Consider the following 113,499-nt stretch of genomic DNA (forward strand, 5'->3'; position numbering starts at 1 on the left):
TTTTAATTAATCCTACACCCCCCAACCCCCTATTCATGAGCGTCTCGTGGGCTCGGATATGTTTATAAGACACAGCTCTACGGCGAGCGGCCGGCCGGCCGGCTGGCGCAACTGGCGAGGGTCACCAACCGCCGGCTGGTGCTGGCGGTCGAGGGCGGGCCCAGCGTTTCGGTGAAATAGGCCGTTTTCGTCAAATAGATGCCTCGGTAAAATGATCCGGAGTTTCGTGGCGGTGGGCAAACGCGGAGCGAAAAATCCATGAGCAGTGCAGAGCCATCGTCCGGTTCCGCAGCCGAGGCACTCGGTTACGATCCGGCAATCAAGCGCAAATTGCTTGCAGGCATCGAGTCCGGCCTGCTACGCGACCTGCATGTCGTTTTGGCTTCCCATTCCGGGAGCGTCTTCCTTGAGCATTATACGCAAGGTATCGACGAGGAGTGGGGTCGCCCGCTGGGGCATGTCGCCTTCGACGCCGGCGCACTGCACGATCTGCGCTCGGTGACCAAGAGCATTGTCAGCTTGCTCTATGGCATCGCGCTCGACAAGCAACTGGTGCCGCCGCCCGAAGCGACGCTTCTAGCGCAGTTTCCGGAATATGCCGATCTTGCCCAGGATCCGGCTCGCGCCAGGATTGCGATCGGCCATGCGCTGACGATGACGCTAGGCATGGAATGGGATGAAAACCGCCCCTACAGCGATCCGCTTAACAGCGAGATCGCGATGGAACTCGCCCCAGATCGCTATCGCTTCGTCCTCGATCGGCCGATCATTGCCGAGCCCGGAAGCCGCTGGATCTATTCCGGAGGCAGCGTTGCGCTCATTGGCGCGATCATCGCGAGAGGCACAGGTCAATCGCTGCCGGACTTCGCGCGTGATGCGTTGTTCACGCCGCTCGGCATCGAGCGCTTCCATTGGTCAGCCGGCAATGACGGCGTTGCTTCGGCGGCATCCGGGCTCCGGTTGACCGCGCCGGATCTTCTGAAGATCGGCCAAATGCTTCTTCGCAAGGGCGTGTGGAACGGACAAACAATCGTGTCCGAAGGCTGGATAGAGGCGTCGTTCACGCCTGCGATCTCGACGCCGGACGGCCTTGGTTATGGCCGGTTGTGGTTCACCGGCGACGCACCGGCGCCAGCATTCGCCGCCCCGAAATCATGGTATGGGGGTTTCGGCAATGGCGGACAGCGGCTCTGGCTGATGCCCGAGGCCGACATCGCCGCCGTGATCTATGCAGGCAAGTACAACGCCCAGGATGCCTGGGTGACGCCGACCCGCGTCTGGCGCGAGATCATTCTGGCCAATTTTTGGGGCACCTGAGGCGGTCAGGTGACGTCGGCGCCGACTCCAAACGCTCGACCGTCGAGCGAATATGCCCCGGCGCCCGCCATCGCCAGCGCCAGGAAACCGCCAGCGATGGCGATGTCCTTCATCAGCATCTGTGAATGCATGAAGGTCAGCGTCGGATCGCCGCCGCCCTGGCCGTAATGGCCGATAAAGCCGGCGGCAGCGCAAAAGGCGGCGAGCAGCAGCGCCACGATCGGCGTCTTGAAACCGATGAGGATAGCGAGCCCGGCGATCAGCTCGAACAGGCCGGTGCCCCAGGCAGCCAATGTCGGCAGCGGCAGGCCAAGCCCGGCAAAATAGCCTGAGGTGCCGGCGATGTCGGCGAGCGCGTGGAAACCGGACGGAACGAACAGCGCGGCGAGCAGCAGCCGGGAAATGAGAAGCAGCACATTACGGGGCATGGTCACCTCCGTTGTCGGCGGCCGGTCGGCCTGTTCCGGTACCAGTCTAGCAGAAATCGCTGGTTCGGGACGTATGCCCAGACAACGAAAGAGGGGCGCGAAAAATTCCGCGCCCCTTTTTCCATAGATAATCTCTGGCCTGCTTCAGCCGCGCTTGGCGTCGATCGAGAGCGCGCCGGCGCCCGAGGAAGCCAGTACGAGGAAGCCGCCGGCGATCGCCAGGTTCTTCATGAAGCTGATCATCTGCATCTGATCGGCCCAGCCGGTATGGGCAACCAGGCCCGTGGCGATGGTGAAGATCGCTAGCACCCAGGCAGTGATGCGCGTCTGGAAGCCGACCAGGATGGCAAGGCCGCCAAGCAGCTCGATCAGGCCGACGACGATGGCGGTTACGGTCGGCAGCGGCAGGCCGAGGCTGCCGAAATAGCCAGCGGTGCCGGCAATGGCGGTGAGCTTGCCGAAACCGGAAAGCAGGAAAATGACGGACAGCAGGATGCGGCCGAGCAGGATCGTGGTTGAAGCGCTTGAAGCGGTGCCGGTACCGGCGACGGAAGTGTTGGTGGACATGGCGGGTCTCCGAATGGGATTGATGCCCATTCAGATAGAGGAGGACCACTGTTCACCAAAGATGCATATGTGGTGACAGATCGTTCACCGCAGTAAAGCTATCGTGATTGGCCCGCTTGTGATTAGCCGTGTCTTTCAGACCGCCCCTCTTACCCAGGATGCGTCATATCTTCCGGCCGCACCAGCCGGTCGTAGTCCGCCTCGCTGACCAGCCCGGTGGCCAAAGCCTCCTCGCGCAGCGTGGTGCCGTTCTTGTGCGCGGTCTTGGCGATCTTGGCGGCATTGTCGTAGCCGATGGTCGGCGCCAGCGCGGTTACCAGCATCAGCGAGCGGTTAAGCGCGGCCTTGATGTTGTCTTCCCGCGCCTCGATGCCGACGACGCAATTGTCTGTAAACGAGATCGAGGCGTCGGCCAGAAGCTGCACCGACTGCAGGAAATTATAGGCCATCAGCGGATTGTAGACGTTGAGTTCGAAATGGCCCTGGCTGCCGGCGAAGGTCACCGCGGCATTGTTGCCGAACACCTGGATGCAGACCTGCGTCAACGCCTCGCACTGGGTCGGGTTGACCTTGCCCGGCATGATCGAAGAGCCGGGCTCGTTTTCCGGCAGCGACAGTTCGCCGAGGCCGGAGCGCGGGCCGGAGCCGAGCAGACGGATGTCGTTGGCGATCTTGAACAGCGCGCCGGCGCAGGCGTTGATGGCGCCGTGCGAGAACACCATGGAATCATGCGCCGCCAGCGCCTCGAACTTGTTCGGCGCGGTGACGAAAGCGATGCCGGTGATGGCGGCGATGCGATCCGCCACTCTCTCGGCAAAGCCGACCGGCGCGTTGAGGCCGGTGCCGACGGCTGTGCCGCCTTGCGCCAGTTCCTGCAGGCCGGGCAGTGTCAACTCGATGCGTTTGATCGACGAGGCGACCTGCGCGGCATAGCCGGAGAATTCCTGGCCAAGGGTGAGGGGAGTGGCATCCTGCGTATGGGTGCGGCCGATCTTGATGATGTGGGCGAACGCCTTGGTCTTGGCTTCAAGCGCCTTGTGCAGATGCTTCAGCGCCGGCAGGAGATCGTGCACGATGCGCTCGGCGCAGGCGATATGCATGGCCGTCGGATAGGTGTCGTTCGACGACTGGCTCATATTGACGTGGTCGTTGGGGTGCACCGGCTTTTTCGACCCCATGACGCCGCCAAGCATCTCGATCGCCCGGTTAGAGATCACCTCATTGGCGTTCATGTTGGATTGCGTGCCCGAGCCGGTCTGCCAGACGACCAGCGGAAAGTGCTCGTTGAGCTTGCCGTCGATGACCTCCTGCGAGGCTTCGATGATCACCTTGCCGATCGCCGGATCGAGCCGCTTCAGCTCCATATTGGCTTCCGCCGCCGCGCGCTTGACGATGCCGAGCGCACGCACGATCGAGACCGGCTGCTTCTCCCAGCCGATCTTGAAATTGCCAAGGGAGCGCTGCGCCTGCGCGCCCCAGTAGCGGTCCGCCGGGACCTCGATGGGACCGAATGTATCGGTTTCGGTTCTGGTCTTTGGCGCGCTCACTTGTCTCTCCGGTCTGTCGAATTCGGCAACGGCGTATCGCGTTGCACAAAAGGCTTCAAGCGGAGATTGTGAGGGATGTGGATGCAAATCGGTTGAAGGTGCAGCGTATGAACTTCAGCCGAGCAGCGATTGCGCGGTCGGCGACAGCCGCAACGTCTCGATCGGCTTTGCCAGGTCTGATTGTAGCGCCTGCCATTCGGGCGAGGCGGCCAAGGCTGCCTCATGGCGGGCATGCGCCTCGGTGCTGTCGAAACCGGTGACGCTGATGAAGACGTTCTCGCCAGCCCGCACCGGCAGTCGCGGAAAACTGTTCTCGGCATGCTCGCTGACGAAGGCGCCGAGCAGCTTTGCACCGAGCGTTTTGAGCACCGGAACGGCTTTCGTTTCGAAGTCTTTGGCGAAACCAGCCTCGGCGCCCGGTCGCAAATGATGAATCCGGATGACAACGATATCCTTCAAGTAGCTCTCATAGTTTGGTTTTTCATCGTCCGACGGGCTCGGCCGCTGCGATGCCGGCAGGTCGAACCCGGCACTAGGCCACGCCGGTTTGAGCAGAAGCACGTCGTCGGACGAGATCATCGTCGCATTGGCGGCGTCGCGCCAGGCAGCCCATACCGGTCCTCCGTAAAAGGCGGTCAGAGCGTCCTTCCGCGCGGCCATGCCGCCGAAGCCGCGCAGCCAGACGAACATGTCAGGGCGGTCGAGATCGCGGAACTGGCCGATGATGGTCATGCCGGCCGCTTCCTGGCCTTCGATCAGCCTGCCGTCGAAGATGCCGATCAGCGTCTCGCGCTGGCCGGGCTTCAGCACATATTGCCTGAGTTCGACGACAGGCGAGGCGTTGAGGCCGGATTTCGGCGGCGCATTCAGGGGCAGGTTCATCGCTCGACTCCAAAACAGGATGATCGTCCTGTTTTAAGACAGACCGGTTGTCCTGTTTTGTCAATCTGCTATCTCTGGGAAATGTCAGCAGCGAACGGCTCTCCCACAACAACGCGGTCCCGGAAGCGCACGAACGATCCCGAAGGCATGCGCAAACGCGTGCTCGACGTGGCGGAAGCCTCCTTCCAGGCGCGCGGCTATCACGCCTCCAGCATCGGCGACCTGATGGCGGCGGCGGGCGTCACCGGTGGCGCGTTGCACCACCATTTTCCGACCAAGAAGGCGCTGGCTTTGGCGGTGATCGAGGAGCGGGTGGCAACTGCCGTCGAGGAAACCTGGATCGCCCCGGTGCAAGCGGCTGCCTCGGCCCGCGAGGGCGTGCGCAGGGTGTTCGAGGCTGTGGCGGCGGAGCTTGAGAGCCAGGGTTTCGTGCGCGGCTGCCCGCTCAACAATCTGGCGCATGAATTGTCGCTGGCTGATCCGGATTTCCGCATGGCCCTTGCCGGCATCTTTTCGGCATGGCGCCAGGCGATCGCCGACAAGGCCAGGGCCGACCGGCAAGCAGGTGGGGGCATCGATCCCGAGCACTTCGCGGCGCTGGCAGTCGCTGTCTATTCCGGCGCCATGTCGATGGCCAAGACGGCGCAGGACGCCGGCGTGCTGCGCGATTGCTTGAACGCGCTGGAGCAGAGGGCTTCCCCGGCTTCGTCATCGTCAGGAGGCGCAGTTACGAAGCGACGTCGCCGGGTGCTGCTGCGACCCAAAACCCTTTGATGCCGGCGGGACAGCTGTCCCGCCAACGCTCCAGTGTTCAGGCTGCGGACCTACTCCGCCAATGGCTTGATCACCTCATAGCCGACCACGCTTTCGGCGCTCGTGCCCTCGTCGTAGCGTTTGGCGAGAACCGCCTGCAGGTCGGGCGCGTAGAGCGCGGTGAACTCATCCAGCGTTTCGCCGGCCTGGTTCTTGATCGTCTCCTTGACGGCGAGCACATTGTATTTGCAGGTGCCCAGGCTGAACGTTTCCTTGCCTTTGACGGCGAGTTCCAGCGTCTCCGTGCCTTTCGGTTGCTTGTTTGGCGCCAGACGAACGAAAATCGTCTTGCTTTTCGCCCCTGCCTTGAGCGGAAACAGCTTTCGGAGATCGGAAAAGGGGATCATCGCAAGCTGACCCGTCTTGCTGTCGCGAAACACCTCGATCAGGCCGCCGAACAGGAATTGCGTCTGCGGCGAGGCGGATTCATATGTGTTGGCGACATGCATCATTCCGCCGGCCGCGGGTCGAAACTCGCTGCTTATGCCCGGCTTCGAAAGGATGAAGCCGGCCTTGGCGGCCTTGGCGTCTATGCATTCGGCGCCGTGCGCGGTGTTCGCCGTGGCCAGGATGACAAATGTAATGCCGATGGCGGCAACTCTCATGAGGGCCTCCTCTTTCCTTCACAACTTGGGCGTTAGCCCAAAAGGAATGCCAGACTGACGCCACGCTGTCGATGGCCGATGGAATTCGGTGCGAGACTGGACGGCCGGGCGCCGGTCATGCGAATTTCAGTGCATGAAGAATTGCCGCTCGTCGAAATCGGTCTCCCGGCGCAACTTCCTGGCGCAAGCCGTGGGGTTTGCTGCGATAGGAGCCTTTGCGCGTCCCGCGCTCAGTCAGACCGGGCAGCGCGTCCAGCCCATCGACGCCACCTTTCTGTTCATCGCCGATGTCCATGCCTGCCGCATGGCCAGCGGCTTGAGCCCGAATTGCCAGCAGGAAGGCAAGACCGACGCGGCCTTGCTGCGCAGTGTCGCGGCTCTGAACGGCATCGGCGACAAGCAATGGCCTGCCGAAATCGGCGGCGTCGCCACCGGCCTGCGCTCGGCCGGCAGCCGCATCGCCACGCCGCTCGGCCTCGTCGTCGGCGGCGACATGACCGACGATGGCGGCGGCCAGATCACCGAGCCTAGCGAGGGCACGCAGCTTCTCCAGTTCAGCCAACGCTATCAGCAAGGCGTCGGCCCCGATCGCGTGCACATGCCGGTCTATGTCGGGCTCGGCAACCATGATCTCGACCAGAACGGCCCGCCGCCGCATGTCGACTGGTACCGGCGCGAATTGCGCGACTATGTCGAGGTCAACCACCGCCCGGGCGTGTTCTTCAAGCCGCCGGTGCCGGCGACCGAGTACGATGTCGATACCGACTGTTATTCCTGGGACTGGGGTGGCCTGCACCTCGTCCAGACGCACCGCTTCGCCGGCGACACCGGCCATGGCGCGGTCTCCAGCCTGCCATGGCTGAGGCAGGATCTGGCGACCTATGCCGGCGACGGCCGCCCCGTCATCCTGTTCCAGCACTATGGCTGGGACACTTTTTCCATCGAGCGGTGGGATCCGGCCAGGCGGACCTTTGACGATGAAGGCGCCGGCGCCCCGCATTGGTGGAGCGAGGCGGATCGGCAGGCGCTGCTGGCAACGCTGAAGGGCTACAATGTCATCGCCATCTTTCACGGCCACCAGCACGAGGTGCCGATGATCTACCGCAGCGACGGGGTCGATCTGTTCAAGCCGAAAGCCGCCTATATGGGCGGCTTCGCGCTGGCGCGGGTGACCAGTGACGGCATGGATGTGGTGCTGGGCGAGGCAACCGGCGACCATGGCGAAGTCGCTTTCACCAATGCTTTCTCCAAGGAGTTCTAGAAACAAAAAAAGGCAGCCGAAGCCACCTTCCTCGTCGCCTCGGTGGCGCAATGCCCTATCAAAGCGCCTTCTTCACCTTGTCCTTCACGTCGCCATAGCCCTTCTGCACCTTGCCGGCGATCTTGTCGGTTGCACCCTCGGCCTCGGTCTGCCGGTTGCCCGTGGCTTTGCCGGTGGCTTGCTTGACCGAGCCTTTGACCTGCTTGGCCACGCCCGCCACCTGATCCTTGTTCACCATTGTGCGCATCTCCTGGGGTTGTTTCGTCCGCGGGAGGCAGAACGGGCCGGTGCGGCTTCGGTTCCATGCCGTGTAATCTCTTGAGCGACTGGTTGCGCCGGGCGAGGCAATGCGGCTAGGTTCTGCCCGGCTGCGTACGAGGACAGGCCGGGGAGTTCGATGCGTTTTCACCTTGTCTGTGCCGTTGTGGCCTCGGTACTTCTGGCCGGCTGCGTCGCCGACGATGTCGGGCCGATCAACGTCTTCACTCCCCAGGCCGGCCAACCGTCGCCGACCTACATTCCCGATCCGGGTGACGACGGCTCGACCGTGGTCGGCCTCGCCTTCTCCGGCGGTGGTACAAGGGCCGCGGCCTTCTCCTACGGCGTGCTGCGTGCGCTGGACGACATCGTCATCGACGAGCGGCCGCGCAGGCGCACCCTCGTCGACAATGTCAGGATGATCTCCGGTGCGTCAGGCGGTGCGGTGGCCGCCGCCTATTTCGGCTACAAGGGCAAGGACGGCTACCGCGATTTTCGCGAGCGGTTCCTGATCCAGAATGCGGAAGCCGACCTCAGGGAAAGAATTTCGCCGGTCAATCTCGTGCGCGCCTACTATGGCGGCGTCAACGACCGCAGCGGCTTCGCCAAATGGCTGAACGACCATCTCTTCGACGGCGCGACATTCGACGCGTTCCGCAGGCCCGCCGGCCCTATCGTGTGGATCAATGCTTCCGACATCTACAACCGCACGCCGTTCCTGTTCACCTACGACACCTTCGCGGCTCTGTGCAGCGACCTCGACAAGGTGCGGCTTGCCGATGCGGTGGCGGCTTCGGCCGCGGTGCCGATCGTCTTCGCGCCGATCGTCGTCGCCGCGACCAGCCCGGATTGCGGTTATCAAAGGCCGCAATGGCTGAGCCGGGCGCTTGCCGATCACAACGCGCCGCTGAGGTTGAAGGCTTACGCCGCCGCGCTCGATGCCTACCAGAATGCCGGCCCGCGCGACTATGTGAAGCTGCTGGACGGTGGCCTGACCGACAATATCGGCGTCACTGGTTTCGCGCTCGAACGCTACGCCGCAAGCACGCCTTACGGACCGCTCTCGCCGTCGGCCGCCGTTCGGCTGACGACGCTGATCTTCATCGTCGTAGATGCCGGCAGCGGCAGCGACCGGAACTGGGCAAAGTCGCTGCACGGGCCGAAGGCCAGCGAACTGCTCAACGTTACGACCAGCACCACGCTCGCCGCCTCGGTGCGCGACGAATTCGACGCGCTGACGCTGGCCGTCTCGCAATGGCAGGGCGAACTCGTGCGCTACCGCTGCGGCTTGCCCGCCTCGACCGTGTCCGCCTATCGCGGTTCGGCCGTCGGCTGGAACTGCCGTGATGTCCGGCTCGTGGTCCAGCATCTGTCCTTTGCAGATATGGATCAGGCAATGCAGGTCAGGCTGAACGCCATCCCCACCAGGCTGAGACTGCCGGTGGAGCAGGTCGATCTCGCCATCGAGGCTGGCCACAAGGCGGTGCTGGTCAATGCGGATATCGCCAAGGCTGTCGCCGCCATCCGAGCCCGCGCCGGTGTCGCACCGAGAGCACAAATAGCTGCGGCACAGGAAAATTGAGCCCGCCGCGTTCAACACGGAGCAACTATCTTGGCTGAATTCACGCTCTTTATCGGCAACAAATGCTTCTCGTCCTGGTCGCTGAGGCCATGGGTGGCGATGAAGCATCTGGAGATCCCGTTCGAGGAGGGATTCGTGCGCCTGCGCACGCCTGAAACCGCCGCCAACCTTGCCAAGGTGTCGCCGACCGGGCTGGTGCCGGTGCTGAATCATAATGGCAGAATCATCTGGGAAACTCTCGCCATCCTCGAATATCTTGCCGACCTCTATCCCGAGAAGAAGCTCTGGCCGGCCGCTATCGAGGCGCGCGCATTGGCACGCTCAGTGGCGACCGAGATGCATTCCGGCTTTCGCGAGGTCCGCTATGGCTGGCCGATGAATCTGCGTCGGCCGAAGGCCTATAAGCCGCTCGATGTCGAAGGCGAGGCGCAACGGGCGCGAATCGAAAGCCTGTGGCGGCAATGCCGGGAGGGATACGGCAAGGGCGGGCCGTTCCTGTTCGGTCATTTCACCGCGGCCGATGCCATGTATGCGCCCATCGTCACCCGCTTCGACACCTATGGCGGCGAACTGGCGCCGGATATCAGGGCTTATGTCGACGCCGTGCTCTCAACGCCGGCGATGCGGCACTGGTATGAGGAGGCTGCCAGGGAGACCTGGCCGGAACCGGGACCGCACGAACAGGACTGATGACAGGACTCCAAGAGTATCGTGCGCATCGACGCGGCGACAGCCGCCGCACTCGCCAGCCGCCGCCGGGGGCAAAGGTGGCAGTTGCCGCCCGCCGCCCGGCCGGTATTTTCTATGCGGCGAGCCAGCACCCGCGCATCAACGTCAACGAGATCGTCGTCCGCCCGACCGGCCAGGAACGGTTAGTGGCAAGGCCTTCGCCACAATAATTTGCTTGAGCCCATAAAAACAATAATTTGCTTGAGCCCATAAAGAAGAACGCCCCTCGCGCGTTTTATTGCGCGGGAGGCGTCCTTTTGTCAGCCTTTCCGAAATTGCTCTCTGAACTGCTGACAAAATCAAAATGCGCAGGAACCAGAAAGGTTCCAGGTATCGTGCTTTTTTTTAAGCCGGCGCTTTTAGCGCACGATCCACACTCAGGCGCCGGCAGCGAATCTCTACTGGGGGCGCCATGCAAAAAATCGGGCAGTGTCTCAGTTTGAAATAAGCGGAATGATCAGCACGAAGACGATTTCGATGATGGGGATCAAAGCATAGATGGCAAGAAAACCAACAATCCACATCCCGATTTTGACCAGCCATGACGGATGAGCCGTCGCCTTCCAAGCGAAATATGCGCTCGCGGTGCCCAAACACAATGCGACAATGCCAATGAGCGGAGACCGCGCCATCGGGATCATCAGATCATCAAAAACAAGGAAGGTCGCGCCGATGAAGATCAGCTGGGCCGTGAGCCCGAATAGAAACGCGCGTTTCACGCGGCCCTCCCGGTGCTGTCTTTTATCGGCATCAGGCGACGGCTTTCGTTTTGTACGGCCCGTGCTTGCCCAGCTTCGGTGCAACCGCATCCAACCAAGACACTACCAAAAATTGACATCGCGTCAAAAGACGTCTATAGGAAATTTGTCGATGTTTGTTTGAACGACTTTTGTTATCCGCGCGTCAAGCGCGCCTTTGACGAACTTCTCCCATCAAAAATCGAGACAAACGCTGTTGTGCATTCGCGCGACGGCGAACGAATATTTGCCAGGGAAAGGGTTCTTCATGACCACCGGTACAGTAAAATGGTTCAACGCCACCAAGGGTTTTGGTTTTATTCAGCCTGACGATGGCTCGGCAGACGTTTTCGTCCACATCTCGGCCGTCGAGCGCGCCGGCATGCGCGATATCGTCGAAGGCCAGAAGCTCGGCTACGAGATGGTCCGCGACAACAAGTCGGGCAAGATGTCGGCCGACCAGTTGAAGGCGGCCTGAATGCATGTCGCGCAAAACTGCGCAGCGGTTTTGCGATAACGTCATGCATGAACAATGACGGAATTCAGCCTCGCCGGTGACCACGGATGTACTGGCACCGGTGATTGGCGGAGGAGGGGTCAGGCAATGCCTGGCCTTTTTCGTTTCGGGCACGGATCGAAAGAGCATCGCCCGTCCGCCCGATATGCTAAGGTTTCCGTAATTTGAATCCGACGCCGTATTGCTTTGTGCCTGGTCTTGGCCGAAAGACCGGTCTGGCATGTTTCGGCATCACGCTCCGGACAGGAGAAAGACTTTGACCGCCACTTCGAACAAATCCCGCGATCAGGCTGAATCCATTTTCAGCAAGACTCGCACCCAGTCCATGTCGCTCAACCGCATCGTTTCCGAGCAGGATGCCGTCAGCCAGGCCCGCGAAGCCAAGACCGCGCGGCTGCGCGAACTGCGCCTGGAAAAGGAAGCCGAGGACATGGCTGCTGCCGCGGCCCTTGCCGGCGTGCCGAAGGGCGTTGGGCCGAAACGCGCGGGCAAACGCTGATGGCCACCAAGCGCGTGCCGCAAACCCCGATCGCCGCCGATGCGACCATCGCCGACATGGTCGAGGTCCTGGATAAGCCGGTTGAATATGTCCGGCGCGTGCTGGAGAAACTGGAGCGCTGCAAGCGCGCCCATGGCGATGCCCAGGTGCGGGTCGGCGTGCGCGGCCGCGCCGAGGCCCCGAACTATCTGATCGAATATGCGCGGGAAAATGCCAAGACCCGTGAGCGTGAGACCTATCAGGATGCCGCCTATAGCGGCAGCACGCATCGCGAGCTGGCGCCGCATCATATCGCGGAGGCCAGGAACTGGTCGCCGGAGGAAATGAACATCACGGCGGTCTCGGCGCTGATCGGCCGCCTGCGCAACCCGCGCGCGCCGGCATCGCGTTTTTCCGACGAGGATTGATATGGCCATCAAGTTTTCCGCCAAGGACCAGCCGGCAGCACCGGCTGCCGCCGCAAAGCCGGCCAAGCCGGCTGCCGCGCCGAAAGCAGGCGAAGCCACCGGGGCTGCGGTCGATTTGTTCGAAACGCCGGCCGAAGCGCCGTCACGCAAAACCAAGAAGAAGAAATAGCAGCCTTGCCGCGGCACGCCGATCCTGTCCGGCCAGGGCAGCTTGCCGCGGCGATCGCCACGGACTTTTCTTCCCTGCAGGAAGCTGCCACTCTCTTCGACTGCCAGAGCTGCGGTGCCTGCTGCTCCTATTCGGCCGAATGGCCGCGCTTTTCCACCGAGGATGACGCGCAGCTCGACCGCATTCCGCAAAAATATGTGTCCTCGAACGAAGCCGGCATGCGCTGCGACGGCGTGCGCTGTTCAGCCCTTTCCGGTGAGGTTGGCAAGCACACTGCTTGCGGCATCTACGAGCTGCGCCCGGATGTCTGCCGCGCCTGCATGCCCGGCGACGACGATTGCCTGATGGCACGCAAGGCGCACGGGCTGCCGACGTAGCGCCGTTTCCTCGCCAATCGCCACCGCTTGTGCGCCGACCTTCGGCCCGATAACTTGCTTGCCAGGCAGGTCGTGGAGGATCATCCCGTGAGCATCGAATTTCTGTTGACGTCGCTGATTGTCGTGGCTTCGCCCGGCACCGGCGTTCTCTACACGCTGAGCGCCGGCCTTTCGCGTGGCACCAGAGCCAGCATCATTGCCGCTTTCGGCTGCACGCTCGGCATCATCCCGCATATGGCGGCCGCCATCACCGGACTGGCGGCGTTGCTGCACACCAGCGCACTCGCTTTCGAGACGCTGAAATATCTGGGCGTCGCCTATTTGCTCTACATGGCGTGGAACACGCTGAAGGAGAGCGGCGGCTTGAACGTCGGGCAGGATGTCGCGCCGCGCTCGGCCGGCAAGGTGATCACCTCGGGCATCCTGATCAACATCCTCAACCCGAAACTGTCGATCTTCTTCTTCGCCTTCCTGCCGCAATTCGTCAGCACCACCGAGCCGCATGCGCTGTCGAAGATGCTGGAGCTTTCCAGCGTCTTCATGCTTTTGACCTTTGTCGTCTTCGTCGGCTACGGCATCTTCGCCGCCTCTATCCGCAGCCATGTCGTGTCGCGGCCGATGGTGATGACCTGGATGCGCCGCACCTTCGCCGGCGCCTTCGTCATGCTTGGCGCCAAGCTGGCGCTGACCGAGAGGTAGCGAGGAAAACAGTCCTCCCCATCAGGCTAGTCGATGATTTCAGCGGTGCCTTCCGCCTGCAAGCGCGCGAGCCCATCCTTCATCTGCTGCAGCCTTTCAGGTGGATGCCCTTGCCACTTCGTAACTTCGGCAATGATGCGCAGTGGCTCGCGGGAGCGATAGGACAGCGTCGGATTGCCGGGAAACTTCTTATCGGTCAGGTTGGGATCGTCCATGATCGGCCCGGTCGGCTCCACGACATAGATCCGTTCCGGCCCATTGCCGGCGGCGAGTTCGGCGCCCCAGATAGCGGCGTCCAGCGTACCCGCAAAATAGACCCAGGACAGCGGCTTGGCCTCGGCGAAGTTGGACTGGTGACCTACGACAATCAGGTCTCCGGGTTTCAGATCGGCCCGCGTCCCGTGAAAGAACGACTGTGAAAACAAGCTGGCGGAAGCTGACATAGGTTCGAGGCTCCTTTGATGCGAATCGAGGGCCGACTTCATGCCACAAGTATCCCGGCTTGACGCAATCCCCTCCCAGGGTGCACGATTATAGCAGGAAGGTGTGGCACGTTCCTTCTCCTGCAAATTTCAGCGTTGAGGCGAGTAGGGCGGTAGCCTGTTCGCCGATGCCAATCGGCAGGCGAGAGCAGCCTTGGGCTGCCATCTCCGGATGAAATCGCCCCGGGGAAGATCGGACGAAAGATTGCAGACCGCCGCCGCCCGATATGGACTTGGGCGTGGCGAAGGGCGGAAGGCCGGCGCTACCCCTTCACATAGCCCATCGCCTCGACAATCCGCCCTCCCGCAACCCGCATCAGGTTGACGCCGCGCAGCGACTTGCCGTCGGCCATGAAATAGCGCCAGCGGATCGTCGCCCGCTCGCCGGCGACGAAGGTTTCCTCCACCTCGAAACGCGTGCCCGGTTGGGTAGCGATCGCCGACCACAGCCCGATGCAGGCTTCGCGGCCTATGTGGCGCGCGCCATCCGGCGCCGGCACGGTGTTCTCGATCACGCAACCCTCAGCCACCAGCTCGGCGAGCGCCGACGGGTCGTGGCGCTGGAACACTTCGTTGTAGCGCCGCATGATCTCGGCGGTCCGGCTGGACAGCTCGTTCGCGGCCGCGTCCATGACAAGTTCCTGTGTCATCTCCATTCTCCTGGTTTCATTGGCCTTTGACGGCGTCGACGAGCGAGGCCCTGAGCGTGATGCGAGGCACGTCGGCAAGGGCGCGTGAGACGAGGCAGGCCGACTTGGCGGACTGCGCCAGACGCTCGAATTCATCTTCTGCGATGTCAGCGATCTTGGCCTCGGTTTCGAGTTCAATGCGTGTGATCGCCGGCCCCGCCTCGGTCGCGCCGAGGTGGACCTTGGCGATGGTGCGGATGTTCTGGGCGACGTGGCCGTCGCGGCCGAGGATGGCGGTCAGCGCCATCGAGAAGCAGCCGGCATGCGCGGCGGCGATCAGCTCTTCCGGGTTGGTGCCGGAGCCATTCTCGAAACGCGACGGAAACGAATAGGCGCCTTCGAAGACGCCGCTGCCGAGACGCAAGCGGCCCGAACCTTCCTTCAGCGTGCCTTGCCATTCGGCTGATGATTCACGGACTGTCACTGAACCTCTCCTCGTTTGTATGCAGACTGATCTACATATTATATAGACCGGTTGTCATATCCCTGGCAAGGCCTTATAATGCCGGCTCCTGACAGAGGCTGACATGGCGAAAGACACCCGGACCCGCATGCTCGAGGCGACTGGACTGCTGCTGAGGCAGCGGGGCTACCACGGCACCTCGCTCAACGACATATTGAGCGCCAGCGCAGCACCCCGTGGCTCGCTCTACTTCCATTTTCCGGGCGGCAAGGACCAGCTGGTCATCGAGGTGACGCGCGACAGCATCGCCAGGGTGACGGAGGGGCTCACAGAGGCGCTCGCCGCCGAGCGCGATCCGGCCGTGGCCGTTCATCATATCTACCAGTCGGTGGCGCGCATGCTGGAGGACAGCCAGTTCTCGCTCGGCTGTCCGATCGCGCCTGTCGTGCTGGATTCGCCGACGCCGGAGTTGGCGGAACTGTGCCGCACGGCCTTCGAGCAATGGATCGGCCTGCTGCGGGAGGCCTTCGTCAGGGCAGGGGTGCCGGAACGCCGCGCGCACGTCCTGGCGCTGCTTGTCGAATCCTCGCTGGAAGGGCTGATGGTGATCGCGCGCGCCACCCGCGACCGCGCCCCGGTGCTGGCGGTGGCCGACGAGGTTGCCGCCCTGATCGAAGGCGCCGTGCTTGCCGGCCAAGCGCGGCAACGCGCGGATGCGCCCGTGTAGGCCTGGCAGCTTCAAGCCTTAAATGCAGAAAGGGCGACCTCTCGGCCGCCCTTTCGTTTTTAGAGGTTGGTAGGGCTGGATTAGAAATCCATGCCGCCACTCAAGCCCGCTTGCGGGCTTGAGCAATGTTAGTTGATGGGCGTGCTTTATGGATTTCCTTAGAAATCCATGCCGCCCATGCCGCCCATGCCGCCGCCGCCCATGCCGCCAGGCATGCCGCCGCCAGCCGACTCCTTCTTCGGAGCCTCGGCGATCATGGCTTCGGTGGTGACCAAGAGGCCTGCAACCGAGGCCGCATCCTGGAGAGCCGTGCGCACGACCTTGACCGGATCGACGATACCCATGGCGATCATGTCGCCATATTCGCCGGTCTGGGCGTTGTAACCGTAGGTCGCGCCCTTGTTCTCAAGGATCTTGCCGGCAACGATCGAGGCTTCCGCACCGGCGTTGGCCGCGATCTGGCGGGCCGGAGCCTGCAGCGCGCGACGCACGATGTTGATGCCGGCGGTCTGGTCGGAATTGGCGCCGGTGGCCTTGATGTTCAGCGAAGCGCGCAGCAGGGCGACGCCGCCGCCGGGAACGATGCCTTCTTCGACGGCCGCGCGGGTCGCGTTGAGGGCGTCATCGACGCGGTCCTTCTTTTCCTTGACTTCGATCTCGGTCGCACCGCCGACGCGGATCACCGCAACGCCGCCCGCCAGCTTGGCGAGACGTTCCTGCAGCTTCTCCTTGTCGTAGTCCGAGGTGGTCTCCTCGATCTGCTGCTTGATCTGGGCGACGCGGCCCTGGATTTCGGCCTTCTTGCCGGCGCCGTCGACGATGGTGGTGTTCTCCTTGGAGATCGACACCTTCTTGGCGCGGCCGAGCATGTTGAGGCCGACATTCTCGAGCTTGATGCCGAGGTCTTCCGAGATGACCTGGCCACCGGTGAGGATGGCGATGTCTTCCAGCATGGCCTTGCGGCGATCGCCGAAGCCCGGCGCCTTGACGGCGGCGATCTTCAGGCCGCCACGCAGCTTGTTGACGACGAGCGTGGCCAGAGCCTCGCCTTCGACGTCTTCCGAGATGATGACCAGCGGCTTCGAGGTCTGCACGACAGCCTCGAGGATCGGCAGCATGGCCTGCAGGTTGGAGAGCTTCTTCTCGTGGAGAAGGATGTAGGCGTCTTCCAGATCGGCGACCATCTTGTCGGCGTTGGTGACGAAGTAGGGCGAGAGATAGCCGCGGTCGAACTGCATGCCTTCGACGACTTCGAGTTCGGTCTCCGCGGTCTTGGCTTCCTCGACCGTGATGACGCCCTCATTGCCGACCTTCTGCATCGCTTCGGCGATCATCGAGCCGACCGAGGCATCGCCGTTGCCGGCGATCGTGCCGACCTGGGCAACCTCTTCCGAGGTCTTGATCTTCTTGGCGTTCTTGATCAGCGTCGCGACGACGTCGCTGACGGCGAGGTCGATGCCGCGCTTCAGGTCCATCGGGTTCATGCCGGCGGCAACCGCCTTGTGGCCTTCCTGGACGATCGACTGCGCCAGAACGGTCGCGGTCGTGGTGCCGTCGCCGGCGATGTCATTGGTCTTCGAAGCAACTTCGCGGACCATCTGCGCGCCCATGTTCTCGAACTTGTCCTCAAGCTCGATTTCCTTGGCGACGGTGACGCCGTCCTTGGTGATGCGCGGAGCGCCGAACGACTTGTCGATGACGACGTTGCGGCCCTTGGGGCCGAGCGTGACCTTCACCGCGTCGGCGAGGATGTTGACGCCGCGCAGCATGCGCTCACGGGCGTCGCGGGAGAATTTTACGTCTTTGGCAGCCATGTTTAGCTCCTGGCAGGGGCTTGGATTAAGCCCGAAGATTCAAGTTGAACGTGAGGCCGATATTCAGCCGATGATGCCCATGATGTCGGATTCCTTCATGATCAGAAGGTCTTCGCCATTGAGCTTGACTTCGGTGCCCGACCACTTGCCGAACAGGATGCGGTCGCCGGCCTTGACGTCCAGGGGGACGAGCTTGCCGGCTTCGTCGCGGGCACCGGAGCCGACGGCGATGATCTCGCCTTCCTGCGGCTTTTCCTTCGCCGTATCCGGGATGATGATCCCGCCGGCGGTCTTGGATTCGGATTCGACCCGGCGTACGACCACGCGGTCATGAAGCGGGCGGAACTTCGACTTTGCCATTTTTTCTTCCTCGAATGAGACTGGTGAGACAGTTCCTCCATCCGGCGATGCCGGATATGAGTTAGCACTCACCAAAGGCGAGTGCTAACGTGGCGCTGAAATAGGCTGGCGGCATGCGAGAGTCAAGGCGCTCGTGAGCCGATCGGCACCGAAGATGATCCTATTTGTGCTCTGTCGATTGCTTCGGCGATCCAAGCACCAGAAGCGGGCACCGTTCCGCCAGCGGGTAGGAGCCGCTCGGCACGACGCGGACGTCGCCGAACCAGACATTCGCCTCATCGACCAGCATGGCCAGCTTTGCGAAACTGTAGCTCGTGTCGGAACCCGCATAGACGTCGATTGTGTTGATCGACGCGATGCTCCATCCCGTCCGTGCGGCAAGTGCCTCGCGATCGGGGAACAGGCGGTCGAACGTGTCACGGATCGTCCGTACCTCGATTGCGCAGTCGCAGCCGCCGGTCGTGCACGCCATCGCGATCCGCCATTTGAGCGCGTGGAAATTCTCGATGTCGCCAGCCAGGACCTGGGCTTCGATGCCCGGCAAGTCCTCGGTCGTTTCCGGGCTGGCGAAAACGCGGATCGCTGCGCGCCTGCCGGGCTTCAGCACCCTTGCGATTTCGCCAAGCAGCGTATCGCGGGCCATCTTCGAATCGACGGCCGACAGGCAGCCGTCGCCGATGACCGCATCGGCACTTGCGCCGCCAACGGGCAGGTCCAGCCAATTGCCGGCCACCGCCCTGCGCGAGGCATCGTCGCCGGCCCATACGCCGGAAATCATGGCCGCCGACTGATCGACCGCCAGCATCGATCTGCCCAGCACGGCCAGTTCGGGCGTCACTCCCAGGAGGAGAACGTCGGCGTCGGCCAGATCAAGCTCGCGCTCGAATATTGCAACCGTTTCCGGGGTCGGCCGAAGCGGCGCGTCCAGAAGCATCCAATGACGATGATAATTGTCCCAATGATTTGTCATTCAAGTCGATTGCAAACCGAGAATTCTGGCTTTGGTATTAGCCATCGCTTAATGGAAATCGGTAGGCAAGCGAAAAGGGCGGCTGTGGCGCGTATCGTCGTGATAACTCATGAACATGACAGGTTCCAGAGCGGTCGCGACATCCTGCTGCGCAGGGACAGTCCGTACATGCTTTTCGATGTTCTGAGGGCGCTGAAAAGGCGTGGCCACTCGATCCGGATCGAGCAAGGTCTGTCGAAGACATCCAGCGCCGACATTGCCGTTCTGCATGTCGATGCGACGATAACGCCCGCGGACTATCTCGACTATGCCCGCAGTTTTCCATTCTGCCTCAATGTCGCGACGGCCGACATATCCAAGCGACGGGTCAGCGGAGCGTTGGTGAACGAGGGAGACGCCTGGCAAGGCCCGGTCATCGTCAAAAGCAATCTCAACAATCAGGGCATTCCTGAGAGGCTTCTCAATCGGCGAGCGCAGCGCGCAAGCAAGCCGCTACCTTTTCCGGAGGTGCCGACACTGCAGCCTTATGAGGTCTATGATTCCCTAGGCGATGTTCCCGATGGCGTCTTCGAGCGCGACGATCTGGTCGTGGACAAGTTCATTCCGGAAAAGGAGCCTGATGGTTTTGCGGCGCGGTTCTGGGTGTTTTGCGGAGAGAGCGAACGCTGCACCCGCTACGTCTCGCCGAATGCCCTGGTCAAGGCGTCCGAAACGATCCGCCGCGAGCCGGTGCCTGTTCCCCAGGAAATGCGTGCGCTGCGATACGAACTTGGCTTCGACTAGGGCAAGTTCGATTTCGTCATGCATGAGGGCAGGGCCGTGCTGCTGGATGCCAACAAGACCCCTGGCCGGCCCAAAAACCTCGTGAAGATGTTCGCGGCCGGCGCCGCTCATCTGGCCGATGGTTTCGAGGGGCTGATCCGGCAATTAAGATAATCGTCCACATCGCGATGTTCTGGCCCTGTCTCCAGATACTTGACTAAGTCAAATAATTGATTGATCCTTTGCGGACAGGAGAATCCCATGACGATTCATCATCACTCCGGCAACGAACGGATCGACGCGGTGCGGGCCTTCAACCGTTTCTACACCCGCCAGATCGGGCTGCTCGACGAAGGGTGGCTGAAAAGCGCTTTCTCGCTGACCGAGGCACGGGTGCTTTATGAGCTGGCGCATCGCGATGGCCTGACCGCCTCCGATCTTGCGCGCGATCTCGGCCTCGACCCCGGCTATCTCAGCCGGCTGCTGAAGAAGTTCGAGGAGCGCGGCCTGGTCGAGCGCGCCGCGATAGAAGCCGATGCGCGGCGTTCGTCGATCGCGTTGACGCCGGCCGGGCGGCGGGCCTTCGCGCCGTTGAACCGGGATTCGCACGATCAGGTCGCGGCTTTGCTCGATCGGTTGGCGGCATCGGATCAGGACAGGCTGGTCAAGGCCATGCAGACGGTACAGCGCCTGCTGGGCGGCGACAGTGCCGAGCCGAAGGTGCCCTATCTGCTGCGGCCCTTGCAGGTCGGTGATGTTGGCTGGATCGTGCGTCGCCAGGGCCTCATTTACGCACAGGATTATGGCTGGGACAAAACCTATGAGGCGCTGGTCGCCGAGATCCTCGGCGCTTTCGTGAAATCCTTCGATCCGAAATGGGAGCGCAGCTGGATCGCCGAACGGGAAGGCGAGCTGGTCGGCTCGGTCTTTCTTGTGCGCAAGTCGGATGAGGTGGCGAAGCTGCGCCTGCTCTATGTCGAACCTTCGGCGCGCGGCCTCGGCATCGGCAAGCGGCTGGTCGAGGAATGCATCGGCTTTGCCCGTGCGAAAGGCTACAGAACGCTGACCTTGTGGACCAACGACATTCTCGTCTCGGCGCGCCGCATCTATGAGGCGGCGGGCTTCAAGCTTGCCGAGGAGGAACGCCACCATTCCTTTGGCAAGGATCTGGTCGGCCAGAACTGGAACCTGGAGCTATAGCGGGCTTCCCGCGGTCGGCGCCTGCCGCGGCTTACCTCTCATCGAGGAAAATCGAAACGAGAACGTTTGGCTCATGCGCCGCACGACCTTTCTCGCTGCCGCGCTTGCGACCGCGATCCTGGTCTCGGTCGCCGGCGTCATCGGCTTTGTCGGCCTGATGATCCCGCATCTGTGCCGGCCATTGGCAGGTCCGTTGCATCTGCGTCTGATCGCAAGCTCGGCGCTGTTCGGGGCGGTGCTGCTTTTGGCCAGCGACCTCCTCGCACGCACGCTGCTGCCGCCGCAGGAACTGCCGATCGGCATCATCACCAGCTCGCTCGGCGCCTTCTTCGTCGTCACCATGCTGATCCGCAACCGCCTTTGAATTTGCACTGGGACTGGCCAGAGGAACTTCACTTAGACCAAGCGCTCTGCCGTTCATTATTCGCTAACCAGGATCGCATCGCACGGCTGTCATGCAGATTTGCCGGCTTCTGGCACAATGCGGCGCCTTGAATGGTAAGCACGCTTATTATATATACCGCTCATGGTTTCCGACGGCATCGACAGATTGGGCTTTTTGATCCACGACGTGCAGCGCCTGATGCGCAAGCTCTTCGAGACGCGCGCCAGTAGGCTTGGCCTTTCCTCGGCGCAATGGCGGCTTATGGTCCGTGTTGCCAAGGAAGAAGGCATTACCCAGGCGCGGCTTGCCGAGCTTCTCGAAATTGAGCCGATCAGCGTATCGCGTCTGGTCGACCGCATGGAAGAGGGCGGCTGGATCGAGCGTCGTTCCGACGCCGCCGACCGCCGCGTCCGCATGATCTTTCCGACTGCCAAGGCGAGCGAAGCCTATGCCGAGGTCAAGAGCCTCGCCGGCGAGGTCTATGAAGTATCGCTGACCGGCGTGTCGCCGGAAGATCGCCGCGTCCTGATCAAGGCGTTGGAAGTGATGGTCGAGAACCTGACGGACGCCGAGGCGTCCTGCGGAAAAATCAAGAGTGCGGAAGGCGCAGCAGCATGAACGCGGTAGCCAAGATAGACGAGAATGTGGCTGAGCTGGAGATGGAAGCTCCCGCACAGCCGGCGGCAACCCCCGTGGCGGTCGCTCCAGAGGTAGCACCGGCGCCGGTGGCGCCGAAGAAGAAGCGCCGCCCTGGCCGTTTCCTGCTGATGGTCGCGCTGCCCGTAGCCCTTGTCGCCGGCGGTGCTTACGTCTGGGTGACCGGCGGCCGCTACCAGGAGACCGAGAACGCCAACCTCCAGCAGGCCAAGGTGTCGATCGCCTCGGATGCGGCGGGCCGCATCGTTCAGGTCGATATCGCCGACAACCAGTCTGTCAAGCAGGGCGATGTGCTGTTCGCCATCGATCCCGAGCCCTACCGGATTGCGCTGGCCCAGGCCGACGCGGCGGTGGCCGCGGCCCGCCTCAACGTCGAGCAACTGCGCGCGGCCTATAGCCAGGCGGTGGCGCAGGAGAAATCCGACGCCAGCGAGGTCGGCTATGCGCAGTCGCAGTACGACCGCGCCGCCGACCTCTCCCGCAAGGGCATCAACGCCAAGTCTTCGCTGGATGAGGCCAGCAACGATCTCGACAAGGCCAAGCAGCAACTGGCTGTGGCCCAGCAGGGCATTATCAGCGCCAAGGCGGCCCTTGGCGGCAATCCCGATATCGAGACCGACAAGCATCCGACCGTGATGGCGGCACTCGCCGCGCGCGACAAGGCTGCCTACGATCTGGCGCAGACCACGGTCAAGGCGCCTGCCGACGGTGTCATCAGCCAGGCCTCGTCGTTCAAGGTCGGCCAGTATGTCGGCTCGGGCACGCCGCTGTTTTCGCTGGTCGAAACCGGCGATACCTGGATCGACGCCAATTTCAAGGAAACCCAGCTCACCCACATGAAGCCCGGCCAGAAGGCCGAGATCGTTGTCGACACCTATCCGGGCCGGACTTTCGAAGCCACGGTCAAGGCGATCGGCGCCGGCACGGGTGCCGAGTTTTCGCTGCTGCCCGCCCAGAACGCCACCGGCAACTGGGTCAAGGTCACCCAGCGCATTCCGGTGCGCCTGCAACTGACGGATGCCGATGCCAAGATGGCGCTGCGCACCGGCATGAGCGCGACCGTAACCGTCGATACCGGCGTCGCGCGCGGTTTTCCCAAGATCTTCGGCCACGCCACGGCGGGCGAGCACTAAACAGCGGTACTCGTCATTTTGGCGAGGTGAATGACAGGATTGGTCCGATGGGAGGTTGGCGAAGGGTTGAGGGTGTGGACCGGGCCGCGTTGCGGGCTGGCCAAAACCCGGACAACCCGACGCGGGCCTTTTCGGTCCTCAGGTTTCCGGGCGGCGGGCATCCGCTCAATCGAGACGCTCGGTCGATGTAACCCCCACATCGATAGATCGCGTCCCACCGCGATGAGGGTCTCTCCACACGGAAGGCCTCGCCGTCCGGAAACCTGGCGCATCGGCCCGAAAATCGGAATCGATTTTCGGAAAGCACGATGCGCGAACTCGAAGTACGAGAGCGTACTTTGTGCGTCCAAATGGACGCACGTCGCTCTTGTGTACACGTTTTTGTTACCTGTCGGAAGTTCCGCATCACATGAGCACGCCAGAATCCTTTCGCGAAGTACCGCACCGCGGCCTGATCACCGTTGCGCTCATGCTGGCGACGATCATGCAGGCGCTCGACACCACGATCGCCAACGTCGCGCTGCCGACCATGACCGGCGACCTTGGCGCCTCTCCCGACAACATCAACTGGGTGCTGACCTCCTACATCGTTGCCGCCGCCATCATGACGCCGGTGACTGGCTGGCTGGCGGACCGCTTCGGCCGCAAGGAACTGTTCCTGACGTCGGTGGTCGGCTTCACCATCTTCTCGATGCTGTGCGGCATCGCCTGGAGCCTGGAGACCATGGTCTTCTTCCGGCTCATGCAAGGCGTCTTCGGCGCGGCCATCGTGCCGCTGTCGCAGACCTTCCTGCTCGACATCAACCCGAAGGAGCGCCACGGCCAGGCCATGGCCATCTGGGGCGCCGGCATCATGCTGGGGCCGATCCTGGGCCCGACGCTTGGTGGCTGGCTGACCGAGAATTTCAACTGGCGCTGGGTGTTCTTCATCAACTTGCCGGTCGGCATCCTCGCCTTCCTTGGCATGGCCGCCTACTTGCCGGCCGTTGCAAGGCGGATACGCAGCTTCGATTTCTTCGGCTTCGCCATGCTATCGCTCGGCGTCGGCGCGCTGCAGCTGATGCTGGATCGCGGCGGCGAGGTCGACTGGTTTTCCTCGGTCGAGATCTGGATCGAGCTCGGTCTTTCGCTGACCGGCTTCTGGGTGTTCATCATTCACACGATGACGGCTGAACATCCCTTCATCGATCCCAAGATATTCCTCGACCGCAATTTCGTGACCGGGTTGGCGTTCATCTTCGTCATGGGCGTGCTCATCCTGGCGAGCATGTCGCTGCTGCCGCCAATGCTGGCGACCATCTTCGGCTACCCGACCATGACCATCGGTGTCGTCATAGGTCCCCGCGGCATCGGCACCATGATTGCGATGCTCCTGGTCGGCCGCATCATGCACAGGATCGATGCCAGGATCCTCGTCGTCATCGGCTTCCTTTTGACCGCGCAGTCGCTCTACACCATGTCCAGCTTCACGCCGCAGATGGACAACTGGCTGATCCTCTCCTCCGGCGTCATCCAGGGCCTGGGCATGGGCATGGTGTTCGTGCCGCTGTCGACCGTGGCTTTCGCCACGCTCGATGCGCGCTACCGCACCGATGCCACATCGCTATTCAGCCTGGTGCGCAATCTCGGCTCGTCGATCGGTGTCTCGGTCGTGACGGTTCTCCTGGTGCGCAACACCCAGGTCAACCACAGCGAGCTTTCGACCTTCATCAACCCGTTCAACCCGAACCTGTGGGCAATCTCGCCAGCGGCGGCAGGCGGCGATCCGACGGCGCTTTCCCAGATGGACAGAATGGTCAATATCCAGGCGATGATGATCTCTTACGTCAACGACTTCAAGCTGCTGATGATGATGACGTTGCTTGCCGTCCCGTTTGTTTTCCTGCTGCGCAAGCCAAAGGCTGGTCCGGCCGCCGGTGGCGCACCCGCCGCGCATATGGACTGACGTCTGGCACCGGCTGGACACCGGTCGTACCCTCGGTACGGCAGGGTTGATGATCTTCCGCGGCAAGCCGGCGTCAGATGTCATGACTTCGAGTAAGTTGGTTCACCTGCCATTAGTATATCCCGACCACTATGCAGTTGCTTTTCGTTGCGAGCGGACCGGCGTTGCTTGTTCGAGCCGCCAGATCGGGGGAACGCTGTTTGGCCACGAAATCATCCAGGCAAGTTTCCGAGGCGCCGGAGTCGGCCAATCTTGCCGCGCTGGCAAAGCTGGCGACCATTTCGAACGAAACCCTCGAACGCGATCTCAGGGCCACGATCGCGGCGCTGGAAGGACAGGCGCTGCGATTTGAGACGGCGATCGACAACATCTCGCACGGGATCTGCTTTTTCGACGTCGATGAACGGCTGATCCTGTGCAACCGCCCCTATGCGGAAATCTACCGCATAGCGCCTGAGAAACTGCAGCCGGGTTTGACGTTGGCCGACATAGTCGAGCTCCGCGTCGCCGCCGGAACATCCGCGATGGCCACAGACGCCTATCTCGCTTTGGCCCGGTCGGTCAATTCGGCGAGCCATTCAAGGATCTGGAGCAACGACCTCGCCGACGGTCGGACAATTCAGATCTGTCATCAGCCCATGGCCGACGGCAGCTGGGTGGCCACGCATGAGGATATCACGGCGCTTATTGCCAACCGCCAGATCGTCGACGAGCTCATCTCGCTGCAAACGTTGATCGACTGGGTGCCGGATTATCTCTGGGTCAAGGACACGGAAAGCCGCTTCGTCGTGGTCAACAAAGCTCTTGCCGCCGACAGCGGCCGCGAAAAGACCAGCGACATAATCGGCTTGACCGACTTTGATCTCCATAGCCCGGATCTTGCGCGGACGTTTCGTGCCATCGAGCAGAACGTCCTGCGCAGCGGACGACCGATGATCAATGAGGAAGAGTTTGTTGTCGACGCGACGGGTGCCGGCAAGTGGCTTTCATCGACGAAAGTGCCATTACGCAATGCCCAAAACGAGATATTCGGCCTTGTTGGCATCGCCCATGACATCACCGCCCGCAAGCAAGCCGACGTTCTTCGAGACGGGCAGGCGCGAATCCTGGAAATGATCGCCATGAGCGCTCCGCTCGAAGATGTGCTCACGCGCCTGATGCACCTCGTCGAGTCGCAGTTGAAGGGAATATTCGGCTCGGTCCTGCTGCTCGACAAGGACGGCGTCCACTTGCGGCACGGCGCTGCGCCGAATTTGGCGAAAGACTACACCAGCGCCATCGACGGGGTCGCCATCGGCCCCAAGACCGGGTCGTGCGGAACTGCCGTCTACCGCCGCGAGCCGGTCATTGTCACCGACATCATGCAGGATCCGCTTTGGGAAGACTATCGTGAGCTGGCAAGCCCCTACGGCTATCGTTCGTGCTGGTCGACCCCGATCCTTTCACACCAGGGCGCGGTGCTGGGCGTCTTTGCCATGTATTCGATGACGGTGCGTGCACCGGTCGAGGCCGAGACCCGGCTCATCGATTTCACGACGCGTATTGCCGGGATCGCCATCGAGCGCAAGCTGGCCGAGGACCAGATACACTTCATGGCCAACCACGATGTGCTGACCGGGCTTCCCAATCGCGCCTTGCTGGAAGACCGGCTTTCGCAAGCGGTCCTCTATGCGCAGCGATACGATCGCTGGGTGACGGTGGTGTTCATCGATCTGGACAATTTCAAGCTCGTCAACGACACGCTCGGCCACAATGCCGGAGACGAACTCCTGAAGATTGTAGCCGGCCGCATGGTCGAATGCGTCAAGGCCACCGACACCGTCGTGCGGCTTGGCGGGGACGAATTCGTCATTGTTCTGTTCGACCAGCCGGCGAATGCCGATCTCATCTCCGAGAGCTTGCAAAAGATCCGGGCGGCGATTGCGGAGCCGGTTCACCTCGGCGAGCATCGGCTGAGGGCGACAGCCAGCATCGGCATTGCGAACTATCCCAAGGATGGTACGGACCCTGATGTGCTGCTGGCCAATGCCGACGCAGCCATGTATCGCGCGAAGGAGTTCGGCCGGGACAATTTCCAATTCTACGCGCCCGAATTCAACACCAGGGCGCAAGAGAGATTCGTGCTCCAGGAGGAATTGCGAAACGGGCTTGCCCGTTCCGAGTTCACGCTGCTCTATCAACCGCAGGTCGATCTTCGATCGGGGCAGGTCTTCGCGGTCGAAGCGTTGATCCGCTGGAAACACCCGACGCGGGGCATGGTGGCGCCTGGCGCCTTCATTCCGACGGCCGAGGAGACAGGGTTGATCGTGCCGATCGGCGACTGGGTTCTGCACGAAGCCTGCCGGCAGAACAAGGCGTGGCAGGACGCAGGCCTGCCGCCCATGACCGTCTGCGTGAATGTGTCGGCACGGCAATTCAGGGAAAAGAACCTGATCGGCCGTGTCGTTGATGCGCTCAGGGCCAGCGGTCTAGAGGCCAGATATCTCGAGTTGGAGGTGACCGAAAGCCTTATCATGCAGGACATCGACGTGGCGGTCGCCGCGATGAACGCACTGCAAAACCTCGGCGTTCAAATATCCATCGACGATTTCGGAACGGGCTATTCAAGCCTGAGTGCGCTCAAAACCTTTCCCGTTGCGCGGCTGAAGATCGACAAGTCCTTCATCAACGATCTCGCCACCGACGAGAATGATCAGGCTGTAGCCAGCGCCGTGATTTCGTTGGGTCAAAAGCTCAATCTGAGGGTCATTGCCGAGGGCGTTGAAACAGACCATCAGGTGGCCTTCCTGCGCGAGAACAACTGCGATGAAATGCAGGGCTATCATTTCAGCAAGCCGATCTCGGCGCAGGACATCGAAAAATTGCTCGGCGGCCGCAAGAACTAGCGGCAGGTGGCGGAACGTACTATGCCCCCAGTACCAGGCACCAATAGCGGATCGCGCTGTCGCGCCCGTCGCGCACATAGGCGAGGCCGAAGCGGCTGAAATCCGGATCGAGCATGTTGCGGCGGTGGCCGGCCGAATGCATCCAGATGTCGAATACTTTTTGCTGGTCGAAACGGCCTTCGGCGATGTTCTCGGCCGCGGCGCCCCGTACGCCGTTGTCCTTCATGCGCGAGGCGAAATCCTTGCCCCAGCCCGTGGTGTGGCTCATGCGCGCCCGTGACGCCATGTAGCCGGCCTGCTGGAGAGCCGCCTGTTCGAGTTGCGCATCCGGCGCGAGCGGTCCGAGCCCGGCGGCAGCGCGGATTCCGGCCAATATCGCCGTGGCCGAGGACGACACACCTGCGCCTTCGCCGACCGGCACCGAGACGGTGCTGCAGGCGGCGATGCCGGCGAGCGCGGCAAGGCCGGCGCCCGTCAGCAGCGTGCGCCGGTTCAAGTTTGCTTGTTGATTCTCGATTTTCGCAAAGGTCATGCCCGCCTGACATAGTCGCGATCATGGCTTTTGCCGGGCAGGGCGGCGAAAATGTCAGTCGAACCGATGGTTCTAGGCGGCTGTATCGAGATTTGCTTCCGAGGTCGGAGGACGGTTGATCCGATCGTCTTCTGTATGTTCCCACCAGGCGCCCAAGGCATCGATCAGCGGCACAAGCTTGCGGCCGGGCCCCGTGAGGTCGTAGTCGACGCGTAGCGGATAGCCCGGATGCGCCGTCCGCCGCACAATCCCAGCTTCCTCAAGTTTGCGCAGCTCCAGCGCCAGAATGCGGTGCGACACGGTCGGGTTGTCGCGTCTGAGTTCGCTGAACCGCTTGGTCCCGTCCTTCAGATAGTAGAGCAGCAGGGTCGGCCAGCGCCCGCTGAGCACACGCATGGTCTCTTCGATCGGGCAGCGCGAGACGACATCTTTCATGGGGACCTGTAGCGGGCTTGGTTACAGAATAGTGCGTAATTTACATGGGGCGACCAGCGTTTAGGGTCAAGTTTCGCTGCGCGGCGTGACCCCTAGATCATGGAAGAGAAAAAATGGAACCTATCCTCCTTTATGGCTTCCCGGCTGGAAGTTCGATGGGGCTTGTCGCTGCCTTCGAACGCGTCGGACAACCTTACCGCCTGTGTCGCGTCGACATGCTCACCGAGATGAAGAACGATGCCTATGCCAGCATCAACGGCCGGCAGGAAACGCCGGTTTTGATCACTGACAGGGGCAGGGTGCTCACCGAGACCATGGCGATTGCCGCATGGCTCGAAGCCCGCGACGGTGAGCGTCGCATCAGCTTCGACCCTAGCTCGCCGGAAGCCGACCGGATGCACCAGTTGATGGCCTTCGTGAACACCGGTTTCACTGCTGCCTTCAGTCCGCTCTGGGTGGCATTTGAAATGGTGGCGGACGAACCAGCGCTGAAGGCGACGTTGCGCGACTTCGGCCGCAAGGCCATCACCGAGCGCCACGACAAGCTCGAGGCCATGATTGCCGATACCGGCTTTCTGGCCGGCGACCGGCTGACACTGGCAGATACTACGTTGATTGGCGTGGCACGTTGGGCGGAATTCCATCAGGCGGTCGACGCAGCCGCCTATCCAAAGCTGGCTGGACTGCGCCGCCGCATCGAAGCTGATCCGGCCGTACTTTACGCACAAGCTATCGAGGACGGTGAAAACCCCGCTGGTTCAGGCGCCTGCCTCGGCCACGTCGCGCTGGCCGAGGTGATCGATCGCTTCGCTGCCTAGCTTTTGTCATGCATCTCAGCCGCGCGGCGCCAAGGTGTGGTGCGCCGCGCGGAACTGCTCGATGGCGGCGCAGGAAATCTATAACCGGATTTACCATCGCGACCATCGACTTGGCGACAACCACGCCTAAATCGACTATCATGGTGCTTGTATGAGAAGTGGCAGCTACGGGCGGCCATCCAGGCGGTGACCGCCCCGACACACGGGAGGAAGGTTATGGCCGGCTTTCATGTCATGGCGGACGCGCGTGGAATGCACGTGCAGCCCACGGTGCGCCGCATCACCAGCGCGGACCTCTGGGATGCGCTGCGGCTCGGCGCCGACGATTTCTGGGCCAAGCCCTCGCACTACGTGTTCCTGTGCCTGATCTACCCGATCGTCGGCCTGATCCTGACGCGGTGGACTTCCGGTGCCAACGCCATCCAACTCATCTATCCCTTGATGTCGGGCTTTGCCCTGGTCGGTCCGTTTGCCGCTATCGGCCTCTACGAGATCAGCCGTCGGCGCGAGCTCGGCATGAACACCGACTGGCGGCATGCGCTGGATGTGCGCCGCTCGCCGGCACTGCCGGCGATCGCGGCGATCGGCGTCATGCTGCTCGCTTTGTTCCTGCTGTGGCTGTACACGGCCCAGGCGATCTATACCGGCCTGTTCGGCGACCAGCCGCCGGCCTCGATCGGCGCCTTCATCCGCGAGGTTCTGACGACCAGCAAGGGCTGGACGCTGATCCTTGCCGGCAATGCGGCCGGCTTCGTCTTTGCGGTGGTTGTGCTGGCAACGACTGTCATTGCCTTTCCGCTGCTGCTCGACCGCGATGTCGGCGCCGTCTCGGCCATCGAGACTTCGGCGCGCGCGGTGATCGCAAACCCGCTGCAGATGGCGCTGTGGGGCTTGATCGTCGCGGTGCTGCTGGTCATCGGCTCGATCCCGCTGTTTGCCGGGCTCGCCGTGGTCATGCCTATCCTCGGCCACGCGACCTGGCACCTTTATCGCAGGGTGGTCGAACCGGAGCGGGCGCAACAGATAAGGCGGCCGATGTAGACTACAGCGCCGCGCGTCCGTTGGACGCGCAAAGGACGCTGTAGCACTCAGCCGACGATGCGCAGGTTGGACAATTCATTGGCGATTTCCTTGAAATTGTCCGACAGCGTTGCTCCGGTCGCGTTCCAGAACAGCTTGGCTGGCTTGGTCGGGTCGGTCGCATCCTTGCGGAAACGCGAGTCCGAGGAACATTTCTTCAGCGCGTCGAGCGCATTCTTGTCGTCGGTTGCCGACAGGTCGAGCGCCACGGTCATGACGAGAATGTTCGAATTCTTCGCATTGGTGCAAAGGGTCTGCATCTGCTCGTCGAGTGCGGCGTTGTAATTGCCGCTGGTATAGGTGGTCTTGCCTACATTGTAGCTTGTGTTCATGAACAGCCGGGTCACGCTTCCCGACCCCGGATATGTCACGCCGGTGTAGCCGTAAGCAGCGTAGGTCGACCTGTTGTTGGCATAGTTGCTGTCGCTGACGGCGCTGTAGGTGTTGGCGCCGTCGGTCAAGACGATGACCACCTTGTCGTTGCCTCTTTCGCTGTTGGGCCGCCCTTGCGTGAACGGTTCGTTGCTTGACACGGTCCGCCAGCCCCAGGCCAGGCCCTCGGGCACATTGGTGTTGCCGTTCGGCGCCATGGCGTCGATGGCGTCCTCGATCTCCAGTTTCCCCGCGTCCTGGCTGACGTCCTTCAACGGTGTGATCGGGTTGGTCGTGCAGGAAGAATTCGGGCCATCGCCCGCGTTCGCCGATTTTGAGCCGTAAGGCTTGACCAGGAAATACTTGCGCATATCCGACTGCCGTTGCGCGGCGGTCGGATCGGCGGTGTAGGGCCAGTCGGCCCACCAGTTGTTGCCGTAATTATAGGAAAGGGGGATGACATCATCGACACCATCACGGTTGAAATCGCGCCAAAGCGTGCCGGCTTCGTCGGGTGCGAACATCGGCACGAATAGCGTGGCCGGCGTGGCGGTATCCGGCGTCGTGTCGTCGTCATTATACGGGTACGGCCTCGCTTCCACGCAGCCCTGCCAGCTCGCATAGCGGCTGTTGGTGTAGATGTATTCCGGGGTCCAATGGCCGTCGTCACAGGTGCCGTTTCTCTTGTATTTGTCGCAGACAAATTGCCTCGAATTCGGCACCTCTTCGCGGCCGGACTCGACCGTTATGTCGGCGTATAGGCTGAAGCGGGTCAGCGGCTGGTTCTCGGTGTCGCCCCAGCCGGTGCCGCGCTTGTACCAGGCACCATCGATCTTCTCCGCGTATTTGGCTGGATCGTTGGCCGCGCTCATCGTCGTCCAGTCGAAATCCTCATGCTGGATCGGGGAGGTGCCGTACTGATCCATCCAGCTGTCTTGGTCATGCGTGGGGCCGACATTGACCGACGCCGCGAATGGCACGAGAGAGAACTGCACCGGTTTGCTGATCTGCTTCATCTGCTGCGCCTGCAGCGCCAGCGTATCGACAAGCTGCTTGGAGGCTGCCTTCAGCAGATCTATCCGCTTCTGGCCAGTGCCGGAGCCCAGATTGCTCATCGAGCCGGAATTGTCGAGCACGAGGGCAACTTCCAGCGTGTTCTTGAGGCGGATATCCGAGCACGCCGTATAGGTCGTGTCCTTGGCGGTCCCGCCGATCAGCATGGCGGAGGTCGGCAGGAAATAGGGGTGATATGTCAGAACGCTGCAAAGCTTCAGCGTGCCGCCGCCGGCATTGTTGTTGGGCAAGGTGACGGTAAGCACCGTATCCGCCGGATCGACATAGGCGAGATTGGCTTCAAAGAAATTCTTGGCATAGGCCTTGACATCGCTGTCGCTGGCGCCGGAGACGATCTGTTGAGCGGTGGCGATGCCCGCGGCGTCCAGGGCGTTGAGCGCGTCCTGCTTCTGGCGAAGCAGTTGCGAATAGTCGATGCTGAGTGCCAGCCCACCCATCAGCGGCACCATGGTGATGACCGTCATCAACGCGTAGTTGCCGCGCCGATCCCGCCAGAATTTGCCCAACATGCCCTTGATTGCCCCAGCAAGCCCCATTTATTGCGGAACAGTGCCATCGATCCATAAATTTCAGATTGCTAAAATATATCCAAGACGAGCTCACCTTTTCAAAGTCGGTTAACTATTTTCCCGATCCGGCGCTTGGCCATTCCTGGTCCGGCGCGGGCGACACGGTGGCTTTTGAATGGACGGGAGCGTTCATCTCGATGCCAGCCGCCATTGGCGAAAGCTGGTGACAGGGCCGAGAGCTTCAGCTAATCCAGACCCGGCTGCGGCGGACCGTCGGTTGCGGCTCCTGCAAACATCATGACCTGGGAAAGTGATATGGCGCATTCGCCCGAGATCATCGGCTCGCTCGCGGATTTGTCGGGAGCCTACGCGGCTATCCTTTGCGATGTCTGGGGCGTGGTCCACAATGGCGAATGGCATTTCCCCGCCGCGGCCGAGGCGCTGGCCACCGCGCGTGCGATGGAAATACCCGTGGTACTCATCACCAACTCGCCGCGCCGCAGCGCCGACGTGGTGACCCAGATGAACGCGATCGGCGTTCCGGCCACCGCCTACGACCGCGTCGTCACCTCCGGCGACGTGACCCGTGACCTGATCATGGAGGGCCCGCGAAAGATCTTCCATATCGGCGCCGACCGCGATTTCACGCTCTATGACGGTCTCGACGTCGATCTGGTCGAGGAGTTCGAGGCCTCCGGCGTGGTCTGCACCGGCCTGTTCGACGACGAGGTGGAAAGGCCGGAAGACTACGCCGATCTCCTGCGGCGGCTACGCGCCAGGAACCTGCCCTTCATCTGCGCCAATCCCGATATCATGGTCGAGCGCGGTCAGCGGATGATCTGGTGCGCGGGGGCACTCGCCCGCGACTATGCCCAGCTTGGCGGACGCACGCTGATTGCGGGAAAGCCTTTTGCACCGGTCTATGATGTCGCGCTGAGGGAGGTCGCCGAATTGCTCGGCCGCCCGGTCGAGCGCTCGGAAGTGCTGGCCATAGGCGACGGCATGATGACCGATATCAAGGGCGCTGCCGACAATGGCTTCGATGTGCTCTATGTATCGGGTGGCATCCACGCCCGCGATTATGGCGATCCGCTGCAGCCGGATCCGGCCAGGCTCGCCGCCTTTCTGGAAATGCACGGCTACCAGCCGGTCGCCGTCATTCCGAGACTGCAGTAGGGCCGTGACTGCAGTAGGACCGAGACTACAGTAGGGTCGTTGCCATGGAAGCCTCGAAATGACCGTAGCCTTCGAACGCGTTTCCGCAACTTCGCCGCTTCCGCCCGATCTGCGCGGCGGCGTGGTGGCGATCGGCAATTTCGATGGCGTTCACCGCGGCCATCAGGCCGTGCTCGAGCGCGCGCTCACCGAGGCGCGGCGACGCGGCGTGCCGGCCCTGGTGCTGAGCTTCGAGCCGCATCCGAGAAAGGTGTTCCGGCCCGAAATCCCATTGTTCGTGCTGACGCCGCCGCCGATGAAGGCGCGGCTTTTATCGCTTCTGGGCTTTGCCGCGCTCGTCGAACAGCCATTCACGCGCGACTTCGCTTCGTTATCGGCGGAAGCCTTCGTGACCGATGTGCTGGACCGGAATCTCGGCATCAGTCATGCCGTGACCGGCTTCGATTTCCATTTCGGCAAGGACAGGCAAGGTGGCCCTGCCTATTTGATGGCGGCCGGCGAACGCCACGGCTTCGGTGTCACCCTGGTCGACGCCTTCCGCGACGAGGGCGCCGAGGTGGTGTCGTCGAGCCGCATTCGCACCTTGCTCTGCGAGGGCGAGGTGGCCGAGGCGGCCGGCCTGCTCGGCTACCGCTTCACGGTCGAAAGCGAAGTGATCGGCGGCAAGCGGCTTGGCCGCACACTGGGGTTTCCAACCGCCAATATGAAGCTCTGGCCGGAAGCGACCCTGAAGGAAGGGATTTACGCCGTTCGCTTCCGCCGCGCCGACGGCGCGCTGCATGACGGCGTCGCCAGCTTCGGCCGCCGTCCGACCATCGACGACAATGGCGCACCGCTTCTGGAAACCTTCGTCTTCGATTTTTCCGGCGATCTCTACGGCGAGATCTGCGCGGTGTCCTTCTTCGGCTACCTGCGCTCGGAGGTGAAGTTCGACGGGCTCGACGCGCTGGTCGCGCAGATGAAGCGCGACGAGGCCGAGGCGAGGGCGCTGCTTGCCGGCGTCAGGCCGCTTTCGGACCTGGATAGCGCGGTCGCTTTTTGACGCTTTTGACCACGCACGGCCGAAAATCGAAAAATACGACGGAGCGTGAAGCGGTTCATTGAAGGCCGCCGCCAACGCGCCCAATGCTGCTCGATGAAAATCGACGCCTTTGTGTGGAGCGTGGTGCTCCTTTGCTCCGGAATGTTCATCCTGTGCGATGGGCTGAGCGCGCATTGGGGCAAGACCGGCAGCGGCCGCAGCATGGCATACGTCATGCTGCTGTCGCCGCTTTCCTACGGGGCCTTTGCCTTTATCAACACGCGACTGAACCTCGCCGTCACAGGAGCGCTGGTCAACACCATCGTCGTGGCCGGCGCCGTGCTGGTCGGCGTGATTGTTTTCAAGGAAGAGGTGTCCTCGCTGCAATATGTCGGGATCGCGCTGGCGCTGATCGCAGTGACGCTGCTCAATCTGTCGTAATCGATGCCGACTATTTCTTCAGCGCCTCTTCAGCGCCACTACTTCTTCAGGGCCATTACTTTTTCAGCGCAAGTCCGACGGCGATGAAGCTCCAGCCCTGGAAGATCAGGTCGATGGCCAGGAAAAGCCCCAGCACCCACAGGCTGTTGACCGGCCAGCCCATGGCGATGACCAGGCCGGCCAGCGCGCTGATGACGCCTGCCGCGACCAGCCAGCCCCAGCCTTTTTCCGGCTTGTGCTTGTAGCCGACCCAGGCCCTGAGTACCCCTGAAGCGAGGAGGGCGACCGCCAGCAGGAAAGTCAGAACTGCCGAGGCCAGCAGCGGATTATAGAAGGCGAAGAACCCGGCGACGGCGTAGAGCAGGCCGCTAAGCAACCAGTAGAAGAACCGGCCCCATGTCTTGACGCCGAAGGCATGGATGATTTCGATGACGCCCGCCATCAGCATCAGCCAGCCGACGACATAGACCGAGGCGACCGTGGCGATGAACAGATTGCCGAAGGCGATGCCGCCGAAGATCAAAAGCAGCACGCCGAGTGCGACGAACCATCCCCATTTCGCTTTCGTCTGGCTGATCGCGTCCTTCAATGCGTCGCCGTGCAGTGTCATCGCCCTTCTCCCCCAAGCTTATCTGGCGTTTTGCCGGCTTGGAGGGTAACGCCGATAGGCTTGCCGGTAAAGCGAACAGGTTGCGAGCGCTGCACCTAGGCAGTCGTTCAATTCTCTGTCCAGGCCATCACGGCCCTACTCCACCTCACGCCGCCTGTCGGTCGGAGCACCGGATCCCCACAGCGCGCGCGTGAACAGGTTCCGTTTGCGCTTGCGCGGGACAAGCTCGATATCGCTGACAAGCTTCGCGCCGCCCTTTCGCCGCTCCAATGTGATCTTGCGGCTGTGGAAGGCCTCCAACTCGGCTCGGTGCGCCACGCTTATGATGGTGACATCAGGCGATTCGTGGAGGAGTACCTCCATCATCTTGCCTTGGCTCTTTTCATCGAGCGCCGAGGTTGCTTCATCCAGCACGACGATATCGGGACTGTGCAAAAGGAGACGCGCGAAGGCGAGCCGCTGCTTTTCGCCACCGGACAAGGTCTGGTCCCATGGCGCGTCTTCCTCGATCTTTGCGGCGAGATAGGCGAGCCCCACCTTGTCGAGGGCGGCCTTGATCTCCTTAATTGTCCAGTTGTCGGCGGCCGCTGGATAGGCGACCGCGCGGCGAAGCGTGCCAGAAGGGATGTAGGGCCGTTGCGGCAACATGAACAGCCGTCTTTCGGCGTGGAAATTGACGCTGCCGCCGCCCCACGGCCACAGACCCGCGACGGCTCGCACCAGCGTGCTCTTGCCTGTGCCGGATTCGCCGGCCACCAGCACCCGCTCGCCCGGTTCGATCACGACCTCAGTTTCCTTGACCACGGAGGTGCCGTCATCAAGCGTCACGGAGAGATTGTCGAGGCTGAGCATCGCATCGTCTTCGGTTTCGCCGCGCTGGATCCGCCCCAGGGAGCCGCTCTGTTCCGCACGCTCGAGCCCGTCGAGCGACATCATCAGCGAGGCGATGCGCCGGGCGGAGGCGTTCCAGTCGGCGAGACGGGGATAGTTGTCGACCAGCCACCCGAACGCGCCCTGCACGATGGCAAAGGCGGAGGCAGCCTGCATGACCTGTCCAAGCGTCATGCTTCCTTCGAGGAACTTCGGAGCGCAGAGCAAGATCGGCACGACCGGCGCAAACAGGCTCGACCCCTGCGACACCAGCGCCGTGCGCATGTGCTGGCCTGTGAGCAGCGCCCATTGCCTGAGCACATGGCCGAAATTCTTGTCGATACCGCTGCGCTCCTCCTCCTCGCCACCGAGCAGTGCGATGCTTTCGCCGTTTTCCCGCACGCGCGTCAGCGTGTAGCGGAACTCGGCTTCCGCCTGGTTTTTTTCCTCGGAAAGGTGGACGAAATGGCGTCCGATGACCGTCATGGAAGTGGAGGTGATCGCGGCATAAACGACCGCCGTGATGACGAGGAAGCCCGGAATGGTGACGCTCGAACCTGCCATCGTCAGGGTCAGCGCCCCTCCGATCGTCCACAGCACCACGATGAAGGTCGAGGCCGACAGAAACGCGTTGAGGACACCGGCGATGAAGTCGACAGGGGATTCGGTGGCAATACGCAGGTCCTCCGCGATGCGGGCTTCGGGATTCTGGTGGTCGCCGCCGACGAGATTCAACTGATAGTAACGGCCGTTTGCGAGCCAGCGCGCGATGACCGCCGTGGTGAGCCAGGAACGCCAGCGGCGCTGAATCGTCATGCGAAGATAGACTTGTGCAACGACGAGGCTTCCGCTGCCGAACACGAGCGGCAGGAAAACGGCGCTCAGGAAATAGACGGTGCGGGCGTTGCGTTGCTCGATGGCGTCGAAAATCGCGCGGTTCCAGACATTGATCCCATACTGGAAGCCGACATTGACGCATATCAGGATCAATAGACCGGTCGTGAAAGGCCAGGCAAGCTTGTCGCCGCCGCGGCCCCAGTAACCGCGCGCGCTGATCCAGAAGCGCTTCAGCAGATATTTCTTGCGCGCCTGCTCGGACTCCTCGGGCGTCAGCTGAGGATCGGGTTCGACGGCTTCCGGCGGCGGTTCTGGCTGGCCGTCAACCTCAGGGGCAGATTCGACACTTGGGGCCTTCTCTTCGCTCGATTTCTCTTGGCTGAATTTCTTTTGGCTGGATTTCTCTGGGCGCGGCCTTTCTTTGTGCGATTTCCCCGGAAGCGGCGCATTGACAGCGCGCGGTTTGGCGCGGCCGGGCGGTTTCGCTTTGAATTTGGCCTCTGGCATCCGCCGACAACGGCTTAAAATTCAGAAGGTTTCATAATGTCCGCCCGCCAACGGCGCATCGGGCGATTTCTCTCTGCTGTTGGTCTGACTGATCGCATGATGATCGTGTCATCGGTCCGTCGCTGTATTTGCAAGCCGGCATTCGGCGCTCTATCGATAACGTTTGGTTGCTGCTGTGCGCCTTTTTCTGCGTTTTGGTGGGGAAGCAAAATGAGTTATGCCGACGAACAGCTCGATCACAGCGAGATCAACGCCGTCCGCGAATTGCTGGCGTCAAAGCCACGACCGGTGGGCTGGGACGAACGCCGGGCGCGGCTCGACGAGGTCGGCTCGGTCTGGCCGATCGCCGATGACATCCGATGCGAGGATGTGGTTTTTGACGGCCTCGCCGGAGAATGGTCCCTGGCGCCCGGGAGCGACAGGGATAAGGTTCTGCTCTTTTTCCACGGCGGCGGCTACTGCTCGGGCTCGCTCAAAAGCCATCGTCGAATGGCGACCGAGGCAGGTCGGGCAATGGGGATGCGCACCCTTGCGATCGACTATCGACGCGCACCGGAACATCCTTTCCCCGCGCAGCATGAAGACGCGCTCACGGCATGGCGCCTCCTGAGCCGGGAGGGCATCGCACCGGATCGCATTGTGGTTGGCGGAGACAGTGCGGGCGGCAACCTCACTCTGTGCCTGGTCAGCAGATTGCGCGCGGCAGGCGAGCGGCTACCGCGCTGTCTTTGGCTGGTTTCACCCTGGACGGACCTTTCGATGTCCGGCGCGACACTGTCGACCAAGGACGCGATCGACCCCACTATTCACCGGGCATATTTGGAGGAGCTGGCGGTCGCCTATGTTCCCCCTGGTGTTGGCCGGCGGGATCCCCTGATCTCGCCGCTGTTTGCCGATCTGGGCGGATTTCCCCCGATGCTGATACAAGTCGGTTCCGCCGAGACGCTGTTGTCGGATGCAACGCGGCTCGCGGAAGCCGCCGGCGCGGCTAACGTCAAGGTGCGCCTCGAAATCTGGCCGCATATGATCCACGCCTGGCCGGTCTGGAATGCGGGATTGAACGCCGGTCGCCGCGCGCTCCACAGCGCGGGCACGTTCGTCCGCGACTATCTGTAATCTCTCTGGAGCGGCTTCTGGCGTCTGAGGTTCGGTCTGGGATATTGGTGCGCCATATGGTTCGCGACATGCCGAAGCGTCTCGATGTTACGGGTGTTAAGTCAAATTTTACCGAACTGCCGCCATGGCTTGAGTGATGCCGGGTGTTATCGCCGGCGTGTTTCGCGTATGGAGTGACAATGCGTTCCGTCAAAGCGTTCCAGCTCGTTCTGGCTACCTCCATGCTGGCCGCGCCAGGCATCGCCGAAGCGGGCGAAGGCGCTTTCGGCTGGCTCTCCGGCGACTGGTATCTGACGGTCGGCGCCACCGGCCTTGTCGCCCCGGATTTCGAAGGCGCCAAGAGCTATATGCTCGGCGCCCAGCCGATCATCTCGCTCGGCAAGGCCGGCCCGCAGGCCCGCTTCACCTCACGCAACGACAACATTTCATTGGCGCTGGTCGACGATGGCGGCGTCCGCGCAGGCTTGACCGGCAAGATCCTGTTTTCGCGCGATGGCGGCGACGCCGATGAGCTGAAGGGCCTCGACCCGGTGCGCTGGGGTGGCGAGGCCGGTGGCTTCTTCGAATTCTATCCGCTGGACTGGCTGCGCGCCCGCGCCGAGTTGCGCCACGGCATTCGCGCCCATAACGGCTTTGTCGCCGACATTGCCGCCGATGCGTTCTACGATGTGACGCCGGATGTCAGGATTTCGGGCGGGCCGCGTGTTTCGTTCGCCTCATCGGACTATTTCGACACCTATTACGGGGTTAATGCCGAGGAGGCCGTGGCTTCCGGCCTCAGCGAATACCATCCCGGCGGCGGCGTGAAATCGGCGGGTCTCGGCGGCGCGGTGACCTGGAAGGTGACCGAGCCGATGACAGCCAGCCTGTTCGGGGAATATTCGCGCCTGATGGGTCCGGCGGCCGATTCCAGCCTGGTCAGTGAGCGCGGCGACCGTAACCAGTTCACCGTCGGCGTGTCGACGACCTATCGGTTTGATTTCTCGATGTGACGTCGCAGCACTGCGCGCAGCCGCATGGTTCAGGCGAATATGCCGTAGCCGATGCGGTTGGGTTCCTCTTCGACGAGCGTGGCACCGGTTTCGGATTGTAGGAGATCGATGGGCGCCTCGTTGAGCACCCGACTTCGCTTGCGCAGCCAGCGCTGCGCCTTTTCATGGTTGCCGGAAACGCGCTCCGCCATCGTTGAAATACGTTCAAGTCGCGGGACGCGGTCGGATTCGGTGATCGTCAGGGTCACATTTCGTTCCTTCCGGCCCGCCAAACTGTGAATGCAAACGGAGATGGCGGTCTCCAACGCCATCTGCCCGACAAACATAGACGCAATTGGTACCTGCTCCTAGGGGAAGCGTCAGAGTTCGGGCTTTTCAATAGGGCCGGCCTCGTTTAAAAGCCCGCTCATGACGCACCTCACCCGCGCCTTCGCGATTGCGATACGAATTACAAGCCCGGTGTTCCGGGCGGCCTGACCGCCGCCGGAACCGCCGGGAATTTTGCGCGTGGCCTCTCGCGCTTTTTCCAGATCATGATAGTTCAACGCCCGAGCACCTTTGCCGCCGGGCAACGCACATGGCAGATCAATGACCGACACCACAATGACCGATACTGCTGAAACGATCGACTATTCCAAGACGCTTTATCTGCCGCAGACGGATTTCCCGATGCGCGCCGGCTTGCCCGAGAAGGAGCCGCTTCTGGTCAAGCGCTGGCAGGACATGGACCTTTATCGCAAGCTGCGCGAAAGTGCCGCCGGCCGCACCAAATATGTGCTGCATGACGGCCCGCCCTACGCCAACGGCAATATCCATATCGGCCATGCGCTGAACAAGATCCTCAAGGACGTCATCACCCGCTCGTTCCAGATGCGCGGCTACGATGCGAACTACGTGCCCGGCTGGGACTGCCACGGCCTGCCGATCGAATGGAAGATCGAGGAGCAGTACCGCGCCAAGGGCAAAAACAAGGACGAGGTGCCGGTCAACGAGTTCCGTAAGGAATGCCGCGACTTCGCCGCGCACTGGATCAAGGTGCAGGGCGGCGAGTTCCAGCGGCTGGGCGTCGTCGGCGACTTCGACAATCCCTATACGACCATGGCCTTCCACGCCGAGGCGCGCATCGCCGGCGAGCTGTTGAAATTCGCCATGTCGGGCCAGCTTTACCGTGGCTCCAAGCCTGTTATGTGGAGCGTGGTCGAGCGCACCGCGCTGGCCGAGGCCGAGGTCGAATACCAGGACTATGAGAGCGACACGATCTGGGCGAAGTTTCCCGTCGTAAGTCTCGCCCGGCCCGTGATCACCGCCCCTGAAGACGGTCAGCCGGCAACGCTGACCGAGACCGCGCTCGACTTGCTCGAGGCCCATGTCGTCATCTGGACGACCACACCCTGGACCATCCCCGGCAATCGCGCCGTCAACTTTTCACCGCGCGTCGCCTACGGCCTCTATGAGGTGACGGCGGCGGAGAATGCGTTCGGTCCGCAGCCCGGCGAAAAGCTGATCTTCGCCGACGCGCTGGCCGAGGATGCCGCCGCCAAGGCGAAGGTCACCTTGAATCGTCTTCATAGCGTTTCGGCCGAACAGCTTGGAAGTCTTACGCTTTCGCATCCCTTCAAGGGTCTGAACGGTGGCTACGAATTCCCCGTGCCGATGCTCGCCGGCGACCACGTCACCGACGACGCCGGCACCGGCTTCGTCCACACCGCGCCTGGCCATGGTCGCGAAGACTTTGATGCCTGGATGGACGCCGCGTCGGAGTTGCGCCCACGCGGCATCGACACGACAATTCCCTTCACCGTCGACGACGCCGGCTTCTTCACCAGGGACGCGCCGGGTTTCGGTCCGGACCGCGAGGGTGGGCCGGCGCGCGTCATCGACGACAACGGCAAGAAGGGCAACGCCAACCAGGCGGTCATCGACGAATTGATCAAGCGCAACGCGCTGTTCGCGCGCGGGCGGCTGAAGCACAGCTATCCGCATTCCTGGCGCTCGAAGAAGCCGATCATCTTCCGCAACACGCCGCAATGGTTCGTCTACATGGACAAGGATCTCGGCGACGGCACGACGCTGCGCAGCCGCGCGCTGAAAGCCATCGACGACACCCGTTTCGTGCCAGGGGCAGGCCAGAACCGCATCCGCGCCATGATCGAGGAGCGCCCGGACTGGGTGCTGTCGCGCCAGCGCGCCTGGGGCGTGCCGATCGCCGTCTTCGCCGACGAGGACGGCAATGTGCTGAAGGACGACGCGGTCAACCAGCGCATCATGGACGCCTTCGAGACGGAAGGCGCCGACGCCTGGTTCGCGGCGAACGCCAAGGAGCGTTTCCTCGGCAACCACGATGGTTCGAAATGGCATCAGGTGATGGACATCCTCGATGTCTGGTTCGATTCGGGCTCGAGCCATGTCTTCACGCTCGAGGATCGTCCGGACCTGAAATGGCCGGCCGACGTCTATCTCGAAGGCTCAGACCAGCATCGCGGCTGGTTCCACTCCTCGCTGCTCGAAAGCTGCGGCACCAGGGGCAGGGCGCCCTACGACACCGTCGTTACCCATGGCTTCACCATGGACGAGGAAGGACGCAAAATGTCGAAGTCGCTCGGCAACACCGTCGTGCCGCAGGACGTCATCAAGCAGTCGGGCGCCGACATCCTGCGGCTCTGGGTGGTGACGACCGATTACTGGGAAGACCAGCGGCTCGGCAAGAACGTGCTGCAGACCAACATCGACGCCTACCGCAAGCTCAGGAACACCATCCGCTGGATGCTGGGCACGCTCGCCCATGACGATGGTGAGGAGGTGCCGCTGGACCAGATGCCGGAACTGGAGCGGCTGATGCTGCACCGGCTCGCCGAATTGGATGAACTCGTGCGCCAGGGCTACGACGCCTTCGAATTCAAGCGCATCACCCGCGCGCTGCTCGACTTCATGGTCGTCGAATTGTCGGCCTTCTATTTCGACATCCGCAAGGACGCGCTTTACTGTGACGCGCCGTCCAGCGTGAAGCGCAAGGCTTCCGTGCAGGTGGTGCGCCATCTCTTCGACTGCCTGGTGAAATGGCTGGCGCCGATGCTGCCCTTCACCATGGAAGAGGCCTGGCTCGACCGTCATCCCGAAGCCGTCTCGCTGCATCTCGACCAGTTTCCGCAAATCCCGGCTGACTGGAAGAACGAGGCGCTGGCGGAGAAATGGCGCAAGGTGCGGCAGGTCCGCCGTGTCGTCACCGGTGCACTCGAGATCGCGCGCGCCCAGAAGGTCATAGGTTCGTCGCTGGAAGCGGTGCCGGTCGTCACCCTTAACGATGCGGCACTCGAAGCAGCCATTTCGGATGTCGACATGGCCGAGATGGCGATCACCAGCGACCTGGTCATTGTCCATGGCCAGGCGCCGGCAGAGGCCTTCACGCTGGACGATGTCAGGGGCGTCGCCGTGGTGGTCGAGAAGGCCGAGGCGAGGGGCCTGGTCAAATGCGCGCGCTCCTGGCGCTATACCGCCGATGTCGGCAGCGACGCGGAATTTCCCGATGTTTCGGCACGGGATGCCGCTGTGCTGCATGAGTTGAAGGCGCTTGGGCGTGTCTGATGCATGTCGCCCAAAGTGTGTAGCGGTTTTGGGACAACGACATGCATCGGCATATATAAGCCGGTGCAAAAGTGCCACGGCGGGCGGCTGATCGGCCCGCGCGCGTTGCCCTTAACGGGTGGTTGAGGTAAATACGCGAAACTCCGGCCGACAAATTGTCGCCGGATTTCCGTCGCAAGTGGTTGGACGATGGGGACCGGACCTTTGGCCGGTGGCGATCGAGAGGCTGTCTAGAGTGGGACTTTTTGGCATGACCGAGAGAACTTGCGTGCGCGTTGCGCTGCTGGCGCCGCTTGTCGTATCGGGCTTCGCCTTGTCCGGCTGCATGGGTTCTCCGACCTACGGTACCGACAAGACCGCGGGCGAACAGCTTGCCGGCGATCTGACCAGTGCCTTTACCATCTCGCCTCAGCGCAAGGAACGGATCGACTACAAGCCGCGTCCCGAACTGGTGAAGCCCGCGCCGGGGCAGAAGGAAAACCTGCCGCCGCCGCAGGAAAGCATCGAGACGGCGAGCGCCGACTGGCCCGAATCGCCCGAGCAGCGCCGCGCCCGGCTGCGCGCCGATGCCACCGCCCATCAGGACGACCCGTCCTACCAGTCGCAGATCGTCGATGACGTGCAGACCGATCCTGCCTCGGTGAAAAAGGCGATCGCGGACTCGGCATCGAGCCATCCGCCGCGCTGGACTCCGTCGGATTCGGACGCGAGCAAGAGTCGCGCCAACGAGATCAAGCGCCGCCAGGCCGAAGCCAACCAGGGTGATCCCAACACCCGCAAATATCTCAGCGAACCGCCCGTGCAATATCGTGTTGCCGCCGGCACCGCGCCGCAAAACGACCTCGGCGAGGACGAGTACAAGAAGGAACGCCGCCTCAAGAAGGAAGCGGCCGCCAAGAGCAAGAGCGGCAGCGGCTGGTTCGACTGGATGCCATCCTGGTAAGTACGGCAGACATTTCGTCGCTTTGACGGCGGCGACCCGTTCAGGGTTCCCGCCGCTCGCGGAAGAAATCCTTCAGCAGCAAGGCTGCCTCGCTTTCCGCCAGACCCGGATAGATGTCGGGCACATGGTGGCAGGTGGGCGAGGCAAAGAAGCGCACGCCATTGACCACCGCGCCGCCTTTTTCGTCGACGGCGCCGAAATAGAGCCGGCGCAGCCTGGCGAAGGAGATGGCGCCGGCGCACATGGCGCAAGGCTCCAGCGTGACATAGAGGTCGTGGCCGGTGAGCCGCTCGCTGGAAAGCTTGCGGCAGGCTTCGCGGATCGCCAGCATTTCGGCGTGCGCGGTGGGATCGGCAAGCTCGCGGGTGCGGTTGCCGGCCTTTGCCAAGACCGTATCGCCACTGGCGACGACCGCGCCGACCGGCACTTCGCCGCGTGAGGCGGCGGCTTCGGCCTCGCGCAGCGCCAGCGCCATGAAATCCGGCCGCTTCACGCGGTTTCCATTCCGATTATCCCCTCGCTACTCCTGCGCGATCCTGTTATCTAGCGCATGATCCCTCAAAACCGGAATCGGTTTCGCTGGGGATCGTGCGCAAAATCAAAGTACTGCAGCGTCATTTGCGCGTCCGTGAGGACCCACGGCGCTGTAGCGGCGCAAACGAGAAGGCCACATGGACGACAACGACAAGAAATTCCCGCGCCAGAAAGGCCCGGGCAAAAGCGGTCCGAGAGCGACGGGGCCGCGCCGCGATGGCGCCGCCGGCAAGGGCGGCAAGCCGTCTTTCGGCGCCAAGAAACCTTATGCGCCGCGCGGCGCCCGGCCGATTGCGGCCGAGGGCGAGCGGCCGAAGCACGACTTCAAGAGCGGTGACAAGCCGTTTCGCAAAGGCCCGCGTCCCGAAGGCAAGCCCTTCGAGAAGCAGGAAGGCCCGCGCAAGCCATATGCGCCGCGCGGCGATCGTCCGATTGCCGCCGAAGGCGAACGGCCGCAGCGCGATTTCAAACGCGCGTACAAGCCGCGCGAGCCGGGCGAGGCGCGCGCTGAAAGACCGTTCCACAGAGGTCCGCGCCCGGAAGGCAAGCCCCCGGAGGGCAGGCCCTATGAGAAGCGCGAGGGCGCGCGCAAGCCTTACGCGCCGCGCGGCGATCGTCCGATGGCAGCCGAGGGCGAACGGCCGAAGCGCGAGTTCAAGCCGCGTGGCGACCGGCCTGCTGCCGCAGCGGCGGATGGCGAAAAGCGCTTCGAGCGTCCCAAGCGCGATTTCGGCGGCGATCGCCCACAAGGCTTCAAGCCGCGCCCGCGTCTCGCCGAGGCAACGGAAGAGGCCGGCGAGCGCATCGCCAAGCGGCTGGCCCGTGCCGGCCTTGCCTCGCGCCGCGATGCCGAGGAGCTGATTGCGGCCGGCCGCGTCAAGGTCAACGGCCGGGCTCTCACTTCGCCGGCCTTCAACGTCATGCCGGGCGACATTATCCATCTCGACGGCATGGAGATCCCGCCGATCGAGCGCACGCGGCTGTTCCTGTTTCACAAGCCGGCCGGCGTTGTGACCACCAACCGCGACCCCGAGGGGCGGAAAACCGTGTTCGACGTGCTGCCGGCGGATTTGCCGCGGCTGATGACGATCGGCCGGCTCGACATCAACACGGAAGGTCTGCTGCTGCTCACCAATGATGGCGGCCTGTCGCGCGTGCTCGAACTGCCGGCCACCGGCTGGCTCCGGCGCTACCGCGTGCGCGTCCACGGCAAGGTCGAGGAAAGCGCGCTCGCCGGCTTGCGTGAAGGCATTGCCGTCGATGGCGTCTTCTACGGCGCGATCGAGGCCTCGCTCGACCGCGAGCAGGGCTCGAACGCCTGGCTGACCATCGGCTTGCGCGAAGGCAAGAACCGCGAGGTCAAGAACATCCTCGGTTCCCTCGGCCTCGATGTCACACGGCTGATCCGCATTTCCTACGGGCCGTTCCAGCTCGACGAACTGCCGGAGGGCCATGTGCTGGAGATCAAGGGCCGCGTGCTGCGCGACCAGCTCGGCGAGCGCCTGGTCGAGGAATCCGGCGCCAATTTCGACGCCGAGATCACAAAGCCCTTCTCCAACAAGCCGGTTCGGCGCACCGAACCGCGCCCGGAGGAGGTCGAGCGGCCGAAATTCACGCGCGACGGGGTCGATCGCCGCCCGATCGGCGAGGGCGGGCTGATCAAGAACCGCAAGCGTCGCGAAGGCAGCCGCGACGAGGCGCTGGGCAAGCTCTCGACAAGTCCCGAAAGAAGCGCGCGGCCGGAAAAGAGCTTTGGCGAGCGTGGCCCTAGGCCTGAGCGCAGCGATTTTGGCGACAAGCCGCGCGGCGGTTTTGGCGACAAGCCCCGCTTTGGCGGCAAGCCGGGCGGCGGCAAGAAATCCGAGCGCGAGCAGCGGCCGATCGAGCCGCCGGGCCAGCGCAAGACCAATGTCTGGATGGCGCCGGGCGCGCGTCCCATAGGCAAGGGCAGGGCGGAAGCCGATGCCGCCAAGGCGGCCGAGGCCAAGGCGCGCAAGGCCTCGTTCAAGCCGGCTTATGGCAAGCCGGCTGGCGCAAAGCCGTTCGGCAAGCCGCGTGGCGAGCGTCCCGATGGCGGCGGCAGGAGCGGTGAGCGTCCACGTGGCCCCAAGGGTCCCAGAACCAGATGAGACCCAGGACCAGATGAGAATCGTCGGCGGTGAGTTTCGCGGGCGTCCGCTGGCGACGCCGCGCGATCATGCCATCCGCCCGACCACCGACCGCACCCGCGAGGCGGTGTTCAACGTGCTGGCGCATCGCTTTCCGCAAAGCCTTGCGGGCGCGCGGGTGCTCGACCTGTTCGCCGGCACCGGCGCTCTCGGCCTCGAAGCGCTGTCGCGCGGCGCCGTCTATGGCGTCTTCATCGAGGAATCGGCCGAAGGACGCGGCCTGATCCGCACCAATGTCGAGGCTTTCGGGCTCACGGGGCGCACCAAGATTTTTCGACGCGACGCCAGCGCCTTGGGCGAGGCGGGCACGCTTTCGGCTTTTGGCCTGGTCTTCGCCGATCCGCCCTATGGCAAAGGCCTCGGCGAGCGCGCGCTGCGCTCGGCCAGGGCCGGCGGCTGGCTGCTCCCGGGCGCGCTCTGCGTGGTCGAGGAGGCGGCATCGGCGCCGTTTGAGGTTGGGCCGGGATTTTCGGTGGTGGATGAGCGGGGCTATGGCGAGACGGTGATCCGGTTCATCGAGGTTGGGTGAGAGGGCGGAGGTTTTGCACGGTCGAGTTCCTTCGCGCCCCCCTCTGTCCTGCCGGACATCTCCCCCTCAAGGGGGGAGATTGGCCGTCACCACCGCTTTCGCCAACCGCTCGCGTTGCAGGAAAATCGCTGCAGGCGAAGTGCTGATCTCCCCCCTTGAGGGGGAGATGTCCGGCAGGACAGAGGGGGGCGCCTCGCGCATCATGGACAATTCTGCGCCCAATGCGGCGGTTGGCCGCCATTGGCAGCCTCGAAAATGACGAACAATTCACTTTGCTTGTCCCCAAGACCCTGCCTATCGTCTCGCCACGACAACCGGAGCCATCGATGAAACCTTCTGAATGGCTGCGCGCAACGCTGCTGACACTGGCTCTGTCGACGACGCCGGCGCTTGCCGCCGACGATGGCACGGTGACGAATTTCCTGCTCGACAACGGCATGGAGGTGGTGGTCATCCCCGATCACCGCGCCCCGATCGTCACCCATATGGTGTGGTACAAGATCGGCAGCGCCGACGAGCCGCCGGGCAAATCCGGCATCGCGCATTTCTTCGAGCATCTGATGTTCAAGGCGACGACCAACCATGCCGCCGGCGAGTTCGACCGCGCCGTCTCGGCCATCGGCGGCTCCAACAACGCCTTCACCTCCTATGACTACACCGCCTTCCACGAGACGGTGGCGCCGTCGGCGCTCGGTGAGATGATGAGCTTCGAGGCCGACCGCATGCGCAACCTCATCCTCACCGACGATGTCATCAAGACCGAGCGCGACGTCATCCTGGAGGAGCGCCGCTCGCGCATCGACAGCAACCCGCAGGCGGTGCTGGAGGAAGAGGTCGACGCCACGCTGTGGCAGAACCAGCCCTACCGCATTCCGGTGATCGGCTGGATGCAGGAGATGGAGCAGTTGAACCGCGCCGACGCCAAGGCCTTCTACGACAAATATTACACGCCCAACAACGCCGTGCTGATCGTTGCCGGCGACGTGACGCCCGAGATGGTCAAGGCGCTGGCCGAAAAGACCTATGGCAAGGTCGCGCGAGGGCCGGACCTGCCGCCGCGCATTCGGCCGGTCGAGCCGGAGCAGAACACGAAGCGCACGGTGACGCTGACCGACGCGCGCGTTTCCGTGCCGGCCTTCACCACGCAATGGGTGGTGCCGTCCTATCACACGGCAAAGCCCGGCGAGGCGGAGGCGCTGGATCTGCTGGCCGAGATCCTCGGCGGCGGCAACCGCAGCCGGCTCTACCAGCAGCTTGTCGTCAAACAAGGCATCGCCGCCACTGCCGGCGCCTATTTCCAGGGCACCATGCTCGACGCCACCAATTTCACCGTCTATGGCGCACCGCGCGGCGACGCCAAGCTGGCAGATGTCGAGGCCGCCGTCGACGCCGAGATCGCCCGCATCGCCGCCGGCGGGGTCACCGACAGCGAACTGGAGAAGGCCAAGGACCGCTACATCAGGTCGATGATCTTCGCCCGTGACAAGCAGGACGACATGGCTAACATGTATGGCGCGACGCTGGCCACCGGCGGCAATGTCAGGGATGTCCAGGAATGGCCGGACCGCATCCGAAAGGTCACCGCCGAAGAGGTCAAGGCAGTCGCCGCGCGCTATCTCAAGCTCGACCATTCGACGACAGGGTATCTCTTGCCGCAGACACAGGCGGGGAATTGATGATGACGAGCTTGGCCTCCACTACGGGCGACGGCGCAGCCCCTCACCTGCCTGCCGGCATCCTCTCCCCGTATAGGGACGGGGAGAGGGGGACTGTCATCGACGGTTTCGCCAATCGCCACCATTGCAAGAAGGGTGCCAAGGCCGCGGCCAGCCCCCTTCTCCCCGTCACTATACGGGGAGAAGGTGCCGGCAGGCGGATGAGGGGCGGCGCGGACCTCGGCAATTGGCGCGCCGCCAGGACACTCGCCACCTTGCTCCTCGCCATCCTCTTCCTCATCCTGCCCCCGCTTACCGCCCGCGCGGCGATGAACATCCAGCAGGTGACTTCGCAGAAGGGCATCACCGCCTGGCTGGTCGAGGATTATTCCGTGCCCATCGTCGCCATCCGCTTCGCTTTCGACGGCGGCTCGACGCAGGATCCCGTGGGCAAGGAGGGGCTGGCCAATCTGATGAGCGGCCTGTTCGACGAGGGCGCCGGCGATCTCGACAGCGAGGCCTTCCAGGCGAAACTGGACGAGGTCGGCGCCGAGATGAGCTTCGATGCGCGGCGCGACGGCACCTATGGTTCGATGCGCATGCTGGCCGAAGAGCGCGACGGCGCGTTCGACCTGCTCGGCATGGCGATCAACCATCCGCGCTTCGACCAGGCGCCGATCGACCGCATCCGCTCCCAGGTCCTGTCCGGCATCATCGCCAATGAGCGCGACCCCAACACGATCGCCCAGACCAAATGGCTGCGCGCCATCTACGGCGCGCATCCCTATTCCAGGCCCGACCAGGGCACCAGGCAGAGCATCGCCACCATCACCCCGGCCGATCTCGCCGCCTTCCACAAGGCGAATTTCGCCCGCGGCGGCCTGCATGTCGCGGTGGTCGGCGCCATCGACGCCGAGACGCTGAAGAAGAAGCTCGACGCCGTCTTCGGCGACCTGCCGGAGAAACAGACGCTCGCCCCTGTCGCCGATGTCGCTCCCAGGCTGGGCGAGCATGTCGAGGTCGACTACGATTTGCCGCAGACCTCGCTGCAGCTCGCTTATCCCGGCGTCGACCGCCAGGCGCCGGATTTCTTCGCCGCCGCGCTGATGAACGAGATCCTCGGCGGCTCGGCCTTCACCTCGCGCCTCTACCAGGAAGTGCGCGAAAAGCGCGGCCTGGCCTACGGCGCCAGCTCCGGCCTGGTCGACCATCAGCACGCCAACGCCCTGGTCGTCACCACCGCGACGCGCTCCGACCGGGCGGCCGAGACGCTGGCGCTGGTGCGCAAGGTGGTCAAGGAGATGGCCGATGAGGGCCCGACCGAAGCCGAGCTCGAGGCAACCAAGAAATACATGGTCGGCGCCTATGCCATCAGCAATCTGGATTCCTCCGGCTCCATTGCCGCGACGCTGCTCGAACTGCAGTTGGACAAGCTCGGCATCGACTACATCCAGCGCCGCGCCGCGCTCATCAACGGCGTGAGCCTGGATCAGGTCAAGGCGGTGGCAAAGAAGTTGCTGTCGCCCGAGCCGTCGATCATGGTGGTGGGGCCGAAGCTGGGGAGCAAGGGATGAGCGGGGCAGGGCAATCGCTTCAGGCTTTGCATCCGCCTCGTTTTCCAGGCGCTGGCGCCGCCCCTCATCGCCCTGCCGGGCACTTCTCCCCGTATAGTGACGGGGAGAAGGGGGCCGGCCGCAGCCTCGGCGCGCTTCCTGCAACGCTGGTGATTGGCGAAACCGGCAACGACAGCGCCCCTCTCCCCGTCCCTATACGGGGAGAGGATGCCGGCAGGCAGGTGAGGGGCAGCGCCAACTTAGACAATTCTCCACCAGCCCTGCGGGCAGGAGCCACGCAACATGCCCACTAGCACCGGCCCCACCTTCGGCATCGCCTTTGGCGGCGGCGGCGCGCGCGGGCTGGCGCATATCCATGTCATCGAGGCGCTGGACGAGCTCGGCATCAGGCCGGTGGCGATATCGGGCTCCTCGATCGGCGCCATCATGGGCGCCGGCATGGCCGCGGGCATGACCGGCAAGGAGATGCAGGACTATACGCGCTCGATCCTCTCGCGCCGGGTAGAGGTGGCGACCCGCATGTGGCGCGCCAGGCCCGGCACCTTCGCCGAGGCGCTGCAGGGCGGCCTGCGCGTCAGCCAGTTCAATGTCGAGCGCATCCTCAAGGCGTTCCTGCCCGAAGCCATCCCCGAGACCTTCGCCGAATTGAAGATCCCGCTGAAGGTGACGGCGACCGACTACTACGGCCACAGGCTGAAAGTGATCAGCGACGGCGATTTGCCTTCCGCCCTTGCCGCCTCGGCGGCCATTCCCGCCGTGTTCCGCCCGGTGACGCGCGACGGCCGCCTGCTGATCGACGGCGGCATCTACAACCCCGTGCCGTTCGATCTCATCGAAAAGGACGCCGACATCATCATCGCCGTCGACGTCGTCGGCGGGCCGACCGAGGCCGAGCGCAAGCACCCGACCTCCGTCGACCTGATGTTCGGCGCCACGCAGCTGATGATGCAGTCGATCATCGCCAACAAGCTCAAACAGTGCCGCCCCGACATTCTGGTGCGCCCGGCCGTCTCGAAATACCGCGTGCTCGACTTCATGAAGATCGACGCGCTGATGAACGAAACGGTCGATATCAAGGACGAGCTGAAGCGGGAGATTGAGAAAGTGATGGAGGCGAGGGCGGGTGCGATGGTGAAGGGCAGGCGGGGGAAGCGGGTGGGGTGAGCTGCCGATCTCCCCCCTCGAGGGGGAGATGTCGCCGAAGGCGACAGAGGGGGTCGCTGCGCGTAAAGCGCCAACCTCCACTACCGTAAGAGAGGAAGCCGCGCCCGGTCGAACCGACCCCCCTCTACCCTGCCGGGCATCTCCCCCTCAAGGGGGGAGATTGGCCGTCATCAATGATTTCGCCAACCACCAACATTGCAAATGAGCGCCAAGGCCCGAGCTGCCGATCTCCCCCCTTGAGGGGGAGATGGCCGGCAGGCCAGAGGGGGGCGCTGTCCCGCCAGCCTATCGACGAAATCGCAACTGCACCGCCATGACGGTTGCCCGCCCCGAACGCTGGCGATCCTTCACACCCCCCTCTGCCCTGCCGGGCATCTCCCCCGCAAAGGGGGAGATTGAGCGCACCATCGCGCCGCCTCACGTGTCGCTCACGGACGAACGCGGATGATCGTCTTCCCCGAGCGTCGCTCGGTCGGGTTGAAGGCGCAAACGGCATCGTCGAGGGTGGAGATGTTGCCGATGTTCGTCCGCAGTCGTCCGTCCCGCACCCGCTGGACGATCTCATTCAGTTGAGCACGATCGGACTCGACAACGAAGTCGATCGCCAGGCCATTGGCGGGCCGCGCGTCGGGCGGCCCGACGACGGTCACCAGTGTCCCTCCGGCTCGAATCAGGCCCGCGGACCGTTTCTGGATGTCGCCGCCGATGACATCGAACACCAGATCGACGCCGCCGACGTCTTCCAGTGCGTCGTTCTCTAGGTCGACGAACTCGTTCGCGCCGAAGTCGAGAGCCTTCTGACGGTCGGCGGAGCGCCCGGTGCCAATGACGTAGGCGCCGGCCTCCCGCGCGAGTTGTGTCACCATCGACCCGACTGCGCCGGCCGCACCGTGCGCAAGGACGCTCTGCCCCGCCCGAAGGCGGCCATGGTCGAACAGACCCTGCCATGCAGTCAGGCCCGAGATCGGCAAACTAGCGCCTACCGTAAAGTCGACGTCGCCCGGCAGCGGCGCGAGGTTACGTGCCTCGACGGCCACATACTCCGCCAGGGTGCCGTCGCGATACCAATCGGCGAGGCCGAACACCCGCTGGCCCACCGACAGTCCCGTCGTGCCGTAGCCGAGGGCGGTGACCACTCCGGCCAGCTCGTGCCCGGGGATCGATGGCGTCCGGTCACGGTCGACGCGATCGGTCCAGGTCGAGGGCCACGTCAGCTCGGTCGGGACGAATCCCGACGCATGAACCTGAACGACGACGTCGTTAATCGCTGCCTGTGGCTCGGATCGCTCCGCCAGCTTCATCCCGGCCGTTCCCGCGGCCTGATCCGTTACTGCGATTGCCTTCATCGGAATTGTCTCCTCGGTCATCTGTCACGTGGCGTGGTCGGTACATATGTCCGGCTCTGGTCATGAAACAGGACCAAGATTGGCGGGAATGATGGTACCATCGCGCTATGGCCACTGTGTCCATCCATCTCGACCGCGCCGCAAGGACGCCGCTGGCGACACAGATCTACCGGACGGTCCGGGACGCCATCGAGACCGGGCGGCTAGACCCGGGAGCAAAGCTTCCTTCCTGGCGTGACATGGCCGCTCAGCTCGGCGTCTCGCGCGGCACCGTACGCGTCGCCTACCAGCGCCTCATCGACGAGCAGTTCGCAGTCGGCGCCGGCGCGGCGGGCACCCGCGTCGCCGAGGGCCCGCCGCGTTCGTCGGCGCCCTTGTGGTCGCCAGACGTGCCGCCCCTGCCGGAGCTGTTCCATAGCTATGGAACGCCGCCTCTGCCCTTCCAGATGGGCGTGCCCTCGCAAGACGCCTTTCCGTTCAAGCTGTGGTCGCGCGTCTTCGCGCGAGCGGCGCGGCGGGCGGCGGCCGCGCCGGTAAGCTATCCCGATCCCCGGGGTGATCCGCAGCTGCGAAAGGAAATCGCGGCCTATGTCGGGATCGCGCGGGGTCTTCGGTGCAGTCCCGCCCAGGTGTTCATCGCGGCAGGCTATTCCGGGGCCATCGGTCTGGCGGTGCGCGCTTTGCGGGTCGAGGGATCGCGAGCCTTGATCGAGGATCCGAGCTTCCCGATCACACGCAAAGCGCTCGACCTGGCCGGCATCTCCGTGACGGCCGTTCCGGTCGACACTGAAGGCCTGGATGTCGCTTCCGGCGTCCGGAGCGCTCAGGACGCAGCGCTGGCGATCGTCACGCCAGGGCAACATGCGCCACTCGGGATGACGATGTCGCTGAGCCGCAGGCTTGCGTTGCTCGCTTGGGCCCGGCGGAGCGACGCCTGGATCATCGAGGACGATTATCTGAGCGAGCTGCAGCTGACCGGCCGGGCGGCTCCAGCGCTCGCTTCGCTCGATCACGGTGGACGGGTCCTGCATATTGGCAGCTTCAGCAAGACGATCAGCCCGGTTCTGCGCCTCGGGTTCGTCGTTGCGCCTGTCGAACTGGCTGGCCGGTTCGGTGACGTATGCGCCTGCCTGGCTCCGGCTCCGGCCCTGGCGCTCCAAGGCGCGGTGGCCGAGTTCCTGCGCGAGGGGCACTATATTCGGCATCTGCGGCGCATGAAGCGCCTCTACGCGTCTCGGCGGCAGGCCCTGCTCGAGGGCCTTGCACAGGTCGGGTCGGAGTCGTTGAAAGTCGAAGCCACCGCCGGCCTGGCGGTCATTGTCTCGACAAAAGCCTGCCTGTCGGACGTGGAGATCGCCCGCCGCGCCCGCTCGTTCGGCTTGGCTCCGTCGCCCCTCTCTCAATGGTGCGTCCGATCACCCCCGTGGCAGGGGCTCCTGCTCGGCGTGACCAACCTGGATACGGGTCGGCTTCCACAATATTGCCGACAGCTCACGGAAGCGGCGGCGCAATAGCGCCACTTGCGCTCAGCAATTCCTCCGGCCTGAACTAAGCTTCCAAGATCGAATTTTGGTGTTACATCTGAGGCTGATTTCGCCGAAGAACGCATTGCAGGAAGATCATGGGATTCGGGGTTTTCATTCATCGCCCAGATTCGATCTACAATGACCGCCCCGCTGAGCAATACCAGTTTCCTCGCCCGTATCTAAGCCGCGTCGAAGCCTGCGTCGGCGGCTGGATCATTTATTACGAGCCTAGCAAGGTAAACGATACGCGTGGCTATTACGCCGTAGCCAAAGTCCAACAGATCATTCCCGATCCTGTGACGCCCGACATGTACCTCGCTCTGATTGAGCCCGGAACCTATCTCGATTTCGTCAATCCTGTTCCGTTTAACGGACCTGATGGTCTCGTTGAGCGAGGCTTATTCAACGACCAGGGACGGATTTCCGGCCGCGCTCAGTCGGCCGTCCGCCCAATCAGTCCAGCCGATTTCAACCGCATTGTCGATCTGGGTCTGGACACGAATGAGTTGCTGCCGCGCGTTGATGAGCCCGGCACATCTGCCGGTTTTCAGGACGAGCAGGCACCATTCGAGTTCGACCAGAGCCGTGATCGCGTAAGCTACATCGGATCGCGAATTGTGCGGGACCGGATTTTCCGCCGCATCGTCTTGCGCGCCTATGATGAGCGGTGCGCGATCACGGGACTGAAGTTGATAAATGGCGGCGGGCGAGCGGAGGTTTCAGCCGCCCATATTCGACCGGTCGAAGCGAATGGACCCGACGTCATCAACAATGGGATCGCGCTGTCCGGTACGGCGCACTGGATGTTCGATCGCGGCTTGATCAGCCTATCCGACGATCTGGAAATTCTTATCTCGCGACAGGTTAACGACCTCGATAGCGTGCAAGCGTTCATCAACAAGACCCGCCGCGCGCTTCCGCCGGGCCGACAGTTTGAACGCCCGCATCCTCGGTTTTTGGAATGGCACCGCGAGTATTGCTTTAAGCAATGAGGCCGGCTGGTGGTGCGTCAGTCATGCGGCCGTCCGCCAGGCGAGCTTGGCGCCAAGCCGGTTTGATTGCGGGAGGGGCCATGGCCACACAGCCACCTTACAGGCGCACGAAGGCCGTGAGCGGCAGATGATCGGAGGCAACCCGCGAAAGCGGGGTGTCGTGCGCTTCGACGGCCGAGATCATCCCGTGCCGGTTGGCCATGATCCGGTCGAGCGCCAAGAGCGGAAGGCTCGATGGAAAGGTGGGGACCGCCGGCGGCAACGGGCCAAAGGTCGTATGCAGCGTGTTCAGGGAGGAGCGGTTTCCCAGCCGCCATTCGTTCAGGTCGCCGAGCAGCAGCGTCGGCCTTTCGTCGGCACTGCTCATGATGTCGAGCACGGCACGGGCCTGCTCGGAGCGCGAGCGGCGCAGCAGGCCGAGATGGGCCGCGATGACGCGCAGCGTCGGTTTGTCGTCGAGATCGATCTCGGCAACGAGCGCCCCGCGCGGCTCGAGCCCCGGCAGCTTGATCTGGTGCACGTCGCGCACGGTGCCGCGCTTGAACAGAAGCACATTGCCGCGCCAGCCATGTCCCTTGCCGTTTCCGGCAATCGGCACCGGCACCAGTCCCGTTTCCATTTCGAGGCGGGCAAGGTCGAGCAGCCCGGCACGATCGCCAAAGCGGTTGTCGGCCTCCTGCAGCGCGATGACATCCGGGCTGATTTCCCGGATGACGCGAGCGGTGCGTTCGGGGTCGAATTTCCGGTCGACGCCGATGCATTTGTGGACGTTATAGGAGGCAACCACCATTTCGGTGTCGTCAGTGCGCTTGCGCTGCTCGGATTTTGCCTTCCGCGCATTTCTGGCGCGGATGGACACGAGCACGCTCTCCGGAAGGCTGCGTTCGTTTTTATGCATGCGCCTGCTGTTTATTTCCTTGCTTCTGAAGCGCGTCACGTTCGACCGGCCTCATGCGACGCGCTTTAGATTCTTGTTGTTATGCATGTCGTTACCGCAAAACCGCTGCACACTTTTGCGCGACATGCATTAGAGATAGGGCGAGCCCAACCACAGCACACGGTCGAACAGGCGAACGATGAATGGTCGTGCTCGCAGGGCTTCGAGCGTTACAGGTACGGCGCGGGCGATCGCCGAAGCGATCCTCTCCTCGACCTCCGAGGCAAAGCCGGCGTCGAGGACCTCCATGTCGATCTCGAAATTCAGCCTCAGCGACCGGGCATCGAGGTTGGACGATCCGACATAGGCCCACACGCCATCGATCGACATCAACTTCGAATGGTCGAACGAGCCCTCGTGGCGCCAAACGCGGCAATAGTGCTTCAGCACCTGGTCGAACTGGGCCGTCATCGCGCGGTCGACGAGGAAAAGGTTGTTCACGGCCGGCACGACGATATCGATTTCGACACCGCGCCGGCCGGCTGTCGTCAGCGCGCTGATCAGTTCCCGGTCCGGCAGGAAATAGGGCGACATGATGCGGATCGATTTGCGGGCGACGGAAAATGCGCCGATCAGCAATTTGTGGTTCGTTTCGATGCTGGCATCCGGCCCTGTTGCCACGGCGCGGACCATCATCGGCTGGCCGGGCGGCGGCGAGAGGTCCTTTATTTGCCAGATGTCGCCTTTCAGTGCCTCGTTGCCGGCGAAACGCCAATCCTCGGCCGCAACCGAGAAAAGGTCTGATACCACCGGGCCGGTCACCTGGAAATGCGTGTCCCTGGAGCTGTCGGGGCCCGCGAATTCGGCTGAAAAGCCCTTGCGGATGTTCATGCCTCCCGTGAACGCGACCATGCCGTCGATGACCAGGATCTTCCTGTGGGTTCTCAAATTAGCATAGGGAAGTCTCAGGCCCATGACGATATTGCCGTTGAAAAGATCGACGGTAATATCAGCCTCCTTGATCTGCTTGAGGATGCTGGGCACCGAGTAGCGCACGCCGACCGCGTCGATCAGCACGCGCACGGTCACGCCGCGGCGGACGGCACGGCCAAGCGATTCGACGAAAAGCTGCCCGGCGGAGTCGTTGTCGAAGATGTAGGTCTCGAGAAGGACACTGCGCTCGGCATTGTCGATCGCCCGGCACATCGCCCCATAGGCCTCGTCGCCCGTCCGCAGCACCGATATCGTGTTTCCATAAGTCAAGGGGCGCCGCGCCACCCTGTCGCCCAGCGTTTTCAGTCCGGCAAACCGCTGGCCGTATTGTGCCGCGATTAGTGCCTCGGTGGCGGTGTCGGGGTCCTGCTTTGCCGAAGCGGCCTCGTTGGGAAAGGGCCGCATGGCGCTGATCGTCGCGCGGCGGATTCGATTGATGCCGGCGATGGCATAGATGATTGCGCCAAGGAATGGCGAAAGCAGCATCACGCCCACCCACCCGGTGGCGGCGCGCACGTCTTCCTTCGTCATGACGGCATGGACGATGCCGACTGTCGCCATCACCCCTGAAATGATCGCGAGGATCTGGGGCCAGTGTGTCGCTAGGGCCTGCAACATTGCCGAAACTATCCAGTGTGCGGCCGCGGAACGCAATGCATCTGCTTATTCACGGTGTTGACGGGCTGGCATTGGCTGTGCCCTGCGGCTCGCTGTCGACGGTCGGAGTTGGCCGCCTGTCGATGGTCGTAGTGGCGCACATGCCGCATCGCCCATTGCAGAAGCGGCATCGGGACAATAGATGGTGCTGCAACGGCCGCCCCGATAGCCGGCTGAAAAAGCAGGATCACCAGTATGACGAATACGCTTGACGCAGCGAAATTGACCGACCGCGTCGCCGCCCTGGTCGAGGCCGCCAGGCGCGCCGGCGCCGACGCCGCCGACGCGGTCGCCGTGCGCGGCCGCTCGGCAGGCGTGTCGGTGCGGCTTGGCAAGGTCGAGGCCACAGAGGCGTCCGAGAGCGAGGATGTGTCGCTGCGCGTCTTCGTCGGCAAGCGGGTGGCGAGCGTCTCGGCGACGGCGGCATCCGATCCGAAGGCGCTGGCCGAACGCGCCGTGGCCATGGCCAAGGTCTCGCCGGAAGATCCCTACCAGGGCCTCGCCGATCCGGCCTTGCTGGTCCACAAGCCGCGCGATCTCGATCTGTTCGACGCGACAGAAGTCTCCGCCGACCAGTTGAAGGAGGCGGCGCTCGCAGCGGAAGCCGCGGCCCTTGCCGTCAAGGGCGTCACCAATTCAGCCGGCAGCGGCGCCAGCGCCGGGCTGGGCGGGCTGGTATTGGCCACCTCGCACGGCTTCGTCGGCCAGTATGTCGCGTCGCGTTTTTCGCGCTCCACCAGCGTCATTGCCGGCGAGGGCACCGGCATGGAGCGCGACTATGAATTCTCCTCGCGCCAGCACTTTTCCGACCTCGACGCGCCGCAGGATATCGGCCGCAAGGCCGGCGAGCGCGCCGCGCGGCGCATCGGCGCGCGCAAGGCGGCGACCGGACCGGTCGATGTGGTGTTCGATCCGCGCGTCGCGCGCGGCATTGCCGGCCATCTCGCCGGCGCCATCAACGGCGCGTCCGTGGCGCGCAAGACCTCGTTCCTGCGCGACATGATGGGCAAGCAAGTCGCCGCCAGCGCGATCACCGTCACCGACGAGCCGCTGCGCCGCCGTGGCCAGGCGTCGCGTCCCTTCGACGGCGAGGGCGTCGAGGGCGAAAAGCTGTTCATGGTCGACAAGGGCGTTCTCAACCACTGGTTCCTCTCGACCTCGGCGGCGCGCGAACTCGGCCTCGTCACCAACGGGCGCGGCTCGCGCAGCGGCTCATCGGTGTCGCCGTCATCGACCAACCTCGCCATCGAGCCCGGTGAACGGACGCCGGAAGAGCTGATCAAGTCACTGAAAACCGGTTTCTACGTCACCGAAGTGTTCGGCCAGGGCGTCGACATGGTGACCGGCGAGTACAGCCGCGGCGCCTCCGGCTTCTGGATCGAGAATGGCGAGCTCGCCTATCCCGTCGCCGAAGTGACCATTGCCTCGAACCTCAAGACCATGTTCCTCAACATGGTTCCCGCCAGCGATCTCGATCGCAATTTCGGCACCGCAGCGCCGACGCTGCTGATCGAAGGAATGACCCTTGCCGGAGCTTGATTCGATCACGGCAGCCGGGGCCGGCGAGGATCTGCCGCTGCTGCGCGACGCCGCCCGCGAGGCGGGCGCCATCGCCATGCGCTATTTCGGCAACAATCCGCAAGTCTGGATGAAGGGCGGCACCTCGCCGGTGAGCGAGGCCGACCATGCCGCCGACGCTTATCTGCGTGACACGCTTTTGGCGGCGCGGCCGGACTATGGCTGGCTGTCGGAGGAAACGGCGGACGACCCGATAAGGCTTGCCGCGCGCCGCACCTTCGTCGTCGATCCGATCGACGGCACGCGCGGTTTCCTCGAAGGCCTTCGCTCCTGGTGCGTCAGCGTCGCCGTTGTCGAGGACGGCCGCACGCTGGCCGGCGTGCTCGAATGCCCGGCCAAGGATGAGACCTACTGGGCGCTGCCAGGCCAGGGAGCGTTCCGTAACGGCAAGCCCATTGCCGTGCGCGGCCCCACAGCGACGGTCGAGATCGGCGGGCTGAAGCAATTGATCGACCTCATGCCGGCGCAATGGCAGAGCCGGCTGCAGCGCGCGCCCCATATTCCCTCGCTCGCCTACCGGCTGGCGATGGTCGCCAACGGCACGCTCGATGCGACCTTCATCAAGCCCAACGCGCATGATTGGGATATCGCCGCGGCCGATCTCATCCTGCGCGAGGCGGGTGGTGCTTTGCTCGACCAGAACGGCCGTGCGCCGCTTTATGCCGGCGAGGTGATCCGCCATGGCGCGCTGGTCGCCGGCAGCGGCGAACTCCTTGCCGTGCTGGCCGGCGTGATTGCCGGGCTTGAGGGCTGAACGGACATCAATGGTTCCAAAGTCGGCGGCTTTGGTCTAGACCTGTCACAAACTCACGATATGTGAAGGATCGACATGACCGCGGAAGACGGAAAGAAGCAGCTTTTGCACCTGGTGTTCGGCGGCGAGCTGAAGCAGCTGGGCGGGACTGAATTCCGCGATCTCGACGCGCTCGACATTGTCGGCATCTACCCGGACTATCAATCCGCACAGACGGCATGGAAAGCCAAGGCGCAAGCCAGCGTCGACAATGCCCATATGCGTTATTTCGTGGTTCACCTCCACCGACTGCTCGACCCCGACAGCAAGGCTGCCGGTTGAAATCGATGGAGCATGAGGCAGTGAAAGGGTCGGCCACCAGGTCCGCGGTCAAAAGGCATCCCGGTGGCACGCCCAAGACGCTCTGGCGCAAGATTCGCGAGCCGTTGGCGCAGTCGCGATTCGTCAAGAACATCATTGTCGGCTTGCTTGCCCAGTTCGTCCGCCTGGTCCGCCTGACCAACCGTGTGGTCGACGGGTCGGCGAAGATATCTGGCGGCGCCTATGCCGAGTTCGAACCCGGAATCATTGCCTTGTGGCACGGCCAGCACCTCCTGACCCCGGCCTATTACCCCAAGGGACGGCCCCTGGTCGCCATGGTGTCGCGCAGCGCCGATGCCGAGCTCAACGCGCTGATGATCGAGAAATTCGGCATCGAGGCGGTGCGCGGCTCCGGCGGACGCGACAGCTCCAGGCATCTCGACAAGGGCGGCGCCAAGGCGCTCATTGCCCTGAAAAAGTCGCTCACCGCCGGCAAGAACGTCGCCATGATTGCTGACATTCCCCATGGCACGCCGCGCGACGCTGGGCTCGGCATTGTTCTCCTGGCGCGGCTTTCGGGCCGGCCGATCCTTCCCGCCGCCATCGCCACCAGCCGCCGCAAGGTGCTGGAGAAGAGCTGGGACAAGACCACGATAAACCTGCCTTTCGGCCGCTCCTCGATCATCGTCGGCGCGCCTGTGTTCGTTCCAGCCGATGCCGATGATGCCGAAATGGAACGCAAGCGCCAGGAGGTCACGGCCTCGCTGAATGCCGCGACCGCCGAGGCCTACCGTCTCGTGGATGGCCCGAAATGAGCGAGCGCTGGGCGCGCGCCTTCCTGACGGCGTATCGTTTTGCGGGGGCCGCCGCCTATCCGCTGATCGGACCTTACGTCGCCTGGCGCACCTCCATGGGCAAGGAAGACCGAAACCGACGGCGCGAGCGCTACGGCATCGCCGGGCGCGAGCGCCCCGACGGGCCGGTGATCTGGATCCATGCGGCAAGTGTCGGCGAGACGCTGGCCGTCATACCGCTGGTCAAGAGCATTCTCGACTACGGCGTCAACATCGTGCTGACAACGGGCACGGTTACCTCGGCGCAGGTAGCCGATGAGCGGCTCGGCGACCGTATCATCCATCAATATGTGCCGCTCGACCTCAAGCCGGCGGTCAGCCGCTTCCTCGATCATTGGCGGCCGGACCTGGCGATCATCGCCGAATCGGAGATCTGGCCGATGACCATCCTGGAACTCGGCGCGCGCCGTGTGCCGCAGGTGCTGGTCAATGGCAGGCTGTCGGACCGCTCGTTCAAATCCTGGAAGAAACGCGCCAACATCGCCGAGGCGCTGTTCGAGAATCTCGCCCATGTCGTCGCCCAGTCGGATGTCGACGGCGAGCGCTTTCTTTCGCTTGGCGCCCGGCCGGTCACGGTATCCGGCAATCTCAAGGTCGACACCACGCCGCCGCCGGCCGATGAAAAGGCTCTGCACGCGTTGCAGCGCCAGATCGGCGCCCGCCCGACCTGGGCGGCGATATCGACCCATGACGGCGAGGAGGTGGTGGCCGCCGAGGTCCATGCGATGCTGCACAGGCGTCACCGCGGTCTTTTGACGATCATCGTTCCGCGCCATCCCGACCGTGCCGAAGCGCTTGCCGCGCAGATTTCCGGCATGGGCTTAAAGCTCGTCCGCCGCTCCAAGGGTGACAAGATCACCGCCGACACCGATATTCTGCTTGGCGACACGATCGGCGAGATGGGGCTCTATCTCAGGCTGACCGAAATTGCCTTCGTCGGCCGTTCGCTGACCTCGGAAGGTGGCCAGAACCCTTTGGAACCGGCCATGCTCGAGACGGCGGTGCTCGCCGGCCGCAATGTCCAGAATTTTCGCGAGGCCTACCAGCGCCTGCTCGACAGCGGCGGCGCCAAGCTGGTGCGCGACCGCGACATGCTTGCTGGCGCCGTCAACTTTCTTTTGACCAACGAGGCGGCGCGCCACGAGATGATGGCGGCGGGTGCGGCGACTGTCGACGAGATGCGCGGCGCGCTGGCGCACACGCTGCGCTCGCTCGAACCCTACATCCAGCCGCTGGTCGTCAAGTCGCGCCTGAAGGGCGCCAACGGCCGCTAAGGTGGCCAGCGAAGCACCACCCTTCTGGTGGGAGGAACCCGATTGGCGGGCGCTGGCGCTGACGCCGCTGTCCGCGATCTATGCACTCGTTGCCGGCCGCCGCATGCGCTCGGCGGCGCGCGAGAAGATCGAAGCGCCGGTGCTGTGCGTCGGCAACTTCACCGTCGGCGGCACCGGCAAGACGCCGGTGGCGATCGCGCTGGCAAGACAGGCCAGGCGCATGCAGCTCAATCCCGGTTTCCTGTCGCGCGGCCATGGCGGCTCGTTTGGAGAGCCGCATGTCGTCGATCCGCATCACGACGCCGCCAGGCATGTCGGCGACGAGCCGCTGCTGCTGGCCGAACACGCGCCGGTGGCTGTGACGCCGAACCGCGCAGCCGGCGCCAGGCTTTTGCTGGAGAAGCATGGCTGCGACTTCCTGATCATGGATGACGGCTTCCAGAGCGCGCGCATCCATATCGACTATGCGCTGGTCGTCGTCGACGCGCGCTACGGCGTCGGCAACGGCCGTGTCATTCCAGGCGGGCCGCTGCGGGCAAACATCGTCGACCAGCTGGTTTTCACCAGCGGGCTCCTCAAGATGGGCGAGGGCACGGGGGCCGATGCGGTCGTGCGCCAGGCCGCGCGGGCCGCCCGCCCTATCTTCGAGGCGCGTACAAAACCAAGCCGCGAGACGGGGTTGGCCGGCAAGCGGTTTCTGGCTTTTGCCGGCATCGGTCACCCCGACAAGTTCTTCGACACGGTCCGTCAAGCCGGCGGCGAGGTGGCGCTGACCCGTTCGTTTCCGGATCATCATTTCTATGGCGGGGACGAACTTGCCGAACTGGCGGCGACGGCGCGTCGCGAGGGGCTCGGCCTCGTCACCACCGCCAAGGATGCCGCCCGGCTGCGCCATGACGCCGCCTCAGCCGATTTTCTTCGGCAGCTTGAGGTGCTGGAGATCGACACCGTGTTCGAACCCGAGCACGTGCCCGAGCGCATCATCGGCGAGACGCTGGATGCCTGGCGGCAGCGCAAGCTGAAGGGTTGATCAGCGGCGGCTGCGCAGTTCCGGATGCGCCTCGATTTCGCGGCGCAGCGAAGCGGTTGCGCTCACATAGGGTTCCTGTCTGGCGACGCTCCAGTATTTGAGTTCGTCCAGAGGGATGCTCTCGCCGGTCACGGCGCAACGCACGAAGGCGCCAGGACTGGTCACCTGGAAGTCGCCGTCGAGATAACGGATACGTGCTTCCTTGCCGCCGGGGCCTTCGAAACGGTTCATCATGGGGTGGCGCCGAAATTCATGACGATGTCATCGCCATAAATCCTGGCAAGGTCAAGCTTGGAGCGAAGTGACACCGGATTTGGTCACGTACGTTTCCCCTGAGCGCCAGGTCGATCAAGCCGGCAAATGGATGTCTTATCCTTCGGCTGCGATAAAATCCTCGATCTTTTCGGCAGAAAGGCCCGCCTGGCTTGCAATGCGGCGAGCGAGGTCTGCTGCCGCGGCGCGCGGCCGTCCCAGCGGCCGGTCGAGCCAGTAGGATATCGGGCTCAGCACGCTGCGCTCGTCGACCGCGACAATGCGGCCCGACTTCAATTGATCCACTGTCATCGGTGGCCTTGCCAGCGCGATGCCGAGCCCGTGGGCTGCTGCATCGAGCACCAGATTATAATCCTCGAAGCGGCGGTCCTGTGGGCGCGGGCGGTAGTCCATGTCCTGCGCGGCAAACCAGGCGCGCCAGGCCGAAGCGTCGGAATCGTTGATCAGCGGGTATTTGAGCAGCCGGGCAGGGTCGCCGCGGCCAATTTCCCTGGCGAACTCCTGAGAGGCGACGGGGAAAACATGTTCCTCGAAGAGCTGCACCGAGACGCGGCCAGGAATGCGGCCGCGTCCGCAGCGGACCGAAAGATCGATGCCCTCGTCGGCAAGGTCGGCCTGGCGGTTGTCCACATCGAGCACGATGCGCAGCTTGCTGGGGTTGCTTTCAAGCGCGGCCATGCGCGGCATCAGCCACAGACCACTGACCGAAGGGATCGATGCCAACCGTATCACGGCGGTGCCGCGCGGCTCGATCCAGCGGTCCGAATTGCTTGCGATCAGCGCGAAGGCTTCGGTGGTGCGCAGATGCAGGCGGGTTCCCTCGATGGTGAGTGACACCCCGCGCGCGCCACGGTCGAACACTTTCAGCCCGAGCCAGCCCTCGAGTTTGGCGATCTGCCGGCTGACGGCTCCATGGGTGAGGTTGAGCTTTTCGGCAGCGGCGGAAAAGCTGCCCGTGCGGGCCGCCGCGTCGAAGGCGCGCAAGGTCTCAAGCGGTAGCATCTGTTCTGAGCTGTGATCCATACTCACAGGTGACCCTCGATTTGGTCGTTTGTCAACCGCTCCGGAATGGCGTTTTCTCTCTCTATGGCAGCAAAGAGCGAGGGCAGCGAGATGAGCGTCTATACCGGCACGTTGAATTCGACACAGCGCATGGACACCACGGCGGCCATCGCGGTGGCGCTCACGGTGATCGGCTGGGCCTCTGCTTTCCCGGCCATCCGCGCCGGTCTCACCGCCTTCGATCCGCTGGAACTCGGCGCTCTGCGCTTTGCCATCGCCGCCGTGCCGGCCGCGATCTTCCTTGCCGTCAAGCGTCCGGCGCTGCCCAGGGTCGCCGAATGGTGGCGCTTCGCCTTTGGCGGTACCGTCTTCGTCGCGCTCTATACGGCAATGCTCAATTTCGGCGAACTGACCGTCTCGGCGGGTGCGGCCGGCTTCATCATCAATGTCAGCCCGATCTTCACCGCCATCATGGCGATGGCGCTGCTCGGCGAACGCTTCTCGGGCATGGCCTGGGCCGGCACGGCCATCTCCTTCGCCGGCATCGGCATCATCGCCATGGGCGAAGGGCAGGGCCTGCACTTCAATACCGGTGCGCTGCTGGTGTTGGGCTCGGCGCTGTGCTCGGCCGTCAACACCATCGTCCAGAAGCCGCTGTTTGCCCGCCATCACCCGCTGACCATCGCCGCCTCCAACATGGTGCTCGGCGCTCTGTGCCTGGCGCCCTTCCTGCCGAATGCACTCTCGCAGGCAGCGGTCGCCGACACTGCTGGCCTGGGCGCCGTCGTCTTTCTCGGCATCGTGCCGAGCCTCATCGCCTACGCCGCCTGGGCCACAGCCCTGTCGCGCCTGCCTGCCGCCCGTGCCTCGAACTTCCTCTATCTGGTCTCGCCGGTGGCCACCCTGATCGGTTTTTTCTGGCTGGGCGAAGTGCCGACGCTGCTCGGCATCATCGGCGGCGCGCTGGCGCTCGGCGGCGTCATCGTGGTGAATTTGAAGAGGTGAATCAGGGGATTGGAAGGTTTACATGAATCGAAAAGGACCGCTGAAAAGCGGTCCTTTTCGGACCCCCACCCGGACCTCCGGTCCGACCTCCCCACAGGGGGGAGGTAGGGCGCCGGATCTTACCCTCCCCCTTGTGGGGAGAGTCGCTGCAAAGCAGCGGGGTGGGGGTCTGCGCCAGCGAATCTCGTAAGCCAGAGCCTTACCGCCGTCCGAACAGCCGCTCGATATCGGCGAGTTTGAGCTCGATATAAGTCGGGCGGCCGTGGTTGCAGGTGCCGGAGCCAGGCGTCGCCTCCATCTGGCGCAGCAGCGCGTTCATCTCTTCTGCCTTGAGCAGCCGGCCGGAACGCACCGAGCCGTGGCAGGCCATGGTCGCGGCTATTTTGTCCAGCCGTTCCTTCAGCGTGTCGACCGTGTCGTTGTCGGCGATCTCGTCGGCGAGGTCGCGCACCAGTTGCTGGACGTTGGTTTCGCCGAGCATCGACGGCGTCTCGCGTACCGCGACCGCACCCGGGCCGAAGCGCTCGATGCCTAGGCCGAAGCGGGCCAGCGTTTCGGAATGCATGGCAAGCCGCTCGGCATCCTCCTCCGGCAGATCGACGATCTCGGGCAAAAGCAGCATCTGCGACGGTACCGCGCGGGAGTGCAGCGCATTCTTCAAGGCTTCATATACCAGCCGCTCATGCGCCGCATGCTGGTCGACGATGACCAGCGAATCCCTGGTCTGCGCGACGATGTAGTTTTCATGCACCTGCGCGCGGGCAGCACCGAGCGCGGTGCCAAGCAGCGTCTCAGATGCTTCATTGAGCCCGGCCCGCGCGTCGGCGCTGTGCAGCGGCCCGGCATCGAACGCCGCCTGGTCGTTCTCGCGGAAGCCGCCATTTCCAACGCCGTCAAACCCCATGTCGAGCGGTCGCTGCGGCGAGCGGTCGAAACCGGCAAAGCCGGAGGCGCGGTAGGAAGCCTCGTAGCTGCGATGGCCGTTGGCCGGGCCGGGATGCGCGTAGGAGGCGGCACCCGGCCGGAATGCCGCCATCATGCCGGCGGCCCCGGTGGTGGCGGCACGGATGCCGGCATTGGCGAGCGCTTCGCGGATGGCGCCGACGATCAGCCCGCGCACCAGTCCGGGGTCGCGGAAGCGCACGTCGGCCTTGGCCGGATGGACATTGACGTCGACGATGGCCGGGTCGAGGGTCAGGAACAGCACGGTCACCGCATGGCGATCGCGCGGCAGCACATCGGCGAAGGCGCCGCGAATGGCACCGGCGATCAGCTTGTCGCGCACAGGCCTGCCATTGACATAGGCATATTGCTGCAGCGCGTTGGCGCGGCTGAAGGACGGGATCGAGACATGGCCGGCAAGATGCACGCCGTCACGCACCGCATCGATGGCGATCGCATTGTCCGGAAAGTCGGCGCCCATCACTTGCGCGACACGGCGCAAGCGGCCTTCCGCACTGTCATCGGTCGCCGGCAGCTCGAGCGTCGAGCGGTCGGAGCCGGCCAGCGTGAAGCGCACGGCGGGAAAGGCGATTGCGATGCGCTTGACCACATCGCTGGTCGCCGAGCTTTCGGCGCGCTCGCCCTTCATGAATTTGAGCCGGGCCGGCGTGGCGAAGAACAGGTCGCGCACCTCGACCGTGGTGCCGCGATTGGCCGCCGCCGGCTTGATGGCGGACACGCGGCCGCCCTCGATGCCGATCTCCGCGGCGCTGTCGCCCGACGCCGTGCGCGAGCGGATCGACAGCCGCGCCACCGAGCCGATCGACGGCAAGGCCTCGCCGCGAAAGCCGAGCGAGCGGATGTCGTGAATATTGTCGGCGAGCTTCGAAGTGCAGTGGCGCGCGATCGCCAGCGCCAGCTCCTTTTCCGGAATGCCGGAGCCGTCATCGGTGACGCGGATCAGGTTTAGCCCGCCGCCCGCGGTGACGATCTCGACCCTGGCAGCACCGGCATCGAGCGCATTTTCGACCAGTTCCTTGACCACGCTCGCCGGACGCTCGATGACTTCGCCGGCGGCGATCTGGTTGATCATCGTTTCGGAAAGCTGGCGGATGGGCATGGGAACACTATAGGCGGATTCGATGCGATTGCGGGAGGGGCAGAATTGCATTGGTCTGTGCAAGGCGCGAAACTGCTCCGTTGCGCTCCGTCCCACCCCCCTCTGTCCTGCCGGACATCTCCCCCGCAAGGGCCCCGCAAGGGGGGAGATCGGATGCCGCCTCGGCCTTCGCCAATCTCCAACGTCTGAAGGCTGGCGAAGCGCTGAAACTGCCAATCTCCCCCCTTGCGGGGGAGATGGCCGGCAGGCCAGAGGGGGGTACTGTCCCGCCAGAATCAAAGATGTTCAGAGCCGTCGCCCTCACGCCTGCGCGGCCAGCCAATCCCGTACCTTGCGGGCGTTGTCGCTGAGTTCGCGGTTCTTCGGCCAGATGATGTGGAAACGCTTGCCGGTTCTCATCACATGGCTGGTGGCGCTCACCAGCAGGCCCGATGCCAGCAACCGCTCGGCAAGGTGGCGCCAGCCAAGCGCTATGCCTTGCCCCTCCATCACCGCCTGGATCACCAGCGCGTAGTCGTTGATGCGCAAGCCGCGCCCGGCGTCGGCCTCGCTGAGGCTGGCCCCGGCCGACTGGAACCACTCCTCCCAACTCGCCGCCTCGCGAAACGGCTCCTCCAGATGGATCAGGCGGTGTGATAGCAATTCCTTGACGGTCCGGGGCAGGCCGAACTTCGCCACATAGCTGGCGCCGGCGACGGGAAATATCTCCTCGTCGGCCAGCGGCAGGCAATGATAGTCCGGCCATTCCCTGGGTTCTCCGCCGCGCACAGCGAGCGGGATACCTTCTGCGATAATGTCGAGGTCGCGGTCGGCGGTCTGGATACGCAGGTCGACGCCCGGCAATTCGTCGCGGAACTGCTGCAGGCGCGGCATCATCCAGAACGAGCCGAAGGCCGTCGACGCGGCAAGCGTCACATGGCCGCCGCTCGCCTGCTGGCGCAGATCCTCCGCCGACTTGCGGATGTGTGAGAGCCCCAGCGAGACGTCGGCATGAAAGCGCTCGCCGGCCTCGGTCAGGCTGACCTGCCGGTGGCGGCGCTGGAACAGCTTGGCGCCGAGCTTTTCCTCCAGCCCGCGCACGGCATAGGAGACGGCGGCCTGCGTCATGCCGAGCTCGCGCCCGGCGGCGGTAAAGCTCGACAGCCGCCCGGCCGCCTCGAAGACGATCAGGCTGCCGGCCGAGGGCAAGAGGTGGCGCAGGCTTCGCATAAGCAGAGCTTATACAAGAGATCAGGATTTTCCAGCGTCACAGTCATATTTCGTCTCGCTAAGTTGATGCCTGGGGAGGATGGGAGTTGCCATGAGCGCACCGGCCGTTGAAGTGACAGAGCACACCAATCGACGCGGTGGCGGCCGCCTCGGGCGCAAGGCGCTGCGGGGCGCACCGATAGCGTCGTTTCCGACCCTGGTCCGCCAGATTCCCACCTATCAGATGGTCCCGGACGAGGCGGTGGAGCTGATCCATCAGGAATCGCTCTCCATTCTCGAAGAAGTGGGATGCGAGTTCCGCGACGACGAGGCGATCGCGATGTGGAAGGCGGCGGGGGCCGATGTCTCCGAGACACGCGTCCGCATCGACCGCGCTCTTCTGATGGAACTCGTCTCGAAGGTTCCGCCGGAATTCACGCTCAATGCGCGCAACCCCGAGCGTTCCGTGCGCGTCGGCGGAAACAACTCGATCTTCGTGCCGATGTATGGCGCGCCTTACGTGCGCGATCTCGACAACAACAGGCGCTACGGCACGCTCGCCGACCTCAACAATTTCCACAAGCTCGCCTACATGGCCCCGGCGCTGCATTCGTCGAGTTCGATCATCTGCGAGCCGATGGAAATTGCGGTGCCGAAGCGTCACCTCCACATCATCCATTCGGCGCTGAAGCATTCCGACAAGCCGTTCATGGGTATCGTGACCTCCAGGGAACGCGCCGAAGACACGATGGCGATGGCAGGCATCGTCTTCGGCGAGGACTATGTCCGCGACAACCCGGTGCTGGTGTCGATCACCAATTGCAACTCGCCGCTGGTGTGGGACGCCACCATGCTGGACGCGATGAAGGTCTATGCGCGCCACAACCAGCCGCTGATTCTGGCGCCCTTCGCCCTGTGCGGCGCCTCGACTTCGGCCTCCGCCGTGGGAGCGGTCGCGCAGGTCAATGCGGAAGCGCTGGCAGGCGTCGCCTTCACGCAGCTGCTGCGTCCGGGTTCGCCACAGATCTACGGACAGTTCATGGTAACGGTCGACATGAAGACCGGTGCGCCGATGGGCGGCACGCCGGAGGCGGCCCAGATGATGTATGTGATGGGCGCACTGGCGCGCAAATACCGGTTGCCATGGCGCACGTCCGGTTTCCATGTCGGCTCGAAGCTCAACGACGCTCAGGCGGGCTACGAGGCCAACATGCTGATGCATGCCGCCATCCTTGCCGGCGCCAATTACATCTGGCACTCCGCCGGATGGCTCGAGGCCGGCCTGACCTGCGGCTATTCGAAATTCGCCACCGACTGCGAACAGCTTGTCGGCTGGTACAAATATGCCGGCGGCCTCCCGTTCGACGATTTCAAGGAGGCCATGGCGGCGATCCGCGAGGTCGGGCCGCAGGGCCATTTCCTCGGCACCCAGCACACGCTCGACCATTTCCAGTCGGCCTTCTTCATACCAAGCATCATGGACTTCAATTCGTTCGAACAGTGGAAGGCCGAGGGGGCAAAGGACCACGATACGCGCGGCCGCGAAAAAGCGCGCAACATGCTCGCCGACTACGAGGAGCCGAAGCTCGATGAGGGCATCGCCGACGGTCTCAGAGATTTGATCGCGCTGCGCGAGGAGAAGCTGCCGGACAGCGTTAGTTGATGGACAGGCGAAGATCTGACGGAACCGTAAGGGAGGAAAAAATGACACTCTTCAGGAGCAATGGCGATCGTGTGCCGGGCGCCATCGAGGCAATGGCGAAAGAGACGCGCGCGGGTCGCATGGACCGGCGTGAGTTTCTTGCCTTGGCAAGCACCTTCGGCGCATCGACGAGCCTTGCCTATGGCATGATCAGTCTTGCCGTGCCGAAACAGGCTTCGGCCGAGGAGGCGAAGAAAGGCGGAACGCTGCACATATCGATGTCGGTGAAGGCGCAGAAGGACCCACGCACCTACGACTGGGTGGAACTGGCGAACATTTCACGCTGCTGGCTGGAGCCGCTTGTCCGCTATACCAGAGAATTCACCTTCGAGCCGGTCCTGCTCGAAAGCTGGGACGTCAACGACGACGCCACCGAGTATGTGCTGCATGTGCGCAAGGGCATCACCTGGAACAATGGCGATGCTTTCAACGCCGACGACGTGGTCTACAATCTGACGCGTTGGTGCGAGAAAGCTGCCGCTGGCAATTCCATGGCCGCGCGCGTTGGGGCGCTGATCGATGAGAAGACCGGCAAGGCCAGGGAAGGGGCGATCACCAAGGCCGATGACAATACCGTCAAGCTGAAACTGAACGAGCCAGACATCTCGCTGATCCCGAACTTCACCGACTATCCGGCGTTGATCGTCCACCGCGATTTCGATGCCGATGGCGCGGATCCGATCAAAAAGCCGATCGGCACCGGACCCTTCGAACTGGTTTCTTACGATGTCGGCCAGAAAGCGGTCGTCAAGCGTCGCGAGAACGGCAAATGGTGGGGCGGGGAAGCGCCGCTCGACAGCGTCGAATTCATCGACTACGGCACCGACTTCAACGCTACGGTGAATGCCTTCGATTCCGGTGAGATCGACCTCAACTTCGAGAGCCCCGCCGATTTCATCGACATATTGGACAAGATGGGGCTGGAAAAATCCGAGGTCGCGACAGCGACGACGCTCGTTGCCCGCACCAACATCACGCACAAGCCTTATGATGACCAACGGGTGCGCAACGCCCTGCAAATGGCCGTCGACAACAAGGCCGTGCTCGAACTTGGCTATGCCGGGCGAGGGACTGTCGGTGAGAATCACCATGTCAGCCCGATCCATCCGGAATACTACGCGCTGCCCAAGAAGACACGCGATGCGGCTGGCGCCAAGAAGCTGATGGCCGAGGCCGGACAGGCCGATTTCGAGCATGAACTGATCACCGTCGAGGACGATTGGCAAAAGAACACCGGCGACGCGATCGCCGGCCAGTTGCGCGACGCCGGCATCAAGGTGAAGCGCACCGTGCTGCCGGGTTCGACCTTCTGGAACGACTGGACGAAATATCCCTATTCCATGACGATCTGGTACATGCGCCCGCTCGGTGTCCAGGTGCTGGCGCTCGGTTATCGCACGGGCGAAGCCTGGAATGAAACGGCGTATTCGAATCCCGATTTCGACGCCAAGCTCAAGCAGGCGCTCTCGCTCATCGACGTTGAGAAGCGCCGCGAGGTGATGAAGGACGTCGAGCAGATCCTGCAGGATTCGGGCGTCATCATTCAGCCCTTCTGGCAGAAGCTCTACAGCCACATGAACAAGAAGGTGAAGAACTACGCCGTCCACCAGACCTTCGAGATGGATCTCCAGAATGTCTGGCTCGACGCCTGAGTGAGCTGCCAGCTCAGGAACCCTCTGCCAATGGACGAGGGTTTCATGGGCCGCAAAAAAGCCGGCATACAGGATTCGTGGTATGGAACGGTCCCCACCACGAAAGCCTGGAGATTATCGGATGAGACTGACTGTGCTTGCCGCCGCCCTCTCGATCGCAGCACCCGCGGCCGCCCTGGCCGGGCCGGCATCCAATGCGGTGAAGTTTTTCTATGTGCCTGAGGTCAAGTTCGAGGCCGACGAGCAATACCGCGACCGCTTCACCGAGCCGGTGACCAAGCTTTTCGATCTCAACGACCAGGCCATCAAGAACAATCCGGACGAGGTCGCCTGCATCGACTTCGATCCAGGTCTCGACGCGCAGGACTATGACGAGAAGACGGTCGCCAAGACGCTCAAGCTGTCGGAAGCGGTGGATGGCGACAGCGCCAATGTGACGGTGACCTTCAACCTCTTTCCGGAAGGCGATGATTCCAAACGTGAAATGGTGTGGTCGCTGAAGAAGGTCGATGGCAAATGGAAAGTCGCCGACATCGCTTCCAAATCCAGCGGCTGGACGCTCAGCGCGCTGGAATGCATGCCCGGTCCGGCGGCGGAGTGATGCAGTGCTTGGTCGCCTTGTCCTGGCATTGTCGTTGGTCTCGATGCTGGCGGCCGGGCTGAACGGCGGCGCCTTGGCGCAAGGTCTGTTCGGCGCGCCGCCGCTGAACGCGCCGTCCGGCGACGCCGGCAATGCGCCGGCCGACACGTCGCCCCCACCGGCGGCAACGGCGCCGACACCGGAACCAGCAGCGCCCGTGCTGCCCGGCTCGCCGACCGCCGTGGTAAAACCGTTCTACGAGCATCTCGGGCTGGAGCTCGACCCGGCCGAGCGCAAGAATTTCATCGACCCGGCCAGGACCGTGCTCGACAAGAGCGATGCGCTGCGCAAATCCGGGCAGGGCGAGTGCCTTGATCCCAACATGGCGCTCGACAATGCCGATTACGACAAGCTCGCGATCGACAGGAGCCTGAAGACCATCGAGGCGGTCAATGGCGACGAGGCCAAGGTGGTCGTCGCCTTCTTCGTCGAAGGCAACGCGCATCGTCTCGAATGGAAGCTCAGGAAGGTCGGCGGCGACTGGAAGATATCGGACCTTTTGTCGGTGACCGGGGAATGGGCGCTCAGTCAATACCAGTGCGAATAGGGAAGCGATGAAGATCACCAATATCCGTGTCACCCATGTCAACGTCCCGCTCGACGCGCCGTTCTGGTGGACGGCCGGTCTCTATGGCGGCGCCTCGAAATCGATCATCGAGGTCGAGACCGACGAAGGCGTGGTCGGCCTGGGTGAGGCGCCATGGTGGCATTTCGGCGAGGTGATCAAGGCCGAGATCGCGCCGGCGCTGATCGGCGCCGATCCGCTCGACATTGCCGATTGCGAGGCGCGCTGCGTGCCGCCATGGCAGATCACCGCCAACACCGGCGAGAACGCCGCTTCCGTCGCCTTTGGCGCCGTCGAACTGGCGCTGTGGGACATCCGGGGCAAGGTCTTCGGCATGCCGCTCTACAAAGTGCTTGGCGGCGCCGTGCGCAAGGACATTCCTTTTTCGGAATATTTTTCCTTTCGCGCCGCCGCGCAGGGCGGGGCAGGCGGCGAGATGACGCCCGAAGCGATTGTCGATTACTGCCTCAAGATGCGCGAGGAGCATGGCTCGACGATCTTCGAGGGCAAGCTGATCATGGGCGATCCCGAGCTCGAGATCAGGACCGTGCGCATGCTGCGCGAGGCTCTCGGCGACAAGGCGCAAATCAAGCTCGATTCCAACATGCAGTGGTCGCTGACATCGGCGCGCTGGGTGCTGCGCGAGATCGAGCCGTTCAACATCCGCAACTACGAGGATCCCGTCGCCACCTTCGAGGAGATGGCGGCACTTCGCCAGCATTCGCGCATACCGTTTTCAACGCATGTGCCGGATCTCAGGCGCGCGGTGGCGCTTGGCGCGCCGGATTATTTCGTCTGCAATTTCGCCGCTCTTGGCGGCCTGTCGAAGACGCTGAAGTTCATCGCCGCCTGCGAAGCGATGGGCAAGGGCTTCTGGTGCTATTCGAACGATCTCGGCATCATGACGGCGGCCTATCTGCATGTCGTGGCGGCAACGCCATGGATCACCGAGGCGTCGCAATCGCTGTTTGCCTGGCAGATCGGCGACGTAATCAAGGACGGTCCGTTCCGGCAGAAAGCCAACACGGTGCGCGTGCCGGAAGGTGACGGGCTAGGGGTCGAGCTCGACCCGGCGGCGATGAAGCGCTGGGCCGCGCATTTCGCCGAGCACGGGCCGATGCATCATTTCAGCGATCCGAACAATCCCGGCCGCTACCGCCGGCTGCCGCTGAACTGACGCCATGGGCCGGTGCGACGGACTTGGCTTAACCCCGCCCGCGATAGGGCGCCACGCCGGTGTCGGGCAGCCAGGCGCCTTCCGGCGGCGCGCCGGTCTGCCAGAACACGTCGATCGGGATGCCGCCGCGCGGATACCAGTAGCCGCCGATGCGCAGCCAGAGGGGCTTGGTCGCGGCCACAATGCGGCGGCCGATCATGACGGTGCAGTCCTCATGGAAGGCGCCATGGTTGCGGAACGAGGTCATGAACAGTTTCAGCGACTTCGATTCCACCAGAGCCGCGTCGGGGGCGTAGTCGATGACGATATGGGCGAAATCCGGCTGCCCGGTGACCGGGCAGAGCGAGGTGAATTCCGGGCAGGTGAAGCGCACGATGGCCGGTGGGCCGTCGCCGCGCGCAAATGGCACGGTTTCCAGGACCGCCGCGTCCGGGCTCTGTGGCGTCTCGACATGCGCGCCGAGCTGGGTGAGGGCTTTGGTGTCGATCATGAGCGGCTCCTTGCTGCCGCCGGAAGCTCTCTGGCGGCGAATGCGAATAGAATGTTGAAAGAGCGCGGCAATCCTTCAGGCGCGGCGCGTTTGGGCCGTTCATTAGCACAAATTGAAACCGCAGGAAGACGATGACCAGTAACGATCCGCTTCTCCAGCCCTACCGGCTCAAGCACCTGACGCTGAAGAACCGGGTCATGTCGACCAGCCATGAGCCAGCCTATTCCGAGGACGGCATGCCGAAGCAGCGCTACCGGCTCTACCATGCCGAGAAGGCCAGGGGCGGCATGGCGCTGACCATGACCGCCGGTTCGGCGATCGTCTCGCGCGACAGCCCGGCCGCCTTCGGCAATCTGCATGTCTATGACGACCGTATCGTGCCATGGCTTGGCGAGCTGGCTGACGCGTGTCACGAGCATGACTGCAAGGTGATGATCCAGATCACCCATCTCGGCCGCCGCACCGGCTGGAACAAGGCCGACTGGCTGCCGGTGCTGTCGGCTTCGCCGGTGCGCGAGCCGGCGCACCGCGCCTTTCCCAAGACCATCGAGGACTGGGACATCGAGCGCATCGTTGCCGACTACGCGGCGGCGGCGCAGCGTTGCCAGGCAGGCGGCCTCGACGGCATCGAATTCGAGTCCTACGGTCATCTTATGGACGGCTTCTGGTCGCCTGCCACCAACCAGCGCGACGATGAGTTCGGCGGCTCGCTCGACAACCGCCTGCGCTTCACCAACATGGTGCTCGATGCGGTGCGGGCCGCGGTTGGCGAAAAGTTCGTCGTCGGCATCCGCATGGTTGCAGACGAGGATTTCGAAAAAGGCCTGTCGAAGGACGAGGGGGTCGAGATCGCCAGGCGGCTTGCCGGCTCCGGCAAAGTCGATTTCCTCAACATCATTCGTGGCTCGATCGAGAGCGACGCGGCGCTGACCAAGGTCATCCCGGTGACCGGCATGCGCTCTTCCCCGCATCTCGATTTCGCCGGCGAGGTGAGGGCGGCGACCAAGTTCCCGACCTTCCATGCGGCGCGCATTTCCGATGTCGCCACCGCGCGTCACGCCATCGCCACCGGCAAGCTCGATATGGTCGGCATGACCCGCGCCCATATCGCCGACCCGCATATTATCCGTAAGGTGATGGAGGGCCGCGAGCACGAGATCCGCCCCTGCGTCGGCGCCACTTATTGCCTAGACCGTATCTATGAGGGCGGCGAGGCGCTTTGCGTCCACAATGCGGCGACCGGCCGCGAGGCCGAGATCCCGCACATTATCGTGAAGACCGAAGGCCCAAAGCGCAAGGTGGTGATCGTCGGCGCCGGCGCCGGCGGGCTGGAGGCGGCGCGCGTCGTCGCCGAGCGCGGGCACGAGGTGACGGTGCTGGAGGCGTCGAGCCAGGCTGGCGGCCAGGTGCGGCTGGCAACGCAGAATCCGCGCCGCAAGGAACTGATCGGCATCATCGACTGGCGGCTGGCCGAGCTCGACCGGCTCGGCGTCGACATCCGCTACGATACCTGGGCCGAGAAGGACGACGTGCTGGCGCTGTCGCCCGACGTGGTGGTGATCGCCACCGGCGGCCTGCCGCAGAACCCGCCGCTGGCGGCCGGCGACAATCTCGTCACCTCGAGCTGGGACATCATGGCCGGCAGCGCCAAGCCGGCCGAGAACGTGCTGCTCTATGATGACAATGGCGGCCATCAAGGCATGGGCGCAGCCGAGATCATTGCCAACAGCGGCTCGAGACTGGAGCTGGTTTCACCCGAGCGCTTCTTCGCCCCTGAAATGGGCGGCATGAACCACGTGCCCTATATGCGCGCCTTCCAGGAAAAGGGCGTCACCGTCACCATTAACACGCGGCTGCGCTCGGTGCGGCGCGAAGGCAACCAGCTGATCGCCGAACTGGCTTCCGACTTCGCCGATGGCTGGCGTGGCGAGCGGCGGGTCGACCAGGTGGTGGTCGAGCACGGCACCGCGCCGCTTGATGACCTGTACCTGGCGCTGAAGCCATTGTCGAAGAATGGCGGCGCGGTCGACTACGAGCGGCTGGTCAGCAGTGGCGACATTTTTCCGGAGCGCAATCGGGAAGGTGGCTTCGTGCTGTTGCGCATCGGCGACGCGGTCGCCTCGCGCAACATCCACGCCGCCATCTACGATGGCATCAGATTTGGATTGCGGATCTGAGGAGCCCGTCGGCGCGCAGCCGAAACCTTCAGAGAAAGAGCCACTTTCCGCCTAAGTCCGGTGCGCGCCGCCCATGCCGCCGAGCTTGCTGGCATGATCGGCATCCAGGGTGCGACACTGCCCCATCATCTCAACGCGATGGAGGCGCAAGGCCTGCTGGCGCGGCGCCGCGATCCGGACAACCGCCGGGTTCACAAGGTCGCGCTGATCGAAGCCGGCGAAGCGATGTTCCTCAATTGCGCACCGCCGCACTCGCCTCGACAAGCGGCTGCGGGCCGGATTGCCGGATGAGAGGCTGGTCGGGTTTGCGGAAGTGCTTGCGGCGCTGCGCGCCAATGTTGGGCAAATAGCGTGACCGACTGCAAGTCATTGTATCGACGATCTTCAGGTGCTATATGACCACAATAGTCATACTGTGGGGGTGAACACCATGCGCGAGATTCAGTTGAAGGATGCCAAGGCGACGCTTTCAGCGGTGGTCGATCAGGCCATCGCCGGAGAGCCCGCCGTCATCACGCGTCACGGTCGCAAGCAGGCCGTGATCTTGTCTTTTGAGGACTATGAAAGGCTGTCGCGGGTGCCGAGTTTTGGGCGATTGCTGGCGGCTTTTCCCGGGAGCGAGAATGATATTCCGCCTCGTTCCCGCAAGCCTGCCCGCAAGGTTGCCCTCTGACGCGGGCGTTCGATCCGATGTTTCTGCTGGACACCAACATCATCTCGGCGATGGCCCCATCCAAGAAGACTGATCGGGCAGCCTTGGCGGACTGGCTCGACGAAGCCAGCGAACATCTGTTCCTGTCCGTCGTGACGGCATCCGAGATCGTTTCGGGGATAGCCAAAGCCGAGCGCGAAGGCGCAACGACAAAAGCAGCCTTGCTGCGCAAGTGGTGGCAAGCGATCGAGCATCTCTACTTCAAGAGGATACTTCCCTTCGATTTGCGTGCCGCACACGCTGCCGGATCCATCCTCGACCGGACAAGGGCGCATAGGCCAGGATTTGAAGACATAGCGATCGCGGCGACTGCCGAGGTCCACGGATTGACGATATTGACTGACAACGAGCGGCATTTCGCACCGCTTGGGGTGCCAATGCTCAATCCTCTGAAAAACCTGCCCGCCTTGCGGTAGGGGTAGCTTGAGTTCGATGCAGCAAAATTGACCGCCATGGGCATGCCGATACGAGGGCCCCGCCCGTGCAATCTTTACCCTTCTGCATCGCTGTATACGCTTGATAAGTCCATGAACAGCATCGACACCGACGCCCTCGCCACATTGATTGTCAAGTTTGGCGCCTACGCCAGGCTTCCCCGCAACACTGTCAACCTGGCCTTCCTGGGCGTCCGCGCGACCAGCCATTCGCGCGCCTTCTCCTGCGGCATCGGGAAGGCGATGGAATAGCCCTGCACCTGGTCACAGCCGAGCGCCATCAACGAATCGAGCTCGGCCTCTGTTTCGGCGCCCTCGGCGACAATCGAGATGCCAAGGCCGCGTGCGAGTTCGGTGATGGCGCGTACGATCTTGGTGTTGTCGCCGTTCTCGTTGATTTTCTGGACAAACCGGCGGTCGATCTTCAGTCGGTCGATCTCGTTCGGATTGACATGGCTGAGCGAGGCATAGCCGGTGCCGAAATCGTCGAGCTCGAGATGGACACCTGCTGCACGAATGTGCCGCAGCTTTGCTGCTATGCCGGTCTTCTCGTCGTCGAGAATGACGGATTCGACGATTTCCAGCGATAGTTTTTCTGGCGGCAGGCCGGCCTTTTCCAGTGTGTTGAACAGGAAGGCGTCAAAATCGGGCTCGCGCAACTCGGAGCCGGACACGTTGACGGCGAGCCGGCCGAAGGCAATGCCGTCGCGGTTCCAGCCGGCCGCCTCGTGGATCGCCTTGGCGATGACGATGCGGCCGATCTCGGGCATGAGGCCGCATCTCTCGGCGACGGGAATAAACTCGCCCGGGGCGATCGTGCCGCGCTCGGCATGTGTCCAGCGCACCAGCGCCTCGATGCCGCTGATCGTGCCGTTCGACAACGAAACCTGCGGCTGGAAATAGACCTGGAACTCCTTCTCCGAGATGGCGATCCTGATGTCATGCTCGAGCTGCTTGCGGTGGTCGAGCTCGCGGCGCAACTCCTCGGAGAAGAACGAGAAACTGCCGCCGCCCTGCTTTTTGGCGGAGTAGAGCGCGAGATCGGCATGGACGAGCAGATCCTGCGCATTGTTGGCGTCGATAGGATAGACCGCGATACCGGCGCTGGCGCCCGGAAGGATCGTCGCGCCCTGGAAGATGATCGGCTCGTTGATCTGCGCCAGGATGCGCTTGGCGGTCATGTTGATGTCCTCGGTGCCGCCGGCGCCGTTGAGGATCATCACGAACTCATCGCCACCCAGGCGCACGCAGAGATCCGACGCCCGGCAGGCATCGCGCATGCGCTGCGCCGTCACCACAAGCACGTAGTCGCCGGCGGCGTGGCCAAGCGTGTCGTTGATCTGCTTGAACCGGTCGAGGTCGAGCTGGACCACCGCAAGCCGTTCCCGCCGGCGTTGCGCGCTCTTGATCAACGTGTCGAAATGGTCGGTCAGGAAGGTGCGGTTGTAGAGGCCGGTAAGCCCGTCATGCACGGCGATGAAGGCCATGGAATTGCGTGCGTCCATGAGGTCATGCGTCTTGCGCAGAATGGCGTTCGACATCGGCCTGAAGATGAAAAGCGCCACCAGAACGATGACGCCGATCGTGGCGTAGAACAGCGTGCGATGGAGATTGAGAAGCGTGTCCGACCGCGCATCGGCGTCGGCGCTGATGCGTTGGCCAAGGGCAGCGTAGCCCGACAGGGTCGCATTGGCGACGGAAGCGTCGAGTTTGATGCGCTCGCTGCCGCCCTTGTAGCCGCCGTCAATGGCCATGCCGAGCTGCGATTCAAACCCCGAGACCAGGCGTTCGCCGTTGGCGATAAGCCCCACCGAGAAATAGTCGAGATGGAACGGCTTGGCGAAAAGCACGTTCTGGACCGATTTTGGATCGAACCGTGCCGGCGATGTTGGATCGGCGGCGACCCGATCGAGCAGAAGATCGTAGTTCTTCTCGAACTCCGCCGTCGCTTGTTTGAATGCGGTGATCAGAGCCGGTTGTTGGTCGCGCGAAGCAGCACCCGCCGCACCGGCAAGGAAGACGATGCGTTGCGACAGCGCCTTTTGCGTGCCGACGATGTCGAGCAGCGAATCGTTGTGGCGCTGGGCAGCCATCATCTGCTGAAGAAGGATGAAGGACGCCATCACCATGGTGGCGATGATCAACAGCGCCAGCCAATAGCCGGCCTTGATCAGCAATATGAGCCTGCTCGAAATGGCTTGCACCGGCTGCTGCGACATTTTCTTGGGACGGCCCTTCTCGCCGACAGATTGCTGGGTGCGATAACCATTGGCTTGAAAGTATTAACAGGTTTGGAAATCAAGGACCTAGCGACCGCAGCGGCGCTGGAAAGCTCGCGAAATGGTTATCGCGTTCTTTCTCGAGATATCTGCATTTGAACATCCGTCATTGACGGCATTCCGGGGCTGCATTCTGGTCGCCGGCCGCGGCGCCGCCAAGGCGTCGCTTTTGCGATGGATTTTTCGCTCGCGCGGGGCGACAGTCCCTGTCAAATCTCAACAGGGCCTGATCATGAGCGCGGCATTCCTCTCCCATATCGACAGCGAGCTTGAAGGGCTGAAGGCGGCGGGGCTCTATAAATCCGAGCGGGTGATCACCTCGACGCAATCGGCCGAGATCGAGGTTGGCGGCGACAAGGTGCTGAACTTCTGCGCCAACAACTATCTCGGCCTCGCCGACAGCGCCGAATTACGCGCGGCGGCCAAGCAGGCCCTGGACCGCTATGGCTACGGCATGGCCTCGGTGCGCTTCATCTGCGGCACGCAGGAAGAACACAAACAGCTCGAGGCGACGATTTCCTCCTTCCTCGGCATGGACGACACCATCCTCTACGGCTCCTGCTTCGACGCCAATGGCGGCCTGTTCGAGACGCTGCTCGGCGAGGAGGATGGGATCATCTCCGATGCGCTGAACCACGCCTCGATCATCGATGGCGTCCGGCTTTCGAAAGCAAAACGCTTCCGCTACGCCAACAACGACATGACCGATCTGGAGGCGAGATTGAAGGAGGCCAAAGACTGCCGTTTCCGGCTGATCGCAACCGACGGCGTCTTTTCCATGGACGGTATCATCGCCAATCTGAAGGGCGTCTGCGACCTCGCCGAGAAGTATGACGCGATGGTTATGGTCGACGACAGCCATGCGGTCGGCTTCGTCGGCGCCAACGGCCGCGGCTCGGCCGAGCATTGCGGCGTCGAGGGCAGGGTGGACATCATCACCGGCACGCTCGGCAAGGCGCTCGGCGGCGCTTCCGGCGGCTATACATCGGGCAAGAAACAGGTAGTCGACTGGCTGCGCCAGCGCTCACGTCCCTATCTCTTCTCCAACACGCTGATGCCGGCCATTGCAGGCGCCTCGATCAAGGTGTTCGAATTGATCAGGAATGGCGACGGTTTGCGCAAGCAGCTCTACGACAATGCGGCGCGGTTCCGGTCGCAGATGGGCAAGCTCGGCTTCACGCTGGCTGGCGCCGACCACCCGATCATTCCGGTGATGCTGGGCGACGCGAGCTTGGCGCAGGAGATGGCGGCGCGCATGCTGAAGCGCGGCATCTATGTCATCGGCTTCTCGTTTCCGGTGGTGCCAAAGGGCCAGGCGCGGATACGCACGCAAATGTCGGCGGCCCATTCCAGCGCCGATATCGACCGCGCGGTGGAGGCTTTCGGTGCCGTTGGCAGGGAACTGGGCGTCATCTCCTGAGCCGCCAAAAGCGATTCCGGATCAAAAGGTTCAGGGGACAAAAGAATGTCGAACATGATGAAGGCGCTGGTGAAGGCCAAAGCCGAGCCGGGCATCTGGATGGAAGAGGTGCCGGTGCCGGAGATCGGCCCCAACGACGTTCTGATCAAGATCAGGAAGACCGCGATCTGCGGCACCGACGTCCACATCTACAATTGGGACCAGTGGGCGCAGAAGACCGTGCCTGTGCCGATGGTGACCGGCCATGAATTCGTCGGCACGGTCGCCGATTTCGGCGCGGCGGTGACTGAATACAAGGTCGGCCAGCGCGTTTCCGGCGAAGGCCACATCGTCTGCGGCCATTGCCGCAACTGCCGCGCGGGCAGGGGGCATCTTTGCCGCAACACGCTCGGCGTCGGCGTCAACCGCCCTGGCGCCTTCGGCGAATATCTGGCGATCCCGCAGCACAATGTCGTGCCGATCCCCGACGACGTGCCGGACGAGATCGCCGCGATCTTCGATCCCTTGGGCAATGCCGTCCACACCGCATTGTCCTTCGATCTGGTGGGTGAGGACGTGCTGGTCACCGGCGCCGGGCCGATCGGCATCATGGGCGCGCTGGTGGCGCAATGCGTCGGCGCGCGAAAAGTCGTCATCACCGACATCAACCCGGTGCGGCTGGCGCTGGCGAAGAAGCTCGGCGTCCAGCATGTCGTCGATGCTTCGAAGGAAAAGCTGCGCGAAATTATGCCGGCGCTCGGCATGACCGAGGGGTTTGATGTCGGCCTCGAAATGTCGGGTGCGGCACCCGCCTTCCGCGACATGATCGACACCATGAACAATGGCGGCAAGATCGCCATCCTCGGCATCGCCCCGACCGGCTTCGAGATCGACTGGAACAAGGTCATCTTCAAGATGCTGCACCTCAAGGGCATCTATGGCCGCGAGATGTTCGAAACCTGGTACAAGATGATCGCCCTGGTGCAAGGCCCGCTCGACGTCTCCGGCCTGATCACCCACCGCATCGGCATCGACGACTACATTTCGGGATTCGAGGCGATGAAGAGCGGCAATTCCGGCAAGGTGGTGATGGACTGGTGAGCCGGTGCCATCGCAGATACGCCGGCGGGGTGTTGTCCCGCCGACGTATCAACGGTTTGGTGGCCCAACCGCCCCCTCCAGCGCCGCCACTCCCCTGACAATCGCCGCGCGCTCGTCAGTACTTAGTTTTGTCAGCAATTCCTCCTCGAACGCCTTCGCCAGCGGCACCATTTCGCGATAGGCGGCCAGTCCGGCCTTCGTCAGCATCAAGTGCTCAACACGGCGATCGTTCTCGTCCGGCGCGCGCGTCAGCCACCGCCGCCTCTCCAGTTCCGCAACGGCGCGCGAAACCTTAGTCTTGTGCATCGCCGACTGTTTGCCAAGCTCCGTCGCGGTCATCGTGCCGTGCTGCCCGAGTCCGGAAAGCGTCCGCCATTCCGGTCGGCTCAGCCCCAGGCGGTCGCTGTAGACCCTGGAGAATTCGCGACTGACCGCATCGGCAAGCCTATGGAGCCGGTAGGGCAGGAAGCTTTCGAGTTCGAGGGTTTCCATGTGCGCACCGCGGCGTTCGCCGTTGATAGTTACATTTTCGATGGTTACAAATGAAACCAGTTTGGTCAACATTGCCGGTAAGCCGTGTGCGACTGGCTGAGAGACCGGGATCAGGGAGGATCGGATGGCCTTTTCCTACATGCCGGGGTTCGGCAACGACTTCGAAACCGAAACCTTGCCGGGCTCGCTGCCGCAGGGGCGGAATTCGCCGCAGCGGCCAGCCTACGGCCTCTATGCCGAGCAATTGTCCGGCTCGCCCTTCACCGCGCCGCGCGGCATCAATGAGCGCTCCTGGCTTTACCGTATCCGGCCAAGTGTCAGACACACCGGTCGCTTCAAGGCCGCGAGCTATCCCTTGTGGAAGACCGCCCCCAATGTCGGCGACCACGAACTGGCGCTCGGCCAGTATCGCTGGAACCCGGTGCCGATGCCGAGCGAACCGACCGATTTCATCGCCGGCATGCGCTCGATCACCACGGCCGGCGACGTGCTCGGGCAGACCGGCATGGCGGCGCATGTCTATGTCGCCAACCGTTCGATGTTGGACGACCATTTCTTCAATGCCGACGGCGAACTGCTGATTGTGCCGCAGGTGGGAGCCTTGCGCTTCGTCACCGAAATGGGCGTCATCGAGCTCGGGCCAGGCGAGATCGCGGTCTTGCCGCGCGGCCTCGTGTTCAAGGTCGAGCTGGTCGACAAGGAGGTGCGCGGCTATGTCTGCGAGAACTACGGCGCCAAGCTGACGCTGCCCGATCGCGGTCCGATCGGCGCCAATTGCCTGGCCAATCCGCGCGATTTCAAGACGCCTTGCGCCTGGTTCGAGGACAAGGAAACGCCCTGCCGGCTGATCGTCAAATGGTGCGGCAATTTCCATGTCACCGAAATCGGCCATTCGCCGCTCGACGTGGTGGCATGGCACGGCAACTACGCGCCCTATAAATATGATCTTGCAACGTTTTCTCCGGTCGGTGCGCTCCTGTTCGACCACCCAGATCCGTCGATCTTCACCGTGCTGACCGCGCCGAGCGGCGAGGAGGGCACCGCCAACATCGACTTCGTCATCTTTCCGCCGCGCTGGCTGGTGGCCGAAAACACGTTCCGGCCGCCCTGGTATCACCGCAACATCATGAGCGAATTCATGGGCCTGATCCACGGCCAGTACGACGCCAAGGAAGAGGGTTTTGTCCCCGGCGGCATCAGCCTGCACAATCTGATGCTGGCCCACGGGCCTGACGCCCCTGGCTTCGAAAAGGCCTCGCGCGCGGAGCTGAAACCGGTCAAGCTCGACAACACAATGGCCTTCATGTTCGAGACCCGATTCCCGCAGATGCTGACCCGCTACGCCGCCGAATTGGAAACAAGGCAGGACAATTACATCGACTGCTGGGCCGATCTGAAGAAGCGCTTTGACGGCACGCCCGAGGGCGACTGGTCTTGAGCGCCAACCGGGCGCGTGATCGGCTGGTGCTTCTGGGCTCGAAGGGCGGCCCGGCGCTGCGGCCGGGTGGGCCGTGGCCGAGTTCGTCGCTGCTTGAGCTCGGCGGCCGCAGCATTGTCGTCGACTGCGGGCTGGGCGTGACGCGCGCAGTGGCCGATGCCGGGATCGGCCTGAAGGCGCTCGACCTCATCTTCATCACGCATCTCCATTCCGACCATCTGTTGGAACTCGGCCCGCTGATCCACACTGCCTGGACGGCGGGCTTGGCGACACCTGTCACCGTGTACGGACCGTCTGGCACCGTCGACTACTGGCAACATTTCTGCCGGGCGATGGCGTTCGACATCGAGATCCGCATCGTCGATGAAGGCCGACCGGATATTCGTGAACTCGTGTCGGTGGCCGAATTCGGGGAGGGCGAGGTGGTCGAGGAGAACGGCCTGAAAGTGACGGCGTTGCGCGTCGACCATCCGCCGGTGACCGACTGCTTTGCGCTGCGCTTCGAGCATGACGGGAAAAGCGTTGTGTTCTCATCCGACACGGCATTCTTCCCGCCGCTGGCCGATTTCGCCAGGGGTGCCGACATCCTCGTCCATGAAGCCATGCTGGAGCAAGGCATCGAGCGGCTGGTCGCCAGGACCGGCAATGGCGCGCGGCTGAGGGAACACCTGCTCGCCAGCCACAGTTTCGCCGAGGAGGCCGGCCGCATTGCCAGCGATGCCGGGGTGAAAAAACTGGTGCTCAATCACCTCATTCCGGCCGACGATCCCGAGATCGGCGAGGCCGAATGGATCGCCGCTGTCAGGAAAACTTGGGCTGGCGACTTGACGATCGCCCGCGACGGCCTTGTTGTGGAGTTAAGCGGCGCCAAAGCCGCTGCAGGAGAGGAAACCGCATGAAGCTTGCCACATTGAAGGACGGGACGCGCGACGGGAAACTTGTCGTCGTCTCGCGCGACCTGACGCGCTTTACCGATGCCTCGTTCCTGGTGCGCACGCTGCAGGCCGCGCTCGACGATTGGGGCCGGATTTCGCCGCATCTCGCGACAATAGCGGAATCGCTGGAGAACAATGCGGTGCCGTCAGCCCGCTTTCACGAGCATGACGCCCATTCGCCGCTGCCGCGCGCCTATCAATGGGCCGACGGCTCGGCCTATGTGAACCATGTCGAACTGGTGCGGAAGGCGCGGGGCGCCGAGATGCCGGCAAGCTTCTGGACCGATCCGCTGATCTATCAGGGCGGCTCGGACGCATTCGTTCCGCCGCGCGACCCGATCCGCATGGCGGACGAGGAATTTGGCATCGACATGGAGGCGGAGGTCGCCGTCATCGTCGACGACGTGCCGATGGGAGCAGGCCCTGATGAGGCGAAGGATGCGATCCGGCTCGTCATGCTGGTCAACGACGTCACGCTGCGCGCGCTCACCGGGCCGGAACTCGCCAAGGGGTTCGGTTTCTTCCAGTCGAAACCGTCCTCGGCCTTTTCGCCCGTCGCGGTAACGCCGGACGAGTTGGGTGACGCGTGGGATGGCGGCAAGGTCAGTCTGCCGCTGCTCGCCGATCTCAACGGCAAGCCATTCGGCCGCGCCGATGCCGGCATCGACATGACCTTCGATTTCCCGGCGCTGATCGTTCATGCCGCCAAAACACGGAAGCTGGCTGCCGGCACGATCGTTGGCTCGGGCACCGTCTCCAACAAGCTTGACGGCGGGCCGGGCAAGCCTGTCTCGGACGGCGGCGCCGGCTATTCCTGCATTGCCGAATTGCGTATGATCGAGACCATTGTATCAGGTGCACCGAAAACGCCATTCCTGCGCTTTGGCGACACGGTACGCATCGAGATGAAGGACAAGGCGGGGCATTCGATCTTCGGCGCCATCGAGCAGAAGGTCGAGAAATACGAGGGGTAGAAGATGACTGGCTCGTCCTCCTATTTGCTGTGCGGCGTCTGGGCCCTTGTCATGCTGGCGATCTTCATTCAGGCGATCCGGCTGAGCTACCGGATTGAGGGGCGTTCGCCCGGCCTGACCAATCGCAGCGGTTTCCCGCGCAAGGCGATGATGTTCCACACCGTGACCAACACAAACGTGGCGCGCGACGAGGAGACGCAAGCCATGCGGCGGCGCATGAACCGGCTGCTGCTGATCGTTCTGGGTGGTTTCGGGCTCATGTGGGTGGCCATACAATGGGCCCGGTCGGCGGCGTGAAGGCATGGAGCTTCTCGACCATCTCCGCCGCATGGCCGGCAACAATCTCTGGTCGAACGACCGGCTGTATCGCGCCGTGTTGCAGCTCCAGCCCGGCGAGTTCGAAGCCCAGCGAACCAGCTTCTTTCCCTCGATCAAGGCGACGCTCAACCACATACTGGCGGTCGATCATCTCTATCTCGATTTTCTCGAGGAGGGTGGCGTCGGTGCTGCCGCCCATGACGATTATGTGCCGTTCGATGAACCACAGGCACTGTTCGCCGCGCAGGTTGCAGCCGACAGGCGGCTGATCGCCTTTTGCGACCGCCTGTTGCCTGACGATCTCGACCGCCGCGTCATCACCGACCGGCGCGAGGAGGGCATGATCCCCGAAAAGATCGGCGACATCCTCGCCCATGTCTTCCTGCACGACATCCATCATCGCGGCCAGGTGCATGCAATGCTCTCCGGCACCTCGGTCGCGCCGCCGCAGCTCGACGAGTTCCTGCTCGATTACGATGTGAAGCTGAGGAAAACCGAAGTCGAGCGGTTGGGGCTGGAATGATCAGCCCAACGCAACGTCATAGGCTGAAAAATGCCGATCCGCGGTGAGCAGCGTCAGGCCTTCAATTTGTGCCTGTGCAATCAGCAGACGGTCGAAGGGATCGCGATGATGGAGTGGCAAATGCTCAAGCCTCGCGGCGTGAAGTTCATTCAGACTTAGGATTGGAACCCCGTTCGATCGCAAGATATCCACGATGTTGCCGGTGAGCGTGATTTTGCCGAGCGATTTCTTGATGGCGATCTCTGCTACGGAGATCGCGCTGACAATCACATCCTCACCCGCAAGAAAGATGTCGCGATGGTGATCAGAGAGACGTGGATCTGCGTTGAGTACCCAAAGCAGAATATGGGTATCGACCAGATATTTGCGGCTCATTTAATGTATTCGTCCCATTCGGGACCGAGTTCATCAAAATCGTCCGATATCTGAATTTGGCCTTTCATGGCCCCAAACAGTCCTTTGCTCCCGCCAACCCGTGCGGGAGCGCTCAAGGTTGCGACAACCTCTCCATGCCGTGTCAGGTGGATTTCTTCGCCAGCCTGTGCACGTTTCACCAACTCGGAAAGCTGAGCCTTCGCTTTTGCCATCGGAATATTCATCGTCAACCTCTTATGACCAGAATTTAGGTCATAATCGGTTGAGCCGCAAGTGAGTGCATCCGGTTCCTACGCCGCCTTGCCGTCCACTTTCAGCACGCCGCGCTTGATCTGGTCCTGCTCGATCGACTCGAACAGCGCGCGGAAATTGCCTTCGCCAAAGCCTTCGTCGCCCTTCCTCTGGATGAACTCGAAGAAGATCGGCCCGATCACCGTTTTTGAAAAAATCTGCAGCAGGATCTTGGTCGTGCCGCCGTCGACCACGCCTTCACCGTCGATCAGGATGCCGTGCTTCTTCATCCGCTCGATCGGCTCGTCATGGCCGTTCACCCTGTCATGGGACATGTCGTAATAGGTCTCGGGCGGACCTGGCATGAACTTTAGCCCATTGGCGGCCAGCCTGTCGGTGGCGGCGTAGATCTCGTCGGTGCCGACGGCGATGTGCTGGATGCCTTCGCCATTGTACTTCTTCAAATACTCGGCGATCTGGCTGGTCTCGTCCTTGGATTCGTTGAGCGGGATGCGGATCTTGCCGCAGGGCGAGGTAATGGCGCGGCTGACCAGCCCGGTAATCTTGCCGTCGATGTCGAAGAAATGGATCTGCTTGAAACCGAACAGGTCGCGGTAGAAATCCCACCATTTGTCCATCTGGCCGCGATAGACATTGTGGGTGAGGTGATCGAGATAATAGAAGCCGACGCCTTCCGGCTTCGGGTCGCGTGCGCCCAGCCACTCGAACTCGGCATCATAGGCCGAGCCCTTTTCCCCATAGGTCTCGATGAAATAGAGCAGCGAGCCGCCGATGCCGACGATGGCCGGCACGTCGAGCGCCTTGTCCTTGCCTTCATAGGGGGTGGCGCCTTTGGCGACGGCATGCTCGAAAGCATGCTTGGCATCGACCACCCGCCACGCCATCGAGGCTGCGCAGGGGCCATGCTTGTCGACGAATTTCATCGCATGCGAGCCAGGCTCGGCATTCACGACATAGTTGATGTCGCCCTGCCGCCAGACGGTGATGTTCTTCGAGCGGTGTTTCGCCACCGCCACATAGCCCATGCGGGCGAAAAGCTCGGCGAGCTTTTCCGGCTCGGGATGCGCGAATTCGACGAACTCGAAACCGTCGGTGCCGGCTGGGTTGGCCTTGCTGATCTTCGCGGGCGGCGCGTCATGCGGGAAGGGACCCATGGCAATCCTCCAAGAACTGTTCGGCCGCTTGCGGCCATCTCTCCCCATGATAGCGCGGGAGGGTCGCACGATGCTTGCATTCAGGCGCTTGAAATGATCAGATCATGCGCGAAATATGCAAAATTGCAGGGAAATCCATGGATGATACGCGCATCGATCAGTTTGACCGCAAGATAATGGCGCTGCTCCAGGACGATGCCGGACTCACCAACGGCGATCTTTCCGAACGGGTGAACCTGTCGGCCTCGCAATGCTCGCGCCGTCGCCAGCGGCTGGAGGAGGACGGCTATATCAGGGGCTATCGCGCGGTGCTTGACCGCGACAAGCTTGGCTTTTCGCTGGTCAGCGTCATCTCGGTGACGCTCGCTACTCACAACCGCGACAATGCGCGGCGCTTCGGCGAATTGGTGGCGCGGCTGCCGGAGGTCCAGGAGGCGCACGCGCTGACCGGCGAGATGGACTATATATTGAAGGTGGTGACGCCGGACCTGAAGTCGCTGTCGGAATTCGTCAACGGCGTGCTCTTGCCGCACGAATCCGTGCAGCATGTAAAGACGGCAATCGTGCTGGAGACGCTGAAGGAAACCGGCGCGCTGCCGATTTGAGAGTTCAGCCTCTGGATTGCTGGATCAGCCCATAGAGATTGGTGCAGCGGGCGCCGGAACGGCAATAGGCGAAGACCGGCCCTTCGAGGTCGTCCAGCGCCTCGGCCTGGTTCTCCACATTCTCGGCCGTGATCTGGCCGCTGATGACGGGGATGTAGCGGAAGGCGAGCCCGGCGGCTTCGGCCGCCGCCTTGACGCTGTCGGCCGAAGGCTGGCCGGGCTGCTCGTCATCCGGCCGGTTGCAGATGACGCTCTTGAAACCGGCCTGCTTGATGGCGGCGATGTCGTCGGGCTGGATCTGGCCCGAGACCGAATAGTCCTCGCTGATCTCACGGTATTCCATGGCGCTGTCCTCGCAATCTGGTTGGCGGCAGTCTTGCCACTCCCGGGCGTGGGCGGCAATCCGCATCGGGGGAATTCTCTGCCAAATAGATATTGCGAGCCGGAAAATCGAACCGGGCTCCCGCAGCGCCGCATATCCCTCTTGGATATTCCAAGGACGCTGCGGCAACTTAAATGCTGCCCCGGTTGGGTAGACGCTCGACTCAGCTGCCGAGGATCGCGCCTTTGATCTGGGCGATGTTATTGTGCATCATGTCGATATAGGTCGAGGCCGGTCCGTCGGGCTGCGACAGGGCATCCGAATAGAGCGTGCCGCCCACCTTGATGCCGGTCTCGCTGGCGATCTGCTCGATCAGGCGCGGATTGGTGATGTTCTCGACGAAGATCGCGGCTGCCTTGTCCTGCTGGACCTGCTTGACCAGCTTGGCGACATCTGCGGCCGAAGGCTCGGAGTCGGTCGACACGCCTTGCGGGGCGAGGAAGGTCAAGCCGTATGCGTGCTCGAAATAGCCGAAGGCGTCATGCGAGGTGATGACCACGCGCTTCTCCTCGGGTATCGACTGGATCGCCGCTTTCACTTCGCCTTCGACCGCGTCGAGCTTACCGCTATAGGCGGCGGCATTGGCCTTGTAGCTGTCGCAGCCCTCTGCATCGGCGGCGCAAAAGGCATCGGCGATGTTCCTGACATAGATCCTGGCGTTGGCGATCGACTGGAAGGCATGCGGATCGGTGACCGTCTTGCCGCTGCCGGTATCGGCGCCTTCGTGGGCATCGGCCTCGGCGAATTCCGGCTTGAAATTGATCGGCGTCACGCCCTTGGTCAAGGTGACGATCGATGCCTTGGTGGCGCTGGCGTCGACCAGGCGCTGCAGAAAGCCTTCGAAATGCAGGCCGTTGACCAGAACCACGTCGGCGCCCGCCATCGCCACGGCATCGGCCGGGCTCGGCTCATAGACATGGGCATCGCCATCCGGCCCGACGATGGTGGTGATGTTGACCCGGTCGCCACCGACATTCCTGGCGAAATCGGCGATGACGGTGAAGCTGGCGACCACTTTCAGCGACTCGGCCAAGGCCGGCGATGCGCCAAGGGCGCTTAATGTTATAACGCTCACCGCCAGGGCGGCGCGGATCGATCTCAGCATTGGGCAGGTCTCCTTCAGGGGTTGGGGATCAGGCGGTTCTATGCCGGTGATGGATGATGCGGGCGCGCAGGATGCCGCGCGTGCCGAACAGGATAGAGGCGAAATAGACGACGCCGGCCGACAGGATGATGGCCGGGCCGGACGGCAGCGAGGCATGATAGGACAACAGCAGTCCGGCGATGCAGGAGGCAAAGCCGATCACCACCGCCAGCACGCACATCGGTTCGACGCGAGCGGTCCAGAAGCGGGCCGCCGCTGCCGGCAGCATCATCAGCCCGACCGAAAGCAGGGTGCCGAGCGCCTGAAAGCCACCGACCAGGTTGAGCACGACGAGGCCGAGAAAGATGAAATGCACCGGGCTGCCCAGCCGGCTGACCGAGCGCAGGAACAATGGATCGAGACATTCGGCGACCAGCGCCCGCCAGAAGATGGCAAGGCTGACCAGCGTCACGGCAACGATGCCGCCGATCAGCGCCAGCGCCTCATTGTTGAGCGCCAACACGGTACCGAAGAGCACATGCATGAGATCGACGCTGGAGCCGCGGATCGACACCATCAGCACGCCGATGGCCAGCGAGATCAGATAGAAGGCCGCCATCGAGGCGTCCTCGCGCTGGATGGTGAAGCGCGAAACGGCGCCGGCGCCGAGCGCCACGATGATGCCGGCGATCAGGCCGCCAATGGTCATCGGCAGGATTTCCAGCCCATAGAGCAGGAAGCCGGCGGCGGCCCCCGGCAGGATGGCGTGGGCCATGGCGTCGCCGGATAGGCTCATGCGCCGCAGCATCAGGAAGACACCGACCGGGCAGGCGCCAAGCGACAGCATCAGCGAGCCGATCAGCGCCCGCTGCATGAAGGCGAAATCGGCAAAGGGAGCGATGAAGAGGCCATAGAGCACGTCCATCAGGCAGCCCTCGGTCCGGCACCGTGATGGTGATCGTGGTCATGGGCATGGTCATGATGGTCGTGATCATGCCCATGGTCATGCTCACCGGGCGCGCACCACGGCGCGTTCTCTTCCCAGGCTTCGTGGAAGCGCCGGGCGCGCAGCAGGTTTTCCGGTTTCAGCGTCTCCCTGGTTTCGCCCCAAGCGACCGGCTGGCGGGCAAGCAGCAGCGTTTCGGGAAAATTCTGCCGTACCAGGTCGAGGTCGTGGACGACGACCAAGATTGTGCGTTCCTCGCCGTGCCAGCGCTCGATCAAGGCAATGAGATCACCGACCGTCTTTGAATCGACCGCGTTGAACGGCTCGTCGAGCAGGATAAGGTCGGCGTCCTGCAAAAGCACGCGGGCAAACAGCGTGCGCTGCAACTGGCCGCCGGACAACGTGTCGATCGGGCGCTTCTCGAAGCCGCCAAGACCGACCGCCATCAGCGCCTGGCTGACCGAATCGCGATCTTCCCTGGTATAGCGGCCAAGCAACCCCCGCCGTGGCCACAACCCCAACGAAACCAGATCGACAACCCGGGCCGGAAAGGAGCGGTCGAGTTCCGACTGCTGCGGCAGATAGGCGGCGCGCACGCCCGGCGCCCGGATGACGGCGCCGGCCATCGGCTTGAGAACGCCGACGATCCCCTTCATCAGCGTTGACTTGCCCGAGCCATTCGCGCCGACCACGGCGGTCAGGGAACCCTTGCGGATCGTGCCGTCGAGATGATGGATTGCCGGATGGCTGTTATAGCCCAGCGTCAGGTCGCGGAAGGTCAGGCAGGCATTGATCATCAGACGATCCGTGGGCGGCGATCCGCGAAAACCAGTGAGGTCGAGTCGATATGTGATGTTATTACATTAGTCAACAAGCCAATCCGGCGGAATTGCGACGCCCCGGTCAATTCGTTGTGTACGCGCCTGGTTCGGGACAGGGGCTGTTGGCTCAAGAGCTTTCATCCGGGCGGCCTTGCTCGAAGCGAACCGCGACTCTAAAGAGGCGCAACCGACAAAAAGGAAGGAAACGCCCAATGAGCATTCGTCGTATCGATGTTGGCCCGCGCATGAGCCAGATCGTCATCCACGGCAACACCGTCTATCTGGCGGGCCAGGTCGGCGAGCCCGGCGGCAATGTAGCGTCTCAGACCAGGACCATCCTTGCAGCCATCGACGAATTGCTGGCCAAGGCCGGCACCGACAAGACCAAGATCCTGCAGACGATCATCTGGCTGGCCGACATGGGCACTTTCTCCGAGATGAACGCGGAATGGGACAAGTGGGTGCCGCAGGGCCACACGCCGGCGCGCGCCACAGGCGAGGCCAAGCTCGCCGGACCGGAGTATCTGGTCGAGATCATCGTTACAGCGGCGATCTAAGGCGCGGTGCTTTTGCCTTCTCCCACAAGGGGAGAAGGAGCGCGGCGCTACCCCTGCGACGGCGTAAACCGCGCCACCAGCGTGTGGCTCTCCGCCGGATAAATGAAGCGGACATGGGTGACCGGGTGCTCGGCGCTCCATGTCCGCCGCTCGACCACCAGGCACGGCGCGCCGGCCTCGATGTCGAGGACATCGGCGATATGATCGCTGGCGGCAATGGCGCGGATGCGGTGCTCGGCTTGGCTCCACGGCACGCGCCCGATCAGCCACGGCCCAGGCGCGATGTCGAGAAACTCTTCCTCGCCGGCTTCTGCCACCGCGGCAAGGTTGATCAGCCGTTGCTCATGCGCGAATGGCCGCTGTCCCGCGAAATGCAGGCCCTTCAGCGCCAGCACCGGCCCCGAAGCGGCAAGTTCCAGCAGTGTGCGGTCTTCGGCGTTGCTGCGCCGCTTCAACCGCTCCAGCCTTTGATAGCGATAGGCAAGCCCAAGCGCCTCGACCTCGATCCTGATGTCATGGATCTCCAGCACCGCGGCCTGCGACTGCGGCCGGCGCACGAAGCTGCCCGAACGGCGGCGCCGTTCGATCAGCCCGGCCTTGGCAAGCTGCGACAGCGCCTTGTTCACCGTCATCCGCGAACAATTGTATTCCGCCGTCAATTCATGCTCGAACGGGATGCGATGGCCGGGCGCCCAGGCGCCGGACAGGATCTTCTCGCTGATATCGGACAGGATGCGCTGGTGCAGGGAGACAGCCTCGCTGCCCTCTGCGTCAACGGTCTCGATGATGCTCATGTCGAAAGCGCCGCCATCACATCGCGAAAGCGCTGGGCAATTGCATCGCGCCTTGCGTGCCTGCCGCCGCTGACCAGCTTCGCGCCGTGCACCCAGACGCAATCGACCTTGCTGCCGTTGGCGAAGATCCAGGCGTCGAGGATGGCATCCCCCGTCTTGCCGGATAGCGAGGGATGGTTGGCATCGAGCGAGACGAAATCGGCAGATGCACCAGAAGCTATCCGCGACGGACCGGCGCCAAGCGCGGCGGCGCCGCCGTCGACTGCCGCACCGAACAGCGCGCGGCCGGTCGAGCCGCCGGCCATCGCCAGCACATTGCGGGCATGATGGGCGAGGCGTTGCGAATATTCGAGCTGCCGCAATTCGTCGGGCAGACCGATCAGCACGTTGGAATCGGAGCCGATGCCGAAGCGGCCACCATGTTCCCTGAACAGCGGCGCGGCGAAGGTGCCGTCGCCGAGATTGGCCTCGGTGATCGGGCAGAGGCCGGCTATGGCGCCACTCTTGGCCATCGCGACCGTCTCGGCATCGGTCATGTGGGTGGCGTGGATCAGGCACCAGCGCCCGTCGACACTGGCATTGGCGAGCAGCCATTCCACCGGCCGCGCGCCCGACCAGGCAAGGCAGTCCTCGACCTCTTTCATTTGCTCGGCGATGTGAATGTGGATCGGTCCGTCAGGCGCCATGGCGGCAATCGTGGCAAGTTCATCGGGCGCTGCGGCGCGCAGGCTGTGCGGCGCAACGCCGACGACGGGTTGATTCAATGCGCGAACACACTCCCGGCTTTTCTCAAGCAATCGGGAGAACTGATTCACATCATTGATGAATCGCCGCTGGCCTTCATTCGGCGCCGCACCGCCGAAGGAGGAATGCGCATAGAACACTGGCAGCAACGTCAGACCGATGCCGGTGTTGGCGGCGGCCGCGGCGATGCGCTCGGCCATCTCGGCGATGTTGGCGTAAGGTTTTCCATCGCGGTCGTGATGGAGGTAGTGGAATTCGCCGACGCGTGAAAAACCGGCCTCCAGCATCTCGACATAAAGCTGGGCTGCGACCGCCTCGACCTGGTCCGGCGTCATCGACAGCGCGAAACGGTACATCACCTCACGCCAGCTCCAGAAACTGTCCGCCGATGGGCCGCGCAATTCGGCAAGACCGGCCATGCCGCGCTGGAAGGCGTGGCTGTGCAGATTGGGCATTCCCGGCAACAGGATGGCGTGATGTTCGTCGCCGGGCCGGAGCGATGCGCCGGCCTCAACCGTCGCGATACGGCCTTCACCCATCGTGATCCGCACATTGCTTTGCCAGCCGTCCGGCAGCAACGCCTGTTCCGCAAAGATCGCCGTCACGTTTTTCTCCGAATCCGAATGCGCAGGCGACGATGGCACTTGCGTCGCCTCTCAATATGTATATACATAATCACCATCAATTGAAACGGAAAAAGATGATGGCGGCAGCGAACAAAAGCCGGGCAGGGGGTCTTCGTCTTTGGCGCAATGCGCGCCTGGCGACCATCGCTGAGAGCGCGATCGGGTTGGGCATTGTCGAAAAGGGCGCGGTCGTCGCGCGCGATGGCCTGATCGCCTATGCAGGCCCGGAAAACGAGATGCCGTCGTCTCTCGCTCAGGGCGCAGAGACCGTCGACTGCCAAGGCCGCTGGATCACGCCCGGCCTGGTCGACTGCCACACCCATCTTGTCCATGCCGGCAACCGCGCCAATGAATTCGAGATGCGGCTGGCCGGCGCCACCTATGAAGAGGTCGCCAGGGCCGGCGGCGGCATCGTCTCCTCGGTCAAGGCATTGCGCGCCGCCAGCGAGGACGAACTGGTCGCGCAGTCGCTACCGCGTCTCGATGCGCTGATTGCCGAAGGCGTCACGTCAGTCGAGATCAAGTCGGGCTACGGCCTCGACCTCGAAAACGAGAAGAAATCGCTGCGCGCCGCCAGGCAGCTGGGCATCGAGCGCCCGGTGACGGTGAGGACGAGTTTCCTTGGCGCCCATGCGCTGCCGCCCGAAGCCAAGGGCGACAAGGACGCCTTTGTCGATCTGGTCGCAGACGAAATTCTTCCGGCGGTCGCCGCCGCAGGTTTGGCCGACGCCGTCGATGGGTTCTGCGAAGGCATCGCCTTTTCGCCGGAGCAGATTGCGCGCGTCTTCGATGCGGCCAAGGCTGCCGGCCTGCCGGTGAAACTGCACGCCGACCAACTGTCCAACCTGAATGGTGCTGAACTCGCCGCGCGCTACGGTGCGCTGTCGGCCGACCATCTCGAATACACCGACGAGGCGGGTGCTGCGGCGATGGCCAGGGCTGGCACCGTGGCGACGATCCTGCCCGGCGCCTATTACTTCATTCGCGAGACCAAGAAGCCGCCGATTGCCCTGTTTCGTCAGCACGGCGTCAAAATGGCCGTCGCCACCGACAACAATCCCGGCACCTCGCCGCTGACCTCGCTGCTGCTGACCATGAACATGGCCGCGACCTTGTTTGGCCTTACGGTCGACGAATGTCTGGCCGGCGTCACCCGCGAGGCTGCCCGTGCGCTTGGGCTGCTCGGACAGACCGGCACGCTCGAGGCCGGCAAATCGGCCGACCTCGCGATCTGGGACATCGAGCGCCCGGCCGAACTCGTCTACCGCATGGGCTTCAACCCGCTGCACGCCCGCATCTGGAGGGGACAATGACCGAACTGGACCTGAAGCCGGGCAATGCGACCTTGGCCGACTGGCGTGCCATCTATCGCGGCGCCGTGCCTAAACTCGACAATACATGCTGGCCGAAGATCAAGGCGAGCGCCGAGGCCGTGGCGCGTATCGTCGCCAAGGGCGAGCCGGTCTATGGCATCAACACCGGCTTCGGCAAGCTGGCCAGCGTCCGCATCCCCGCCGCCGATCTCGAAACGCTCCAGCGCAACATCGTGCTGTCGCACGCCGCCGGCGTCGGCGAGCCGATGCCTGTCGCGGTAGCCCGGCTGATGATGGCGCTGAAGCTCGCAAGTTTGGCTCAGGGTGCCTCCGGCGTGCGGCTAGAAACCGTCGAATTGCTGGAAGCGATGCTGGCCAATGACGTCATTCCGGTGGTGCCGGCACAAGGCTCGGTCGGCGCCTCGGGCGACCTCGCGCCGCTGTCGCACATGACGGCGGTGATGATCGGGGTCGGCGAGTGCTTTACCCCGCATGGCCGCTTCCCGGCCAAGGTGGCCTTCGTCTCGCACGGGCTGGAGCCGGTGACGCTCGGCGCCAAGGAAGGCCTGGCGCTGCTCAACGGCACGCAGTTTTCGACCGCCTATGCGCTGGCAGCTTTGTTCGAGGCCGAAGTTCTCTATCAGTCGGCGCTGGTCGCCGGCGCGCTGTCGACCGATGCGGCCAAGGGCTCCGACGCACCCTTCGATCCGCGTATCCATCTCCTGAGAAAGCATCGCGGCCAGATCGAAACGGCGGACGCGCTGCGCAGTTTGATGGCGGGCAGCGCCATCCGTGAATCGCACCGCGTAGGCGACGAGCGCGTGCAGGACCCTTATTGCCTGCGCTGCCAGCCGCAGGTGATGGGTGCGGCCCTCAGCGTGCTGCGCCAGGCTGCCGACACGCTGGGCGCCGAGGCCAATGGCGTTACCGACAATCCGCTGATCTTCGCAGAGGACGATACCGCGCTTTCCGGTGGTAATTTCCACGCCGAGCCGGTGGCCTTTGCCGCGGACATGATCGCGCTTGCCGTTTGCGAGATCGGCTCGCTGTCGGAGCGGCGCATCGCCATGCTGGTCGACCCGGCCCTGTCGGGCATGCCGGCGTTTCTCACGCCGAAGCCCGGCCTGAATTCCGGTTTCATGATCCCGCAGGTGACGGCGGCGGCACTTGTTTCGGAGAACAAGCAGAAGGCCTATCCGGCCAGCGTCGATTCGATCCCGACCTCGGCCAACCAGGAAGACCATGTCTCGATGGCAGCCCACGGTGCGCGCCGGCTGATCGGCATGGTCGAGAATGCGACGGCCGTCATCGGCATCGAGTTGCTGGCCGCGGCGCAAGGCTGCGATTTCCATGCGCCGCTGACCTCCAGCGATGCATTAGAGGCGGTGCGCAAGCTGGTGAGGGCTGAAGTGCCGCATCTCGACAATGACCGGCATTTCCATCCCGACATGGAAAAGGCCATCGCCATGGTGCGAGATGGGCGGCTGATTGAGGCGGTGGATGGCGTGACGCTGCCCCCGGTGACGGGAGTGCTGTGATGGATCGTTTCGCCTATGGGGCCGGTATGGAGACGCTGGCGGGACAGTACCCCCCTCTGTCCTGCCGGACATCTCCCCCGCAAGGGGGGAGATTGGATGTCACCACTGCTTTCGCCAATCGCCAACGTTGCAGGAAGAGCGCCACCGGCGAAGCTGCCGATCTCCCCCCTTGCGGGGGAGATGTCCGGCAGGACAGAGGGGGGTACTGTCCCGCCAGCGTTTCCTATGATGACTATGGGGCGCGGTCGTGACTCCCTCCTGGCTCACCGTTACCCGCGGCACCGCACCCCTGCTGGTGTCGATCCCGCACACCGGCATCGATCTCGCCGGCCTCGAAAACCGTCTGGTTTCGCCCTGGCTTGGCCGTCGCGACTGCGACTGGTGGATCGACAAGCTCTATGACTTTGCCCAAGGCCTTGGCGCGACTGTCGTTCACACCGCGATCTCGCGCACCGTCATCGACGTTAATCGTGATCCGTCCGGCGCCTCGCTCTATCCCGGCCAGACGACCACTGGCCTGTGCCCGACCGAGACCTTCGACGGCGATCCGCTCTATCGCGAGGGCGAAGAGCCTGGACCGTCGGAAATCGACGAACGCCGCGAAAAATACTTCATGCCTTATCATGCGGCCTTGCAGGCCGAGATCGCCAGGCTGCGCGCCCTTCACGGTCAGATCGTGCTCTACGACTGTCATTCGATCCGCTCGGTGCTGCCGCGCCTGTTCGACGGCACGCTGCCGGTCTTCAATCTCGGCACCAATGACGGCGTGAGCGCCGATCCGTCCCTGCAGGCCATGGTCGGCCAGATCCTGGCCGAAACCGGCGAGAGTTTTGTCGTCAACGGTCGCTTCAAGGGTGGCTGGATCACCCGCCATTTCGGCCAGCCGCAAGACGGCGTCCATGCGCTGCAGATGGAGCTCTCCAATCGCGGCTATATGCGCGAACCCGAAGGCAAGGGCGCACCGGACAATTGGCCGGTGCCCTACGATGCCGCGTTCGCGGCGCCCATCCGGGCCACGCTGGAGAATATCCTCAAGACCGCGATTGCCTGGGCGCACAGCTGACGCGCCCCGCCTGCCTCATTCGAAAGGGAACGCCATGAACGATCCTCGCCACAATATCCGCGAAGTCCGCAGCCCGCGCGGCACCGAGCTCAACGCCCGGACATGGCTGACGGAAGCGCCGCTGCGCATGCTGATGAACAATCTCGATCCCGATGTCGCCGAAAACCCCAACGAGCTGGTCGTCTATGGCGGCATCGGCCGCGCGGCGCGCACCTGGAACGATTTCGACCGCATCGTCGCATCGCTGAAGACGCTTGGCGACGACGAGACGCTGCTGGTACAGTCGGGCAAGCCGGTCGGCGTCTTCCGCACCCATGCCGACGCGCCGCGCGTGCTGATCGCCAATTCCAACCTGGTGCCGCACTGGGCGACCTGGGAAAAATTCAACGAGCTCGATAAGAAGGGCCTGATGATGTACGGCCAGATGACGGCCGGCTCGTGGATCTATATCGGCACGCAAGGCATCGTGCAGGGCACTTATGAGACTTTTGTGGAAGCGGGCCGCCAGCACTATGGCGGCAATCTCAGGGGAAAATGGATCCTGACCGGCGGCCTCGGCGGCATGGGCGGCGCACAGCCACTCGCCGCTGTCATGGCCGGCGCCTGCTGCCTGGCCATCGAATGCGATCCCGACCGCATCGATTTCCGGCTGCGCACCCGCTATGTCGACGAGCGCGCCGATACGGTGGACGAGGCGCTGGAGAAGATCGAGCGCTGGACCAGGGCCGGCGAGGCGAAGTCTGTCGGTCTGGTCGGCAACACCGCCGACATCGTACCCGAGTTGGTGCGGCGCGGCGTCCGCCCCGACATGGTCACCGACCAGACGTCGGCGCATGATCCGCTGAACGGCTATCTGCCCAAGGGCTGGTCGCTGGCTGAATGGCGCGAGAAACGAACGTCCGATCCGAGGGCAGTCGAAAAAGCCGCCCGCGCCTCGATGCGCGAACATGTCGAGGCGATGGTGGCGTTCTGGAACGCTGGCGTGCCGACGCTCGACTACGGCAACAACATCCGCCAGGTCGCCAAGGAAGAGGGCTTCGAGAACGCCTTTGCCTTCCCCGGCTTTGTGCCGGCCTATATCCGCCCGCTGTTCTGCAAAGGCATCGGCCCGTTCCGCTGGGCGGCACTCTCCGGTGATCCGGAAGATATCTACAAGACCGACGCCAAGGTGCGCGAACTGACGCCCGGCAACACCCATCTGCACAACTGGCTCGACATGGCGCGGGAGCGCATCGCCTTTCAGGGTCTGCCGGCGCGCATCTGCTGGGTTGGGCTCGGCGATCGCCACAGGCTCGGCCTCGCCTTCAACGAGATGGTTGCCAAGGGCGAGCTCAAGGCGCCGGTGGTCATCGGTCGAGACCACCTCGATTCCGGCTCGGTCGCCTCGCCGAACCGCGAGACGGAATCGATGAAGGACGGCTCTGACGCCGTCTCCGATTGGCCGCTGCTCAACGCGCTGCTCAACACGGCGTCTGGCGCCACCTGGGTGTCGCTGCACCATGGCGGAGGTGTCGGCATGGGCTTTTCGCAGCATGCCGGCATGGTCATCGTCGCCGACGGCACTCCGGCTGCGGCCAAACGGCTGGAGCGTGTACTGTGGAACGACCCCGCGACCGGCGTCATGCGCCACGCCGACGCCGGCTACGATATCGCCGTCGAATGCGCCAGGGAGCACCAGCTCAACCTGCCGGGTATTTTGGGCTGAGCCGACCGTGCGCATCCTCAGGGCCGCCGAATACCGTGTCATGCCGTGGAAGAACGGCGGCGGCACGACGACGGAGATAGCCGTCTCGCCTGATGGCGCCGGGCTCGACGATTTCGACTGGCGCGTTTCCATGGCGCGCGTCGAAAGCGGTGGTCCGTTTTCGGGTTTCGCCGGCGTCGACCGCACGCTGGCGGTGCTGGAGGGCGAAGGCATTGTCCTCGATATCGCCGGTCAGGCTCCGAAGGAACTGACCAGCACGTCCGCTCCGCTCTTTTTCCCAGCCGACGTGCCGACGCAAGCCGCCCTGGTCGCCGGTCCCATCACCGATCTCAACGTCATGAGCCGCCGCGGGCGAATGACGCACAAGGTCGAACGCCTGGTCATTTCAGCGCCTCTGGACATCCGCGCGGACGCGGCGGCGACGCTCGTTCTGTGCGGCGACGGCACCGTCACGGTCGGCCTCGCGGGCACCGTGAAGCTGGAGCCCCGCGATACGCTGATTGTCGGATCGGATGCCCGGGAACTGCGCCTGGAGCCGGCCCGAACTGCGACACTGTTCGTGATCTGCATCGACCGCGTCCCGGCGAACGATTAACGCCTGTCTCCAAACATGATCGCGGCCCGGGCCGAATTTGGCGTAAGCTGCCGTCCGCATCACGAAAAAGCCCGAATCCTTTCTTCGATCAAATCGGATGGAAGAGAGGGGAGCGCTCGTCCGGAAGTTGTCGACGACGACGTCTTGTCGTGGTGCGGACGTAACTTTCGGCCAATTGTCGTGATGCAACCAATTGCATTTGAACCGGTTTTAGGGACATTGCCGTGGCGGTGACGCCGCACTGCGTCCCCCCATGCGGAATTTTCAATGAATATCCAGACAAATCCCACCCAGATGGAAAAGACGAGCGCGAGCTTCCCGGCCATCACGGAAGAGCCGATACGCTCCAATTTCCTGCCGGAAGATCGCCTGCGCGCGCTGGGCGCGAGCCTCGCCAAGGGCGACATCGAGGATTTGTTCGGCCTGACCCCGTTCGACTTTCAGGCGCGCATCCGCGACAGCGCCAAGAAGATCCTCGAAGTCTACCGCTCGACCAACGCCGCGCAGGCGAGGGGCGACACCATCACGCCGGCCGCGCAATGGCTGCTCGACAACAACTATCTGGTCGAGGAAACCATCTTCCAGGTCAAGCGCGACCTGCCGCGCCGTTTCTACCGGCAGTTGCCGACCTTGAAGCTGGCCGATGGCGCCAGCGTGCCTCGTGCGCTGGCGTTGGCCTGGACCTATGTCGCGCATTCCGACAGTTCCGTCTCGGCGAGCATGTTCAAGGCGATCGTCGAAGGCTTCCAGTCGGTCGAACCGCTGAAGATCGGCGAACTCTGGGCGCTGCCATCTCTGCTGCGCTTCGTCCTGATCGAAAATCTTCGCCGGATCGCGGTCAGGGTCAATCGCACAAGGCAGATGCGCCAGATCGCCAACGAGGTCGCCGACCGCGTGCTGGCGACCGACGGTAGCGCCGACCGTCAGGCCATCCTGTCCAATTACGTCGCCCATGCGCAGGACACCACCTTTGCCACCCAGTTGCTCTACCGTCTGCGCGACGGATCGCAGAACGCCGGCAGGGCGCTGGAATGGCTGGAAGGCGAGCTTGAAAAGACCGGCTCCGACGCCGAGGAAATCATCATCGGCGAGCATCGCACGCTGTCCGGCGGCAATGTGACCACCGGCAACATCATCCGCGGTCTCAGGCTGATCAACGACATCGACTGGACGGTGTGGTTCGAAGGCGTGAGCCGCATCGACACGCTCCTGCGCGAGCGCACCGATTTCGCCGCGCTCGACTTCTTCTCGCGCGACCAGTACCGGACCACGATCGAGGAGCTGGCGCGCCGCTCCGATCTTTCCGAATTCCGCGTCGCCGAAAAGGCCATCGAACTCGCCGGCCATGTCTCGGTCGTCGATGCCTCGGGCGTCGACGTCGCCGATCCCGGCGTTCACACCGACGTCGGCTTCTTTCTCGTCGGCCCGCGCCGGCTGGAGCTGGAAAAGGCCATCGGCTATCGGCCGACCGTCAGCGTCGCGGTCAAACGGGCGTTCCGCAAGACCGGTTGGCTGGGCATCGTCGTGCCGGTGTTCGCGCTGACGGTCCTGCTTCTGGTCCTCTCAGGCAATGCGCTTGCCAATCTCGGACTGTCCGCGCCCTCGATCGTCTTGATGCTGGCGCTGTTTGCCGTGCCGGCCAGCGAAGGCGCGCTCGCCTTCTTCAACACCGTCGTATCGTTGTTCCTGAAGCCGACGCGTCTCATCGGCTACGATTACAGGCACGGTCTGCCGCCCGAGGCACGCACGCTTGTGGTGGTGCCGTCGCTGATCGGCTCGCGCGACGATGTCGAGGAAAATATCCGAAACATCGAAGTGCATCATCTCGCCAACACCGGCGACGAGATCTATTTCGCGCTGCTTTCGGACTGGCCGGACTCCAAGACCGAAATCGACACGGCGGATATCGAAATCCTGCAATATGCGCGTGACGAGATCGCGCGGCTGAACGCCCGCTATCCCAGCGAAGGCGCGCCGCGCTTTTATGTCCTGCACCGCCGGCGGCTCTACAATGAATCGCAGGGTGTCTGGATGGGTTGGGAGCGCAAGCGCGGCAAGCTGCACGAACTGGACCTTCTGCTGCGCGGTGACAGTGACACCACCTTTCTGCCGCTGGATGTGCCGTTGCCGGAACACGTCGTCCATGTGATGACGCTGGACGCCGACACGCGCACCACCCGCGATGCCGTCGCCACTTTGGCCGGCAAGCTTTGCCATCCGCTCAACCGTCCGCATTTCGATGCAACAAAACGCGTCGTCACCGCCGGCTACACCATCCTGCAGCCGCGCATCACCGCTTCGCTGACCAGTGGCGACGACGCCTCCTTCTTCCAGCGGGTGTTTTCGGCCAATCGCGGCCTCGATCCTTACGTCTTTGCCGTGTCGGATCTCTATCAGGATGTTTTCGGCGACGGCTCCTTCACCGGCAAGGGCCTCTATCATGTCGATGCCTTCGAGGCGGCGCTGAAGGGCCGCATCGAGGAAAACACCATCCTCAGCCATGATCTGCTCGAGGGCGCTCTGGCGCGCTCGGCGCTGATCACCGACGTCGAGCTGGTCGAGGACTATCCCACCCGCTATTCGGTCGACGCCTCGCGCCACCATCGCTGGGCCCGCGGCGACTGGCAGCTTCTGGGCTTCATCCTCGATCCGCGCTCCGGCGTCCCGGCGCTGTCGCGCTGGAAGATGGTCGACAATCTGCGCCGCTCGCTGACACCGATCTTCTGGGTGATGGCCGCGATCGCCGGCTGGACCTTGCTGCCGTTCACGCAAGCCGCACAGTGGCAGGCGCTGCTGATCCTCACGCTGTTCATGGCGCCTACCTTCGACATCGTCAATTCGATCCTGCCGAAAAGCGGTGACCAGACACCGCGCGGGCATTTCTCGGCAGTCATGCGAGACGTGGTCTTCGGCACCGCCCTGGTGGCGCTGAAGATCGTGCTGATGGCGCACAATGCCTGGATGATGGGCGACGCCATCATCCGCACGCTGTACCGCCTGTTCGTCAGCCGGCAGAACCTGCTCGAATGGCGCACCGCCTCGCAGGCGCACAAGAATGGCGACAACGATCTCAGCTCCTACTATGGCATGATGTATGGCGCCGTGATCATCGGCGTCGTCGGCCTCGCCATACCGGTGCTGGCCGATTCCACCGGCGCCTTCGTCGCCTTCTTCTTCGCCCTGTTCTGGATCGGCTCGCCGGCTGTCGCCTGCTGGGTCAGCCGCTCGGCCGAAACCGAGGACCGGCTGCGCATATCGGCGGACGACATCCATGCCCTGCGTACCGTCGCGCGGCGCACATGGCATTATTTCGAGACCTTCGTGACGGCCGAGCACCACAATCTGCCGCCCGACAACTTCCAGGAGAGCCCGGCGCCGGTCGTGGCGCCGCGCACCTCGCCGACCAATATCGGCGTCTATCTTTTGTCCGTCGTTTCGGCGCGTGATTTCGGCTGGATCAGCCTGTCCGACGCCATCACCCGTATCGACGCGACCATGACCACCATCGAGAGCATGCCGCGCGACCGTGGCCATCTCTTCAACTGGTATGACACGACGACGTTGAAGCCGCTCTATCCGCTCTATATCTCCGCCGTCGACAGCGGCAATCTCGCCGGCCATCTGGTGGCGGTGGCCGCAGCCTGCGCCGAATGGGCGGAAGCGCCGTCCGTCCATCTTCAGGGCGATTTCGAGGGCATCCTCGATACGGTGACGATCCTCGACGAAACCCTCGAGGAACTGCCTGACGACCGCCGTCAGTTGCGGCCGTTGCGCCAGCGCCTCGCCGATCGCCTCGATGGCATGCGGCGGGCGGTCCTGTCGATCAAGGCGCAGCCCGAGATGGCGTCGATCCGTACCATCAACCTGGCTGTTTTGGCGGGTGAGATCCGCAAGCTCGCCGTGGCCATCCACACCGAGGCAGCATCGACGCGCAGCGACGCTATCGCCGACTGGGCGGCCAGGCTGGAGGCAACCTGCGAGGCGCATGTGCATGACGCCCACAGCGACGACAATGCCGTCGAGGCCCTGCGTGCCAAGCTCCTGGCGCTGCGCGAGCGTACGCGCCGCTTCGCCTTCGAGATGGATTTCTCCTTCCTGATGCGGCAGGAGCGCAAGCTGCTCTCGATCGGCTACCGGGTCGAGGAGCATCAGCTCGACGAAAGCTGCTACGACCTTCTCGCCTCCGAGGCGCGGCTGACCAGCCTGTTCGCCATCGCCAAGGGCGACCTGCCGACCGAACACTGGTTCCGGCTCGGCCGGCCGATCGTCGAGATCGGTTTCCAGGGCGCGCTTATGTCCTGGTCAGGCTCGATGTTCGAGTATCTGATGCCGCCGCTGGTGATGAAGGAGCCGCAAGGCTCGATCCTCAATCAGACCAGCAAGTTGATCATCAAGCGGCAGATCCAGTATGCTCGCTCGAAGAACGTGCCCTGGGGCATTTCGGAAGCGGCCTACAACGCCCGTGACCGCGAGCTGACCTATCAATACACGAATTTCGGCGTGCCCGGGCTCGGCCTGAAGCGCGGCCTTGGCCAAAACACTGTGATCGCGCCTTACGCGACGATTCTTGCGGCGCAGTTCACGCCACGCGAATCCGTGCAGAATCTGGCCAGGCTAAAGTCCATTGGCGCGCTGGGTCGGCACGGCTACTACGATGCGGTCGATTTCACGCCGCAGCGCGTGCCTGAAGGCACCGACCACGCCGTCGTGCTGAACTACATGGCCCACCACTCCGGCATGTCGATCGCCGCCGTTGCCGACGCCATCTTCGAAGGGCGCCTGCGCGACCGCTTCCACTCGGATCCGGTGATCGAATCGGCCGAGTTGCTGCTGCAGGAAAGGGCGCCGCGCGACATCCCGACCGCGACCGTCAGGACAGAGGCCGACGAGCGCTCGAAGGACGAAACCGAAGTCGAGAGCCCGGATACGCGCATCGTGCTCGATCCGCTCAGGGCGCTGCGTTCGACCAGCGTCATGTCCAATGGCCGTTATTCGGTCATGGTCACCGCCACCGGCTCGGGCTACAGCCGCTGGGGCGAGCTTGCCGTCACGCGCTGGCAGCCGGATCCGACCGAGGATCGGCTTGGCTCCTATATCTTCCTGCGCGACACCGGCACCGGCGACTGGTGGTCGGCAACCGCCGAGCCGAAGCGCGCGACGGATGAACGCGTGCAGACGCTGTTCTCCGACGACAAGGCGAGCTTCGTCAAATCTGTCGGATCGCTGCGCTCGGAGGTCGAATGCATCGTCATTTCCGAGGGCAATGGCGAAGGCCGGCGGGTGACGCTCCACAACGACGGCGCCACCGACCGGTACATCGAGGTGACCTCGTTTGCCGAACTGGTGCTGGGATCCGAGGCATCGGACTACGCACATCCGGCCTTCTCGAAGATGTTCGTGGAAACCGAAATCGCCGCCAACAAGGGTGCGGTCTTCGCGACACGGCGCAAACGCGAAACCAGCGAGCCTGATGTCACCATGGTGCATTTCGTCACCGATCCGTCTGGACCGGCACGCGACGCCGAGGCGGAGACCGACCGGCGCGCCTTCATCGGCCGCGGCCGCACCATCACCGAGGCGGCCGCCTTCGATCCAGGCGCCAAGCTCGGCGGCCATTCCGGCTTCACGCTGGACCCGATCGCCTCACTGCGCCGACAGGTGCGCGTGCCTGCCAACAAGAAGATCTCGCTGACCTTCTGGACTATCGTCGGCGCCAAACGGGCCGAACTCGACGAAGCCATTGCGCGCCTCGACCATCCGGAAAGCTTCGCCCGCCAGGCGATGCTCGCCTGGACCCGCAGCCAGGTGCAGACCCGCCACCTCGGCCTCAGCCTGACCGACGCCGCCAATGTGCAGAAGCTGGCGCGCTATCTGGTCTATCCCGATCCGTTCCTGCGCCTTCCCGCGGAATCCATCGCCTCCGGGCTCGGCAAGCAATCCAACCTGTGGCCGACCAGCATATCCGGCGATTTTCCGATCTTCCTGGTCAGGATCGGCGATGTCGCCGATCTGGAGATCGTCGCCCAGGCGCTCCGCTTCCAGGAATATATGCGCGCCCGCGGCATGATGATCGATTTCGTCGTCGTCAACGAACAGGCCTCGTCCTACGTGCAGGACCTGCAGCGGGCTGTCGAGACATTGTGCGAAAACAGCCGCTTGCGCGGCAAGGAGCTGGGACCGCGCCAGCATATCTTCGCGGTGCGTCGCGACCTGATGGACGAAGCGACCTACAAGACGCTGCTCGCGGCAGCGCGCATCGTGCTGCATACGCGCAACGGCACCATCTTCGACCAGATCGAGCGCGCCGAGGCTGCCGCACTTCAGGCGCGCGATGTCTTGCAGGCGGGTGGCGCCATGGCGCCTCGCGAGACGTCCTTGCCAGCGCCGGTCAGCGCCCAGTCATTGGCGGCCCAGTCCTTGATCGAAAGCAGCGCCGATGGCAGCGGGCTGAGTCTCTGGAATGGTTTTGGCGGCTTTGACGGCGACGGACGCCACTACGTCACGCGTCTTGCCGGCCGGCGCGCGACGCCGCAGCCCTGGATCAATGTCGTCTCCAACGCATCGTTCGGCTTCCATGTTTCGGCTGAGGGCGCCGCCTTTACCTGGAGCCGCAACAGTCGTGACTATCAGCTCACGCCATGGTCGAACGACCCGGTAACGAACCGGCCGGGTGAGGGCATCTATATTCACGATCATGCCAGCGGCAAGGCGTTCTCACCGCTCGCCGCCGTGGTGCGCGATCCCGCCATGACCTACGAGACATGGCACGGGCAGGGTTTTTCGACCTTCCGTTCGAAGCGTGGGCCGCTGTCGATGGACCTTACCCATGTGGTGGACCCGGTCGATCCGGTGAAGATCTCGAGGCTGCGCATCCAGAATTCGGGTTCGGTGCCGGCGCGGCTGCGCGTCTATGCCTATGCGGAATGGGTTCTTGGCAGTCATCGTTCGCGCACGGCGGCGACCATCGTTCCGTCCAGGGATGCCGCCACCGGCGCATTGCTGGCGCAAAACCCCTACGGGCTCGACTTCAGCGAGCGGGTCGCCTTCCTGGCCGCCGACGGCGCGGCACAGTCGGTGACGGCCGACCGCACGGAGTTCCTGGGCAGGCACGGCAGCAGCGAGTTTCCGCATGCGGTGCTGACTGGCGCCGCCCTGTCGGGTCGGATCGAGGCCGGCGACGATCCGTGCGCTGCAATCGCGCGCGACGTCGACATCCCTGCCGGCGGCGACGTGACGCTGATCTGGCTGCTCGGCGATGCGGCCTCCGCCGAGGAGGCCAGCGCCCTGGTGGAGCGTCATCGCGGCCAGGATTTCGATCAGCGGCTGGCCGACAACGAGCGCGTTTGGCGAGGCTTTCTCGACACCATACAGGTCGAGACGCCGGACAAGGCGCTCGACGCCATGGTCAATCACTGGTTGCCCTACCAGAGCCTTGCCTGCCGCATCCGCGCCCGCTCGGCTTTCTACCAGGCGAGCGGCGCCTTCGGCTTCCGCGACCAATTGCAGGACACGCTGGCGCTGCTGGCCCATGACCCGAAACTGGCGCGCGACCAGATCCTCAATGCGGCGCGGCGGCAATTCCCCGAAGGCGACGTGCAGCACTGGTGGCTGCCGCGCACCGAGGCAGGCGTGCGCACCATGATCTCCGACGACGTGGTCTGGCTCGCCCATGCCACGGCGCGCTATCTGCTGGTGACCGGCGACAGCGCAATCCTCGGCGAGCAATTGCCCTTCATCGACGGACAGGCGCTCGGCGAAGGCGAGCACGACGCCTTCTTTACCCCCGAAATTTCGAAGAAGACCGCTTCGCTTTATGACCATTGTGCGCGAGCGCTTGATCTTGCCGTCCAGCGCAGCAGCCCGGCCGGGCTGCCGCTGATCCTCGGCGGCGACTGGAACGACGGCATGAACCGCGTCGGCGAGCACGGCAAGGGCGAGAGCGTCTGGCTGGGCTGGTTCCTGCTGAAGACGCTGGGCGACTTTGCCCCCGTCGCCAAGGCGCAAGGCGATGCCAAGCGCGCACAGGCCTGGGCCAAGCATGCCGATGCGCTGAAGCGGGCATTGGAAAGCACGGCCTGGGACGGGGAATGGTATCGTCGCGGCAGCTTCGACGACGGCACGCCGCTCGGGTCTCGCAATTCCGAGGAATGCAAGATCGACTCGATCGCGCAGTCATGGAGCGTGCTGTCGGGCGAGGGTGATCCGGCGCGCTCGACGACCGCGATGCAGCAGGCGATGAAGATGCTCGTCGACGACGAGCTCAAGATCGTCAAGTTGTTCACGCCGCCCTTCTCCCGGACGGAGAAGGACCCGGGCTACATCAAGAGCTATCCGCCGGGTGTCCGTGAGAACGGCGGCCAGTACACTCATGCGGCCACTTGGTTTGTCATCGCGCTCGCTGAAATGGGGCGCACCGATGATGCCTACCGCTGCTTCTCGATGCTCAATCCGGTCAACCACGCGCTTGATGAGGCCTCTGCCGAGCATTATCGCGTCGAGCCCTACGTCGTGGCGGCGGACGTTTACGCCGGTGAGGGCAAGGGCGGCCGCGGCGGCTGGACCTGGTATACCGGTTCGGCCGGCTGGCTTTATCGAGCCGCGGTCGAAGGCATCCTTGGCATAGAGCGGCGCGGCAAGCAGATCACGTTCCGGCCGAAGCTGCCCAGCCATTGGGACGGCTACTCGGCAACGCTGAAGATGCTGGGTGCCGAAGTCAAAGTTCGGGTCGTCCGCGACAAAAAGGCCAAATCCATCTCGCTCGAAGTCAACGGAACCAAGACGAAGTCTTCTGCCTTCGAGCCGAAAGCCGGCGAGAAGACCGAGGTGGTCGTCAAGATGCCCGCGTAAAATCAATGGCTTGAAGTAATCGTCGCGTGTCTTCCGGGACACGCGACAAGCCATTGCGTTTATTTGCGTGGGCCCTTGGCGATGTGCCGTGGAAGCCTGTCAGCGCCGGGTACCCAAACTTCCGCTGATTAAAATAGTGGCAGTGCCCGGCTGCTGCCATGATTTTGCCGCAAGGCTGACATTTCACCTTTTATCTCAAACCGTTAGGTGATCACGGCAGATTTCGCAACGTCGCCATCTTTTGTTCGCGAAACGGGAACTGAAGATGTACACGGGCATTGTTTTGCGACCCGTTAACCGGTACGTGTCAAGAAATGGTGCAGTGCACAATGAAAGTTTTGGCGGAGTAGCTGAAGTGTCCCTTCTGCAAATCTACTGGAGAGCCCTCGGGTATCTCGCGGCCGACAAGAAACGCGTGTCGTTGATCTGCGGCGCCAACGTGGCTCTCGCCATCATCGCGATCCTCGAGCCAATCATGTTCGGACGGGTGATCGACGCCATCTCGGATCGCGGCTCGGTGTTTTCGACGCTCGCGCTGTGGGCTGGCCTTGGCGCCTTCAACATCATTGCGTTCGTGCTGGTGGCGCGCGGTGCCGACCGCTTTGCCCATGCCCGGCGTAGCGAGGTCCTTTGCGAGTCTTTTGAACGCGTGATCACCATGCCGCTTGCCTGGCACCATCAGCGCGGCACGTCGAATTCGCTGCACACCTTGTTGCGCGCTGTCGAAACGCTGTTCAGCCTCTGGCTCGAATTCATGCGGCAGCACCTGTCCACCGCGGTCGCCCTGGTCCTGCTCGTGCCCACGGCGCTGAGCATGGATATCCGCATGTCGATGGTCCTGCTTGGGCTCGGCGTGCTTTACGTCGGCATCGGCCGGCTGGTGATGCGGCGCACCAAGGCAGGCCAGGCAGCCGTCGAGCGGCATTACCACAAGGTCTTCGCGCATGTGACCGACTCGGTCAACAATGTCGCCGTGCTGCAGAGCTATAACCGCATCGGCCACGAAACCGACGCGCTGAAGCGCTATGTCAAGA

The 113,499-nt window shown here is 63.4% G+C and carries 107 protein-coding genes and 1 pseudogene (1 of these 108 only partly in view); 68 read left to right on the top strand and 40 right to left on the bottom strand.

The genetic code is table 11. The features are described 5' to 3' along the window. The first annotated feature begins 258 nt into the window (after positions 1-258). Entirely contained in the window at positions 259-1,317 is a 1,059-nt protein-coding gene (locus tag AC0L2H_RS21415; protein ID WP_473592071.1) for a serine hydrolase domain-containing protein, read from the top strand. Positions 1,318-1,322: 5 nt separating this feature from the next. On the opposite strand, the gene AC0L2H_RS21420 is transcribed toward AC0L2H_RS21415, so the two are convergent. The 4 genes from AC0L2H_RS21420 to AC0L2H_RS21435 all read right to left on the bottom strand — a co-directional run bounded on the left by AC0L2H_RS21420 (position 1,323) and on the right by AC0L2H_RS21435 (position 4,741). Beyond that, positions 1,323-1,745, bottom strand: a complete 423-nt coding sequence (locus tag AC0L2H_RS21420) for a DoxX family protein (protein ID WP_473592072.1) — start codon at positions 1,743-1,745, stop codon at positions 1,323-1,325. 144 nt (positions 1,746-1,889) lie between these two features. After that, entirely contained in the window at positions 1,890-2,312 is a 423-nt protein-coding gene (locus tag AC0L2H_RS21425; RefSeq protein ID WP_473592073.1) for a DoxX family protein, read from the bottom strand. 149 nt (positions 2,313-2,461) lie between these two features. Continuing rightward, a complete protein-coding gene (fumC, locus tag AC0L2H_RS21430; protein ID WP_473592074.1) occupies positions 2,462-3,859 on the bottom strand; it encodes a class II fumarate hydratase in 1,398 nt (465 codons plus the stop codon). 114 nt (positions 3,860-3,973) lie between these two features. Then, positions 3,974-4,741 carry an NIPSNAP family protein gene (locus tag AC0L2H_RS21435; RefSeq protein WP_473592075.1) on the bottom strand — a complete coding sequence of 256 codons (768 nt, stop codon included), beginning with the start codon at positions 4,739-4,741 and terminating at the stop codon, positions 3,974-3,976. A 147-nt stretch (positions 4,742-4,888) separates the two neighbouring features. On the opposite strand from AC0L2H_RS21435, the gene AC0L2H_RS21440 reads away from it, so the two are divergent. Next, positions 4,889-5,515, top strand: coding sequence for a TetR/AcrR family transcriptional regulator (locus AC0L2H_RS21440; protein ID WP_473592076.1), 627 nt, complete (start codon positions 4,889-4,891; stop codon positions 5,513-5,515). Between the two features lie 50 nt (positions 5,516-5,565). On the opposite strand, the gene AC0L2H_RS21445 is transcribed toward AC0L2H_RS21440, so the two are convergent. Continuing rightward, positions 5,566-6,159: a hypothetical protein gene (locus tag AC0L2H_RS21445; RefSeq protein ID WP_473592077.1), complete on the bottom strand. Its 594-nt coding sequence runs from the start codon at positions 6,157-6,159 to the stop codon at positions 5,566-5,568. A 133-nt stretch (positions 6,160-6,292) separates the two neighbouring features. On the opposite strand from AC0L2H_RS21445, the gene AC0L2H_RS21450 reads away from it, so the two are divergent. Next, positions 6,293-7,420: a metallophosphoesterase gene (locus tag AC0L2H_RS21450; protein ID WP_473592078.1), complete on the top strand. Its 1,128-nt coding sequence runs from the start codon at positions 6,293-6,295 to the stop codon at positions 7,418-7,420. A 58-nt stretch (positions 7,421-7,478) separates the two neighbouring features. Here AC0L2H_RS21450 and AC0L2H_RS21455 read toward each other — a convergent pair whose 3' ends face one another. Continuing rightward, positions 7,479-7,667: a CsbD family protein gene (locus tag AC0L2H_RS21455; RefSeq protein WP_473592079.1), complete on the bottom strand. Its 189-nt coding sequence runs from the start codon at positions 7,665-7,667 to the stop codon at positions 7,479-7,481. A gap of 150 nt (positions 7,668-7,817) precedes the next feature. Between AC0L2H_RS21455 and AC0L2H_RS21460 the strand changes: the two genes are divergently transcribed. Genes AC0L2H_RS21460 through AC0L2H_RS21470 form a run of 3 tightly spaced genes read left to right on the top strand, consistent with a single transcriptional unit; the run spans position 7,818 to position 10,159 of the window. After that, positions 7,818-9,260: a patatin-like phospholipase family protein gene (locus AC0L2H_RS21460; RefSeq protein WP_473592080.1), complete on the top strand. Its 1,443-nt coding sequence runs from the start codon at positions 7,818-7,820 to the stop codon at positions 9,258-9,260. 30 nt (positions 9,261-9,290) lie between these two features. After that, positions 9,291-9,950 carry a glutathione S-transferase family protein gene (locus AC0L2H_RS21465; RefSeq protein WP_473592081.1) on the top strand — a complete coding sequence of 220 codons (660 nt, stop codon included), beginning with the start codon at positions 9,291-9,293 and terminating at the stop codon, positions 9,948-9,950. After that, on the top strand, positions 9,950-10,159 hold the full coding sequence (locus AC0L2H_RS21470) for a hypothetical protein (protein ID WP_473592082.1): 210 nt from the start codon (positions 9,950-9,952) through the stop codon (positions 10,157-10,159). The genes AC0L2H_RS21465 and AC0L2H_RS21470 overlap by 1 nt, the downstream gene beginning before the upstream one ends. Positions 10,160-10,423: 264 nt before the next feature. Here AC0L2H_RS21470 and AC0L2H_RS21475 read toward each other — a convergent pair whose 3' ends face one another. Further along, positions 10,424-10,708 (bottom strand): hypothetical protein, encoded by a 285-nt coding sequence (locus tag AC0L2H_RS21475; RefSeq protein WP_473592083.1) that lies wholly within the window; start codon positions 10,706-10,708, stop codon positions 10,424-10,426. Positions 10,709-10,994: 286 nt separating this feature from the next. Here AC0L2H_RS21475 and AC0L2H_RS21480 point away from each other — a divergent pair, with 286 nt between their 5' ends. The 6 genes from AC0L2H_RS21480 (at position 10,995) to AC0L2H_RS21505 (ending at position 13,394) form a co-directional block, all read left to right on the top strand. Beyond that, complete coding sequence (locus tag AC0L2H_RS21480) at positions 10,995-11,204, top strand: cold-shock protein (RefSeq protein ID WP_006332139.1); 210 nt, start codon at positions 10,995-10,997, stop codon at positions 11,202-11,204. A 295-nt stretch (positions 11,205-11,499) separates the two neighbouring features. Continuing rightward, the gene (locus tag AC0L2H_RS21485) at positions 11,500-11,742 is read left to right on the top strand and encodes a hypothetical protein (RefSeq protein WP_473592084.1); all 243 of its coding nucleotides are present in this window, start codon (positions 11,500-11,502) and stop codon (positions 11,740-11,742) included. Next, a complete protein-coding gene (locus AC0L2H_RS21490; RefSeq protein ID WP_473592085.1) occupies positions 11,742-12,149 on the top strand; it encodes a hypothetical protein in 408 nt (135 codons plus the stop codon). Before AC0L2H_RS21485 ends, AC0L2H_RS21490 begins: the two co-directional genes overlap by 1 nt. Position 12,150: 1 nt before the next feature. Then, complete coding sequence (locus AC0L2H_RS21495; RefSeq protein WP_167434503.1) at positions 12,151-12,318, top strand: hypothetical protein; 168 nt, start codon at positions 12,151-12,153, stop codon at positions 12,316-12,318. A 5-nt stretch (positions 12,319-12,323) separates the two neighbouring features. Then, positions 12,324-12,695, top strand: coding sequence for a YkgJ family cysteine cluster protein (locus tag AC0L2H_RS21500; RefSeq protein ID WP_473592086.1), 372 nt, complete (start codon positions 12,324-12,326; stop codon positions 12,693-12,695). An 87-nt stretch (positions 12,696-12,782) separates the two neighbouring features. After that, a complete protein-coding gene (locus AC0L2H_RS21505) occupies positions 12,783-13,394 on the top strand; it encodes a LysE family translocator (protein ID WP_473592087.1) in 612 nt (203 codons plus the stop codon). Between the two features lie 26 nt (positions 13,395-13,420). Here AC0L2H_RS21505 and arr read toward each other — a convergent pair whose 3' ends face one another. The 3 genes from arr to AC0L2H_RS21520 all read right to left on the bottom strand — a co-directional run bounded on the left by arr (position 13,421) and on the right by AC0L2H_RS21520 (position 14,989). Then, entirely contained in the window at positions 13,421-13,837 is a 417-nt protein-coding gene (gene arr, locus AC0L2H_RS21510) for an NAD(+)--rifampin ADP-ribosyltransferase (protein WP_473592088.1), read from the bottom strand. A gap of 302 nt (positions 13,838-14,139) precedes the next feature. After that, a complete protein-coding gene (locus AC0L2H_RS21515; RefSeq protein ID WP_473592089.1) occupies positions 14,140-14,526 on the bottom strand; it encodes a nuclear transport factor 2 family protein in 387 nt (128 codons plus the stop codon). Positions 14,527-14,542: 16 nt separating this feature from the next. After that, on the bottom strand, positions 14,543-14,989 hold the full coding sequence (locus tag AC0L2H_RS21520) for an OsmC family protein (RefSeq protein ID WP_473592090.1): 447 nt from the start codon (positions 14,987-14,989) through the stop codon (positions 14,543-14,545). Positions 14,990-15,092: 103 nt separating this feature from the next. Between AC0L2H_RS21520 and AC0L2H_RS21525 the strand changes: the two genes are divergently transcribed. Next, positions 15,093-15,695, top strand: a complete 603-nt coding sequence (locus AC0L2H_RS21525) for a TetR/AcrR family transcriptional regulator (RefSeq protein ID WP_473592091.1) — start codon at positions 15,093-15,095, stop codon at positions 15,693-15,695. Between the two features lie 158 nt (positions 15,696-15,853). Here AC0L2H_RS21525 and groL read toward each other — a convergent pair whose 3' ends face one another. The 3 genes from groL to AC0L2H_RS21540 form a co-directional block, all read right to left on the bottom strand. Beyond that, complete coding sequence (groL, locus tag AC0L2H_RS21530; protein WP_473592092.1) at positions 15,854-17,509, bottom strand: chaperonin GroEL; 1,656 nt, start codon at positions 17,507-17,509, stop codon at positions 15,854-15,856. Positions 17,510-17,572: 63 nt separating this feature from the next. Next, the gene (groES, locus tag AC0L2H_RS21535; protein WP_006203049.1) at positions 17,573-17,869 is read right to left on the bottom strand and encodes a co-chaperone GroES; all 297 of its coding nucleotides are present in this window, start codon (positions 17,867-17,869) and stop codon (positions 17,573-17,575) included. 160 nt (positions 17,870-18,029) lie between these two features. Beyond that, on the bottom strand, positions 18,030-18,839 hold the full coding sequence (locus tag AC0L2H_RS21540) for a class I SAM-dependent methyltransferase (RefSeq protein WP_473592093.1): 810 nt from the start codon (positions 18,837-18,839) through the stop codon (positions 18,030-18,032). 168 nt (positions 18,840-19,007) lie between these two features. Here AC0L2H_RS21540 and AC0L2H_RS21545 point away from each other — a divergent pair, with 168 nt between their 5' ends. The 7 genes and pseudogenes from AC0L2H_RS21545 to AC0L2H_RS21575 all read left to right on the top strand — a co-directional run bounded on the left by AC0L2H_RS21545 (position 19,008) and on the right by AC0L2H_RS21575 (position 27,806). Continuing rightward, complete coding sequence (locus AC0L2H_RS21545) at positions 19,008-19,622, top strand: hypothetical protein (protein ID WP_473592094.1); 615 nt, start codon at positions 19,008-19,010, stop codon at positions 19,620-19,622. Positions 19,623-19,862: 240 nt separating this feature from the next. Beyond that, positions 19,863-20,801: a bifunctional helix-turn-helix transcriptional regulator/GNAT family N-acetyltransferase gene (locus tag AC0L2H_RS21550; protein ID WP_473592095.1), complete on the top strand. Its 939-nt coding sequence runs from the start codon at positions 19,863-19,865 to the stop codon at positions 20,799-20,801. A 64-nt stretch (positions 20,802-20,865) separates the two neighbouring features. Further along, positions 20,866-21,165: pseudogene (locus tag AC0L2H_RS21555) on the top strand (iron chelate uptake ABC transporter family permease subunit); the annotation flags it as partial. A 162-nt stretch (positions 21,166-21,327) separates the two neighbouring features. Continuing rightward, entirely contained in the window at positions 21,328-21,804 is a 477-nt protein-coding gene (locus AC0L2H_RS21560; protein WP_473592096.1) for a MarR family winged helix-turn-helix transcriptional regulator, read from the top strand. Beyond that, positions 21,801-22,976: an HlyD family secretion protein gene (locus AC0L2H_RS21565; protein ID WP_473592097.1), complete on the top strand. Its 1,176-nt coding sequence runs from the start codon at positions 21,801-21,803 to the stop codon at positions 22,974-22,976. Before AC0L2H_RS21560 ends, AC0L2H_RS21565 begins: the two co-directional genes overlap by 4 nt. A 409-nt stretch (positions 22,977-23,385) precedes the next feature. Continuing rightward, positions 23,386-24,921: a DHA2 family efflux MFS transporter permease subunit gene (locus tag AC0L2H_RS21570; RefSeq protein ID WP_473592098.1), complete on the top strand. Its 1,536-nt coding sequence runs from the start codon at positions 23,386-23,388 to the stop codon at positions 24,919-24,921. Between the two features lie 200 nt (positions 24,922-25,121). Beyond that, on the top strand, positions 25,122-27,806 hold the full coding sequence (locus AC0L2H_RS21575; RefSeq protein WP_473592099.1) for an EAL domain-containing protein: 2,685 nt from the start codon (positions 25,122-25,124) through the stop codon (positions 27,804-27,806). A 19-nt stretch (positions 27,807-27,825) separates the two neighbouring features. Here the strand turns inward: AC0L2H_RS21575 and AC0L2H_RS21580 are convergent, their stop codons facing one another. Then, positions 27,826-28,338: a CAP domain-containing protein gene (locus AC0L2H_RS21580; protein ID WP_473592100.1), complete on the bottom strand. Its 513-nt coding sequence runs from the start codon at positions 28,336-28,338 to the stop codon at positions 27,826-27,828. A gap of 72 nt (positions 28,339-28,410) precedes the next feature. Continuing rightward, entirely contained in the window at positions 28,411-28,773 is a 363-nt protein-coding gene (locus AC0L2H_RS21585; RefSeq protein ID WP_473592101.1) for a winged helix-turn-helix transcriptional regulator, read from the bottom strand. 113 nt (positions 28,774-28,886) lie between these two features. Here AC0L2H_RS21585 and AC0L2H_RS21590 point away from each other — a divergent pair, with 113 nt between their 5' ends. Together AC0L2H_RS21590 and AC0L2H_RS21595 are read left to right on the top strand one after the other, a co-directional pair. Continuing rightward, complete coding sequence (locus AC0L2H_RS21590) at positions 28,887-29,591, top strand: glutathione S-transferase family protein (protein WP_473592102.1); 705 nt, start codon at positions 28,887-28,889, stop codon at positions 29,589-29,591. Positions 29,592-29,807: 216 nt separating this feature from the next. Continuing rightward, entirely contained in the window at positions 29,808-30,632 is an 825-nt protein-coding gene (locus tag AC0L2H_RS21595; RefSeq protein WP_473592103.1) for a DUF2189 domain-containing protein, read from the top strand. 47 nt (positions 30,633-30,679) lie between these two features. Here AC0L2H_RS21595 and AC0L2H_RS21600 read toward each other — a convergent pair whose 3' ends face one another. Next, entirely contained in the window at positions 30,680-32,626 is a 1,947-nt protein-coding gene (locus tag AC0L2H_RS21600; RefSeq protein ID WP_473592104.1) for a TadE/TadG family type IV pilus assembly protein, read from the bottom strand. A 315-nt stretch (positions 32,627-32,941) separates the two neighbouring features. Here AC0L2H_RS21600 and AC0L2H_RS21605 point away from each other — a divergent pair, with 315 nt between their 5' ends. From AC0L2H_RS21605 to AC0L2H_RS21615, 3 genes are read left to right on the top strand one after another with little or no spacing between them, the layout of a single operon-like run. Next, a complete protein-coding gene (locus AC0L2H_RS21605; protein ID WP_473592105.1) occupies positions 32,942-33,802 on the top strand; it encodes a TIGR01459 family HAD-type hydrolase in 861 nt (286 codons plus the stop codon). 58 nt (positions 33,803-33,860) lie between these two features. Beyond that, positions 33,861-34,844 (top strand): bifunctional riboflavin kinase/FAD synthetase, encoded by a 984-nt coding sequence (locus AC0L2H_RS21610; RefSeq protein WP_473592106.1) that lies wholly within the window; start codon positions 33,861-33,863, stop codon positions 34,842-34,844. 45 nt (positions 34,845-34,889) lie between these two features. Beyond that, positions 34,890-35,264, top strand: a complete 375-nt coding sequence (locus AC0L2H_RS21615) for a hypothetical protein (protein WP_245440930.1) — start codon at positions 34,890-34,892, stop codon at positions 35,262-35,264. Positions 35,265-35,319: 55 nt separating this feature from the next. Here AC0L2H_RS21615 and AC0L2H_RS21620 read toward each other — a convergent pair whose 3' ends face one another. Together AC0L2H_RS21620 and AC0L2H_RS21625 are read right to left on the bottom strand one after the other, a co-directional pair. Then, complete coding sequence (locus AC0L2H_RS21620; RefSeq protein WP_473592107.1) at positions 35,320-35,874, bottom strand: HdeD family acid-resistance protein; 555 nt, start codon at positions 35,872-35,874, stop codon at positions 35,320-35,322. A gap of 135 nt (positions 35,875-36,009) precedes the next feature. Next, entirely contained in the window at positions 36,010-38,088 is a 2,079-nt protein-coding gene (locus tag AC0L2H_RS21625) for an ABC transporter ATP-binding protein/permease (RefSeq protein ID WP_473592108.1), read from the bottom strand. Between the two features lie 210 nt (positions 38,089-38,298). On the opposite strand from AC0L2H_RS21625, the gene AC0L2H_RS21630 reads away from it, so the two are divergent. Both AC0L2H_RS21630 and AC0L2H_RS21635 read left to right on the top strand, forming a co-directional pair. Next, on the top strand, positions 38,299-39,204 hold the full coding sequence (locus tag AC0L2H_RS21630) for an alpha/beta hydrolase (RefSeq protein WP_473592109.1): 906 nt from the start codon (positions 38,299-38,301) through the stop codon (positions 39,202-39,204). A gap of 179 nt (positions 39,205-39,383) precedes the next feature. Next, entirely contained in the window at positions 39,384-40,196 is an 813-nt protein-coding gene (locus AC0L2H_RS21635) for a MipA/OmpV family protein (protein ID WP_473592110.1), read from the top strand. A 29-nt stretch (positions 40,197-40,225) separates the two neighbouring features. Here the strand turns inward: AC0L2H_RS21635 and AC0L2H_RS21640 are convergent, their stop codons facing one another. After that, positions 40,226-40,444, bottom strand: a complete 219-nt coding sequence (locus tag AC0L2H_RS21640; protein ID WP_473592111.1) for an antitoxin Xre/MbcA/ParS toxin-binding domain-containing protein — start codon at positions 40,442-40,444, stop codon at positions 40,226-40,228. A gap of 111 nt (positions 40,445-40,555) precedes the next feature. After that, positions 40,556-40,795: a hypothetical protein gene (locus tag AC0L2H_RS21645; RefSeq protein WP_473592112.1), complete on the bottom strand. Its 240-nt coding sequence runs from the start codon at positions 40,793-40,795 to the stop codon at positions 40,556-40,558. A gap of 4 nt (positions 40,796-40,799) precedes the next feature. Between AC0L2H_RS21645 and ileS the strand changes: the two genes are divergently transcribed. Together ileS and AC0L2H_RS21655 are read left to right on the top strand one after the other, a co-directional pair. Then, the gene (gene ileS / locus AC0L2H_RS21650) at positions 40,800-43,778 is read left to right on the top strand and encodes an isoleucine--tRNA ligase (protein WP_473592185.1); all 2,979 of its coding nucleotides are present in this window, start codon (positions 40,800-40,802) and stop codon (positions 43,776-43,778) included. A 250-nt stretch (positions 43,779-44,028) separates the two neighbouring features. Beyond that, positions 44,029-44,721: a hypothetical protein gene (locus AC0L2H_RS21655; protein WP_473592113.1), complete on the top strand. Its 693-nt coding sequence runs from the start codon at positions 44,029-44,031 to the stop codon at positions 44,719-44,721. Between the two features lie 40 nt (positions 44,722-44,761). On the opposite strand, the gene AC0L2H_RS21660 is transcribed toward AC0L2H_RS21655, so the two are convergent. Next, on the bottom strand, positions 44,762-45,214 hold the full coding sequence (locus AC0L2H_RS21660; protein WP_473592114.1) for a nucleoside deaminase: 453 nt from the start codon (positions 45,212-45,214) through the stop codon (positions 44,762-44,764). 178 nt (positions 45,215-45,392) lie between these two features. On the opposite strand from AC0L2H_RS21660, the gene AC0L2H_RS21665 reads away from it, so the two are divergent. From AC0L2H_RS21665 to AC0L2H_RS21685, 5 genes are all read left to right on the top strand, one after another. Further along, positions 45,393-47,384, top strand: coding sequence for a pseudouridine synthase (locus AC0L2H_RS21665; RefSeq protein ID WP_473592115.1), 1,992 nt, complete (start codon positions 45,393-45,395; stop codon positions 47,382-47,384). A gap of 13 nt (positions 47,385-47,397) precedes the next feature. Beyond that, entirely contained in the window at positions 47,398-47,952 is a 555-nt protein-coding gene (gene rsmD / locus AC0L2H_RS21670; RefSeq protein WP_473592116.1) for a 16S rRNA (guanine(966)-N(2))-methyltransferase RsmD, read from the top strand. 326 nt (positions 47,953-48,278) lie between these two features. Then, positions 48,279-49,628 carry a M16 family metallopeptidase gene (locus tag AC0L2H_RS21675; RefSeq protein WP_473592117.1) on the top strand — a complete coding sequence of 450 codons (1,350 nt, stop codon included), beginning with the start codon at positions 48,279-48,281 and terminating at the stop codon, positions 49,626-49,628. A 200-nt stretch (positions 49,629-49,828) separates the two neighbouring features. Further along, a complete protein-coding gene (locus AC0L2H_RS21680; RefSeq protein WP_473592118.1) occupies positions 49,829-51,181 on the top strand; it encodes a M16 family metallopeptidase in 1,353 nt (450 codons plus the stop codon). Between the two features lie 282 nt (positions 51,182-51,463). Continuing rightward, the gene (locus AC0L2H_RS21685; protein ID WP_473592119.1) at positions 51,464-52,345 is read left to right on the top strand and encodes a patatin-like phospholipase family protein; all 882 of its coding nucleotides are present in this window, start codon (positions 51,464-51,466) and stop codon (positions 52,343-52,345) included. A 428-nt stretch (positions 52,346-52,773) separates the two neighbouring features. Here the strand turns inward: AC0L2H_RS21685 and AC0L2H_RS21690 are convergent, their stop codons facing one another. Next, positions 52,774-53,691 (bottom strand): NADP-dependent oxidoreductase, encoded by a 918-nt coding sequence (locus AC0L2H_RS21690; protein WP_473592120.1) that lies wholly within the window; start codon positions 53,689-53,691, stop codon positions 52,774-52,776. A 107-nt stretch (positions 53,692-53,798) separates the two neighbouring features. Between AC0L2H_RS21690 and pdxR the strand changes: the two genes are divergently transcribed. Further along, positions 53,799-55,205, top strand: a complete 1,407-nt coding sequence (pdxR, locus tag AC0L2H_RS21695; RefSeq protein WP_473592121.1) for a MocR-like pyridoxine biosynthesis transcription factor PdxR — start codon at positions 53,799-53,801, stop codon at positions 55,203-55,205. Between the two features lie 107 nt (positions 55,206-55,312). Next, positions 55,313-56,209, top strand: a complete 897-nt coding sequence (locus AC0L2H_RS21700; protein WP_473592122.1) for an HNH endonuclease — start codon at positions 55,313-55,315, stop codon at positions 56,207-56,209. Positions 56,210-56,306: 97 nt separating this feature from the next. On the opposite strand, the gene AC0L2H_RS21705 is transcribed toward AC0L2H_RS21700, so the two are convergent. Both AC0L2H_RS21705 and AC0L2H_RS21710 read right to left on the bottom strand, forming a co-directional pair. After that, on the bottom strand, positions 56,307-57,107 hold the full coding sequence (locus tag AC0L2H_RS21705) for an endonuclease/exonuclease/phosphatase family protein (RefSeq protein ID WP_473592123.1): 801 nt from the start codon (positions 57,105-57,107) through the stop codon (positions 56,307-56,309). A 129-nt stretch (positions 57,108-57,236) separates the two neighbouring features. After that, positions 57,237-58,697 (bottom strand): phospholipase D-like domain-containing protein, encoded by a 1,461-nt coding sequence (locus AC0L2H_RS21710; protein WP_473592124.1) that lies wholly within the window; start codon positions 58,695-58,697, stop codon positions 57,237-57,239. A gap of 234 nt (positions 58,698-58,931) precedes the next feature. Here AC0L2H_RS21710 and AC0L2H_RS21715 point away from each other — a divergent pair, with 234 nt between their 5' ends. From AC0L2H_RS21715 to lpxK, 6 genes are all read left to right on the top strand, one after another. After that, a complete protein-coding gene (locus tag AC0L2H_RS21715) occupies positions 58,932-60,275 on the top strand; it encodes a TldD/PmbA family protein (RefSeq protein WP_473592125.1) in 1,344 nt (447 codons plus the stop codon). Then, entirely contained in the window at positions 60,262-61,068 is an 807-nt protein-coding gene (locus AC0L2H_RS21720) for a 3'(2'),5'-bisphosphate nucleotidase CysQ (protein ID WP_473592126.1), read from the top strand. The genes AC0L2H_RS21715 and AC0L2H_RS21720 overlap by 14 nt, the downstream gene beginning before the upstream one ends. A gap of 75 nt (positions 61,069-61,143) precedes the next feature. Further along, complete coding sequence (locus AC0L2H_RS21725) at positions 61,144-61,389, top strand: DUF4170 domain-containing protein (protein WP_473592127.1); 246 nt, start codon at positions 61,144-61,146, stop codon at positions 61,387-61,389. Between the two features lie 5 nt (positions 61,390-61,394). Further along, entirely contained in the window at positions 61,395-62,183 is a 789-nt protein-coding gene (locus AC0L2H_RS21730; protein WP_473592128.1) for a lysophospholipid acyltransferase family protein, read from the top strand. Beyond that, positions 62,180-63,496 carry a lipid IV(A) 3-deoxy-D-manno-octulosonic acid transferase gene (waaA, locus tag AC0L2H_RS21735; protein WP_473592129.1) on the top strand — a complete coding sequence of 439 codons (1,317 nt, stop codon included), beginning with the start codon at positions 62,180-62,182 and terminating at the stop codon, positions 63,494-63,496. Before AC0L2H_RS21730 ends, waaA begins: the two co-directional genes overlap by 4 nt. 1 nt (position 63,497) lies before the next feature. Continuing rightward, positions 63,498-64,526, top strand: a complete 1,029-nt coding sequence (gene lpxK, locus AC0L2H_RS21740; protein WP_473592130.1) for a tetraacyldisaccharide 4'-kinase — start codon at positions 63,498-63,500, stop codon at positions 64,524-64,526. On the opposite strand, the gene AC0L2H_RS21745 is transcribed toward lpxK, so the two are convergent. Next, complete coding sequence (locus tag AC0L2H_RS21745; protein WP_008875222.1) at positions 64,527-64,760, bottom strand: DUF2093 domain-containing protein; 234 nt, start codon at positions 64,758-64,760, stop codon at positions 64,527-64,529. Between the two features lie 135 nt (positions 64,761-64,895). Continuing rightward, positions 64,896-65,801 carry a LysR substrate-binding domain-containing protein gene (locus AC0L2H_RS21750; RefSeq protein ID WP_473592131.1) on the bottom strand — a complete coding sequence of 302 codons (906 nt, stop codon included), beginning with the start codon at positions 65,799-65,801 and terminating at the stop codon, positions 64,896-64,898. Between the two features lie 111 nt (positions 65,802-65,912). Here AC0L2H_RS21750 and AC0L2H_RS21755 point away from each other — a divergent pair, with 111 nt between their 5' ends. Then, positions 65,913-66,806: a DMT family transporter gene (locus AC0L2H_RS21755; RefSeq protein WP_473592132.1), complete on the top strand. Its 894-nt coding sequence runs from the start codon at positions 65,913-65,915 to the stop codon at positions 66,804-66,806. A gap of 199 nt (positions 66,807-67,005) precedes the next feature. Here AC0L2H_RS21755 and mutL read toward each other — a convergent pair whose 3' ends face one another. Together mutL and AC0L2H_RS21765 are read right to left on the bottom strand one after the other, a co-directional pair. Further along, the gene (gene mutL / locus AC0L2H_RS21760) at positions 67,006-68,868 is read right to left on the bottom strand and encodes a DNA mismatch repair endonuclease MutL (RefSeq protein WP_473592133.1); all 1,863 of its coding nucleotides are present in this window, start codon (positions 68,866-68,868) and stop codon (positions 67,006-67,008) included. A gap of 300 nt (positions 68,869-69,168) precedes the next feature. Then, a complete protein-coding gene (locus AC0L2H_RS21765) occupies positions 69,169-70,077 on the bottom strand; it encodes a LysR substrate-binding domain-containing protein (RefSeq protein WP_473592134.1) in 909 nt (302 codons plus the stop codon). Positions 70,078-70,168: 91 nt separating this feature from the next. On the opposite strand from AC0L2H_RS21765, the gene AC0L2H_RS21770 reads away from it, so the two are divergent. The 5 genes from AC0L2H_RS21770 (at position 70,169) to AC0L2H_RS21790 (ending at position 75,792) form a co-directional block, all read left to right on the top strand. Next, positions 70,169-71,719 (top strand): trimethylamine methyltransferase family protein, encoded by a 1,551-nt coding sequence (locus tag AC0L2H_RS21770; protein ID WP_473592135.1) that lies wholly within the window; start codon positions 70,169-70,171, stop codon positions 71,717-71,719. 41 nt (positions 71,720-71,760) lie between these two features. Beyond that, positions 71,761-73,410: an ABC transporter substrate-binding protein gene (locus AC0L2H_RS21775; protein WP_473592136.1), complete on the top strand. Its 1,650-nt coding sequence runs from the start codon at positions 71,761-71,763 to the stop codon at positions 73,408-73,410. A gap of 121 nt (positions 73,411-73,531) precedes the next feature. After that, positions 73,532-74,011: a DUF3828 domain-containing protein gene (locus tag AC0L2H_RS21780; protein ID WP_473592137.1), complete on the top strand. Its 480-nt coding sequence runs from the start codon at positions 73,532-73,534 to the stop codon at positions 74,009-74,011. A 4-nt stretch (positions 74,012-74,015) separates the two neighbouring features. Next, positions 74,016-74,597, top strand: a complete 582-nt coding sequence (locus tag AC0L2H_RS21785) for a hypothetical protein (protein ID WP_473592138.1) — start codon at positions 74,016-74,018, stop codon at positions 74,595-74,597. A 7-nt stretch (positions 74,598-74,604) separates the two neighbouring features. Next, complete coding sequence (locus AC0L2H_RS21790; protein WP_473592139.1) at positions 74,605-75,792, top strand: mandelate racemase/muconate lactonizing enzyme family protein; 1,188 nt, start codon at positions 74,605-74,607, stop codon at positions 75,790-75,792. Positions 75,793-75,820: 28 nt separating this feature from the next. Here AC0L2H_RS21790 and queF read toward each other — a convergent pair whose 3' ends face one another. Continuing rightward, entirely contained in the window at positions 75,821-76,282 is a 462-nt protein-coding gene (gene queF, locus AC0L2H_RS21795; RefSeq protein ID WP_473592140.1) for a preQ(1) synthase, read from the bottom strand. A 131-nt stretch (positions 76,283-76,413) separates the two neighbouring features. Here queF and AC0L2H_RS21800 point away from each other — a divergent pair, with 131 nt between their 5' ends. The 4 genes from AC0L2H_RS21800 (at position 76,414) to AC0L2H_RS21815 (ending at position 79,587) form a co-directional block, all read left to right on the top strand. Beyond that, positions 76,414-78,459 (top strand): oxidoreductase, encoded by a 2,046-nt coding sequence (locus AC0L2H_RS21800; RefSeq protein WP_473592141.1) that lies wholly within the window; start codon positions 76,414-76,416, stop codon positions 78,457-78,459. Between the two features lie 93 nt (positions 78,460-78,552). Next, the gene (locus tag AC0L2H_RS21805; RefSeq protein ID WP_473592142.1) at positions 78,553-78,750 is read left to right on the top strand and encodes a hypothetical protein; all 198 of its coding nucleotides are present in this window, start codon (positions 78,553-78,555) and stop codon (positions 78,748-78,750) included. Positions 78,751-78,889: 139 nt separating this feature from the next. Beyond that, entirely contained in the window at positions 78,890-79,132 is a 243-nt protein-coding gene (locus AC0L2H_RS21810) for a type II toxin-antitoxin system Phd/YefM family antitoxin (protein WP_473592143.1), read from the top strand. A 17-nt stretch (positions 79,133-79,149) separates the two neighbouring features. Continuing rightward, entirely contained in the window at positions 79,150-79,587 is a 438-nt protein-coding gene (locus AC0L2H_RS21815; RefSeq protein ID WP_473592144.1) for a PIN domain-containing protein, read from the top strand. 164 nt (positions 79,588-79,751) lie between these two features. Here the strand turns inward: AC0L2H_RS21815 and AC0L2H_RS21820 are convergent, their stop codons facing one another. Beyond that, positions 79,752-81,824: a putative bifunctional diguanylate cyclase/phosphodiesterase gene (locus AC0L2H_RS21820; protein ID WP_473592145.1), complete on the bottom strand. Its 2,073-nt coding sequence runs from the start codon at positions 81,822-81,824 to the stop codon at positions 79,752-79,754. A 292-nt stretch (positions 81,825-82,116) separates the two neighbouring features. Here AC0L2H_RS21820 and AC0L2H_RS21825 point away from each other — a divergent pair, with 292 nt between their 5' ends. Further along, on the top strand, positions 82,117-83,304 hold the full coding sequence (locus AC0L2H_RS21825; protein ID WP_473592146.1) for a glycine C-acetyltransferase: 1,188 nt from the start codon (positions 82,117-82,119) through the stop codon (positions 83,302-83,304). A 45-nt stretch (positions 83,305-83,349) separates the two neighbouring features. Continuing rightward, positions 83,350-84,384 (top strand): L-threonine 3-dehydrogenase, encoded by a 1,035-nt coding sequence (tdh, locus tag AC0L2H_RS21830; protein ID WP_107647257.1) that lies wholly within the window; start codon positions 83,350-83,352, stop codon positions 84,382-84,384. A 48-nt stretch (positions 84,385-84,432) separates the two neighbouring features. On the opposite strand, the gene AC0L2H_RS21835 is transcribed toward tdh, so the two are convergent. Beyond that, on the bottom strand, positions 84,433-84,876 hold the full coding sequence (locus AC0L2H_RS21835; RefSeq protein ID WP_473592186.1) for a MarR family winged helix-turn-helix transcriptional regulator: 444 nt from the start codon (positions 84,874-84,876) through the stop codon (positions 84,433-84,435). A 124-nt stretch (positions 84,877-85,000) separates the two neighbouring features. Here AC0L2H_RS21835 and hmgA point away from each other — a divergent pair, with 124 nt between their 5' ends. From hmgA to AC0L2H_RS21860, 5 genes are read left to right on the top strand one after another with little or no spacing between them, the layout of a single operon-like run. After that, on the top strand, positions 85,001-86,314 hold the full coding sequence (gene hmgA, locus AC0L2H_RS21840; RefSeq protein ID WP_473592147.1) for a homogentisate 1,2-dioxygenase: 1,314 nt from the start codon (positions 85,001-85,003) through the stop codon (positions 86,312-86,314). Continuing rightward, on the top strand, positions 86,311-87,213 hold the full coding sequence (locus AC0L2H_RS21845; RefSeq protein ID WP_473592148.1) for an MBL fold metallo-hydrolase: 903 nt from the start codon (positions 86,311-86,313) through the stop codon (positions 87,211-87,213). The genes hmgA and AC0L2H_RS21845 overlap by 4 nt, the downstream gene beginning before the upstream one ends. Then, a complete protein-coding gene (locus AC0L2H_RS21850) occupies positions 87,210-88,223 on the top strand; it encodes a fumarylacetoacetate hydrolase family protein (protein WP_473592149.1) in 1,014 nt (337 codons plus the stop codon). Before AC0L2H_RS21845 ends, AC0L2H_RS21850 begins: the two co-directional genes overlap by 4 nt. Positions 88,224-88,226: 3 nt before the next feature. Continuing rightward, on the top strand, positions 88,227-88,520 hold the full coding sequence (locus tag AC0L2H_RS21855) for a hypothetical protein (protein WP_473592150.1): 294 nt from the start codon (positions 88,227-88,229) through the stop codon (positions 88,518-88,520). A 4-nt stretch (positions 88,521-88,524) separates the two neighbouring features. Beyond that, on the top strand, positions 88,525-89,064 hold the full coding sequence (locus AC0L2H_RS21860; RefSeq protein ID WP_473592151.1) for a DinB family protein: 540 nt from the start codon (positions 88,525-88,527) through the stop codon (positions 89,062-89,064). Here AC0L2H_RS21860 and AC0L2H_RS21865 read toward each other — a convergent pair whose 3' ends face one another. The 3 genes from AC0L2H_RS21865 to hppD all read right to left on the bottom strand — a co-directional run bounded on the left by AC0L2H_RS21865 (position 89,065) and on the right by hppD (position 90,845). Next, the gene (locus AC0L2H_RS21865; protein WP_473592152.1) at positions 89,065-89,439 is read right to left on the bottom strand and encodes a type II toxin-antitoxin system VapC family toxin; all 375 of its coding nucleotides are present in this window, start codon (positions 89,437-89,439) and stop codon (positions 89,065-89,067) included. Next, on the bottom strand, positions 89,436-89,663 hold the full coding sequence (locus tag AC0L2H_RS21870; RefSeq protein ID WP_006332371.1) for a type II toxin-antitoxin system Phd/YefM family antitoxin: 228 nt from the start codon (positions 89,661-89,663) through the stop codon (positions 89,436-89,438). Before AC0L2H_RS21870 ends, AC0L2H_RS21865 begins: the two co-directional genes overlap by 4 nt. A gap of 66 nt (positions 89,664-89,729) precedes the next feature. Next, the gene (gene hppD / locus AC0L2H_RS21875) at positions 89,730-90,845 is read right to left on the bottom strand and encodes a 4-hydroxyphenylpyruvate dioxygenase (protein WP_473592153.1); all 1,116 of its coding nucleotides are present in this window, start codon (positions 90,843-90,845) and stop codon (positions 89,730-89,732) included. A 137-nt stretch (positions 90,846-90,982) separates the two neighbouring features. Between hppD and AC0L2H_RS21880 the strand changes: the two genes are divergently transcribed. Next, positions 90,983-91,450 carry an Lrp/AsnC family transcriptional regulator gene (locus tag AC0L2H_RS21880; RefSeq protein WP_473592154.1) on the top strand — a complete coding sequence of 156 codons (468 nt, stop codon included), beginning with the start codon at positions 90,983-90,985 and terminating at the stop codon, positions 91,448-91,450. A 4-nt stretch (positions 91,451-91,454) separates the two neighbouring features. Here the strand turns inward: AC0L2H_RS21880 and AC0L2H_RS21885 are convergent, their stop codons facing one another. The 4 genes from AC0L2H_RS21885 to aztA all read right to left on the bottom strand — a co-directional run bounded on the left by AC0L2H_RS21885 (position 91,455) and on the right by aztA (position 94,659). Beyond that, complete coding sequence (locus tag AC0L2H_RS21885; RefSeq protein WP_473592155.1) at positions 91,455-91,793, bottom strand: protein tyrosine phosphatase family protein; 339 nt, start codon at positions 91,791-91,793, stop codon at positions 91,455-91,457. Positions 91,794-91,995: 202 nt separating this feature from the next. Then, entirely contained in the window at positions 91,996-92,937 is a 942-nt protein-coding gene (aztC, locus tag AC0L2H_RS21890; RefSeq protein ID WP_473592156.1) for a zinc ABC transporter substrate-binding protein AztC, read from the bottom strand. Between the two features lie 28 nt (positions 92,938-92,965). After that, entirely contained in the window at positions 92,966-93,841 is an 876-nt protein-coding gene (aztB, locus tag AC0L2H_RS21895; protein ID WP_473592157.1) for a zinc ABC transporter permease AztB, read from the bottom strand. Next, positions 93,841-94,659: a zinc ABC transporter ATP-binding protein AztA gene (gene aztA, locus AC0L2H_RS21900; RefSeq protein WP_473592158.1), complete on the bottom strand. Its 819-nt coding sequence runs from the start codon at positions 94,657-94,659 to the stop codon at positions 93,841-93,843. The genes aztB and aztA overlap by 1 nt, the downstream gene beginning before the upstream one ends. 236 nt (positions 94,660-94,895) lie before the next feature. Here aztA and AC0L2H_RS21905 point away from each other — a divergent pair, with 236 nt between their 5' ends. Further along, on the top strand, positions 94,896-95,240 hold the full coding sequence (locus AC0L2H_RS21905; protein WP_473592159.1) for a RidA family protein: 345 nt from the start codon (positions 94,896-94,898) through the stop codon (positions 95,238-95,240). A 47-nt stretch (positions 95,241-95,287) separates the two neighbouring features. On the opposite strand, the gene hutC is transcribed toward AC0L2H_RS21905, so the two are convergent. Both hutC and AC0L2H_RS21915 read right to left on the bottom strand, forming a co-directional pair. After that, complete coding sequence (gene hutC / locus AC0L2H_RS21910; protein ID WP_473592160.1) at positions 95,288-96,034, bottom strand: histidine utilization repressor; 747 nt, start codon at positions 96,032-96,034, stop codon at positions 95,288-95,290. Further along, positions 96,031-97,383 carry a formimidoylglutamate deiminase gene (locus AC0L2H_RS21915; protein WP_473592161.1) on the bottom strand — a complete coding sequence of 451 codons (1,353 nt, stop codon included), beginning with the start codon at positions 97,381-97,383 and terminating at the stop codon, positions 96,031-96,033. Before AC0L2H_RS21915 ends, hutC begins: the two co-directional genes overlap by 4 nt. 98 nt (positions 97,384-97,481) lie before the next feature. Here AC0L2H_RS21915 and hutI point away from each other — a divergent pair, with 98 nt between their 5' ends. From hutI to AC0L2H_RS21950, 7 genes are all read left to right on the top strand, one after another. Further along, positions 97,482-98,717: an imidazolonepropionase gene (gene hutI, locus AC0L2H_RS21920; protein ID WP_473592162.1), complete on the top strand. Its 1,236-nt coding sequence runs from the start codon at positions 97,482-97,484 to the stop codon at positions 98,715-98,717. Continuing rightward, positions 98,714-100,255, top strand: coding sequence for a histidine ammonia-lyase (gene hutH / locus AC0L2H_RS21925; RefSeq protein ID WP_473592163.1), 1,542 nt, complete (start codon positions 98,714-98,716; stop codon positions 100,253-100,255). Before hutI ends, hutH begins: the two co-directional genes overlap by 4 nt. Positions 100,256-100,502: 247 nt before the next feature. Next, the gene (gene hutG, locus AC0L2H_RS21930; RefSeq protein WP_473592164.1) at positions 100,503-101,318 is read left to right on the top strand and encodes an N-formylglutamate deformylase; all 816 of its coding nucleotides are present in this window, start codon (positions 100,503-100,505) and stop codon (positions 101,316-101,318) included. A 34-nt stretch (positions 101,319-101,352) separates the two neighbouring features. Further along, complete coding sequence (gene hutU, locus AC0L2H_RS21935; protein ID WP_473592165.1) at positions 101,353-103,023, top strand: urocanate hydratase; 1,671 nt, start codon at positions 101,353-101,355, stop codon at positions 103,021-103,023. 7 nt (positions 103,024-103,030) lie between these two features. Then, complete coding sequence (locus AC0L2H_RS21940; protein ID WP_473592166.1) at positions 103,031-103,618, top strand: HutD/Ves family protein; 588 nt, start codon at positions 103,031-103,033, stop codon at positions 103,616-103,618. Positions 103,619-103,885: 267 nt separating this feature from the next. After that, positions 103,886-112,465: a glycoside hydrolase family 94 protein gene (locus AC0L2H_RS21945; RefSeq protein WP_473592167.1), complete on the top strand. Its 8,580-nt coding sequence runs from the start codon at positions 103,886-103,888 to the stop codon at positions 112,463-112,465. Positions 112,466-112,820: 355 nt separating this feature from the next. Next, positions 112,821-113,499, top strand: the beginning of a protein-coding gene (locus AC0L2H_RS21950; protein WP_473592168.1) for a glucan ABC transporter ATP-binding protein/ permease. Its footprint extends 1,094 nt past the window's final position; only the first 679 of its 1,773 coding nucleotides appear in the window; it begins with the start codon at positions 112,821-112,823; its stop codon lies beyond the right edge, outside the window.

The organism is Mesorhizobium sp. WSM4871, assembly GCF_055811295.1.

Bases quoted from the DNA above. Each gene is read 5' to 3' on its own strand.
- AC0L2H_RS21435 (WP_473592075.1), bottom strand. From the start codon at position 4,741: ATGAACCTGCCCCTGAATGCGCCGCCGAAATCCGGCCTCAACGCCTCG.
- hppD (WP_473592153.1), bottom strand. From the start codon at position 90,845: ATGGGTCCCTTCCCGCATGACGCGCCGCCCGCGAAGATCAGCAAGGCC.
- AC0L2H_RS21610 (WP_473592106.1), top strand. From the start codon at position 33,861: ATGACCGTAGCCTTCGAACGCGTTTCCGCAACTTCGCCGCTTCCGCCC.
- AC0L2H_RS21665 (WP_473592115.1), top strand. From the start codon at position 45,393: ATGGACGACAACGACAAGAAATTCCCGCGCCAGAAAGGCCCGGGCAAA.
- AC0L2H_RS21630 (WP_473592109.1), top strand. From the start codon at position 38,299: ATGAGTTATGCCGACGAACAGCTCGATCACAGCGAGATCAACGCCGTC.
- ileS (WP_473592185.1), top strand. From the start codon at position 40,800: ATGACCGATACTGCTGAAACGATCGACTATTCCAAGACGCTTTATCTG.
- rsmD (WP_473592116.1), top strand. From the start codon at position 47,398: ATGAGAATCGTCGGCGGTGAGTTTCGCGGGCGTCCGCTGGCGACGCCG.
- AC0L2H_RS21525 (WP_473592091.1), top strand. From the start codon at position 15,093: ATGGCGAAAGACACCCGGACCCGCATGCTCGAGGCGACTGGACTGCTG.
- hmgA (WP_473592147.1), top strand. From the start codon at position 85,001: ATGGCCTTTTCCTACATGCCGGGGTTCGGCAACGACTTCGAAACCGAA.
- AC0L2H_RS21770 (WP_473592135.1), top strand. From the start codon at position 70,169: ATGAGCGCACCGGCCGTTGAAGTGACAGAGCACACCAATCGACGCGGT.
- AC0L2H_RS21765 (WP_473592134.1), bottom strand. From the start codon at position 70,077: ATGCGAAGCCTGCGCCACCTCTTGCCCTCGGCCGGCAGCCTGATCGTC.
- AC0L2H_RS21445 (WP_473592077.1), bottom strand. From the start codon at position 6,159: ATGAGAGTTGCCGCCATCGGCATTACATTTGTCATCCTGGCCACGGCG.
- hutH (WP_473592163.1), top strand. From the start codon at position 98,714: ATGACCGAACTGGACCTGAAGCCGGGCAATGCGACCTTGGCCGACTGG.
- AC0L2H_RS21605 (WP_473592105.1), top strand. From the start codon at position 32,942: ATGGCGCATTCGCCCGAGATCATCGGCTCGCTCGCGGATTTGTCGGGA.
- AC0L2H_RS21820 (WP_473592145.1), bottom strand. From the start codon at position 81,824: ATGTCGCAGCAGCCGGTGCAAGCCATTTCGAGCAGGCTCATATTGCTG.
- AC0L2H_RS21515 (WP_473592089.1), bottom strand. From the start codon at position 14,526: ATGACACAGGAACTTGTCATGGACGCGGCCGCGAACGAGCTGTCCAGC.
- AC0L2H_RS21835 (WP_473592186.1), bottom strand. From the start codon at position 84,876: ATGGAAACCCTCGAACTCGAAAGCTTCCTGCCCTACCGGCTCCATAGG.
- AC0L2H_RS21490 (WP_473592085.1), top strand. From the start codon at position 11,742: ATGGCCACCAAGCGCGTGCCGCAAACCCCGATCGCCGCCGATGCGACC.
- AC0L2H_RS21780 (WP_473592137.1), top strand. From the start codon at position 73,532: ATGAGACTGACTGTGCTTGCCGCCGCCCTCTCGATCGCAGCACCCGCG.
- pdxR (WP_473592121.1), top strand. From the start codon at position 53,799: ATGGCCACTGTGTCCATCCATCTCGACCGCGCCGCAAGGACGCCGCTG.
- AC0L2H_RS21745 (WP_008875222.1), bottom strand. From the start codon at position 64,760: ATGATGAACCGTTTCGAAGGCCCCGGCGGCAAGGAAGCACGTATCCGT.
- AC0L2H_RS21790 (WP_473592139.1), top strand. From the start codon at position 74,605: ATGAAGATCACCAATATCCGTGTCACCCATGTCAACGTCCCGCTCGAC.
- AC0L2H_RS21705 (WP_473592123.1), bottom strand. From the start codon at position 57,107: ATGCATAAAAACGAACGCAGCCTTCCGGAGAGCGTGCTCGTGTCCATC.
- aztC (WP_473592156.1), bottom strand. From the start codon at position 92,937: ATGCTGAGATCGATCCGCGCCGCCCTGGCGGTGAGCGTTATAACATTA.
- AC0L2H_RS21685 (WP_473592119.1), top strand. From the start codon at position 51,464: ATGCCCACTAGCACCGGCCCCACCTTCGGCATCGCCTTTGGCGGCGGC.
- AC0L2H_RS21775 (WP_473592136.1), top strand. From the start codon at position 71,761: ATGACACTCTTCAGGAGCAATGGCGATCGTGTGCCGGGCGCCATCGAG.
- AC0L2H_RS21495 (WP_167434503.1), top strand. From the start codon at position 12,151: ATGGCCATCAAGTTTTCCGCCAAGGACCAGCCGGCAGCACCGGCTGCC.
- AC0L2H_RS21855 (WP_473592150.1), top strand. From the start codon at position 88,227: ATGACTGGCTCGTCCTCCTATTTGCTGTGCGGCGTCTGGGCCCTTGTC.
- hutC (WP_473592160.1), bottom strand. From the start codon at position 96,034: ATGAGCATCATCGAGACCGTTGACGCAGAGGGCAGCGAGGCTGTCTCC.
- AC0L2H_RS21420 (WP_473592072.1), bottom strand. From the start codon at position 1,745: ATGCCCCGTAATGTGCTGCTTCTCATTTCCCGGCTGCTGCTCGCCGCG.
- AC0L2H_RS21880 (WP_473592154.1), top strand. From the start codon at position 90,983: ATGGATGATACGCGCATCGATCAGTTTGACCGCAAGATAATGGCGCTG.
- AC0L2H_RS21600 (WP_473592104.1), bottom strand. From the start codon at position 32,626: ATGTTGGGCAAATTCTGGCGGGATCGGCGCGGCAACTACGCGTTGATG.
- queF (WP_473592140.1), bottom strand. From the start codon at position 76,282: ATGATCGACACCAAAGCCCTCACCCAGCTCGGCGCGCATGTCGAGACG.
- AC0L2H_RS21885 (WP_473592155.1), bottom strand. From the start codon at position 91,793: ATGGAATACCGTGAGATCAGCGAGGACTATTCGGTCTCGGGCCAGATC.
- AC0L2H_RS21715 (WP_473592125.1), top strand. From the start codon at position 58,932: ATGACGAATACGCTTGACGCAGCGAAATTGACCGACCGCGTCGCCGCC.
- AC0L2H_RS21870 (WP_006332371.1), bottom strand. From the start codon at position 89,663: ATGAATATTCCGATGGCAAAAGCGAAGGCTCAGCTTTCCGAGTTGGTG.
- AC0L2H_RS21585 (WP_473592101.1), bottom strand. From the start codon at position 28,773: ATGAAAGATGTCGTCTCGCGCTGCCCGATCGAAGAGACCATGCGTGTG.
- AC0L2H_RS21635 (WP_473592110.1), top strand. From the start codon at position 39,384: ATGCGTTCCGTCAAAGCGTTCCAGCTCGTTCTGGCTACCTCCATGCTG.
- AC0L2H_RS21460 (WP_473592080.1), top strand. From the start codon at position 7,818: ATGCGTTTTCACCTTGTCTGTGCCGTTGTGGCCTCGGTACTTCTGGCC.
- AC0L2H_RS21725 (WP_473592127.1), top strand. From the start codon at position 61,144: ATGACCGCGGAAGACGGAAAGAAGCAGCTTTTGCACCTGGTGTTCGGC.
- AC0L2H_RS21480 (WP_006332139.1), top strand. From the start codon at position 10,995: ATGACCACCGGTACAGTAAAATGGTTCAACGCCACCAAGGGTTTTGGT.
- AC0L2H_RS21550 (WP_473592095.1), top strand. From the start codon at position 19,863: ATGACGATTCATCATCACTCCGGCAACGAACGGATCGACGCGGTGCGG.
- AC0L2H_RS21675 (WP_473592117.1), top strand. From the start codon at position 48,279: ATGAAACCTTCTGAATGGCTGCGCGCAACGCTGCTGACACTGGCTCTG.
- AC0L2H_RS21470 (WP_473592082.1), top strand. From the start codon at position 9,950: ATGACAGGACTCCAAGAGTATCGTGCGCATCGACGCGGCGACAGCCGC.
- AC0L2H_RS21620 (WP_473592107.1), bottom strand. From the start codon at position 35,874: ATGACACTGCACGGCGACGCATTGAAGGACGCGATCAGCCAGACGAAA.
- AC0L2H_RS21850 (WP_473592149.1), top strand. From the start codon at position 87,210: ATGAAGCTTGCCACATTGAAGGACGGGACGCGCGACGGGAAACTTGTC.
- AC0L2H_RS21540 (WP_473592093.1), bottom strand. From the start codon at position 18,839: ATGACAAATCATTGGGACAATTATCATCGTCATTGGATGCTTCTGGAC.
- AC0L2H_RS21815 (WP_473592144.1), top strand. From the start codon at position 79,150: ATGTTTCTGCTGGACACCAACATCATCTCGGCGATGGCCCCATCCAAG.
- aztB (WP_473592157.1), bottom strand. From the start codon at position 93,841: ATGGACGTGCTCTATGGCCTCTTCATCGCTCCCTTTGCCGATTTCGCC.
- AC0L2H_RS21560 (WP_473592096.1), top strand. From the start codon at position 21,328: ATGGTTTCCGACGGCATCGACAGATTGGGCTTTTTGATCCACGACGTG.
- groES (WP_006203049.1), bottom strand. From the start codon at position 17,869: ATGGCAAAGTCGAAGTTCCGCCCGCTTCATGACCGCGTGGTCGTACGC.
- AC0L2H_RS21710 (WP_473592124.1), bottom strand. From the start codon at position 58,697: ATGTTGCAGGCCCTAGCGACACACTGGCCCCAGATCCTCGCGATCATT.
- AC0L2H_RS21450 (WP_473592078.1), top strand. From the start codon at position 6,293: ATGAAGAATTGCCGCTCGTCGAAATCGGTCTCCCGGCGCAACTTCCTG.
- AC0L2H_RS21860 (WP_473592151.1), top strand. From the start codon at position 88,525: ATGGAGCTTCTCGACCATCTCCGCCGCATGGCCGGCAACAATCTCTGG.
- AC0L2H_RS21865 (WP_473592152.1), bottom strand. From the start codon at position 89,439: ATGAGCCGCAAATATCTGGTCGATACCCATATTCTGCTTTGGGTACTC.
- AC0L2H_RS21805 (WP_473592142.1), top strand. From the start codon at position 78,553: ATGATCGGCATCCAGGGTGCGACACTGCCCCATCATCTCAACGCGATG.
- hutU (WP_473592165.1), top strand. From the start codon at position 101,353: ATGAACGATCCTCGCCACAATATCCGCGAAGTCCGCAGCCCGCGCGGC.
- AC0L2H_RS21810 (WP_473592143.1), top strand. From the start codon at position 78,890: ATGCGCGAGATTCAGTTGAAGGATGCCAAGGCGACGCTTTCAGCGGTG.
- AC0L2H_RS21800 (WP_473592141.1), top strand. From the start codon at position 76,414: ATGACCAGTAACGATCCGCTTCTCCAGCCCTACCGGCTCAAGCACCTG.
- AC0L2H_RS21690 (WP_473592120.1), bottom strand. From the start codon at position 53,691: ATGAAGGCAATCGCAGTAACGGATCAGGCCGCGGGAACGGCCGGGATG.
- AC0L2H_RS21750 (WP_473592131.1), bottom strand. From the start codon at position 65,801: ATGCTACCGCTTGAGACCTTGCGCGCCTTCGACGCGGCGGCCCGCACG.
- AC0L2H_RS21730 (WP_473592128.1), top strand. From the start codon at position 61,395: ATGGAGCATGAGGCAGTGAAAGGGTCGGCCACCAGGTCCGCGGTCAAA.
- AC0L2H_RS21655 (WP_473592113.1), top strand. From the start codon at position 44,029: ATGACCGAGAGAACTTGCGTGCGCGTTGCGCTGCTGGCGCCGCTTGTC.
- AC0L2H_RS21570 (WP_473592098.1), top strand. From the start codon at position 23,386: ATGAGCACGCCAGAATCCTTTCGCGAAGTACCGCACCGCGGCCTGATC.
- AC0L2H_RS21625 (WP_473592108.1), bottom strand. From the start codon at position 38,088: ATGCCAGAGGCCAAATTCAAAGCGAAACCGCCCGGCCGCGCCAAACCG.
- AC0L2H_RS21595 (WP_473592103.1), top strand. From the start codon at position 29,808: ATGGCCGGCTTTCATGTCATGGCGGACGCGCGTGGAATGCACGTGCAG.
- hutI (WP_473592162.1), top strand. From the start codon at position 97,482: ATGGCGGCAGCGAACAAAAGCCGGGCAGGGGGTCTTCGTCTTTGGCGC.
- AC0L2H_RS21580 (WP_473592100.1), bottom strand. From the start codon at position 28,338: ATGACCTTTGCGAAAATCGAGAATCAACAAGCAAACTTGAACCGGCGC.
- AC0L2H_RS21700 (WP_473592122.1), top strand. From the start codon at position 55,313: ATGGGATTCGGGGTTTTCATTCATCGCCCAGATTCGATCTACAATGAC.
- arr (WP_473592088.1), bottom strand. From the start codon at position 13,837: ATGTCAGCTTCCGCCAGCTTGTTTTCACAGTCGTTCTTTCACGGGACG.
- AC0L2H_RS21545 (WP_473592094.1), top strand. From the start codon at position 19,008: ATGCTTTTCGATGTTCTGAGGGCGCTGAAAAGGCGTGGCCACTCGATC.
- groL (WP_473592092.1), bottom strand. From the start codon at position 17,509: ATGGCTGCCAAAGACGTAAAATTCTCCCGCGACGCCCGTGAGCGCATG.
- AC0L2H_RS21415 (WP_473592071.1), top strand. From the start codon at position 259: ATGAGCAGTGCAGAGCCATCGTCCGGTTCCGCAGCCGAGGCACTCGGT.
- AC0L2H_RS21440 (WP_473592076.1), top strand. From the start codon at position 4,889: ATGCGCAAACGCGTGCTCGACGTGGCGGAAGCCTCCTTCCAGGCGCGC.
- waaA (WP_473592129.1), top strand. From the start codon at position 62,180: ATGAGCGAGCGCTGGGCGCGCGCCTTCCTGACGGCGTATCGTTTTGCG.
- AC0L2H_RS21680 (WP_473592118.1), top strand. From the start codon at position 49,829: ATGAGGGGCGGCGCGGACCTCGGCAATTGGCGCGCCGCCAGGACACTC.
- tdh (WP_107647257.1), top strand. From the start codon at position 83,350: ATGTCGAACATGATGAAGGCGCTGGTGAAGGCCAAAGCCGAGCCGGGC.
- AC0L2H_RS21455 (WP_473592079.1), bottom strand. From the start codon at position 7,667: ATGCGCACAATGGTGAACAAGGATCAGGTGGCGGGCGTGGCCAAGCAG.
- AC0L2H_RS21565 (WP_473592097.1), top strand. From the start codon at position 21,801: ATGAACGCGGTAGCCAAGATAGACGAGAATGTGGCTGAGCTGGAGATG.
- AC0L2H_RS21945 (WP_473592167.1), top strand. From the start codon at position 103,886: ATGAATATCCAGACAAATCCCACCCAGATGGAAAAGACGAGCGCGAGC.
- AC0L2H_RS21590 (WP_473592102.1), top strand. From the start codon at position 28,887: ATGGAACCTATCCTCCTTTATGGCTTCCCGGCTGGAAGTTCGATGGGG.
- AC0L2H_RS21905 (WP_473592159.1), top strand. From the start codon at position 94,896: ATGAGCATTCGTCGTATCGATGTTGGCCCGCGCATGAGCCAGATCGTC.
- mutL (WP_473592133.1), bottom strand. From the start codon at position 68,868: ATGCCCATCCGCCAGCTTTCCGAAACGATGATCAACCAGATCGCCGCC.
- AC0L2H_RS21825 (WP_473592146.1), top strand. From the start codon at position 82,117: ATGAGCGCGGCATTCCTCTCCCATATCGACAGCGAGCTTGAAGGGCTG.
- AC0L2H_RS21425 (WP_473592073.1), bottom strand. From the start codon at position 2,312: ATGTCCACCAACACTTCCGTCGCCGGTACCGGCACCGCTTCAAGCGCT.
- AC0L2H_RS21755 (WP_473592132.1), top strand. From the start codon at position 65,913: ATGAGCGTCTATACCGGCACGTTGAATTCGACACAGCGCATGGACACC.
- aztA (WP_473592158.1), bottom strand. From the start codon at position 94,659: ATGATCAATGCCTGCCTGACCTTCCGCGACCTGACGCTGGGCTATAAC.